The organism is Pantoea sp. JZ2 (assembly GCF_035191405.1).
Classification (GTDB): Bacteria; Pseudomonadota; Gammaproteobacteria; order Enterobacterales; family Enterobacteriaceae; genus Pantoea; species Pantoea stewartii.
The window spans coordinates 573165-687772 of the sequence record NZ_CP045247.1 but is presented as its reverse complement, the minus strand read 5'-3'; the positions used below and the strand labels follow the sequence as shown (position 1 = coordinate 687772).

Sequence of the window (114608 nt, the reverse complement as noted above, 5' to 3'; positions counted from 1 at the left end):
TTGGCAAAATTTTGCTCTCAGTGCGTTGGTAACGCATACAGAGCGTACAGCAGGTATGCTATTTTTTAAACCTGACAAAATATCGGTAGATTTTTTTTGCCAGACAGATAGCGGCAATGCCCAGCAAAATCGATGTTATACCGAGAAAAAGCATTAACGAAAGGAGATGGCTAAACATCCCGCCCAGGCTTGTGAAGTCGCTGAGTCTGACGAGTTGTTCTGGGGTTAGTGTACGAACCACTATTTCCGGGAGAATCAGAAAAAATATAATGAATGCTAAAACATAAATCGTCTTATTTTTTCCCTTTTTCATTATTTTCCTGTCTGAGTTTGAGGGTAAGGTATTTTCTGTTTTTGATTTTTCTTCATCCGTCCAGTGACCTGCTCGGGCCGAGTCAATCAGTAATTGAATGGTCAACGCCTTTTCTGCTTTGCCATTATCTTCATGAAAATAGCGAGTGAAATTGATTTCATCTAAATTAATTGAAAATCTCTCTGTGAATTCCTCTAGTAAATCATAGGCATCTAACGGGTCCATTCGAAAATCTTCATTAAGATCGGTATTATGTTTGAGCGGATACCGCTTAAAGGTAAATATGCTGCGATCATTGTAAGTCTCAACAAGATCGAGTACTGTTTTTTCTGTCTCGTCCATTATCGTAATCTGCTCTTCTTTCTGGCAATCTTATTTTATTTGAATGTTATCTCATAGCTAATCTTGTAAGCGTACAACTTAGATTGCTCATTCATTTATAAGGATCTTACATCCTGATTATTTACTTTGAGCAAGTCAATATGGGTAAGGCCCGATTCACTGAACATCATATTACAGATAAATATTGAAACTTCATGGTGTTTTGAAAATCGCCATGAAAAAGATTATACGGTTGAGGTTAAACCCACTTACTGTATGTTATATAAAGATAAGCAACGATACCGACCCAGGCAACCACAAACCCCATTGGGTAAAATGGAACGAATCGCACAATAAAATAAGCACCAACAACACTGACTATAATCGGTACAAGATAGAAAAAAGATTGCAGTAACCATACAATAAAAAGCTTCATTTACTCAAAACTCCATCAAAGCCTCAGCTATTTTATCAAACTTGTAATGGCCAAATTAAAAACTTCACAATAGCGAAATTTAGCTTTTTTTCATTTACCACACATATAATTAACTCAATATTTCACGCACAAATTACCCCTCCGGCTCAATTCCCCTTGCCTTTAATGCCTCTCTCGCCAGGTTCTTCAGCCAGCTTGCCAGACTAATTCCTTCTTCAGTTGCAACCGCATCGAGCTGTTTTTTCAAGGCCGGATCAATGCGCATTTTAAATTGTGGAGACTTGCCTCCACCTTTTGGTTTTTTTTCACGCATTATTATTGACATGTGGCCACCTACTCCCTCAGTTTAGCCTCATAAAAGACCACATTAACATGAGGCCTTTTGTAAGAGCAACGCCCCGGCAGTGCAGCAACACATACCGGAGCGTCTGACCACAACGTTCACTCTAAGGAACAACGCTATGGCTAACACCGATAGTAACACAACCGCCCATCATCAAATCTTGGACATTCAGCCAGTTATCGAATCTGCGATCTCAAACCTCTTGAAAACGCCGCTTGGCACCACGCACGATCTGTTTCAGGTGCTGGATACGTGCGTGCGCTATGTGGATGCCCTGATTGAATGTCACGATATCGCCGCTCGTATGGCACTGTGCGGCCGTTTGCTGGCTGCACTGGAAGTATTGAAAGTTCTGTTAGACCAGCCACTGCCAGAACACCTGATTAAACGCCTCACGCTGGAGAAAGGTAATGACAAAGCCTGTCGCAGCGGTTGTTCGATAGATTTGGAAGAGATGCGGCAATATTGCAGCGCATTGACGTTAGTGTTGCTGAATCAGCCGGCTTCTACAGACTTGCAGAAACACATCACCGGCTTGTTATTCCAGATGATTAACATCATGACTGATGACTTAACCGCGCCGCGTTTTGTGCAAACAGCGTCGGGGCTGGTGATGATCGATAGCAAATTTACAGATAGCGTTCATTAATTCCGGCCCTTTCCCTTCTTCCCTGTGGAAGAAGGGAATTCGCATACCGAATTCAAATCCCAGCGCGGACTTACTCTTAGTACCAAAATACTTTATCACCCCTGCGTTTTCTTCTGGCGAAAATCGCCACGCTTTTTCTCTCTTCACCGGAAGCCTGTTTTGCCTGACTCATATCAGTAAAATCTTTTTATTCCGTACAGTAATTGCCAGTGTCCCCAAGGGCCCCGGCCCTCACCACCGTACAGTTATTAACAGAACTCCCAGAGGCCGCTGTCGCGCCCTTAAACGTCAACGGCTCGCTGGCCTTCAGCCTGATCTCCCAGCGATCCCATCCGGGCCGCAGCCATAAAAAAACCCGCTTTCGCGGGTTGGGCTTACAGCAACTGCGGTGACGGGTTATTGCTGCCTTTCGCCATCACCGGCACGGTATTAATCTGCGCCGGTTCGACGATAATCCCGGATACGCTCTCCAGGGTTTTAAAGGTACAACTGCAGTTAATGTTCTGGCACTGGTGATAACGTTCTTTCGTCTCTTTCGAAACGTAACGGCTGCTTTTCGTATGGGCGGCGGTCTGACATTTTGGGCAATGCATCATAGTTGTTCTCCTCTCTGGCATAGTGCAACATTAGCCAAAGACTAAACAAAAAGCAACAATAATTAGACTTAATCTAACCCGCTTGATTTTCTACTAAGATGTAGTCCACGTTTTCAGTCATCAGCTCCAGGTTCAACTGGGTGGTAAAGCCACTTTTATCGAGGGTATGCACGATATTGGTAATCAGCCATTTTTGATTATCGATGACCGATTTAAAACCTTGAGCTTTGACCGGCGTTTCAGGAATCAACTCCGCAGCACCCAGCGCCAGTAGGATCTTCAGCGTAGCCCGATTGCGTTGCAGTTCCTGCCACTTTGCCTTAGCCGCCTCCTCTGCTTCCTCCTGGCTACTGAAGTGCGTATTCAGTACATACAGCTTCTTATTGCTGCCAAAAACATAGGTTTTTCCCGGGTCTTGTTGCCCGATTGTGGGGATGTTTTTGGCCGCGGGATGGACAGGGTTCACCGCCGGTGTTGCTGGCGGTATCGTGTTGACGGTTACCCCTTTCTGCTGCGCCTTTTTCTGATCGTACCATTTTGCTTCTACGCCACTGTAATCGTCGCGCTTAAACAATTTGTACTCATACTTATCGCCATCCTGTCGGTTCAGATTCAGGAGTGAAATCGGCTTTCCGCTCACGGTCACGCCCTGCCCGGGGGCAAAGAACTGCAGCATTTCTTTTTTAATTGTCGCCACCGCGCCAACCAGCATAGCCAGACGAGTAATAAATGTGCCGTCCGTTTCCTGTGTTTGATCGAGGTGCTTAATCTTTTTCTTAGCTATCTCCTGCGAAACTTTCCACTTGAGGTTATTACGTTTCGCGATTTTTTCCACGGCCTCGCCAACCGTCATGTCTGGATATGAATCAGTGATTTTAACATCGAGCGAACCGCTAAAATCGGCGCTTCGGGCGACCACCGTTATCGTGTCCGGCGCGCCCTGGTAGGTGACCTCATCAATGAGGTAGATGCCTTTATTTGCAAGCGGCTGTCCTTTCCAGCCAATCTCCAGGGCGACTTTTGCGCCAAAAGGCGGCATGACCAACTGGCCGTCGCTGTCGTCCAGCGTCAGCTCCAGTTGATCGGCCTGTAAGCCACGGTTATCCGTTAACTTCAGAGAAATCAGCCGTGGGCGAATATCTTCCGTTTTATCCTTCGTCTCAATTTTGATATTGAAGTCCGGCGTCGGCGCAACGCGCAGAGGCACCGGAATCGGGGCGATATCGCTCATCTCAGCGCCCTCCGCTCAGCGCAGAGGTAACGCTGTTGATGACAGAACCCACCCGTTGCGCTGCGTCACTGGCCCGGTTTTGCAGTTCTTCCGCCTGCCTTTTTAAGTCGCCGAACATGCTGGTCAATGAATCGTCTACCCGCAACAGGTTGAGGGTAAAGCCTATCTTGCGCGCGCTGCCGTCGCTGTAGAATTCGGTATGCGTGGCCGAGAAATCTGTTACGACAAACATGCCGTAAATAATGCCATTGCCGCCAATCAGCGGCCACGCCAGGCCTTCATCGGCCATCGCCTTCAGTGCCAGCAACGTGACATTGCCGCCGGTGATTTCAGGCCGGAGCTCGCCAGACAGGGTGATTTTATCGTCACCGGCACCCAAAAACTGGGTCGACTCACGTCGCCCTACGCGACTGTTTTTTGCCCAGCGATAGCCCACGTCATGCTTCAGATTGTCGAAGGGAAGGGTTTGCCGTACAAACGGCATCATGCCTAATATCATCATCATGGTGAATTAATCCCGGCTAAACATGGAGTTATAGCTGCTATCAGCCGTGGACCACGGCGATGCCGTGGAATACTGTGCAACGGCCTGTCCAATCGCCTGGGGGTCTCCTGTCGCATAGATGTTGTTGGTTACGGTGTGCTGACGGTTATCCACGTTTGAATTGTTAACCGAAGGCAAAGGCTGATTGAGCGTGCTGTTAAGGCTGGCGCGCGATGCGGCCGGACGGGCATCCGCGTTATCCTCATCCTCGTCATCCTGCTCGCGCATTTTGGGCGGTGGCAGCTTGTCTTTCACCTTGTCAGATTTCTCATCGATGATGCCAAGTTTGCCCAGTACCCAGTCAATGCCGCCCCGCAGTTGGTTAAGGGCTTCACCAGGCAATTTCAGTGCTGTCGCCAGCATGTTGCCAAAGCGCTGTCCCATCTCACCTGCTGAAGCCAGTTCCTGCTGAGAAAACTTCACGGGTTCCAGCAGCTTCGAGAACCAGGCGCCCAGCTCGGACACTTTGTTACTGAACCAGTCAAATACCGGCTTCAGCGGCGCGAACGCGTCGCTGATCGGTCCCATCGCCGCGCTGAAACCTTCAGCAACGCCGCTGATAAAAGCGCTAATCGGTTCCCAGTACTGGTAAACCAACATGGCGCCCGCCGCGATAGCCGCGCCAAGCAAGACCACCGGTAGCGTAATCGCCCACAGCGTGGCCGTAATCGCGCCACCGATGATGGCAAACGCGCTGCCCAGCAGCTCCACACCCGCCATGATGGTGCTCAGCCCGCTAATGACGGGCCAGGCAATGTTCCCCACGCTGGCCAGTGAATCCACCAACGTCAGCCCACCGGCCGCCAGCGTCAGCAGGCTGTCCGAGAGCTGGGGATTGATATTCATGACGCCGGTCAGGACGGACTGTACGGACAAGCCATCCTGAGTGATAGCCTGCAGGCTGGTATCAACCGACGCGTCTGCGGCTGGCGGCTGGGCAGCGGGCGCCTGAGACAGCTGATCCAGTCGGCCACTGGCTGCGCCCTTCATCAGCACTGCGGCAGGGGCGGCACCCTGTTCACCAAAAATGGCCTGCAGATAAGCGGCTTGTTGGGCTGCGTCGAGTTTATTTTTCTCAAACGCCGCCTGTACCTGACCGAGTACCGCGAAAATGGGCTGGTTGTTGCCCTGGTCGTCAGCGGTTTGCACATTCAACGCTTTCAGAGCGCTGTCTGCGCTGGCGTCCGGTGCCTGAACATGCGTCAACATGGCGCTGACGCCAGCACCGGCCTGGCTGCCCGTCATGCCGTTTTCTGCCAGCACGCCCATCATGGCCGCGGTCTGACCGACGCTTACACCGGCGTTCTTCGCGGCTGGCCCTACAGCGACCATCGCCGTCTTAAGCGCGGTAAAATCGGTTGTTTTATTGGCAAAGGTCGATGAGAGCACGTCGCCTAACTGACCAACCTGGTCATCTGCAATGCCGAACGCGTTTTTAATATTGAGCACCAAAGACGCGCTTTCTTGCATGCTACGTTGCGTCGCGTTTGCAAGGTTAGCCACTGCCGGTGCTGCAGCTTTTGCCTCACCCGATGAGCCACCCGATTGCGTAATCGCCGCGCGGGCTTGCACAATCTCATTTGCAGGTGACAGGTAATCAATGACTTTTCGGCCCTTCTCAACAAAGTCTTTGGCCTTCGAACTGGCACTTTGCACGTTATCTGCCAGCGCCATGCCGGCACGGTAGCGATCGCGTATGCGGTTGAGCTTGTCCTGACGTTGATTCAGCCGATCCATGGACTGACCCTGCGCATTGAGGGTGGATGTCGTCTGCTCGGCTTGTTGATTCAGCTTCCGGCGCTCACTGCTCAACCGGCGCGTGGAAATCCCGGCGTCATTCAGCGCCTGGCGTTGCTCCTGTACCGACTGACGCAGCTGAATATTTTTTTGCTGCAGCGCGTTAGCCGACTGACGCAGCTTATCCAGCGCCTGCGTTTGTTCCGCGGTGGGGTTTTGGGTGTTTTTAAGTTGAATGGCGAGTGCTGCCGCTTCTGCCCGGGTATTTTTGAGATTTTGTTGGGTCAGCGTCAGTTCTTTGCGTGTCGCCCGGAACCCTTCAATCTGCGCGGATTTAGCGTTGAGCGCATCCAGGTGGTCCTGCGTTTCCTGGATATCCGCAGACAGTTTTTCTGTTTCTTTACGCACGGCACTGAACGGGCGCGTCGCCCGATCAACCGCTTCCAGCAGCACTTGCAGCTTGAGCGTGTTACTCATCTGAGGTTACTCCACTGCGGATCATCACTCTATGCCGCCAGTCGAGTAACTCTTCCAGCGACATGGGATACATTTCTGAGGGGGGCCAGTGAAAAACGCTGGCAATATCGGCCATCAGATCATTGACCGTCATATCGCGGGGCCAGCTTACGTGGCCGATTTCGCTGACAAAAAACCAATCACCTTGCCGCCCAGGGCAATCAGGTCAACCGGGTCCAGCGCATTGCATTCCGCTTTGGTCAGCGAAGGCATCGTGATGCGGGGCAGCACCATCAACAGCGCATCCACATCGGACGAGGCCAGCTCGGCCAGTCGTACACCGCGCAGCGCGCCGGCGTTCGGTTTGACCAGCTCGACCTGGGCGATCACTACATCACCGCGTGAAATCGGGCTTTCCAGCACCACCAGGTTGTCTTTCTGTTCCGGCTTATCCAGCTGTTCCATTTTTTCTCCATCTCAATCAAGAGGGGCCAGCGCAGAACGCGCTGGCCTTTGTTATTACACCAGGCCGAGATTTTTACGGCGCTGTTCCAGACGATCGACGCCGTTGACCTTCTCCACCATGTTGACGGTGTCGATTTCAATCAGCTCTTTGCCATTCCAGGTCAGTTTGAAATAGGTATTTTTGCTGGTGACTTTGGTTTCGGCGTTTTCACCCTGCTTGGCTTCACCGAAGTCAAACGCCTGGTGCTTACCGCGCACTTCAATTTCAACGGCAATCTCTTCGCCGGTGTCATCGCGCTGATAAGAACCGGTAAAACGTAACGGAACGTTGGCCGTTGCGCCCCACTGGCTGAGTACCAGCTCATCCATACCGCCCAGCGTCCACTCCATATCGAGCGCCGCATCGTCCAGGCCGTTATCGATAAACGCGGCGCCGTTCATGCCGCCTGCGCGATAGGTATCCAACTTGCGTGACAGCTTCGGCAACGTAACGGCGGTTACAATGCCCTGATAGCTGTTTGAATCATTAAAGAGGTTTAACCCTTTGAGTTTACGTGGCAGTGCCATTTATCCGGCTCCTTAGCTGTTTACGGATGCGGCGAAGTTCGCCAGATAGGTATCAGTGATGCGCTGACGCAGCGTCAGATCTTCCAGCGGGGGCACCGGCGTGTAGTCGTAATCGATAAACAGTTTGCCCGCCTTCAGGCTCTCTTTATCGTTCGCGCTTTCGTCGTACCAGCAGTTCGCCCCCAGCAGATAACCAGCGCTGACCAGTTCACGGAACTTCGCGTTGATGCCGGCGATGATTTCGCGTACCAGCACTGGCGTCAGCGGTTTATCGTTGGCCCACATGTGCGCTTCCGCCATGATATCGGCCAGCACCTGCGCTGAACGGGTGTAGTTCTCAAACGCGAAAAGCGGATCGTCGCTACAGGTGCGGTTGCCCCAGAAACGGAAGCCGTCTTTGCGGATTAGCGTGGTGACGCACTTCTCATTCAGCAGATCGGCATCGGTGCCAGTCTGTTGCAGATCCCAGAAAACGTCTGCAGAGATGCCGGTTACGCCATTGACGCCCACGTTGGACAGGGTTTTATGCCAGCCCGTATCGTTGTCAATTTTGGCGCGCAGGCCCAGCGCACGTGCGGTGGCATAAGCCATTTCAGATTTGCTGGTCGCGGTGTTCCAGGCAATAAAGTCTGGCCAGATGACCATCAGCTCACGCTGGCTAAAGTTTTCGCGGTACTTCATGGCATCAGAGATGGTTTTGCTGTTCCAGGCGGACACGTAAGCAAAGCCACGCAGCTGCTGCGCAATGCTGGCCAGCGCGGTCGCCACTTCCAGCGAATCCAGCCCTGGCACGCCCAGAATACGTGGCTTAACACCCAGCTGAGTTTGCGCGCTGAGCAGCGCCTTCATGCCGCTGTATTTACCGTTCGCGTCTGTCGAGCCAATCAGGTTAGAGGTGGTTTCCGCCTGACTCGCGCCTTCTGCTACGCGAACCACGACAGTCACTGGCTTCGCCTGGTCAGCAATCGCCTGCAGCGCGGCCGCCAGGGTGCCCTGGGTACCGGCTTTGCCGATGGCTGCCTGCACGTTGGTCAGCAGAACAGGTGTGTTAAGAGGGAACGCCGTTGCATCAGCATCTTCTGCGGTGCAGATCATGCCAACAATGGCGGTTGAAACAGTCGAGATGGTGCGTGTGCCGTCATTAATTTCGACGACGCGGACACCGTGATGAAAATCAGACATCTGTAGCACTCCGTGTTGAGGGTGTGCTCAGAGTGTCAGGTCAGCAGAAAGGATGCATGCGATTGCAGTTTGCTGGCGCGTGGCTAAACAGCGGCGATAATTTACAGGGTAACGGGGCTGTCAAAAGCCTTACTCCAGAGCCGGATATCCACGTTTTGACGCAGCCCCTCTTGCCAGAACGGGTCCTGCTTCAGGAGGGTTTCAACAGCTTCTTTGGATGCGGCTTCCACAATCCATAACGCACCATCGGGATGAGCCGTGGCATGCTCTCTGAGGGAGCCCGCAATCAGTACGCCTGACCTGACGCTTTCCAGCCACTGCAGATGAGCGTCCATATAGATTTTGCGGATATCAGCCCGGTCGGCACGATCGTAAAAACGTACGGCAAACAACATAGTTTATTCCTGTTAGTTACTGCTGTGATCGGTGGGTTTAGTGGCGTTGACTGGAAGGTAGCGATACAGGGTTTTGACAGAAATATCCAGCACCAGTGCCACCTGGTAACGTGTGGCGCCGTTCGTCAGCATTCTTTTTGCCCGTTCCACGACGTCCGGCGTCATAATGCGCCGCCGCCCACCAATACGTCCTTTTTCTCGCGCAGCGGAGAGGCCCGCTCGCGTGCGTTCAACGATCAATTCACGCTCCATTTCCGCCAGGGCGCCCATCACATGAAAGAAAAAACGCCCCATCGGCGTGCTGGTGTCGATGCTGTCCGTCAGGCTACGGAAATTGACTCCACGTTCACGCAGCTCCTCAGTGAGCATGACCAGATGACGCATGCTGCGGCCAAGCCGATCCAGCTTCCACACCACCAGAGTATCGCCTTCTTTTAACGTCCTGAGCGCCCGCTTTAGGCCTGGTCGTTCGCTGGTCTTACCGCTGATTTTATCCTCAAAAATCTGTTCACAATTTGCACTCTGCAAGGCATTCCGTTGTAAATCGGTGTTTTGGTCATTTGTTGACACCCTGACATAGCCAATCAGCATCATTTTTCCTCTGGTAAAAGGTGGGGAGTTTGCCATTGCGTAGGTTACAGGGGCCAGGGGTTTGTTTCGCGAAAACCTCGGTTTAGGCGAAGGCTCTGCTTTGCCGGTTGGCGTGCCGGTTCCCTGGCCTTCGGAAAATCCGCCAACTGGGTGGCTAAAGTGTAATGGTGCCGCTTTCAGCGCTGCCACCTATCCGCTTCTGGCTAGAGTGTACCCGTCGCTTAAATTGCCAGATCTACGTGGAGAGTTTATTCGTGGATGGGATGATGGAAGAAATGTCGATAATGGAAGAACTATCTTCTCTGCACAAGGAGATGAAATTCGTTCGCATAACCACAAATTTGTTAACGAATACGGAACCCCAACCCGAATTTTATTGCATTCACTGATCAAAATAGCGAGTCAATAGAAATAATGGGACAAGCTGGCAATCGTTGTCATACATATATATTTATGGAAAACACGGGTGGATCAGAGACACGACCACGCAACATTGCATTTAACTATATTTTGAGGGCTGCATAATGTTAAGAGCTCAGTTGGATAAAAATCTCATAGCTATTAACTCTGGGAAGTTAGTGTTTATAATTATGATGGTATTTCACGTGAATATCTTTCAACTATCACTGAAGCTCTTGCTAAAGGAGTAGGCCTTCCTGCTAATTCATGTGTCGACGCTCCCTTAGAAAAAAAAGAGGGCATGAAGGTTTGCAGAACTAAAGACCTTTCTGCATGGGAGTATATTAGCGATCATCGTGGTGAAACTGTCTACAACACTGAAACAGGGGAATCATTTATTATAACTGAACTGGGTGATTACCCAACCAATACAACTTCAAAAGTTCCAGCTTCAGAGTACTGTAAATGGGATGGTGAAAACTGGGTTGAGGATTTTTCGCTTAAACATGAAGCTGATAAAAAATTGCAGAAAAAAACCGAAATGATATTTTAAACAGTATTGATAACACAATATCAGATTGGAAGATTGAACTTTTTCTTGGTGATATTAGTGATAGTGACAAAGCAAAACTATCAGCTTGGATGGCGTATAAAGCTTCGGTCAAAGCCGTCGATATATCGACGGCTCCTGACATCATTTGGCCGACACCTCCGGTGGCAAAGGCCATGTGATATCTGGCACCTGATAAGTTTTAATTTCTTTTAATTTTCTTATATAGGCCAGCCAATCGATTAAGCTGGCCTTATCCTTGTCAGTTATAATACCTAATTGCAGTTCTGTCTGCCAGATACTAATTATATTTTGCGCATTAACCAATAGTTCATTTTGTTTTTTTTCTGCGAAGCCTACTTCAGCCTCGTGCTGCACACGGCTATCGGTTATCCATGTACTCCCATCCCATGAATCATACTTGTTTTTGGTTTGAGAGTTGTAGTATCCTTTGGGTATGGACCTATGGTTTTTATTATTCTTTCATTACCCGTTTCAGTGTCATATACAGTCTCACCGCGGTGATCATCAACTAATTTCCATTCATCGTTTTCATAAACGCAAGTAGTACCTGCTTTTCCTGATAAATTTGGCTTGATGGTTGAAAATGCAGGAATGCCAACACCTTTTAAAATATATTCCTTTGATATATTTTTAAACTCTCCAGTCACGGCATCGTAATTGTATACCTCCAAAAAAACATCTTTTGTAGATAGTTCGTTTTCGTCAAAAGAAAACTCTTGTTTATTATTCATTAGATTGCCCTTAAAATATAATTAAATGCAATGTTTCTTGGTCGACTTATACCATAAACACCCACGGCCCACGTGTTAGATGAATAATCATTCGTGGCTGGTGTCATTGAGATATACATCCCAGCAATGCTTGGTAAAGGTGTATCGTCGTAACCCCAGCGAGATTTTTCAGTTAAATTATTTATCGTGACAAGCGTATTTGCGCTTATTCCATCGTCTCCAACAACTACTGATCCTTGTTGATAAGAGAGGAGACTTCTTCCGCTATCAACCCCCGTCCATCGTCCCAGCCACGTATAAATTCCCCACGCAAATCCGGCAATTTAAGCGACGGGTACACTCTAGCCAGAAGCGGATAGGTGGCAGCGCTGAAAGCGGCACCATTACACTTTAGCCACCCAGTTGGCGGATTTTCCGAAGGCCAGGGAACCGGCACGCCAACCGGCAAAGCAGAGCCTTCGCCTAAACCGAGGTTTTAAAGTTTTTCCGGGCTTTGTGCCAATAATAAAAAGAGGATACAAACCTCGGTTTAGACGAAAAGCTTTTTGGCCGATTATTGAAGGTAAATATTTTCAGTCAAAATACGACTTATGCAAAACCGACCGCGAGACTACTAAAAATAATCGTTACAGGAGGCGGCGGCGGTGGCGGTGGGACTTCTGCAGTTGGAGCAAATCAGGGAGCGGTTGGCTCAGGTGGAGGGGCGGGTGGTACCGCTATCTCCTGGCATTCAGTCGATGAGCTTGAGTTTCCCATATTGCTAACCGTCGGAAAGGGTGGTTCTGGTGGAGTCGGTGGTAACGAGCCGCAATCAGGGCAAAGCAGCAGTTTTGGTAGATACCTCTCTGCATCAAGCGGTGCTCGAGCGGCAAGTGGTACGGCATTTAACTACGGAGAGAATCGCTTACTTTCTAACGGCGGCAGTGGTATTGGCTATGGTGGTAATCACATGAATGTCAGAGGCTCTGCAGGAACCCCAGCAATTACCTTAAGCTCGGGCTATGAGAGTGGAGGTGGTGGCGCATCGTTTTTCTGTGGAGGGGGAAATCCTATTGCTGCAGGCTCATCTTTGTCTGGTGATCCTGGCGCGTTTGGATCAGGCGGCGGCGGTGCATTTTCTGTTAGTAATTCATCTGCTCAAAATGGAGGGGGCGGTGGCGATGGCATTATTATCATTGAGGAATATGCATGAAAAACTATGCGCGAATTGAAAAAAACACAGTAAGAGAACTATTTTCAACGGAAGATGATATAACGGAATTGTTCCACCCTTCTATTCAGTGGGTTGATATCACAGAATGTGAAGTTAAGCCTGAAGAAGGTTGGGAGTATGTAAAAGGTATGTTCGTGCCGCCCAGGAAATGAACACCACGTCGGAAAAAGACCCGCGGCAGCGGGTCTTACTTTAAATCTCATAAATATCAAAAAGATGCTTATAAAATGATTGGTAAATAATTCCAGGTTATGGCTTCAACTGTTATGGATTGCGTTAATAAACTTATGCTGAAGTATATTTTTAAAAATAACCCTCAAAAAAAATATAAATTAAAAATTAACCATGGAAAGATTGAATATTTTTAATTATTTCTGGCCGGATTATTTCTTCAGGGTTATTAAATTTTGGTGAGAAAAAATTTTTTCCCAGTTACCATTCGACTATGACTAAACCTGGCTGCCCCACAGCCCCTTTACCATTTATTCCTGTTGAACCACCTGCACCGCCAGCACCATAACCATCACCAACGTAACCATTTTGGCCTCCAGCACTACCTGCGGAAGATGAGCGAACGGAGCCACCGCCTCCACCGAATGGACATGATGCGCCTGCGCCGCCGCAACCTGTTCCAATCGTCGAGCCCGTTGTTCCTGCTCCATCATTTCCAGTGCTTCCGCGAGGATAACCTCCTCCGCCAGCTCCGCCATACTGCGCTGAACCACCACCACCAGGGTCTCCACCCTGACCGGCGATGAGGGTCAAATAATTGCCAAAAACAGTATTGCCACCAACTCCTCCAGCTTTGCCATCGGAGTTTACTGACGTGGTTCCACCGGCACCACCAGCCCCGATGACTACATCGATCATTTCTCCCGGCTTAACTGTTATGGCGCGCTTAATAACTGACTGTCCAGCGCCACCGCCACCGCCGCCACCGCCAAATTCACTGGTGTTTGTACGGCAACCGCCACCGCCCCCGCCGCCTCCAGCAGCACATCCGGATAAGTAGACAGTGCTTACGCCATCCGGGACCTGGAACTTGCCGTTACTCGTGAATTGTTTAACGCCTCGGGAGCGCGAAATTTCATTTTGAACCGCTTCTACAAAACCGAGGTTTTTGAGAACCTCCGCCACCAGCCCCGCATCTTTAATCTCTGCCAGCGCTTTAGCCGTTTGCAGATACTGGCTATGAGGGTTTGCCGCATCGACATGCTTCTTCATCACGTCGTCGGTATAGGCTTTCACTTCGATGACTTTGTCATCCACATACTGCCGCGTGGCCAGCACCACCGAAGGATCAATCTTTAATGTGACGGCACTGGTGCTGTTCACGATCAGAATCATGCGCACGGTCTGGGTACGGCCGCTGCCTTCCTGAAGTTGTGGCTTATAAGTTTCAGCGCAGTTTGCCACCGCAACCATAACGCCATCGGCGTCATACAGGCCAATTTCGCGGATCCAGAAGCCACCTTCGCCTTCAGGGATAATCTGCTCAGCAATAATCTGACTAGCGTTCGCCGCATCCACCTTCAGTGAATTCAGCGCGGCGCGTCGCTTTTCGCCGACCAGTTTGGTCTGTGCAGGATCGGGCGTGGGCAAAGTGCCGCCGCCATCCCCCACCGCCATTTGGGTGATTTGCAGTTGGGTACCCAGGGCCGCGGCATTGGCCAGCTTTGCCGCGCCCTGATTGGTCAGTAGGGCAAAATATTTCGTTGTCATGCTCTCACTTCCGTCAGGTCAATAAGATGGACCGCTGCGCCGGTGTAACCGGAACCGCCTGCGGTGATAACTTCAGGTGTATAGGGATAAACGGTAAGCTCATCGCCACTGTAACTGGCGGCCGCAACAGGAACGGTGCCGGTGCTGTCCAGATTGATGGATAACCCCGTCAGATGACGGCTGACCGGTTTGGCATCGGCAATTAATCGCTCCAGCTCGTTGTACATAGCCTCAGTGATACCGGTTTCCAGCACGCCCACGTCCAGGCGGAACGTGCCCGGCGCTTCGTTGGTGTTCCACCATTCCTTGATGCGAATTAGATAGCCAAGCGGCTCCACCACACGGCGCAGCGATCCAATCGTTCCCTTGTGCTTATGGATGTATTCCGATGCGGCAACCACGCTGCGCTTGGTGCTTTCGCTCCAGCCTGAATCCCAACGGTCAACCGACCAGGCCCAGGCCAGATAAGGCAGCAGCTCGACCGGGCAGGTCTGAGCATTCCACAACATGCGCATCGGCGCAGGGATGGCCTCCAGCGTTGCGCAGGCTTCCGCCGCCGCCACTTCCAGTGCCGAAGATCCGGTGGGCAGCAGGCGTTTACTCATCAGAACCTCCTACCGTGATCTGATAACCGGTGCAGAACGCCGCCTGGGTTTTATCCAGCACCACATCCGCAGTCGGCTGCGCCAGTTCGACACGCTGTACGCCTTCGACGTGCAGGGCGGCGTAAAGCGCAGACTTACGGATATCGCGGCCCAAACGTGCCTGGGTGTTCACGAACGCCTGCAGTTTTGCTTCTGAGGCAGCGCGAATAGGTTCGGCTTCGGGGCCGGGATAGAGGTACAGCGTGGCCTCGACGCGATAATCCACAATCTGAGCCGACTGAACAGTGACGCGGTCGGCGACCGGTCGTACATCTTCATCGTTCAGGGCGGCATCCACGATTGCCAGCAGATCGTTATCCGCCACGCCGTTGCCCTCGCGTGACAGCACGGTAATGGTGACGCTGGCAGGAGACGGACTGATGGCGGAAGCATCGGCGACGCGTCCGTCGGCACTGCGCGCATGAAACTCATAGGCACCCGATGGCCCTGCCACACTCAGCCCCTCAAAGGCGGCAGCAATGCGGGCGCGAAAATCTTCGTCGCGCTCCATTACGGCTTCAACAGGCGGCGTGGCGGTGGGATCTGCAGGGATCAGTACCAGCCGCGTCACGCCGTTATTTGCGCCCAGTTGATCCAGATCGCTGCCGTTGGCCCAGGCAACCATCACCGCCTTTGCCGCCTCGTTAACGCGCTGGCGCAGGATAACTTCCCGGTACGCGTTCTCCTGCAGGAGCTTCACCAGCGGATCCGACTCCAGCGCCAGTACGCGGGCAACCGACGCCTGCTGGTCAGCAGGATAGAGCGAAATCAATGTCGCCTTGCGTTCCGCAAGCAGCGTTTCATAGTCCAGCGTTTCCACCACATTTGGCGCAGGCAGCTGGCTCAGGTCGATAGTAGGCATGGTTCAACTCACAGGGACGGTTAACGAAAAATCCTGCGCGGTATCCGCACGGTTGCCGGTGATTTCCACCACCATCCCGCCGTCAAACGCAGACTCAAAATTGATGCCGGTCAGGCTGATGCGCGGCTCCCACTGCAGCAGCGCCATATAACAGGCCGACATGATTTGCAGACGCAGCGTGTCGTTTTGTGGCTGGTCAATCAGCGCCGACAGTAGCGAGCCATAATCACGGCGCATCACCCGCGACCCGAGTGGCGTGGTCAAAATGTCGCGCACGGATTGTCGGATGTGATCCAGCTCTTCCAGCGTCGTACCCGTTTCGCGGCTCATACCGCTGTAGCGTGCTGTTGTCATAATGGCGCTCCTGTTGTCCCACCGCTGTCGCCCGGATGTTGGTGCGTATGCAGCACTTTGCCATTGGAGGCGAAACTGCCGCCGCTGTGCGATACGTCGCCCTTCATGGTGCCGCCCTGTGTGACTTCCAGCGTGGCGGTTTTGAGTAACGTTGTGCACTCCACCTCGGGCGTATCCAGCAGGATTTTAACGGCCGCCTTGAGAGTGGCAGTCTGGATCCCCTCCGCTTTTAGCGCGCCGGTCTGGGGCTCATATTCAATAACCGCCCCATCGGGAAAGGAGCAGTGCAGCGCATCCGCAGAGGCCGATGGCGCCGGGCTGGCATCCGAAAACACACCGGGCAAAACAAAGCCGCTGTTCAGCTCGCCGCCCAGGCTCATGATCAACACCTGCTCGCCAACCGAAGGGGCATTCCAGGTACGCGTGCGTCCCGCCCGGGCTGTCAGCCAGTGCAGCCAGTCAGTGGTGTTATCACCGGTCTTTACACGGCAGGTGCCCGCCTCCAGATTGACGTCGGAGACAGTACCGATGCGGACCATGTTGCGCAGCAAGCGCTTGATTTCTAATATTTGCTCGTTCATGGCAGTAGTTTCACGTTGCAGGAGAAAAGCAGCAATCGAATGCCGTTTACTCAGAAATGACTAAACAGCGCCTCAGCAAAAGCGGCAGTGGCTATGCCTTCCATTCGCTGACCAGCTTGCCTTTGATATACAACTGCCAGGGCCGCGCATCGTTTTCTGGCAGCGCAGGTTCCGGCAGATGCGTGATGTGTAATCCACCTTCCTGCTGCTCAACCCAGACACGTTCGGTCAGCTGGAGCGTGACCGTCACGGTGTGCTTCCCCTCGCCCGTGGCATCGAGCGTGAAGGTAAAGCCGGTGCGGCGTTTTTCCTCCGACACCATGATGTCGGGCTGGTTTTCCCGCAGCCAGGCCAGCACGGGCACCATGATCAGATCAATATCGTCGGCATACTGAGTAATGACGACAGCCAGCTGAAAGTGGTATTCAAACGACAGCGAGCTGGCGAGGGTGGAGACCAGACTGCCGGACTGAATATCGATGGTCAGGTTGTCAGGATTTTGCTGTAGCAGCGGAACGCTGTTTATCAGCACCTGACGGAGTTGGGTTGCTTTCAACATCATGCTGCTCCTGGCACGCTTTAATCATCTCTACCTGCAACCCGCACGATGCGAGCGCAGCCTCTAACTGGCGGTTATCTGCCGCCAAATCACCCTGCGTTTGCAGGCGGTTCTCCGGGATGGGGCAACTGGTCACGCGTGGACAGCCAGTCCAGATAATCTCGGGCATTGCTGAAGGCGGGACGGCTGTGCAGCCGGATAACGTCAGCAGGCAAAGCAGTCGCACTCCAGGCACGTAAAGCGGGATTCGCATCGGTTTCTCTTCTGATTGTCGTTTCGCGGTTCAGCGCCTGAGCGCTGGCCTGGTTTTGCTGTAGCCGCAGTTCGGCCTCACGTTTTCGGCTGGCCTGACTGTCCCGGTTGAGTTGATCGATGGCCTTCTCCCGGTTGCTCAGGTCGGCGGCCAGCGCCGCGGCCTTGTGCTGTGCCTTGTCCAGCCGCGCCTCGATGACGCTGAGACGCCAGCCGCCGGCCCCCAGTGCCGCAAGTAACGTCACGATCGCAAACACCATCAGTCGCATCATCCTGCCCCCTTCAGGCACCAGGCCATTTCACGCTGGCGACGGTTATCCAGCCCGGCGTTATACGTCCCTTTGACATAGACCCAGCGTCTGAGCTGCAGGCAGGCATCGCGCCAGCGGCCACGGTTAATGAAGCCCGCCAGCGTGGAGTTACAGGCGGCATGTACGCCGACGTTAAAGCCAAAGGACACCACCGCGTCGTAGACCTCGGAGGGCATGTCACGTGTCATGCACTGATCAATGCCGCGCTCAACGCGCATGACGTCATAAACCAGGTTGACTGCCGCCTGGCGCTCGTTCACCACGCTGGCAGGCGTAACACCCTGCGTATGGCCAATGCCATTAGTCCAGACGCCGGCGCTGCACTGATAAGGTGACGTGCGGCACCCTTCGGCATCAGCAATCAGCCAGAGTCCGGCTTCGGAGGTTTTTAGCATCTTGATTTGCGGTAGCAGTGCGGCCATGGCCAGCACGGCGACGACGGCACATCGCTTAGCGGTCTGGCTCAAAATTCAGCCCCTTAACGTTGCGCTGCTGCAGCTCGTAGGTTTTGCGGCGGTAATACCAGTTGATAAAAAAGGTTGCGACATTGATGCACATCGTTAACACAGCAACGCCAGAGCCCACCATAAAAGCGATATCCTGTGGTGTGTGACGTCCAAACCACATCAGGACAATCCCGATGAGGTAATTAATCAGAGAACTGATTTTTTCCATTGGCACTAATCCCACAGATTGAGCGTCTCACCAGTAGCCGCCTGGGGCAGATCCGGTAAGACCACTTTGCATCCGTGCGGTAGGGTTGGGCCTTTTTCTGCCAGGCCAGGATTGGCGGCATAAACCTGTTCAACCGCCTGCTGCGTGCGTCCGTAATAACGCCAGCAAATCTCATCAACCGTTTCTTCCTGTCGTGCATAAATCAGCATTGATTGGCCCCTTATGAGCATAAAAACCATGGTTGGCTGGGCGAAATGTTGTCAGCGGTAGCCTGCATTACCGGCACCGCATCGCCAGGCCATATCTCCTGTCGCAAAAGCAGGTTTCATAAAGCTCAGGCCATGCGGTAAACAGGGGGCATGTGCTCAGCGCGGCCTGCGTTGCCAGCGCGCGACAGGAGTAGTGTCTGCTTCAGCAGCGCATTGCTCAACGCGGGAGCGCCCGCTCAACAGTGAGCGGGCAAAGGCAGTAAAAATGGGATGACTCCGGCTAAAAAAACGGCAGGAAGGAAGAAAAGCGCGCGTTTTAACGATGAGGTTCAACGACCGGAAGAGGCAATAGAACGGGAAAGGAAGGTGCGTGTTTTAGCCGTGATGATCCGCAGGCGGAAGAGTCAGCGAAACGGGAAAGAAAAGTGCGTGTTTTAACGATGAGCGTCTGCGGCCGGACGAAGCAGTGAAACGGGAAAGGAACGTGACAACTGCCTGGCGTTTTTTGTGGCCTGACACGACAGTAAGGAACGCTAAAGACCGATCGAAGTGAAGGTCTGTTTGCCCGGACCGCTGCCCGCGCCTGAGCCCACATCATCCTTTGGGTGGGCTCAGGCGACAGACAACCCGCTGACGTTACAGTGAGAACGCCGGCATCATGGTTTTTTTAAAGGCGTAGCCGAAAAGACAACGGAAAATCGGTTATCGGAAAGGGTGTAGTTAGCTGCGAGTTCAGCAATCAAATTTAACGCAATTTCCCTGTCTCGTTCGCCGCAGGCCCCTTCACTGGTGAGCCTGGCGATAAGCTCAACGCGCTCAAGCATAACTCGCTCATGTAATTCATTTCCCACAATTCCCTCCCCCAAAATAAACACTGTACATACATACAGTATCATAGCATTGATTAACTGTGGAAGCGTTTTAAGATAGTTGGTAAAAAATTATATCATGTTGATAGGCATAAACTTTTATTAACCTTCCCTTAAGACAAACCTTCAGCACTGACCTGCAGAAGCGTAAGAAAAATCAATAGATTTTCCTCTAAATGATGCCAAAAACGTGGCGTGTGTTTCGTCCGGATTTGAAAGCATTTCATGTATGCTCTTCCACACAGAGCGCTACCAGCCATAAATGCAGACACACTTTTGAGCGGATGCGTCTAAAGGCAAGATTGCCATAAAGCCGTCCTTACAAAAGGAGATGGGTAAGCGATACCCCCTACAGCGCAACCATCCACCAGTGCACTTCTGCGAAGGGTGAAAGCGGGAGGGAAAACCTACTGAAAAGATGTTCAGCGTTCCCTTCGCTATCCTGGCATGCTCGATATCCAATACCTGACATAGCGTTGTTGCCAGTTACTTATTTGAATGAATGAGTTGAAATTATGATAAGTAGTATGGCTCAATTATTTAAAACCTTAATCTGCAGCAACATGATGGCTTTTAATTCCCCCTATAATCATCTATCAATACGTTTCATCCTCGGCAGCTAAAAACGAATAATTCTTTTAACGATACTGCCATGTAATTTAATTCCCCAGTCAAAAATTCCATCCGAACATTCTCCGCCTGCATTCTTTATGCATACTACAAAAATTTTATAATCTTGCATATTTAATCAAAAGACCGGCTCACCTTTCAGGCTTTATTAAGTCATCAGATGGAGGCGGCCTGATGGAAGAGCTACTGAATTTTATTTATTACAAGCGTAGCTTGCCCCGTGTTATTGTAACAACCATCGTCAGAAACCCAGGCAATTATTGTTGAGGTTACATCAACGTAAACGCGAACCGGTGTCGATGTAATGCTTTGCCCCCACCGATTAGTTGAATATCCTAAGCCCCCCTGAAGCAGAACAGTATCAATAGCGCAGCCACCGCCCAGATCATTACTGGAACAGCTCATATTGTTATTCGTGATTGAGACATCATAAGTCCCTTTTTGCATCTGGAACTGTGCCGGTTTACCAGCAGCAGCGGTTCCCGGAGGCGATGTGATGCAGTTTTGTAGTGCATTGATATTAATGCTTGTTGCTGCCTGACTTGACAGCGCTATAAAAGCAGTAAAAGCGACCAACGTTTTCTTTGCGTTCATAATTCTTACTCCTGAAAACAATGTAATTGAGAAAATCCAGTACCGGTTGAATACATTCCATTTGGATAAACATGACTTGAAAAGACGAAAAATTAACCAGCAGTACTCTTGAAGATACGGAAATTCATCCGTGTTCTGGTGTCACGATGCTGTCCCACTAAAAAAAACGTTAAGTCCCCAAATACATTTCGATAATTTAAAGAGATACCTTATTGCCCATCCAGTTTCATGTCACGTGGACTCAACAGCAATCGTATACCGTTTACTCAGCAATACCTAAACAGCACGTCACGCTAAGATAAATGTAAATTTTTATCTCTTGGCTCGGCTGCAAGGATTTAAAAGCAGTCAGTCCTTTTCGATATTCGTGAGAGTTCTACTTTATTTTCATACGGCAACAATGTCGGTCTGGCTTTTTCAAAGCCCGTTAAGTACTCGGACAGGAATAGCCTGTAAAACGAAGAGTATTCATCATTATCTAAACCTTTTTGCTGAAATTTTCGGCATTCGATAGTGTAAATCCCGCTGCCGTGGCAATTATTAAAAGGCATTGCTGGCATATGCGTACAGTTATTAACAGAACTCCAAGACCGCAACGCCGGCTGCGGTTTTTGGCCGCCCTCTTCTTCAGCGCGTTTAGGCACAACTTTCCATGTTTTCAGCCGGGTCAACACGGGCACGCCGGGCCCTGTCGCCGTGGCATAAACACCTTTAATCGACTGCGTTTCCTCGCCAAAGGCATTACAATTTTCATCGGGCTGATACCAGACACGCACGGTAAGTGCGTCACGTTTAACGAAGGGGCCGCCCTGCGCATCGGTGTACGCAGCCCATTGACCGGCATCAGCCGCAGCATGTACGGCAGCAAACGCCTCGCCCGCACCATGAGCGCTTTGCAGATCAGCCAGGCGGCGCAGTTCGCGATAAACCGTGACGGGAGCACCGCCGATAAACTGAAACTGGCGGATGCGCCAGCGGGCCGCCCAGGCCGAGACGGCCATCGCCGTTTCCTTCAGCGGCTTTCCGCTTTCATGATCCCGCTCGCCTTCGAGCGCATAACCATCAATGTTTTTTGCTACGTATTTAGCGATATAGCCTGTCGCGCTGCCTTTTGCTGGGTCAATGGCTTCCGCATGAAAACGCGCTTTGCGTGCGCGGGCGCTGTTCAGCTCATCGCTGTCCTGCTGGCAGGCATAATCACGCAGGATCTCACTTACCCGACTGACGTCCTCAGGGCGCATAAACATCAACATATGCCAGTGCGGTGTACCATCGTGATGAGGCTCAGCAACGCGCAGACCAAAAATACTGATGTTATTTCGATGCAGTTTGGCACGGACTCGCTGCCAGAGCGTGCAAAGATAGCGCTGCGTGTCCGCCGGGCTGGCCCCGTTCCATTTCGCATTGCGGTGGCCCGTTTGCAAGGTGGCGTGATAGCGAGAGGGGGCGGTTAAAGTATAAAACTCCGCCCGGAAGCCCATATTTTGACAAAGGGTTTCAAAGCCACGAATGCGTGTCATGAGTTCCGCACGACGAATGGCTGGATTGGCCACACTGCCGTCATATTTTTCGATCAGGCTGATGCGGTTCCCCTCCTCATCTTCCAGATCCATACTCTGCAGGAAGTCACGAGTGCGTCGACGCTGTTCCCGCCATTCCGCGACCGCCATCGGGCTGGCATAAGGTGACCGCTTTTTGCTGACGTTGGCTAAGGCAATATGCAGATGTTCTCGCCAGAAGGCGCTGAGACGACGCAACTGTCCTTTCCACCATTTCTCTGCCTGCATACGCAGGATGGCGGCGGTAACATCGTCGGGACAGAAGAAGCGAGTACTGACCGTTTCCCAGAGCGGTGGTGTTTGTCCCAGTTCACGGGTGATGATAGCCGCGGTTGTGTAGAGGTGATGGACATAACGGTAATCCGCCCTCTCACTGATGCTGGCATGCAACTGCACCAGTTCTGCATGAATAAAGCTGGCAATATCGCCCGCGAGTAAATCAACATCAGCACGGGACATATCCGGCAGGCGGTTAAACCGCTTCATCAGTTCCCACAATGTGCCGGCCGCTCTGGCTGCACCTTGCGGGCACGACAGCGTTCGGGATAGCTGCGCCACGATGCCGGGACGCATGGCATGCAACTGGTAGCGCTGGTTGACTGACTCAACACGCGGTAATGTACGCTCAACAAAGGTTTTTGCTAAGTACGCATTAGCCCGGGCTGTGCCCTGTTGCTTTTCAAGTAACGCCATGCGACGCCGGACGTCCAGTTGCACCATCCTGGCCTGGGCATTAAGGGTTTTCTGCCCATGCAGCCACGCCGCAATCAGGCGATCGCGGTGTTGCTGCTGGTCATAAGTGGGATACGGGCTGGCAATCGCCAGCCGGGGGGCATTCCAGGGGTAAGCAAAAGTCATCATCGCGCCTGTCCGTGGTGAAGACGTGTGCGTAACTCGCAGACTTCCTGACAGGACAGGCAGCGGGTGACACCCTGAACGGCGCGACGGCGCGCCTCGGGAATCGGTGCATCACACTCTTCACAAAACGAAGCGCTGATTGCCACGGGCCGTTGCGTGACCTGGGCAATATTGTGCGCCAGGATTTCTTCGCTGCGCTGCTGCGCGACATCAATGGTATCGGCCATCAGCGCAGCGCTCCTGATTCGTTTTCATAACGTTCAGCTTCGTTGCGCAGCAGTTCCGCAGCCTCAATGCCGTTTAATGTCTGACGCGTAATATGCGCCGCCATAACATTCAGCCGTCTGGCGACCGCCAGTGCGCAGGCTTTTCTTTCGTTATCAAGCAGTTTGTTAAGGGTAAAGGTAGTGGCGTCATTCAGTGAATGGGTTTCGTTGTTCATCATTTCTCTCCAGATTTTGGGCAAAGTCATGCCCGACGGGTTTACGTCATTGCGTTACGATTAGGTGGTTTATTCAGGCAAAAAGCAGTCCGCCGTTGAGAACTGTCGCGGCAATATCTTTCCCCAGCGCGCCAGCTTGTTCATCGCCATGATGATGCGTTCACGACGTAACTGATCGAAACACTCGAAAGGTTTGCCAATATCTTCCTGCCTGAAACTGCCGGGCCAGTCACGATTGACCAGCGTTAAAACACAGAATTTGAAATCGTCATTTTGGTGATTGAAGTACCGCAGCGCAGGGTTACGGTTGCTGTCGCGCAGCAAACGCCAGCGCTGACGAAATTCATCAAAGGTCATCTTTTCGCTGCTGCCGTTGTCAAAACGCGCTTCAGCATGCGAAGCGGATAGCGGGCTTTTTATCTGGACGGTGCGACTCATTGTTTTCCTCTGATAAAGTTTGCATCGGGTTTGACTGACCAGTCGCCACCGTCACTGACATCATGGTGTCTGTACCTGATGACGGATTCGCGCCTGTCTCATCGCTGGCTTTTGTTAAGCATTAAGCGAAACGGTAATAAAACTGGCCTCAGTGTCAGCACGACAAGGCGTTAAACCACTTTCACTCACATCTTGCGTGCAATCGCGGCGCTTACCGACACAATCGCCCGTGTTGCCTTATCTCACCGGTGCTGACCGTTACACGCAGACAGGTGAGCGACGCGATAAGGTTCCGGCATGACGATTGTAAAAATGGGCCTCATCAGGCAAAATCTTTCGTTATCTGATAAAGCCGCCTGCTGCTGCATCAATCAAAGGCTAACTAAAACCGGAGGATACTTAGACTAAATCTAAGTGTCAATGAAAATGAGCGTTTATACTAATTTCAAATTTCCGAACTCGAGCGCTGAAGCTCTGGATCGCGTTGTCGATGCCTATGGCTTTACCATGAAAATGCAGCTTGCAGATCACCTTGGAATTGCCGCAAGCAGCCTGTCTGCACGCTATAAACGTGATGTTTTTCCGTCAGATATCGTTTTGCAGTGCGTTATGGAAACGGGGGCGGACTTGCAATGGTTGATTACGGGTAAAGGAAGTAAGTTCTCAGAAAGCAAACCTGACACACCGACACTGATTAGAAAAAAACTAATCAGCGGAAAAATCGAGGATGCGGGTTATGTGATGCTGGATAAAGCCTTATATGCGCCCCTGAAGCAGGAACCGCGCAACGCTTTTTTACTGTTGGCCGAAACCACGCAATACATCATCGATACTGACTTCGAAGATATGCATGGCGGCGTCTGGTTGGTCGAAATCGAAGGCACAGCCAGCGTCAGAACGCTGACGCGTATTCCGGTCAGGAAAGTCCACGTCAGCGGGATTGGCGTGGCCTTTGATTGTGGGATTGATGACATCAAACTGATTGGCCGGGTTGTTCTGACCATTCAGTGACAGGCCTGATTGCCTGGCGACGCGGGGATGTCCTGTCGTGAGGCTGGGGAAGCCAGACTCTGTGATATAAAAAAGGGGCGTTACCGCCCCTGCTAAGCGATCAAACCTGAAATGCTTCAACCATGCCGCGTAAGGCGTGCGCCTGCTCTGACAGGGAGTGCGAGGCGGATGAGGATTCTTCAACCAGCGCCGCGTTATTCTGGGTGACCCCATCCATCTGACTGACGGCAACGCTGACCTGCGAGATCCCCTGCATCTGCTCTGACGAAGCCATTGATATTTCATCCATCGCGCCCGCCAGTGCATTGACCATGCCCACGACCTTCAGAATACTTTCTCCGGTCCCGGCGGCGACATGAACGCCGCTATCCACCTGTTCCACCGCATGTTCGATCAGTTCTTTGATCTCTTTTGCGGCAGTGGCGCTACGCTGTGCCAGGATTCTGACCTCGCCAGCGACGACGGCAAAACCGCGCCCACCCTCGCCCGCCCGCGCTGCCTCAACCGCCGCATTTAACGCCAGGATATTGGTCTGAAACGCAATACTTTCAATCACGCCTGTGATGTCGCGTACTTTTGTCGCGCTCAGGGCGATGTCATTCATGGTATGAGACATGCGCTGGACTTCGGACTCGCCGCTGCGCGCCAGGGTTGCAGCCTCGCGGGCAACGGTAGCCGTATGTTGTGCACTGGCCGTATTGCTCTTCACCGTGGCGGTGAGCTGTTCCATACTGGCCGCCGTTTCCTGTAGGGCGGCAGCCTGCTGTTCAGTACGTGATGACAGCTCAGTATTGCCCTGAGCGATTTCATCGGATGCCGAGGCGACGGAGCCGGCGGTCTCTTTGATTTGGCTAACCAGACGCCGCAAACTGGACTGCATATTCGCCAGAGAAGCAAGCAGACTGGTTGAATCGTTGGCACGCAAGGTGACCGGTGCGGTTAAATTGCCGCCGGCAATCGCCGCAGATAATGCCTGCGCCTGAGCAGGTTCACCACCGAGCTGACGCATCAGCACGCGTATAATCATATACCCCGCTGCGACGGAAACGACCACCGACAGAGAGGCAAGAATCAACAGAATCAGCGTGGCCCGGCGCACATTTTGACTGGTGATTTCAACGGACTTTTCACTGTCTTCCATTTGCAGCCTGGTCATCTCTTTCAGCGACTCAAGTAATTGCCCTTGCAATGGCCGAACCGTTTTTATCAGATAAGACGTCGCGTCCTGCTGCTTGTTTTGTAAGCCAAGCTGGCCGGCATGTTCCAGCGCCGCCAGCACCGGGCCCTCGCTACTTACTATCTTATCAAAGGCCTCTCTGGCCTTTGGCGTTGAATCTCTGGCAACCATTGCAGCCAGACGCTCACGGTTCTCTATATAGCTCGCTTTTTGCGTGACAATACGTTGCCACTCTCGCTGCATTTGGTCGGGATCCGTAATCAGGGCAAGGTTACGCACAATGACGGCCATGTCACGTAACCCACCGTACATGTCCATCCCCACACGGTATTTCTTCATTTTGACATTTATGGCTTCATCCATGCCGTTACGGGCATTATTCATACCGGTATAGGCCACTGAGGTACAGATAATAAACAGCGTAATTAAAAGGCCAAAACTCATCGTCAGGCGCGTTGAAATTTTCATTATGGACTCCCTGCTTATGGTGAAAAACAGGTATCGGTTAAAAAAGTAAAATCCACAGTAAAAATTAATAAGCCCGCAATAAAAAAATAACAACCCATTGATAATTATGAATTTTTAATAAAAATAAAAATAATTTGACGAATATTAAATCTTAAACTAAACGAGAAGAATTTCATTTAGAAAAAGAGAATAAAACATTGTATTGGTTACTTTCTGGCGATAAGAAAAAAATATTCAATCTTGGTTAACAGGGAACACTCACCGTTTGCCGCTGCGGCGTCAGAGCGTGCACCACTTCTTCACTGTAAACAGTGCTTAAGCGCAGGAAAACACGCAGGCGATGACGCACGCAGCGACACAAAACGCGTCACAGGGATTGCAACACAACCCTCAGCTTCGAAAGCGTCTTGCGGGAGTAAGCGGAATGTATGTTTAACCGGTCCTGAGCACGTGGCGATACTCATCGTAAGTCATATGACTTTAATTATCTGACCAGAATATTACCCGGTAAAAGCCCCTGGAAGACTTTATTGTTGGCTAAAAAAATAAGGACCGCCATTATCGTCACCCCTCAGGATAACTTTAATTTTTTTTCATTCTTTGGGAGCGAGGCTGCTTTTTTATAACAAGCATCCCATATATACCTATTTATGATTAGATAAAAATTAAAAAAGAAAAATAATTTGGCTTAGCCACACTGAAAAGAAAATTTAGTGAATCTTTTACATGATAAACAGAAGAATGCACTCTATACTGTCTTTCACTGTGAAAAATGGGCCTCGCCCTGCCGTTAAATCAAACAGATCGTTGATAATAAGCGAAAAATTTCCATTCTATTACAGTAAAAACATAACATAATTATATTTTGATGATTTTATCAAAAGACACCACTCCACCTGGACCGCAAGTAATGAAAAACATTCTCGACAAACTCGGCCTGCCGACAAAATTTCTTATCCTCGGTATTTTTGCTCTGGTTTTATTTATATTACCTACCTATCTATTTATTCAGACGGGTAATGAAGCGATTAACGTAAAAACACAAGAGTTACAGGGCGTACCGATCGAAAAAGATATCCTGACATTACTTAACCTGATACAGCGCCATCGTGCGGAAAGTGCCATCGCTATTTCCCAAAATAAGCTGGATAACGCGCCACGCGTAGCGCTGGCTTCTCAGATCGATGCAATGTATGAAAAAATAGCCTCTGAATTGCGTCAATATGATGCCAGCGCACAACCCACTCAGCGTTTTTTAAATGTTCAGACCGCATGGTCACAGCTACAACAGGACGTGTTAACGGGGAAGTTAACGCTGTCGAGCAGCCTGACGCATCATGCCCAACTCATTCAAAACCTGCTGGACACGAATCAAGACATTCTTGATTTGTATAGTCTCTCTTTAGATGCCGACCTGAATACTTATCAACTTATCATGAGTATTTATGGCCGCCTGCCAGAGCTGACCGAAACGCTCGGGCGCATCCGGGCAAGTGGTACGTCCATCATTGCGGCGGGGGATAAAGCTGACGAATCCTATCGTGGCGCCATGGAATATCAACTTGAAGGCGGCCGAAATGCACTGGAGAAATTCAGTAATGTACTGAATAAAGCCTTTACCGTGGAGCCAGGACTGAAAACTGACTTTGCCGCGCAGGCGCAGGACGCCTATCAACGTTCGGCCAGCGTGCTTAAGATGGCGGAGAACGTCTTTATCACGAAAACCGTGCAGATTACGCCTCTGGACTACGTAAAAGCCTTTACCCAGGCGATTAACGCCTATAACGATCTTGGCACCAAACTCAGCCAGCAACTGGCAATCACGCTCAACGATCAAATCGATCAACGTCGTCATTCGCAATATATCCTGCTGGCCGCATTACTGGTGTTAGCACTCATAGCAGTCTTTGTGGCGTTTATGATTAGTCGTTCGGTCACGCGCCCTGTAAAAGAGGCGGTGGCAGTGGCCAGTAAAGTTGCAGCGGGTGATCTAACCACCGTAATAACGGTCTCGGGCAATAATGAGATCGCCGAACTGCTGAATGCCCTGGCGCAGATGCAGCTACGTCTTTCGCTGTTAGTGACCAGTATTAAAAATAACGCGTCAACCATTGCCAACTCGTCGGAAGAAATTGCGATGGGTAATAACGACCTCTCATCGCGTACGGAGGAACAGGCCGCCTCGCTGGCTGAAACCGCCGCCAGTATGGAGCAACTGTCGTCCATTATTAAACAGAATGCCGATAACACACGTTACGCCTCCGATATGGCCGTATCGGCGACTAATGCGGCCTTAATGAGTGGTGATGCGATGAACGCTGTCATGGCGACAATGCAGAAGATTCGTGGCAGCTCAAGCCAGATTGAGGAAATCACCACCGTCATTGACAGCATCGCCTTTCAGACCAATATACTGGCGCTTAACGCCGCCGTTGAAGCGGCTCGCGCCGGCGAACTGGGTAAAGGATTTGCCGTAGTAGCGGCCGAAGTGCGCGCACTGGCGCAGCGCTCAGCCGGTGCCGCGAAAGAGATTAAAGGTCTCATAGAGCAATCTGTCGTTCAGTCGAATGAAGGCTTAACGCTGGCGCAGGATGCGGGCAGCAAAGTTAAGCAGAGCGTAGAGGCCATAGAGCAAACCTCTCAGCTGATTCGCGATATCTCATCATCGTCTGAAGAGCAGAGCAGCGGCGTAAGCCAGATTAATATTGCCGTTAACCAGATGGATCAGGTGACACAGCAAAATGCAGTACTGGTTGAGCAGTCGGCGTCATCCGCAGATGAACTGGCAAAACGGGCCAGTGATTTGCGCGACATGGTTTCTGTGTTTCGTACAGCCTGACCGCCTGCTCAGTTAACCGGCGATGCAGCAGCATGACCGCCAGAGCCCGGCACTGCCCGGGCTCTTTCTTTGGCAAAGATGAAAAATACGTCAATGTGCAATTGAATGATTGCTCAAAGAAACTTATTCTGTTGCCCGCAAAAAAAAGCCAGTAAAGGTTTTCGGTGCCATTGCAGTGCCGCCTGCACATCCGTGCAGTCTCATTTTGATGCTGAGCAAACCCCCACTGGAAAAACCTGTGCTAATCTTTCGGTCTCAGAACCGCCTTCCGGGGAGTATATGAATAACGTTTTTGACGAAAAAATGACGGACATCATCATCGGAGAGATGGTGACGCAGCTACTGAATGAGGATGCGGCAATTTCCTGGCGCCTTCTCCTTGAGCGGCTGCAACAGCTTCTGGATACCGAAAGTGATGAGGTACGCATTCGCGCAGCATTGCGGGCCATTGAAGAAATACGTGCGGAGATGATTTCTCGTCCGGCTGAATCGCAAACGACAGAACTCGGTGATCTCAGTATCCATCACCTTCATTAAGTCGCTGCCAGGCAGCGGCTTACCCCATTTTCTGAAAAACGCTTTGCACGAGTAAGCGCCTTGAAAGGTATTCACATAACCGACGCGCTGATTAATAAAGGCACGTTTTCGCTGACGGAGGTCGAATGAGTGATGACACCGCCATGCAAGACATCTATACCATTATTGGTACGATAGTTGCGCGTTTGCTTAAACCCGATGGCGAGCTCCATCTTCAGGATATTGTCAGTTCACTGCATAATTACAGTGAACAGAGCACAGAGCAGCTTGAAAAGAAAGCGTGTCAGGAAGCGATACGCCTGCTTTCCCGACAGTTTCATTAAGATGATGAAGCACCGGACTAGCGGTGGCACCGATACCGCTTTATCAGTACAGGGCGATGCGCTTTTATTCCATGACAGATTCAGCGAGACCGCGCAGGCTGTATCTTACGCATCGTCCCTGGAGGATGTTCGCCCCACAACAATTTCCAGGCAATGGCGTAACACGGCCAACTCATTGCTATCTTCCGTGCATTCCAGTTCGGCAATCAGACGTATGATGATGGCCTTACTGGTCACCTTTTGTCCCTGAATGACGATGTCACGAATCACCGCATCCAGCACTGCATTTTCAGCCTGAAGTGTGTCACCCGCACGGCGAAAGAGATGCAGTATTTCTGCTTCTGTCGTGTTTTGCTCAATGTCGATAGTATTCGGCATGATGATCTTCTTAATCTGTATCTGTGAAGGTAAGTGACGTCATACTGACTGTTCAGTGCTGCAATCCTGCGTGCATACCAGCAACCGCTGCGTTTTTACCCTGCATGCATCGCCCTGAAGGCCGCCCAGACTTAGTGCTTACGACTGTTGTCCGGAATGCTCTGACCAAATGCCAGTACGGTGGCATCAATCGGGTCACGTGCGGAGGCAAACTCGTTGCGAACTTCCGTGAGCGCCATTTCAATAGCCTCGTGCCGCTCGTCGTGAGTTTCATCCCGGAGCATGATCTTAAGTCTGTTTGCCAGTGTCGCACCACTGATGGTGTCATTGCTGTCAAGCAACGCGGTAATCGCCTCGCCCATGACAATTTCAATAAGTTTCTCTTGTTTATCTTTTTGCATACCCGCATTCCTGATGACATTGTGCCCCTGTAACCGGGCAAACCAGCCTCAAATGCTCAGGCCTCTGGTGACCTGCTTATTTGACCAATCAGATTACTGCTGCGGGACGTGAATGCACGTGTGAGTCGCAGCTTTCAGCGGTCAAAAAGCATACTGATCAGTTTCTGATAATGTTGCTCTTCAAGCGGACTGGCCGACTGACTCAGTCGACGAATCAGCGCGCTACAAATGGCCTTACGGTTAAGGCTTTTGCCTGCATGAAGGATTTCCACGATGACCTGACCCAGCGTCGCTTTTTCGGAAGGGAGCGTGTCGTTGCCAAAGTAACGGGCAATATCGTGAACCGTATTGGACGTATTTTCGTTCTGACGCATCATGAATCTCCCAAATGAGAAATAGTATAAACGTTAGTCAACGCAATGTTCACTAAACTTATACAACATCTGGAAAATTGTACAGGAATTCTCTTAACTGGCTGGCAGGGTTATTGTGCATAAAGTGCTATATCATACTTAACAGTCACTTGCGTAAGTATCAGATCGCTAACCGTCTTACAGCGTTGCGATTACACCACAGGGCAGAGGCGAGGCGGTAAAGCAGAGGCAGAGAGGTCATTGATTACCTTTTCTTGACTAACTTGCCAACGTTTGGCTATGCACGGTCGTCATCCTCTTCCGGATTAAGACGAATAACATTTTCATCTGTTTTTCCTTCCTGACTGGCTGTCATTAACCAGCGCAGGCCGGAATCCCTCCTGACGGGTGAAGGTCTGAACTGCTTTAGCCAGCGTCGCGCCGAAAAAATGTCGGCTAATCTGTTATCACAGGTTTCTGACTCGGCCATCATATTGAGCTCCGCAATGAGTGTATCAATACTAATTTCTTTCTCACCAAGGGCAAGATTGACCACCGCTTCGCCAAGAATGACATGACTTTTCTCATCGTCGTGAAATAACACTTTACGTTCCTCAATCGGGCAATTAATCACTATTGTTTTTCACATTCTAGTAATAATCAAACAGATGACAAAAGCCTTTTTCTGCCGAAAGAATAGTAGCCTGAAGTGATAAAAATGATACTTTTGAAATGCCTGTTTTAACTTAATGAATTGCAATAAATTTATTAAATTCCTGGCCTGAATGCTGTCTGATAAAGACTATTCTGAATATATCTACAGTACGCCTGACAACACCTGCAGGCCTTGCCAGGCCTGGCCCGGCGTTATGCGTGTATTTTCAAAGGCACGTAAAGACAGATATCCGTCAACGTCGAGATATTATCGTTCAGCATTTTGTAAGAGCAGTATTAATATTTTTTGTTGTGGCGCTGATGGTTATACTTCCTGGCGACTGTTTACGCCCCATGAATAAAACCCTGCTAATGATAATGTTATTCTCTTCGGTAATGCTTCGCACTAAAACGTTATTATTAACGTGCGCCATGCCTGTGCCTGTTCATTTAGCGGCGTTTATGCTCTTATCACAGACTGAAATATTCACGCACAATGGGAAGCCAGTCGCCGCTGTCAGCCAGCTCTGAAGCGCCAGTGCCCGCCTTACATATCGCCGCTTTACCCTGCCAGATCTAAGCCAGACGGCTGGCAACCTTTCTTTCGCCAGCAATCGGTAATACTGCTGTACAGCGGCCCCCAGGATCGGTTAACTTGCGCACAAATATTCCTACTCAGCTTCAAGGAACACTATGCGCCAGGACGGTTTGCCGCCCTCAGGAAAAACCAGCAATCTGGCCCATTATTTCAGCCAGATTGATCACCCATATCAACTTGAAACACTTGGCAGGATCGCAGTCGAAATTCTTCGGGAAAATAAGCCTGTGAGTCGACGCATCATCTGTCTGAAGCTGATTGGTTGTCTTGAAACGGCAACGAATGAGGACGATGCGTCACATTATCGTGAACTTCTGACGCTGCTCTTCAGGCAATAAACGTTACACGCGCCTGCTTACCTGCCTCTCGACTCACCATTACCACGCTGACGTTAATGCCCTTCCTTCTCTTACTCTGTCTTCTGTCGTTATGCACAGAAAACGGGCTTCCGTCAGCGCTGGCCTGCAGGCAGATTTACGGCCTTCCCTGACGCGTTGAACGTGTAACAGAGAGGCAAGGCGCTGTTTAAAGTGCAAAAAAATGCCCGAACCTCGTTAAAGGTCCGGGCCGGAGTTCTCAGGGAAATCCTAAATGACTTCCAAACAGCGTTATTACACTAGTTCACGCTTTGGATTGTCGCCACCCGGGATCAAACAAATTTTCTCTATACCTGAAATGCCTCTCTCTTTTTTTGCGGATAAATGCCCTCAGACCGCTTAAAACCTGCGTCGCGTCACGTTTTCACAAACGTGTCATCGGTTCGCTCAATCTTCCTTGCACAGGGCCGTTAATCTTAGTGTGAGTTGATTATCACAATGATTGTCCTGACAAACGTTGCTCATTTCGGCACCCTCGCGGTGCCGTTTTTTCTGCCTCATCGGTCAGGACAGCGTCATCTTCGTTAACGCTCAGGACCCTGAGCGTTAACGCCAGAAGAACAGCAAATCAGGGTTGGGGGCAATTGAGCGGCGTAACATAAAGCTTTTCGAAGCGAGGCGCGCTGACGGGTGCCCCCATCTGTTTGCCCTGTAAAATGTCACATGCCGCAGCACAAATGAATTCATGCTGTGCACGGTTCTCAATGCCTTCAGCCGCGACCGTGATGCCCATATTTTTGCCTAACGAAGCAATCGCGTTAAACAGCAGTCGGGCTTTGTTGCTCTGCTCAAGTTGGCCCGTCAGCGATTTATCTATCTTGAGACCGGCAACACAGCGATGCTGCAACAGGCTGAGCGAGGCCAGGCTGCGACCAAAATGGTCGATGATAAATAACGCCCCCGTATTTTTAACCGCATCCAGAACCTGTAATTTTGTCTCATCGGCGTCGGTAAGCAGCGGTTCATCGATTTCCAGTTCGATAAAGCCTGCATCTTCCCCGGCACAGTGACGGATAACATCGGCCAGGCCCGTTTCCAGCAACTGACGTGGGAACAGATTAATACTGACACGCAAGGCAGCGTGTTGACGCCGCCACTGCTTAATTTGACTGACAGCGGACTGAATGATCCACTCCCCAAGTTTGACTGACAGCGGACTTTTAATCAGCATATCAATAAACTCAGCGGGAAAAAGGATGCCACGCGCGGGATGCATCCAGCGCACCAGTGCTTCGCAGCCGATCAATGTCCCATCGGCCCCATTAAAACGCGGCTGGTAATGCAGAACGAACTGATGCTGACGTACCGCAGCTTCCAGTTCACGCTCAAAACGGCGTCGTCCCTGTTCCGCCTCACGAAATTCAGGCTGAAAGAGAACAGACTGGCCTTTCCCGCGCGCTTTGGCGCGATACAGCGCTAAATCGGCGGCTGACATGACCGATGACGTGTCGGTGCCATGTAAAGGAAAACAGGCCACACCGGTGCTGGCCCCCACCGTCAGCACCGATCCCATGTAATCAAATGGCATCTGGATGGCCGCAGTGAGTATGTGCGCTATCCCCATGGCCTCATCGCAACCATTGGGTAGCAGGACAATAAACTCATCGCCGCCAAGTCGGGCTGCCGCAATCGCATGGGTACAAACCGCGCGAATCTGCTCAGCCACATGGCACAGCAAGGCATCGCCTGCGGCATGGCCTAGTGTATCGTTCACCTCCTTAAAACTGTCTAAATCCGTCATCAGCAAGGTATAAGGTACGCCGGATTCCGTCAGCTTACTGAGTTGGGTCATAAACGCACTGCGGCTGGCAAGACGCGTCAGCATATCCAGTGACGCCAGCTCACACAGTCGCGCCTCGCTTTCATAACGCAGCGTAACATCACGGATAATCATGCCAACATAGCGTTCCTCCCCTTCGCGCCAGCCCGAGAAAGAAACTTCTGCCGGAAACTCTTCACCGTTGCAGCGTTTCCCCCAAATCTGCAGAGTATGAGGGACTGCGATCGCGTCATCGTCATGCTCAAGCCGATCAAGTTCGTTGCGGTAGTCGGTCTGGCAGCGTTCCGGGATCAGTCCGGCGACATATTTTCCCATCATTTCGCTGGCGTCATAGCCAAACATGTTGGTCGCGGCAGGGTTCCAGAATGTAATCCCGCGATTCAGATCGGTACAAATAATGGCATCAGGCGAGGTGACCGATATGGCTTCAAGCCGCTGCTGACTGGCATGGCGCAGCACCTCCATACGATGAACCTCCATGCGGTCCATCACCAGCGCAGCCAGATCGGTCAGGTTCTGACGATCCGTTGGGCTCATTGCAGGGCGGGGATGATTGTCGGTCAGACATAATGTCCCAATTCTGTGCCCGTCGGGCGTAATCAGCGGGACGCCAGCATAGAATCGAATATAGGGATAACCCAGCACCAGCGGGCTGTTACAGAAGCGGGGATCGTTGAGCGCGTCAGGCACACAAAGAATCGAGTCACTCTCAAGCGTATGATGGCAGAACGCCACGCTCCGCGAGGTTTCAGTAATCTGCAGACCATAGCGAGACTTGAAAAACTGGCGTTTTTCATCAATCAGCGACACAAACGCCACCGGCACGCTAAACAGTCGCGCGGCCAGAATCGTCAGGCGATCGAACGCTTCATTCGGCGGCGTGTCCATCAGGTGATACTGGGCCAGCGCACGCAAGCGCGCTTCTTCAGCGCCGTTTTCGGTTGAGTGCTTCAGAGTATGTCCTCCTGAGGTCGTATACTGTGGCCGGGCATCTCACAGTAAAAAGAGGACGCCTGCAATCAGACAGAACCAGGTAAACGTTATCTGCCAACCTGAAACCGCAACAAAGGCCCGCCTGTACAGCAAAAATCCCAATCTCAGTCATCTGCTCTGATCACGGGATCGCCTTTAACTTCGACCCCGTTTTTACTGTTATCGTCCTCACAGAGATGAACTTCATAGTCTGAGGCTGCTTATCTGTGTAAAACGGTAAAAATCGCTATTTTTTGGACTGTGGCACCAGTTCATAATAGGGATGCTTGCCTGCTAACAGCAGCAGCAATTCATACTCGCCCTGACTCAGTAACGCGACTTTCGCCGTGGCTTCTTTTGTCTGCCAGGCGCGTAAGCTGAGATCAAAGCGTTCGGCTGCGCCCTCCTGTGACAGACCTGCCGCAATACGCAGCTCCCGGACGTTATTCTGGACGGGCACGGGCCGTCGGACGATTGAATTTCCCAAACCAGGCTCCCTGTTGTTGACTTAGGGTAACAGTGCCTTAGCGCAGCCCGTATCGGTTCTCTCACACGGTCATCAGCCACCGCCGCAGCACACATTTCATAAGAATACTTAATCTTAACAGGGGAAATGTCAATCGAGGGAAGGCCGTTCTGGCAGGAATTTTATGGGCCCGAATCTATGCTTTGATCAACTTATATCACTTTCCCTTAAGCGAAACGGCATGACTTTTAAAAAAACCAATAATTTGAGTTTATTTCGTAACGTAAGATGTAAGGAAATATAAATTTAAAACAGGGCGTTCAACAATAAATTCCCCCGCCATAAGGCGGGGGCATGAAAACCACAGTGGTTATTTTCAATTGAAAAACAGACCACCGGCTGGCTTATATATCTTTATTTACCAAACGCAATCCAGGCCGCATCATCTTTTGTCGCCACAGAGACCGAAGGACGAAGAGGTTGCGTGGCCTTATGGCTGGCTGAACGGACAACAGACGAGGTTGTCACGGGCAGTGTAAACCGTGTAATGACGCTGGTCAGTGTCTCAGTCTGGCTGCTCATGCTTTCCGCAGAGGCTGAGATAGTCTGCACCAGACTGCTGTTTTGCTGCGTAACCCGGTCAATTTCCGCTACGGCGAGTGTGACCTGAGAAATACCTTTACTCTGTTCTTCGGAAGCCAGAGCAATCTGACCAATCAGGTCGTTCACGCTGCCGACGTTACGTAACACCTCTTCCATCGTGCTGCCCGCCGTGTTGGCCGCATCACGTCCTTGACTGATACCGGCGACCGTATCCGCAATTAATCCTTCAATCTCTTTCGCCGCTTCGGCACTGCGTTGCGCCAGAGAGCGTACTTCGCTGGCCACTACAGCAAAACCGCGCCCCTGCTCTCCGGCGCGCGCCGCCTCGACGGCGGCATTGAGCGCCAGAATATTGGTCTGGAACGCAATACCATTAATGGTAGCCGTAAACTGACGTATTTTTTCTGCGCCCACAGACAGGCCTTCCATCGCGCCAACCACCGTTTTCACCAGTTGTTCGCCCTGCTGAGTGGTTTGCGCAGTGATGCCTGACAGCGCGCGCGCTTCACGGCTGTTTTCTGCGTTATAGCGCACGGTCGCGGTTAACTGCTCCATGCTGGCCGCCGTTTCTTCCAGCGCGGCTGCCTGAGTTGCCGTCCTGTTCGACAGATCGGCATTGCCTTTAGCGATATCGCTGGCCTCATCCCGTAACACGGATGCATTGTCGCGAATCGCCAGAACAGTCTTCAGCAAACTTTGTTGCATTTCTTTAAGTAACGGCACCATTTGCCCGACACAATTCCGACCAAGATCTTCGGGTTCCTGGGTCAGATCGCCGTCAGCAATGATGCGGAAGTGATTACGCAGTTTTGCTACGGGGCGAACAAGATGGACAACCAGATAGCGGTCACAAAAGAAAAGCAGCCCCGTGACCGCAGCCAACGTAATTAAAAAGAGTTCTACCAGTCTCTGATGCTCTACGCTCAGCGGCGCGTTATTGCTGGAAATCTGCTGCGTCAGAGCACGGAGTCTTTCCTGCGCAGCCGCAGGATAATCCTGTGGCGCGCTGGTCAGCGCGGCACGGTAGCGCTGCCACTCATCACCCGCAGGCACGTCTGCCACCAGCGCAGCACGATTCGCTGTCGCATTCTCCTGCATCTGCAAACTGGCACGATTGAGGAAAATAAGCTGCTCTGTCAGGCTGTTACTGCGTGTAACTTCCCGATTAATGTCTTTGAGAATCACCGAACCATAGGCACCCGCAAGCGCAATGACGATCACGGCGATAATGAGTATCCATAAGACGACACGTCTTATCGTAAAATTTTTTAGAATATTCATAGTATTTCCCCGGTGTGGCTGTGTAAAAACGTCAATAAAAATATTCATGCCTAATAGTTGCGGGCAAAACAATAGCGCGCTACTCTTTATAAAAATAATTGTGGCAGTGTTAATGAAAAAATAAAACGTAAAAATTGATTAAATGTGTGCATCGTTCATAACTAAGAAATTTATTAAAGAAAATAAAAAGAGACATAAACCCAGAACACGCCTATTATTTAGTGAAAATAAAATTATTTCCTGTTTTTCCTTTCGCGCCCTTTGGCCAGCGTTGCGGTGCTTCTATCCGACACTTTTTCTTTTTAATTTCGCGCCGTTATCAGTACGGAGCGGAGGACACACATGCTTATGAGTCTCGACGGCGATCCTGAACGCCGCATCCGTGCCCTTGAGGCACTTCGTCATCCTGATGAAAGTCGGGATGACATACTGAGAAAATTTGTCAGACTGGCCAGTCAGGCACTGAACATTCCCGGCAGTTTTATTTCTATCATTGATGATGAGTTTCAGTATGTACGTGCCTCACACAATTTTAAGCTGGAACGTTCATCCCGGGAGGATTCACTTTGTCGCTATGCGGTAGATGGTGATACCGCCGTCGTCGTGCCTGATACCTATCTCGACAGCCGCTTTGCGGCCCATCCCCTGATCGTTGGGGCGCCCTTTATTCGGTTCTATGCGGGCGTCCCACTGAAAAACCGTGATGGCATAAACCTGGGTACGCTGTGCGTCACGGATGTTCAACCGCACCCCTTCAGCGCCTCACAAATTACGACGCTTCAGTTACTGTCATCATTAGTGATGTCGTTTCTGGAGGCCTGGCATTCTGCGGGCTTTGTCGACCCGGTGACCGGGCTGCCCAACCGCCAGCGCCTGATTCGTGACATGCATTATTTATCGGCAGCAGGCGACACAACCTTACGCCGCCTGGTCCTGATTGACTGTATTGATATGCCGCGCGCCTATGAACTGGCCCGGTCGATGGGCATGGGGCCCGTTGAAAGCCTGCTCAAGGATGTCGCTACCCTTTTGCCCCTTCGGCTGCGTCCTGCGGCCAGTGACATTATTTATACTGTTGCCACCGGGCGTTTTGCGGTGCTGACGCGTGCGGACAGCCGCATCAGTGCGCACTGGGTCGCCTGTCAGATGGAAGGCATCAGCGCCGACCTGGGTGAAGGCCTGTCAGTGGGGCTCAGCACCCACACCGGCGAGGTCGATTTCGTCTCCGGTATTTTCCCGCCCCATGAAACCCTGCGCCAGGCGGTCAGCGCCTTGCACGAGGCCATTGGGCGCGGTTTACCCTCTTTACGCTTTAGTGAAGCCACGGATATCAGACGTACGCAGGATTTCACGTTAATCAACGATCTGGCGCGCGCGCTGCGCGAAGATGTGGGCCTTTATCTGGTTTATCAGCCTAAAATTTGCCTGCAAAGCGGTAAACCCATCGGGCTTGAAGCCCTGATTCGATGGCATCATCCTGAACGAGGCGAACTCTCACCGGCCACTTTCATCCCGCTTGCTGAGCAGACCGAAACCCTTACTGCCCTGACATCATGGGTGATTGACAACGTTATCGCCCGCCTGAAGCGCCTGCGCAACAGCTGTATCCAGTTGCCTGTTACGATTAATGTGAGTGAGCGCGATTTCTCGCTTGACGGTTTTGCGGATAGTCTGGAAGAGAAAATGCTTAAGGCAAAACTCCCCACCTCCCTGCTGGGAATCGAGTGTCTGGAAACGGAGCGCATTGTTGAGAGCCCCTCGTCCATGCGGGGGCTTGAGATGCTGAAACTGCGCGGCTTTGGCATTTCTCTTGATGATTTTGGTACCGGCTACAGCAATATCAGTTATCTGCGCCGGATGCCGCTGGATGTGATCAAGCTGGACCGTTCGCTAATTAGTGAGCTTTCATCCGATATGGCCTCACGCATTATTGCTCGTAATATTATTACCATGCTGAAAGAGCTGGATTATGTGGTACTGGCCGAAGGCGTGGAATGTGTCGATACCGTGGAAGCGTTAACGGAATATGGCTGCGATCAGGCCCAGGGTTTTTTCTATTCCCGTCCCCTGGCAGACAGCGAACTGGACCACTGGCTGCACTGGAAACTCCGCGAAATGTGTTAAGACGCCGTTGGGTTCACGCCCACGGCGTTACCTGGCAGAATAGCGAGAAATGTTCCCCTCATGGTTCACCATGACGCAGTTACGGCCTTCGTCTTTTGCCGCGTACAACGCTTCATCTGCCCGCCTGAGCAGTGAGGCGTCGTCGCCCAAACCGTTTAAGGTAGCGACGCCGAGGGAAACCGTCATGCTGTTGATAAACGGGAACACCGTATGACTGACGGCCTCACGGATGCGTTCTGCCATTGCGGCCGCGTCGCCCATAGAGGTGCCCGGCAGCAGCAGCACAAACTCTTCGCCGCCGAACCGGCTGATTACATCCAGCGTACGGCAGCGCTTTCTTAACAAACCCGCCAGGCTCACCAGGACTTTGTCGCCAGCATCGTGTCCATAGCGATCGTTGATGATTTTAAAGTGATCGATATCGATGGCAATCGCACTCTGCACAGGCTCCTCGCGGTGCTGAGCCGCCTGTGCATAGAAACCGCGACGGTTATTTAATCCGGTCAGCGGATCGGTCATGGCTTTATCGTTCAGGTCCGCAACATGCCCTGCGACCGCACGCCGGTGATGCTGAACCGCTTCTCTTAATCTGTCAGCTTCGTTGTACCAGGTGTTAACGGATGACAGCGGATCCGGGCTGGCCTCACTTCCCCCGTCACGCACCATGCCTGCCAGTTTTTCCAGCGGATAAGAGATGCGGGACGCCAGAAAGGCCATGCAGGTTGCAGTCAGGACGATGATGATCAGAATAAACCAGAAGGCATTTCTGGCCGTATGCATCATCAGGCCATTTACCGTTTCTGAGGTACCGGACATAAAGATATTCCAGTCCGTTTTTTGCAGGCTGGCGTAACCGATAAGGTACTTTTTGCCCGCGTCCTGAATCATAAACTGGCCGCTCATCGTGGCCGCCAGGCGTTTCTGTAACGGCTGACTTAACGCCATGCGCGTCCCGACACGCGTCGGATCCTGACTGAAAATAATCGTGCCATCATCACTGACAATACTGACCGATGTGCCATCACCGTAATAATGCTGGCTCAGGATGTCACTCAACATACTCTGTTTTTTCAGGTAAATCGTTCCCCCAATAAAGCCGAGATAATGACCGTCATGCGCAAACAGGGGATGCGAGATAAAGACCACATAGTTGCCCGAGGGTGAGATAAAAGGCGAAGAAATAAACGGTTTTTGTAGCTTACTCGCCTGTTCCGTTTCAGCGGTGTCCACCTTAACACCCAGCAGAGACAGGCTTTCAGGCGAGATGGAGGCGATAATGGAATGGTTATCCAGCACGACTACCGAGTTGAAAAAACCTGACTGTTGTAACAGGCGCGTAGTTTCGCGATGTAACAGCTGAACGTTATTCAGGTCAGCGATCTGACCGGCGCTCCAGGCCAGTTCACGTTGGGCAATGGCAAGATAATGATCGGTGGTGTCGGCCAGCTTACGGGCATAGGCAATATTGCTGTCCAGCAGCGACTCTTCAATATTACTTTTTTGAAAAAGAAACAGCGCGCCCAGCAGCAAGCCGGAAGTCACAATGACACTTCCTATCGATAACGCGGTGAGTAACGTTCGAAGATGGATTTTTCTGCGATACATAACGGGATGTGCTGAGAATAAATTATGCAGATAGTAAACGCTAATCAGCCAGACAAAGGGCAGAATAAACGTCACTTTTGTTCTCTACAGTACTGAATGAGTGGCAGTATTCATCCGCAGGCAGCAAGCGACACTTTTTTACCTGTGTGCAGATTCTCACCGTGTTGAGGCGTCATCTGAGCTGGCATCAATCATAGTGGCCCCGCACGCAATACCGCTATAAGAGTAGTTAATTATTTTGCCTTAAACAAAATCAGCCAGTTATTCGATGGCAGATTCTTTCTTGAATATGCGTCAGTTCGTTAACCCCGTGTTGAGGAGTACGCTGAAGGAAATTCAGGCGCTACTCCTTGCGAGGTAATGAAGCGTCGCAAGCGTTCTGAAGCGCGTGTCTCCTCTTTTCTCTCAGACCTCGCCCGGCGTGCTGATCACGAAGCACAACAGAAGGCGCTCTCGTTCATCCGGCTGTTTTTTATGACAATGCGCATGCTATGGTAGTGATTTGCGTTTATGTGGATACCTTTGATGAAAAAACAGCGGGTTGGCATCGTCTTTGGCGGGAAATCTTCAGAACATGAAGTGTCGTTGCAGTCAGCAAAAAATATCGTTGATGCCATTGATAAGACACGGTTTGAGGTCGTGCTATTGGGTATCGACAAACAAGGGCAATGGCACCTCAATGACGCCTCCAGCTTCCTGCTCAATGCAGAAAATCCGTCACTGATTGCCCTCAATTGCACGGCAAAACAGATTGCCCTGATTCCCGGCGAACCTGAGCAGCCACTCATTGCCCGTAACGATGCGCATTCCCTGTTACAGCTGGATGTCATTTTTCCGGTGGTTCACGGTACGCAAGGCGAAGATGGCGCGCTGCAGGGGTTACTGCGCATGGCGTCGCTGCCCTTTGTCGGGTCGGATGTGCTGGGGTCGGCGGTCAGCATGGACAAGGATTTCACCAAGCGCCTGTTACGCGATGCCGGCTTGCAGGTTGCCCCCTGGCTGAGCGTCACGTCTTCACAGCTGAACCAACTGGACACCGAAGCCGTCATCGCCCGCTTCGGCCTGCCGTTGTTTGTTAAGCCTGCCAATCAGGGCTCCTCGGTGGGCGTAAGTAAAGTGACCCATGCCGCAGCGCTCCTGCCCGCGCTGGAAATGGCGTTCACGTTCGATCGTAAGGCCCTGATTGAAAAAGCCATTAAAGGCCGGGAGATCGAATGTGCGGTGCTGGGTAACGAAGAGCCACAGGCCAGCCCATGTGGCGAAGTGGTGGTGAAAGAAGGCTTCTATTCCTACGACACAAAGTACATCAGCGAAACCGGCGCACAAACGGTGATTCCTGCCGCCATCCCACCGGACGTCGATGCGGCGATTCGCCAGGTTGCGATTAAGGCATTTACCACACTGGAATGCTTTGGCATGGCGCGTGTCGACGTGTTTTATACCGAGGAAGGCGAAATCGTGATCAACGAAGTGAATACACTACCCGGTTTCACCAATATCAGCATGTATCCCAAACTGTGGCAGGCGGCGGGCCTGAGCTATCAGGACCTGATTACCCGACTGATTGAACTGGCTATCGCACGCCATCGACAGAGCGCCCTGCTGAAAACCAGTATTCATTAATGTGCGTCCAGCGACCTGCTCAGGCAACGTCGCTGGTCATTTCATTATGGGCTTTGCCCGGCGATGTCTGATTGCGGCCATTTCGCTTGGAAATATAGAGATTTTTGTCGGCTGCGGAGATCAGGTTGTTAATCGTCTCAGCCCAGGCCGTACCCGGTTGGGCTTCGCCGTTTGCCAGGCCCAGGCTCACCGTGACCGTGACGGCATTGCCCTGCAGCACAAATTTCTCGCGGACAATGCTCTGCCGAATCCCCTCCGCCAGCGAATAGATTTTCTCTGGAGACAGATCGAACTGCACCACCACAAATTCTTCTCCGCCAAAACGGCAAATGTGCCCTTTGCTGCCAACCAGCGGCGAAATGCGGCGGGCAATCTCTTCCAGCACGCTGTCGCCCGCATCATGGCCGAAATTGTCGTTGACTGATTTAAAGTAATCCACATCCAGCAGGATCACGCCGACCTGACGTTGCGCATAGCTGGGCTCGTTACGCAGTCTTTCATACAGGCCGGAGCGTGATAATAACTGGGTAAGAAAATCGTAATCGGCGCGCAGAGCCAGCCGCTCATTGAGCTGACGGATAGCATCCACGCTGACCGCCACAATCAGAGGACTGATGGCAAGCGTAGCCACGCCCAGTCGCGCTGACGTCAGATGACTGATGGGCAGCAGGCTTGAATCGCCCTGGATATGCATGACGCCATGGGAAACCAAAATGATCTGGCTGATGCCGGTTATCAGTGTCACCAGGCTGGTGAGCGGGATGGGCAAGACAATGGCGCACCAGATTAACGCCGGCACCGGCAGCGTCAGGCTGCCTGCGCCGCCCATTAAGGCCCCCGTCGTTAAGGACAGCCCCACGGCGATAAGCGGCAGAATCGTCCCCACCTTTACCCGTAGCCCTGAGAACATCACACGCCAGTTTGGGGTCAACAGAAACGGCAACAGCATTAAGCCGGTCGAAAACTGTTCGCTGAACCAGTTCATCCAGGCATCGGCGAACGCGGCATTGACACTGCCTACCTGTGCCAGTGCGCCCCAGGTGGCGCAACCGAACGCCGCCAGCAGGCAGGCGGGGAAGATCCGTAAGGCATTCGAGATGCGTTCACTGCTGGAATCATGCTGATACTGTTTTCCCATCACTATTACGCATATCAGGATAAACAGAATATTGGCGACATTGAGCGTAAATGCCGGTAACGTCCAGCCCGAAAAGACCGTATCGTTAAATACCATCGCACTAAAGCAAATAAGATAAAAACGGGTTCGGTGAAGGAAGGGATAACGCAGCATCATACCGGCAATAAACACGTTTACCGGCCAGAACAGGGATAAGTCGTGGGGAATGCGCAGATGACCGCCAACGAAACAAAACATCAGCGTAATCATAAACAGCCAGAAGGCACTCTTTTTAGCATTATGCTCTTCAAACAGCTTAGCGCGCATACGTCCGGACCTTGTCACAAAGAGGCTCACTATCTCGCCGCCCACAAAGTATGTGGCGTTATCATCATCATTAAAGCCTGATTCGTGTCTGCGCCATTCAGAGAAAAACAACAGTAAACAGGCGAACGTCAGGGTATTGAAACAGGTTACCGGTAACGAATGGGCTGGCAGACATCCCTGCCTATTATGTCTTACAAATAAAAAAATCGGATATCCGAGATATCCGATTTTTCTGCTGTAAATTCCAGAATACCGATGTCTGGTTATTTCACCGCCACCGGCCACTGACTCAGGCGTATGTTTCGTTTATCAGCATTTTCACCAAAATCTTTCAACACGGCTTTTACATCCGGATCGATGTATTCTGCATTATCGTTATCAACAATTACCACGCTATTTTCGGGAATTTTTTCCAGCAGGCCCTGAAGTTTAGGGTTGTGCAAAAACGTCAAATTTTGCTGAAAACGCAGCACATAGTGGTCGTCATAGCGCGTAAGCTGCAAGGCGTTGCGATGACTCTTGTAGATGCTGTAGATAATTTGAGTGGCAATACCTATGCCGATTCCCACCAGCATTCCCAACGTGATAATTCCAATAATCGTCGCCAGGAACGGGACGTACTGCTGTGCGCCCATACGAAACTGTTCGATGAACAGTCGCGGTGCAGCCAGCTTATAACCGGTATAGAGCAGGACCGCAGCCAGACTGGCAAGCGGAATGGCATTCAGCATCTCACTAAACCACATACCGCAAATCAGCAACATCACACCATGAAGCAAAATGGACAGTTTGGTTTGTGCGCCTGCGTTGACGTTTGCTGAGCTGCGAACAATAACCGCCGTGATAGGCATTGCACCCAAGAAGCCCGCCGTTATGTTACCAATGCCCTGAGCAAACATTTCTCTGTTGGGCGATGGCGCAGGATTTTGCGGACGTAGCTTTTTCAGGGCTTCCTGGCTCAGGAGCGTTTCCAGACTGGCCACCAGCGCCAGCGTCACCGCGACAACCCACACCTGCGGATTTTGCCAGGCCATCCAGTCCGGCGTTTCAAGTTCGGCTATCATCGCCGAAACGCTGTCAAAAGCGGGCAGTGAAATACGCGGTAAGGCGTCGGTGAGTGACGGGAACAGTCGCGCCCCCAATACTGTCACCCCACAGCCAAACAGAACCGCAAAGAGCGGACCCGGGATCCAGGCTATCGCCTTGATGCGCTTGATGGGGCCGGTTGTCCACGCAAACAAAATGAACAAGCCCACCAACGACACCAACAGCGCCGAGAGCGAAAAGGTCATTTCACCGTTTACCAGCGACACCAGTTTTACGCTGCCGCCGGCTCCTAGCGCCACCGGTATTTGCTGCATGATCAGTAGCAGGCCAATCGCCGCCAGCATACCTTTAATCACGCTACCGGGCACGAGTGCAATAAAACGGCCAGCGCGCAGCAGACCAAACAGGCACTGTAAAAGCCCGGCGATGATCAGCGCAGTGAGAAACGCGGAAAAACTTCCCAGCGTGGCCATCGAGGCGACCACGATAGTGACCAGTCCTGCCGCAGGACCGCTGACGGCGAAGCGTGACGGACTGAGTGATGTCACGATTATCCCGCCAATCACACCGGTCAGTAAGCCGGCAAAAGGCGGTAAACCGCTGGCCTGAGCAATACCGAGGCAGAGCGGGAGTGCGACCAGAAACACAACCAGCCCTGCCGGCACATCACGGCGTAACGTATCCAGATTCATGGTGAAGACTCCTCTGCAGATTGCTGAATCAACTCTTTAAGATGACCCGATTGCAGGTCGTAAACACAGCCAAACACATCCAGTTCCTGACCAGATTGCCAGGCCTGACGGACAGGGTCGGAAGCCACCAGCCTGGCAAACTGCACCCGCACGTTTGCCTCCACCAGACGGTTCAGTTTCTCACCCTCGGTTTCCTGCGCCGTCGGGTCGCCAAGATGGCTTGCCAGGCCGTCGCGCAAACAGGTAATACGACGCGCCAGTGCAGAATCCTCCGTCGCTAACGGACTGCCGGGCAGATTCAGAGCCGCCTGAACGCCGCCGCAACCATAGTGACCGCTTAATACAATGCGCTTCACGCCAAGAAAGAAGACGGCATATTGCAGAACACTCAGCAGATTGTCGTCTTCCGCCACGACCATATTGGCGATATTACGATGAACAAACAGCTCGCCAGGATGGGAACCCGTTAACACCTCCGCCGGTACCCGACTATCTGAGCAGCCAATCCATAATGAATGCGGTTTTTGCTGATAGAGCGATTTTTCAAAATAGGCGGGGTTACGTTGGCGGCGCTGTAAGGCCCAACTGCGATTTTTCGCTAATAAGGGTTTAAGTGTCGTCACAATCATCTTCTCTTAACTACCGGGAATATCATTTCCAGGCGAACCACGGAGTGAACCCGCTCACCTTATTTGGCCGAGGGGCTAATGAAACCTGAACTCCATCACATTAAAAGGTTATAGCCGCTTATCATTTTCAATGCACCTGGAATATTACACGCGCCAAAATACTGCCTGCCTGTGTAAGACTTTATTCAACTAACGTCATCAAAACGTAAATAAGATTAAGAGGTCATACCACCAAATTTTGCAGATATTTTACTTTTATTCATTTAAAATCAAACACATAAAATTCACGCCATGATTTATAAATTGACAAACAAATACAAAAATTTCATAGCGAACTAAGTAATTAAAATAACAGCGACGCCGCAGACCAGGATTAGTCTTAAATGCAGAATTTATGAATAGCACGATTAACCGCCTTTATTTAATGCAGGCAGTGAATCCGTCTTAATGAAGGGGTAAATTAAAGCGAGAGATAGTTAATTTAATTTGCGTGAAAATAGTGACGGATGTAAGTAAATATTTGAGCCAACGTGAAGGCGCCCGCCCAGTGCAGGCGCTTCATATTGACATTTTATTTACCGTTCCAGGCGTTGAGGCGCGCCTCACGAACGGAAAGCTGTTGTTGTGGTGTCAGCTTATTGTAATTTTCCGCCATGCCGCTTTCCCAGTCGCCATACAATGGATTGGGTAAAACAATAAATTGCGTACCGAAAAGCGCGTGATTATTGTCGACAAATGCCCGACGCTGCGCGTTACCCTGATGCCAGGTTGCGCCGCCAAAATCATTCAGGTTGTCACCGATATATAAAACGACATTGTAGCCCGCATTTTTAATGGCATCGAAACGCGCCTGCTTGTTTGAGGAGTCGGTTTTCAGGCTGACCGTTTTCTCACTGACTCCGCTGAAGCCAAGCTGCTGCAGGTTGGCCACCGTGGCGGCATAGTCTTTTTGATCGCGATTGGAAACGTAAAAAACGGTGCCGCCATGGCTGTTGACGTAGCGGGCGAATTCCACCGCGCCGGGAACCGCTTTTGCCTGCCGCGCCTGTGTCCAGGCTGACCAGGTTTTGTCGCTGAAAGGCTGGCCATTCTTCACCTGCCACGCGCTATAGGCACTGTTGTCCAGCATAGTTTCATCTAAATCGACAATGACCGCTTTAGGCTTGCCCGCCAGCGAAGCCGATTGATCAAAGGCCAGACGGGCGCTGTTGAATGCCTGCCAGCAGAGCGCCTGATATTCGCCGGACTGCTGGAACCAGTTCAGGGCCAGGACCGTTTGTTGCCCCAGTTGCTGCTGTGCCTGCTGTCGGGCAGGTTGCGCGCAACCTGCCAGTGCCAGCGCAACCACCGCCGACAGCGCGAAATTCACTGAATGTTTCATCGTTTTATCCTAAGGTGTGAAAGATTTAAGTGGGTAACGCTTCAAAAATGTAGCAGTTAACGTAAGCTGAGGGCAGCAACATTACACGCTGTTTCAACAGGAGATGAGGATGTCCGCTACACCGCGTTCGCCGTTGCTTGATGCACTTGACTGGGTCGATTATGCGTTTCAGCCCGCAGGCGAACCGCCTCCTGATGATGCCGCCTATGCCCATCAGCGTCACAGCGCCGTCGTGTTAACCGACACTCACACTATTCCACCCAAAAGCGGTGATGCAGATGGCGTGATCGCCACCGGCCACCGCCCCGTCGCGGTTTACACGGCCGACTGTTTACCGGTGCTGTTTGCCGACAGCCAGCAGAAACAGGTTGCCGCTGTTCATGCGGGTCTGCAGGGGACCCTGGCTGGCGTGCTGTATCGGGCGGTAGCGCATCTTTGCGAACGCGGTGCCACGCCAGCGAGCCTGACGGTGGCGATTGGCCCGGCGCTGGCTCCCTGCTGTTTTGAGCTGGATCTTCAACGTCTGGCAGAGATTGAACAGATGCCCGACATGCCATTGCCCCTGCGCTATTATGCGGTTCAGCCCCACAATCCCGGCGCTCAGCGCCCCCAGGCCGTTGCTACCCGTGGCGGTGTCTGGTTTGATCTACCGTATCTGGCGACGCAAATGCTGATAAAAGCAGGCATTCCGGCAGAAAACATTGACCCTGTCCACCAGTGCACCTATTGCACTACCGAGGCGGGCTCCAGCTACCGTTTCAACACGCATCACGGCAGTGGCTATCGTTCTCGCTATTCCTGGATTCGCCGCCGCTGAGGTTGCGCGCACATCCGCTGGCCTTCCCCTGCATTTCCCCGGCCTGGCCGTTTTATGTGGCGGGTAAGGCCGCTTTTATGATGTTTCTCACAGCCTGATGCCATTTCACTTTTTTTTAACAGAAAAATGGTTAAAGCTAACTCATCCGACCACTTTATCTGTGAGTGATTATGACTGTGCTGCCCTCATCCTACCCGGCGTTGTTTACGCCCCTTGACCTGGGGTTTACTCAGCTCAGAAACCGCTTTTTGATGGGATCTATGCACACCGGTCTGGAAGAGCGTGAAGATGGCGCGGCCAGGCTGGCGGCATTCTATGGCGAACGGGCACGGGAAGGCGTGGCGCTGATCGTGACGGGCGGCGTGTCGCCCAATCCTCAGGGCGTGACCGCCGCACACGGTGCGGTGCTGAACCAGGATTCACAGTGTGACTGGCACCGGCAAATCACCGCCGCCGTGCATCAGCACGGGGGAAAAATCGCGCTGCAGATTTTGCATACCGGCCGTTACAGTTTTCAGCGCGATCTGGTTGCGCCCTCTGCAATACAGGCCCCCATTAACCGTTTTACGCCGCGGGAACTGAGCGACGCCGAGGTTGAGCAGACCATTGCCGACTTCGCGCACTGTGCCCGTCTGGCGCAAAAAGCGGGCTACGACGGCGTAGAAATCATGGGCTCCGAAGGGTACCTGATTAATCAGTTTCTGGTACCGCACACCAACCAGCGTCAGGACCGCTGGGGCGGCGATTTTACCGGGCGCATGCAGTTTGCTTTAGCGGTCACCCGCGCGGTCCGTCAGGCCACCGGCGACCGTTTTATCATTATCTTCCGCTTGTCGATGCTGGACCTAATTGAGCAAGGCAGTACGCTGGACGAAACGCTACGACTGGCAACAGCGCTGGAACGCTGTGGCGTGACGCTGTTTAACACCGGCATTGGCTGGCACGAAGCTCGCATTCCGACCATTGCGACCTGCGTGCCCCGCGCCGCCTTCGCGTGGGTCACGCGCCGCTTGCGCCAACACGTTGCCGTGCCCGTGGTGGCAACGAATCGAATCAACCATCCACAGGTGGCAGAACAGCTTTTGCAGGATGGCTGCGCGGACATGGTTTCCATGGCCCGACCGTTCCTGGCCGATGCCGCGTTTGTCAGCAAGGCGCAACGGGGGGATGACGACAGTATCAACACCTGTATCGCCTGTAATCAGGCCTGTCTGGATCAGATCTTTGCCGGTCACGTCACCGCCTGTCTGGTCAACCCGCGCGCCTGCCACGAATCCCTCATGCCGGTGACACCGGCGCACATGCCCAAACGGCTGGCGGTTGTAGGGGCCGGTCCGGCAGGTATGGCGTTTGCCTTACAGGCGGCTGAACGCGGCCACCAGGTCACCCTTTATGAGGCGGCCGATGAGATAGGCGGACAGTTCAATATCGCCCGACAGATCCCAGGGAAAGAGGAATTCCGCGAAACCCTGCGCTATTTTCGCCATCGTTTGCCGGCGGCGGGCGTGGTAATCAAAACAGGCTGTCGGGTCACCGCTCCCCTGCTGGCAGACGCCGATGAAGTCATCCTGGCGACCGGCATTAAACCGCGTACGCCAGATATCCCCGGCATTGATCACCCCAAAGTCCTGAGCTATCTGGCCGTGCTGGCGGATAAGCGTCCGGTTGGTGCACGCGTGGCGATTATTGGCGCGGGCGGGATCGGGTTTGATACGGCTGAATATCTGTCTGAACCGCCCGCAAACGAAACCACCGGGGATTTTTATCGCGAATGGGGCATCGATCAGAGCCTGACGCAGCGCGGCGGCGTGATTGCGCCCGCGCCACAGCCTTCACCGCGTCAAATCTGGCTGCTTCAGCGCAGGCCCGGCAAGCCCGGTGCCACGCTGGCGAAAACGACCGGCTGGATCCATCGCAGCAGTCTCCAGTCACGGGGAGTTGAAATGTGGGGCGGGATTGAGTATCTGGCGATTGATGATGAAGGGCTGCATATCCGGCGCGAGGGCGAGCGCCTGCTCCTGCCGGTCGACAACGTGATTATTTGTGCCGGTCAGGAGCCGCAACGCGAGCTGGAAGCGGCGCTGCGGGCAAACGGTAAACCCGTGCAGGTGATTGGCGGGGCCGACGTCGCGCAGGAGCTGGATGCCCGTCGGGCGATAGCCCAGGCCACCGCGCTGGCGTTAACGCTGTAGTTAACGCATTTTCACTGCACGCAGCACCACAAATTTTTTGTTGGAGGCAACCAGGGTGCAGTTGCCAAAGAGCTTCTTCAGCTTGTGGTGATAATCCAGGTGACGGTTGCCGACAATGCGCAGCTCCCCGCCGTATTGCAGGCAGCGATTTGCGTCACGGAACATCTGCCAGGCCAGGTGATCGGTCACCGCGTGCTGCTGGTGGAACGGCGGATTACACAAGACCGCATGCAGCGTATCGGAAGGATAACCGCTCAGGACATTATTGACCCGGAACTGACAGCGTGACAGATCGTCCGGGCGGTTGATCTCTACGTTTAACCGGCTGGACGCCACCGCCATGTATGACTCATCAAGAAAATGCACCTCCGCCTCGGGATTTTGTGCCAGCGCCATCAAGCCAATCACGCCGTTGCCACAGCCCAGATCGACAATCTCGCCTTCAATATTTTCCGGCAGGTGCTGCATGAACAAGCGCGCACCAATATCCAGTGAAGAACGGGAAAAGACGTTGGCGTGGTTATGGATCTGATAAGGCGTACCGTCCAGCGACCAGACCTGGGTAGGCGATTTTTCGCGCAGCGCAGGCTGGGTGAACTGGCTGTAAATCACGCGCGCTTTTTTGACGGCCAGTGAGGTTTTGGTCTCACCAATGATTTGCTCAAACAATTGCAGAGTGGAGGTATGAATCTCTTTCGCGCGCCCCGCCGCCATTATCACGGTCTCTGGCGTGATAACCTGACGCACTGCGCGCAGTTGCTGCTCCAGCAACGCCAGGGTTTTAGGAATTTTGATCAGGACCAGTGCCGGTGCGGCCGGCAACGGTGCCAGGCTGTCAAGGAACTGGACATCGCTGTCGTCCAGCGCATTCAGGCGCAGGTTCTGACGCGTGGCCTGCTGACTCAGCCAGGAGTCACTGATATGCCACAGCGGACGAGTATTCAGTGCGCAGGTTAACGCCCCAAAGCTGTCGTTAAAGATTAACGCTGGACCAGACGGCAGGCTTTGCTGCAGGAGATATTCATCAGCGGCATCCCAGGCTTGTAACGGACTTTCGTCACGCATCTGCGGGAAACGGTGCAGGATCAGTGTGCGATCGTTCAGTTCAAGTTGGCTCATGAATTCTCCGGCGTGGTACACTTTGGTTGATTTTCGCCCCAAAAAGGGGGCGCAGTATACTGTCTTTCGCCGGGAATCTCTAATGTCCTCACTGATCTATCTTCAGGGTTATCCTGAGTCCATCCTTGAACAGGTGCAAACGCTCATCGATCGCCAGCGTCTGGGCCCGGTGCTGCAACAGCGCTATCCCGACAGACACGATGTGATGAGTGATAAGGCGCTGTATGACTTTACGCTGGCACTGAAAAACCGCTTCATGCGCAACGCGCCGCCCATCAATAAGGTGATTTGGGATAACAAAATCAAGGTGATGAAGCACGCGCTGGGCCTGCACACGGCCATTTCCCGTGTGCAGGGCGGCAACCTGAAGGCCAAAGCGGAGATTCGTATTTCCACGTTTTTCCGCCAGGCGCCTGAGCCTTTTTTACGCATGATCGTGGTACATGAGCTGGCGCACCTGAAAGAGAAAAATCACGACAAGGCCTTTTATCAGCTGTGCTGCCATATGGAGCCGGACTATCACCAGCTCGAATTCGACGCCCGCCTGTGGATGACGGAACAGGCTTTGCAGGGCAATGCGGCTTAGAGAAACTCCTGCGCTTTCTGAATCAGGCTGGTTTTGGTCAGCGCGCCTAAAAAACGGCGCTCCTGGGGATTATTCAGGACAGGCAGACGTTCCAGCGTGACGGCTGCAAAAGCTTCCCATCCTTCCCGCAGACTTTGGTTTTGATAGGCCACCGGGAAATCCTCATCCATCACGCACTGCACCGGCGAGTCCAGATTAATCTCCTGCGCCAGCACCCGGCGGGATATTTCGTGAATGGAAACCACGCCCAGAAACGCGCCCTGCGCATTGATGACGTACACATAGCGCTCACGCTTAAGCGAACTCACCGCCAGTGCTTCCCCAACCGAGGCCTCAGGTTGCAGGGCCGCCCCCGGAATGATCAGTTCGCTGATGCGCATATTATCGAAGTCATATTTGGCTTCAGAACGGTTGAAATGGTGCGTCACGACGGGATAGGTACTGGCCATTTGCAGGCGGTAGACCACCATTGTCGCCAGAACGGACGCTATCATCACCGGAAACAGCAGGCTGCTGTTGAGCGTCATTTCCAGCACCATTAACATGGCCATTAACGGCGCCTGACTGACGGCCGCCAAGACGGCCGCCATGCCAACAGCGGCGAACAGCAGGACATTATTCAGGGGAAGATGCAGGGCAACCCCACATAACGCGATGACCATACCCAGCAGCGCCCCGATCAGCAAGGACGGTGTAAACAACCCGCCCACCGCATTGGAGCCTACCGAGAGGCTGGTCGCGAGCGTTTTTAAGACCAGCAGCAGCAGTAAACCTGATAACACATAATGCCCTGCCATCACCTTTACAATGACTTCATAGCCGTTCCCGAGGATATCGGTCGAGACCAGCGCCAGCAGGCCCACGGCAAAGCCACCCGCCCCAAGACGTAGCGGTAAGGACCGAACCCGACTGAACAGCGTTTTAGCACGGGCGATCAGGCGAATCAGGAGCAAACCGGCCAGCCCGGACAGTAAGCCAATCAGGACGGTAATCAGCAGGCTGCTGACATCCATCGTGAAACTCACCTCGGCCAGCGGATAAAGCGCATTACGAAAGCCCAGCGCCCACATGGTCATGACCGCAACAGCGGAGGAGACCACCAGCGGAATCAGGCGTTGCAGGGCGGAGATACCAAACGCGATCTCTGCCACGAAAATGGCCGATGCCAGCGGTGCATGGTAGACCGAGGAAAGCCCGGCTGCGGCGGCCATGGCGACGACGTCGCTGTTTTTTAACTGCACGCCAGGCGGCAACAGGCGGCCGATCATGCTGCCACAGAGCGCGGCCAGTTGAACCATCGGGCCTTCTTTACCGATTGACGCGCCGCTGCCAATACTGGCAACCGAAGACAGCGCCCGGAAAAGGGAGGTTTTCGTCGGCACGGCATCAAGGCGGGCATTAATGACTTCGAGATAGTCGGTCTTGACGGTTTGCTGCCGCTCTATCGCGACCGCGTAGCGCAGGAAGAAACCGGCCAGCAGACCGCCCACGCCGACCAGAACGGGCCAGAACAGCATGGGCCAGAGATGAATGGATTCGGTGATGTCGTCGCTGCGGCCAAACAGCAGATAATTGATGAACTCAATCGTTTCGCGGAACAGCAAAGTAACTAACGAGGCGGCACAGCCCACCGGCACGGCAATCACTAATGTGGTCCAGTTTAATGCGTGTTTGCTTCCTTTCACCTGCGCTCCCCGTCTTGTGCTTAACGTGCGGTATTCAGACATAGTATTGGAATGGCGATCTCAGGATCAACGTCTGATGTTGCCTGCCGGATGCCAGATGCTACTCTGCACTTTTACCTGCGCAGGAGATCACTGTGATTCGCTTTGCCATTGTGGGAACGAACTGGATAACGCGTCAGTTCATCGAGGCGGCACACGAAACCGGCAAGATGAGGCTGTGTGCCGTCTATTCACGTACCCGGGAGCAGGCGGCGGCATTCTGCCATGACTATCCTTGCGACCAGCGCTTTACGTCGCTGGCGGCCATGGCCGCCTGTCCTGATATCGACGCCGTCTATATCGCCAGTCCCAATGCCCTGCATTGTCAGCAGGCCATGCTGTTTATGTCGCAGGGCAAGCACGTCATTTGTGAGAAACCGCTGGCCTCGAATCTGCACGAGGTCGAAGCCATGATCGCCTGCGCCCGCCAGTATCAGGTGGTGCTGTTCGAAGCCTTCAAGACCGCCAGCTTACCCAACTTTATTCAACTCCAACAAGGGCTGCCTGCGCTTGGCACAGTGCGCAAAGCGCTGCTGAACTATTGTCAGTATTCGTCCCGTTATCCGCGTTACCTGAACGGCGAACATCCCAACACCTTCGATCCTCGCTGGTCCAACGGGTCCATCATGGATATTGGCTACTATTGCCTGGCGGTCGCCGTCACGCTGTGGGGCGAGCCCCGGCAGTTGCTTGCCTCGGCCACCCTGCTGGAAAGTGGCGTGGACGGCCACGGCACAGTGAATCTGAATTATGGTGAGTTTGATGTCACGATAGTGCACTCAAAAGTCAGCGACTCGGTACTGGCCAGTGAAATCCAGGGGGAAGCGGGATCGCTGGTGGTGACACGTATTTCTGAGTGTCCATCTGTGACCTTTATTCCGCGTGTCGGGGAGAAACAGGATTGGAGCCAGCCTCAACACATCAATACCCTGCTGTATGAAGCAGAAACCTTTGTGCGACTGGTGGAACAGCGCCATGTCAGCCATCCGGCGCTGGACATTTCCCGTAGCGTTGCAAAATTACTGACCGAGATCCGACGTCAGACCGGCGTGGTCTTTCCGGCCGACAGTGCCTGAGTGTAAATATTTCAAAATATGACGGGCAGACGATTGATTCCTGACGGCCAGCCACGTAATTTATCGGCTTGCAAAGGGGAGTAACTTGTAAGCTGATTGATCGTCACTACGTTGCGTACGCATCCGGTCATCAGGCAACCCAGAATCCATTCCTGAGTTGTAAGTGAGACCTTGCCGGAAGGCGAGGTTTGCTTACACAGAATAAGCGGCTGACGTCTTCTGACCTCAGCCGTTTTTTTATTTCAGACAGGATACGATTATGCAAACTGTAGGTACGCCACTCCTCTGGGGCAGTTTTGCGGTTGTAGTACTTATCATGCTGGCGATTGACCTGTTCCTGCAGGGCCGTCGCGGTTCGCAAACCATGTCCTTCAAACAGGCTGCCGTCTGGTCGCTGATTTGGGTCTCCGTCTCGCTCCTGTTCAGTGCGGCGTTCTGGTGGTATCTGGACGGTACCGCCGGGCGTGACGTGGCGACCAGTCAGACGCTGGCTTTCCTGACCGGTTACGTGCTGGAAAAATCGCTGGCGGTAGACAACGTCTTTGTCTGGCTGATGCTGTTCAGCTACTTCTCTGTTCCGGCCAACCTGCAACGCCGCGTCCTGATCTACGGTGTACTGGGCGCTATCGTTTTGCGCACCATCATGATTTTTGCGGGTAGCTGGCTGGTAACGCAGTTTAGCTGGATCCTCTATGTATTCGGTGCCTTCCTGCTGTTTACCGGTATCAAAATGGCGATGGCGAAAGAGGACGATGCAGCCGTAGGTGACAAACCGGTTGTGCGCTGGCTGCGTAAACATCTGCGCATGACCGATACGCTGGACGGGGAAAAATTCTTTACGCGGAAAAACGGCGTGCTGTTTGCGACGCCGCTGCTTTTGGTACTGATCATGGTCGAACTGAGCGATGTCATTTTTGCCGTCGACAGCATTCCGGCCATCTTTGCCGTCACCACCGATCCCTTTATCGTTCTGACCTCAAACCTGTTTGCGATTCTGGGTCTGCGCGCCATGTACTTCCTGCTGTCTAACGTGGCGGAACGTTTCTCAATGCTGAAATATGGTCTGGCTGTCGTGCTGGTCTTTATCGGTATAAAAATGTTGATTGTCGATATCTACCACATTCCGGTAGCGATATCGCTGGGCATCGTCGGAACGATTCTGGCGTCGACGCTGCTGATCAACGCCTGGGTTAACCGTCAGAATGACAAAAAGAAGCTGAATAAGCCGTAACGGCACGGCAAGGAAAAACACGGAACAAGGGCGGCATGGGTGCCGCCCTTGTGATTTACAGCGTCACACCGCTCTTGAAAATCGCGAGCTCACGAAAATCATTTTGTTCGTTACGGGTGCGTTGCCCGTTGGCAATGGCCACAATCGTTTCCACGAAATCGGCCAGCAGCGCTTCCATGCTCATGCCCTCAACCAGCCTTCCGGCATTAAAATCAATCCAGTGCGGTTTCTTTTCAGCCAGCGGCGTATTGGTGGCCAGCTTAACGGTCGGTACGAATCCGCCGTAAGGGGTTCCGCGTCCGGTGCTGAACAGCACCATATGACAGCCTGCGCCCGCCAGGGCACTGGTCGCCACTGCATCATTGCCCGGTGCGCTTAACAGATTAAGGCCGGGTACCGTCAGGCGTTCACCGTACTTCAGTACGTCCACCACCTGACTTTGCCCCGCTTTTTGTGTGCAACCGAGCGATTTCTCTTCCAGCGTAGTGATGCCGCCGGCTTTATTGCCCGGAGACGGATTTTCATAAATAGGTTGATGGTGATCGATAAAGTACTGTTTGAAATCGTTGATCATTGCCACGGTTTTATCGAAGGTCGCGCGGTCGCGACAGCGCCCCATCAGAATGCGCTCGGCACCAAACATTTCGGGGACTTCGGTCAGCACCGTGGTGCCGCCGTTGGCGATCATCTGATCAGAAAAACGCCCCAGCAGCGGATTGGCGGTAATGCCTGAGAAGCCATCAGAGCCGCCACATTCCAGACCAAATTTCAGCTCGCTGAGTTTGCCCGGTGTACGGCGATCGTGACGCATTTTTTCGTACAGTGCGTGCAGGCGTTCCAGCCCGGCTTCTATTTCATCGTCATGCTGCTGGCAGACCATGAACGCAACGCGGTCGCTTTCAAACGCCCCTAATGTCTCACGAAAGGCATCGACCTGATTATTTTCACAGCCCAGGCCAATCACCAGCACCGCGCCCGCGTTTGGATGACGCACCATGTTTTGCAACATGGTGCGGGTGTTCTCATGGTCCTGGCCCAACTGTGAACAGCCAAATGTGTGGCTGAAAAGAAACGCCCCGTCGGTTCCGGCCGCGTCCTGGGTTTCTTTCAGGAAACGCTGCAGAATTTGCCGGGCAATTCCGTTAACACAGCCGACGGTCGGTAAGATCCACAGCTCGTTGCGAATGCCTGCCTCACCGTTGGCGCGGCGGTAGAGCTGCACGTCGCGATCGCCAGGTTGAGGCGTTAAGGCTGGCGGCTCTGGCTGGTAGTCGTACTGGTCGAGATCGCTAAGATTGGTACGTGCATTGTGCGAATGCACCCGTTCTCCGGCCGCGATAGCCTGCGTGGCGTGCGCGATGGGCAACCCGTATTTCACGACCGTTTCGCCTTTCTCCAGCGAGCGTAAGGCAAACTTATGCCCCCGCTCCACGGCCTGTCGTAACGTCACGGGGTGATCCGCCAGCGCAATTGACGTCCCGATGTCGATATCCTGCAACGCCACGGCGACATTGTCCTGCGGATGAATTTTTATGGCGTCTTGCATCATGATCTCCGGTGGCTCAGCGCGTCGCGTATTCCATGCGCGAGAATGCGTTGCAGATGGTGGCTGACCGTTTCGGTCAGGCCGGGTAGCTGAGTTAAATCCTGTCCCCAGTGCGATGCCTCACCTAAAACCTGCTGAACCAACGCCGCGGGAGAAAGACGTTGTGCGCTGACGGCAGCCCAGCTCTCTGCATAACGCTGCAACCAGTACGGCTCGTCCTGCAAGGTCCAGCGCTTGTCTGCCTGTTCGCCCCGGTAAAACGCGATCAGGGCGGCAAGCGCAAACGTCAGGTTTGTTGGCCACTGGCCGGTTTGCTGATGGGCAGTCAGTAATGGCTGCAGCAAACGTGTGCGAAATTTGGTCATGCCATTAAGAGCGATAGACAGCAGCGCATGGTGGATAAAGGGGTTACGAAAGCGGCGCAGTACCGCGTCGGCGAAGGCGTTAAGCTCATCAGCGGGCAGATCGAGCGTTGGGATGATCTCTTTGCGCAGGAGATCGTCAATATACCCAGCGATCTGTATATCCTCCATCGCCTCGCCCACGCTCTCCAGGCCCGCCAGAAACGCCACCGGCACCATTGCGGTGTGCGCGCCATTCAGAATGGCCACTTTTTGGGCTTTATACGGGGCGATATCCTCCACCCGGCGCACGTTGGGTGCCAGCGCCGTCAGCCTGAGTTCGTCAAACAGCGCGGCGGGGCCTTGCAGAACGAACTGATAATAGACCTCACCCGCTACCAGGAAGTGATCCTGATAACCCAGTTGTGCCTCAAGCGCGGCGCTGTCGGCTGGAAACCCGGTGACGATGCGATCCACCAGCGTGTTATAGAACGCACAGCTTGTCGTTACCCAGCGTGTAAAGGCGTCCGGTAACTGCCATTGTTCGGCATAGCGCAGTACCAGCGCGCGCAGCATATCGCCATTATGATCGACCAACTCGCACGGCACGATAAGCCAGCCTTTGCTTTCGTCACCGGCAACGTGCTGATAACGCGCCCAAAGCAGCTGCGTCAGTTTGCCGGGAAAGCTGGCGGCGGGCGAATCGGTCAGCCGATCCGTTTCGCTAAACGCGATGCCCGCTTCGGTGGTATTCGAGAAAACAAAGCGCATGTCGGGCTGGCGCGCCAGCGCCATAAACGCATCGAACTGCGTGTAAGGCTGGATTTCACGGTTCACACTGCGGATCAGGCGGCTTTCGCTCACCGACTCACCCTGCGCGTTCAGGCCACGAACCAGGGTCGTATAAAGGCCGTCCTGCTGATTCAACGTGTCGCTGACTTCGCGATTGCGCGGCCTGACCACCACCACACCGGCATCCGTTCCCTGATGCTCATTGAGCCAGTCCAGTTGCCAGTCGATAAAAGCACGCAGAAAATTGCCTTCACCAAACTGAATCACGCGATCGTGGTAGACCGCGCCGGGAAAGTCGTGGCGGTTCAGCCGCGTCATCATCAGGCTCCCAGCTCAATGCCAAAATAGTCGCGCGCATTGTTAAAGCAGATGTTTTGCACCATCTGTCCTAACAAGGCTTCATCGGCCGGGGCTTCGCCGTGATCCACCCAACGACCAATCATCTGACACAGCAGACGACGGAAATACTCGTGGCGGGTATACGAGAGGAAGCTTCGGCTGTCGGTTAACATGCCCACGAAACGGCTCAGCAGACCGATTTGGGCCAGCTGCGTCATCTGACGTTGCATGCCATCCAGTTGATCGTTAAACCACCAGGCGGAGCCAAACTGCATTTTCCCGGCCTGGCCTTCTCCCTGGAAGTTGCCGGCCATAGTTGCCAGCACTTCGTTGTCACGCGGATTCAGGCAATAAAGGACCGTTTTAGGCAGCGCATTATTGAGGTTTTGCGCACCCAGCAAACGAGCCAGCGGTTCTGCCACAGGCTGATCGTTAATGGAGTCAAAACCGACGTCCGCGCCTAACAGCTGGAACTGGCGCTGATTGGTATTGCGTAACGCACCAATGTGGTATTGCTGCACCCATCCGCGACGGGCGTACTCGCCGCCCAGCCAGACCAGCACCGCCGTTTTGAACTGGGCAATCGCCTGCGCATCGGGTTTGGCACCACTGCGACGGTGCGCCAGAATCCTGTCCAGCGTCGTTTCATCGGCCTCGGCATAACACACGACATCCAGCGCATGATCGGAAATCTTACAGCCGTGTGCGGCAAAGTGGTCCAGCCGTTTACTGAGCGCCTGACGCAAATCATCGAAGCGTTGCACGCTGACATCGGTAAGGCTTTCCAGCTTTTCAATCCACGGCAGGAAGGTGTCCGCTTCGATGTTGAACGCTTTATCCGGACGCCAGCTTGGCAGCACCTTAACGTTGAAACTGCCGTCTTCGGCGATCGCACGATGGTGCACCAGATCGTCCAGCGGATCGTCGGTGGTGCCGACCATTTTCACATTCATCTGCTGCATGATACCGCGCGCGGTGAAAGCGTCCTGAGCCAGCAGATCGTTACAGCGCTGCCAGATCTCATCCGCCGTTTTTTCTGACAACAGGACGCCGGTAATCCCGAACGGGCGACGCAGCTCCAGGTGCGTCCAATGGTAAAGCGGGTTGCCGATGGTGTGCGGTACGGTCCGTGCCCAGGCATTAAATTTCTCGCGATCGCTGGCATCACCGGTGCACAGCGCCTCAGCCACGCCGTTTGCCCGCATCGCGCGCCATTTATAGTGATCCCCTTTCAGCCAGATATCGTAGAGATTGGCAAAACGGTAGTTTTCAGCGATCTGTTGCGGCGGTAAATGGCAGTGATAGTCGTAGACAGGCTGGTCTTTGGCGTAGTCGTGGTAAAGACGACGGGCGAACTCTGTGTCCAGCAAAAAATCCTCGGTCATGAAACGCGACATAAAAAGCTTCCTTATGGGATACACCCTGAATGGCTCAAAGTTATCATACCAATTTTCACTGACTGCCGTTTTTTTTACGACTCAGGTCACATTTAAGCGAGATTTTTCCCCCGAAAAGCGACCTTTTTGCCGCCGGCAGCGCGCTAACTGGCTGTGTTCTCATCTGTTTGCAGTATCCCACATGCGATTACGGGTTTTTGTGATGGCTTTCAACTTTTAAAGTTGTATAACAAGTTAGTCTCTCGCTTTACCGCAAGGTAACAAACTTCTGACATAAGGCAAGGCAGATAACGGTCGCTCAGGCAGGGCCGGCGGGCGTGAGCAGAGCTGTATCACGAGATGTCCCGCTCCAGATAACAACAGCGGTTTGACCGCATACACAACTGGAAGAGGTACAGAATGCGTAAGATCAAAGGATTACGCTGGTATATGATTGGCCTGGTGACGCTGGGGACGGTACTGGGTTATCTGACGCGTAACACTATTGCCGTAGCAGCGCCAACCTTACAGACCGAGCTGCACATCACCACCCAGCAATACTCGTACATTGTGGCGGCGTACTCCGCCTGCTATACCGTGATGCAGCCCGTTGCGGGTTATGTGCTCGACCTGCTAGGCACCAAAGTCGGTTATGCGGTCTTTGCCGTACTGTGGGCCACATTCTGCGCCGCGACCGCGCTGGCAGGCAGCTGGGGCGGACTGGCCCTGGCGCGTGGCGCTGTCGGTGCCGCCGAGGCAGCCATGATCCCCGCCGGGCTCAAAGCCAGTAGCGAATGGTTCCCGGCAAAAGAGCGCTCCGTCGCAGTGGGCTACTTCAATGTGGGCTCATCCATTGGTGCCATGGTCGCGCCTCCGCTGGTCGTGTGGGCTATTGTGGCGCACAGCTGGCAAATGGCGTTTATCATCGCAGGCGTACTGAGCATGATTTGGGCGCTGTGCTGGCTGGTGTTCTACAAGCATCCTAAGCAGCAAAACAAGCTGAGCGACGAAGAACGTAACTACATCATTTCAGGTCAGGAATTGCAGCATCAGACAGGTAACACGACCAAAATGTCGGCACTGCAGATCCTGCGTAACCGCCAGTTCTGGGGCATTGCGCTGCCGCGTTTCCTGGCCGAACCTGCGTGGGGCACCTTTAACGCCTGGATCCCGCTGTTTATGTTTAAGGTTTACGGTTTCAACCTGAAAGAGATCGCGCTATTTGCCTGGATGCCCATGCTGTTTGCTGACTTTGGCTGTATTCTGGGTGGCTACCTGCCCCCGCTGTTTCAACGCTGGTTTGGCGTAAACCTGATCGTGTCGCGCAAAATGGTGGTCACAATGGGCGCGATATTGATGATAGGCCCGGGCACCATTGGTTTGTTCACCAGCCCGTACGTTGCCATCGCGTTGTTATGTGTTGGCGGCTTTGCCCATCAGGCACTCTCTGGCGCGTTGATTACGCTCTCTTCTGACGTTTTTGGCCGTAATGAAGTGGCCACCGCCAATGGTTTAACCGGTATGGCGGCCTGGACAGCCAGCACGCTGTTTGCGCTGGTGGTTGGCGCGCTGGCAGATACGTTAGGTTTCAGTCCCCTGTTCGCTGCGCTGGCCGTGTTTGATTTGCTGGGCGCCATCGTCATCTGGACCGTCCTGAAAAATCAACCGGTGTCGGAACTGCAGACGCCACATTCGCCTTCTCAGGCTGCGCCCGTTCGCAGCTAATCTCCCGGGCTGGCCTGCGCCAGCCCTTTTCTTCAGTTACAGCAAAGTGGTATAACAACTTATCTGCTTGTTACTTTGGATCGTGCTATGGACCTCACCGAATCGCGTCGACTTTATCAACAACTGGCCAGCGAATTAAAACGGCGCATTGAAAATGGCGTTTATCAGGTGGGAGACAAGCTGCCCGCAGAGCGTCTGATTGCCGAAGAAATGCAGGTCAGTCGCACAGTGGTCCGCGAAGCCATCATCATGCTGGAAGTAGAAGGCTATGTTGAGGTACGCAAAGGCTCGGGTATTCATGTGATAGCCAGCCAGCAGCAAACCCGTGTGGCTGAGTCCAGCAGTCAGTTGGAGTTCGCCACCTTTGGTCCCTTTGAACTCCTTCAGGCGCGTCAGCTGATTGAAAGTAATGTCGCCGAATTCGCCGCCACGCAGGTAACGCGTCAGGATATTGTCGACCTGATGGCGATTCAGGAGAAAGCCCGTCAGGAGGACCATTTCAGGGACTCAGAATGGGATATGCACTTCCATGTTCGTATTGCGCAGTCCACGCAGAACAGTGCCCTCGCGGCCATTGTCGAAAAAATGTGGCTGCACCGGTTACACAATCCCTACTGGCTCAAACTGCACGAGCATATCGATCAGCGCAGTATTCTCAGCTGGTGTGACGATCACGATCAGATTCTTAAAGCACTCATCCGCAAAGATCCTGCCGCCAGTAAGCTGGCAATGTGGCAACATCTCGAAAATACTAAGCAGATGTTATTTAACGCCACCGCCGACGATTTTGAATTTAATGTCGACCGCTACATGTTCAGCGAAAATCCGGTTGTCTTACCTGATGCCGATACGATTCAGCGCTAATCTGACCTAAAAACAGTCAGTTAATCTGCAATAGTGTCAGAACATGTAAAACTCCTTTTTACATCGTAATGGAGAGGGTAAAACTCCTGTTCGTTTAGGAGTAGTTCTGTCTCCGAAGCTGGATTTTTGTTACAGTTATCACCCTTTTCTTACCTTTTGCGTTAAGGGCTTATCAAATCGCTGATTTAACAATCAGTTCTGGAAGGATCCAGACATGCATGCTCAGACGGTCACCCCAGAATTTATAACTAACTGTCAGTCTGCGCTTTAGTCCCTGTGGGACATGTTCAACGATGATGTTCGGGAATGATTGATGGAAATTTTGCAAGCGCTGCTGCATGCCTTATGGCAACAGGATTATGAAACGCTTTCTGATCCAACACTGGTGTGGGCGATTTACGGCGTTTTATTCATGATTCTTTTTCTGGAAAACGGTTTACTGCCTGCCGCTTTCCTTCCCGGGGACAGTCTGCTGATTCTGGTTGGCGTGCTGATTGCCAAGGGGACAATGAGCTTCCCGCTGACGATCCTGGTCTTAACAACAGGTGCCAGCCTTGGCTGCTGGGTCAGCTATATTCAGGGCCGATGGCTCGGCAATACGCCCACCGTACAAAACTGGTTATCGCACCTTCCCGCCCGCTATCATCAGCGGGCCCATAATCTGTTTCATCGCCACGGATTATCCGCCTTACTGGTTGGCCGTTTTATCGCCTTTGTCCGCACCTTACTGCCCACGATTGCCGGTCTGTCCGGTTTAAGTAATGCCCGTTTCCAGTTTTTTAACTGGATGAGTGGCTTCCTGTGGGTGGTGATTCTGACCGTTCTGGGCTTCGCGCTGGGTAAAACCCCTATTTTTCGGCGTTATGAAGATGAGCTGATGTTCTTTCTGATGATGCTGCCGCTGGTGTTACTGGTGGTGGGATTAATCGGTTCGCTGGTTGTTCTCTGGCGCAAGCGCCGTGCAAATCAGCGGGGGACCGGCTTATGAAAACATTACAGGCCATACCTAAACACTGGCGGCCTTGGTTGATTGGCGGTGCATTCGCGCTGATTGCGATAAGCCTGGTGCCAGGTCTGATGCGCCACGAAAATGTGGTACAGATTCGTGTTTCGCACGCGGGAGCCCCGATGCCGGACGGCTTTTATTTATACCAACAGTTGAGCGCGCAAGGTATTCGCATCAAAAGCATCACACCCGCAGGTGATGCGCTGGTTATTCATTTCGACAATGAAGAGCAGAGCCTGGCCGCGCAAAAAGTGTTGCGTCGCTTGCTGCCTGAGGGCTTTATCGTCGCGCAACACGATCAATCGCCTCACCTCTCTCTCGCCTGATGCGCGTTTCTTTATACGTTCAGCGTTTATCGACTGCGCGCTGAACGTTTCCCCGTATATCGGTGATCTTTGGACTTTTTCCACCTGATGTCTATGCTTAAACTAAGGCGGGTTTCAACGCACACCGTGAAGCGGTTGCGCCGCGTTGATGTAAATCAGGCAACAATGGAAGGTACTACGCCTAATGAAAAATAAATTACTGCTGGGCATCGTGTTGTTTTCGCTTTCAGGTTCATTGATGGCGGCGGAATCGCTGTGCCAGCAAAAAGAACAGGACATACAGCACGAAATTGAGATGGCGAAGAAGCATAACAATCAGCGCCGGGTAAACGGCCTTGAGCGCGCCCTTACTGAGGTGCGCGCGGGCTGCACGGACAAAAAGCTGAAAGCTTCACATCTGGAAAAAATCAACGCGCAGAAACAGAAAGTGGCTGAGCGTGAACGCGAACTCAAGGAAGAGCGCGATGAAGGTCATGATAAGGACAAGATAGCAAAACGCGAACATAAGCTGGAAGAAGCACGCCAGGAGCTTAAGAAGTTACAGGCGGAGCCCTATTAATCGGATTCACTCTACTGATGTTAAAGGAGTATTTTATGTCTAAAGACACATCATCGGAACATTTGCGTGCTGAGCTGAAAAACCTGGCGGATACGCTGGAAGAAGTGCTGAGCAGCGGCACAGAAAAATCGAAAAGTGAACTGGATAAACTGCGTCATAAAGCGCGCGTGGCGCTGGACAGCTCCCGCGAGCGTTTAGGTGAATCCGGCGAGCGCCTGGCAGCCACTACGCGCGAAGCGGCACAAAAAGCAGACGGTTATGTACGTGATAACCCGTGGCATGGTGTCGGTATTGGCGCGGCGATCGGTGTCGCTATCGGTATGCTGATCTCGCGTCGTTAACCATGACCGATTCACAGCAGAACCACGGACCAGCTAAAGGGGTGATCACGATTGGTCAGCGTATCGTTACGACGCTGGTCAGTATGGTCGAAACACGCGTTCGTCTGGCAGTGGCAGAGCTGGAAGAAGAAAAGGCCAATCTGATACAGATGTTGTTGATGCTTGGCCTGACGATGCTTTTTACTGCTTTTGGCCTGATGAGCCTGATGGTGCTGATTATCTGGGCAGTCGATGCGCAGTACCGTCTTATGGCGATAGCCATCACCACCGGCGTACTGTTCCTGCTGGCGTTGATTTTTGGGCTCTGGACACTGCGTAAATCACGCCAGTCGACGCTGCTGCGTCATACGCGTAAAGAGCTGGCCAACGATCGTGATTTGCTTGAGGATAACCGCTAATGAGCCGCCGCGAACGTGAAGCGCGTATAGAAGAGTTGCTTAAACAGGTTCAGCAACAGCGCCTTGATCTCAGCGCGGCGCGGCGTGGCTGGCTCGAAATCACGGCACCTTACGACCGTGGCTGGTTTACCTTTTTGAGCCTTAAACGCTATCTGGCCATTGGCAGCAGCGCGTTAGCGATTTACTCCATCCGCAGTCCCAACCGCCTGTTACGCTGGGCCAAGCGCGGCTTTGGCCTGTGGAGCACCTGGCGCATGGTTAAGTCAACCTTCCCCCCGCGCTGACATCACCAGGCCAGTCCATTGTGACTGGCTTTTTCTTTTGTCAGATTTACTGAATAACATCGACAGTTTATATCGCTTACAACTGTCACGCCTCGCGACTATCATCTCCAGCTATCAGCCCAGCGGTTTGCTATCAGGCGGCCAACGGGAATATTCACTGCGGGCATTCCTGCCTTGCAAACTTATAGCGTTGGAGTAGATGATGAAAAAATTCGAAGACAGTGGTTTGTTGGCCGCCCGTATCCTGATGACCATTCTGTTTATCACCGCAGGCTGGGGCAAAATTACCGGTTATGCAGGTACACAGCACTACATGGAAGCGATGGGCGTCCCCGGCTTCATGTTGCCACTGGTTATCCTGCTGGAGTTTGGCGGCGGTCTGGCGATCATGTTTGGCTTCCTGACCCGTTTCACCGCGCTGTTCACCGCGGGCTTCACGATTCTGACCGCCTTCCTGTTTCACAGTAACTTTGCCGAAGGCGTGAACCAGCTGATGTTTATGAAAAACCTGTCTATCGCTGGCGGTTTCCTGGTGTTGGGTCTGGTTGGACCGGGCGCGTACAGCATCGATCGCCTGATCAGTAAAAAGCCACAGGGTGTTCTGGCGCGCTAATTCACCGCCAGCAATCCCGCTTTAGCTGAACGCACCGGCTGCTTTTTCCGGTGCGTTTTGCTTTTTTGCTGCCTGCCGTCTCGCCGCTTCTCCGGTACCGCGGAGAAACGCTTAAGGTAAGCCTAATCTACGCATGAAAATATAGTGTCCTGTTCTTTTCATTTCAGGATTACTATGAACATGTCTTACAGGCAGTGGCTCCCTCATCACGATGCGCCTTTTTTTCGACGGCTCCATCTCTTCGTTGCCGTCCTCATCCTTTCCCAGATCATCAATTCCGGTTTCACCGAACGTGAAGCGCTGGGCGGGCACAGTCTGGAAACGGTGATCACCTGGTTTCATATCCTGTCTGGCCTGTTACTGATTGTCGCCGGATTCGCTATGCTGATCTGGATGCGCATGCAGCGCGGCTTACACTGGTACTTTTCGTGGCTGACGCTGGATTTCCGCGGTATTCGGGACGATCTCGCCTGTCTGGCGCGCATGAAATTACCCGACGCGCACAGTGGCGGCATCGCTGCCACCGTACAGGGGCTGGGCGTTAGCGCGTTGCTTGTGGTGGCCTGCTCAGGCGCGCTATGGTTTTTACTTAACAGCACATCGTTCGCGTCGCCGGGTCTGACGCATGCAGTGCTGCACTGGCACAGGTTCCTGACCACGTTTGTCGAAATCTATTTCTACAGCCACGGTGCAATGGGCGTGCTGCATATTCTGCTTTCGCACGATGAAAATAAGCGTACCCGTCGGGTCGCTGATCACAGGGATAACGAATGCAACACAGTGAAACGCATAAAATAGAACACGCAGGCTGGCTGCGCGCGGCCGTTCTGGGGGCTAATGACGGGATTGTCTCAACCGCGAGCCTGCTGGCAGGCGTGGTGTCAGCCAGTAGTGCCCCCCACACGGTGTTGCTCGCCGGGCTGGCGGGAATCGTCGGCGGCGCGATGTCGATGGCCACGGGAGAATATGTCTCCGTGTCTTCACAGTCAGATAGCGAACAGGCCTCTCTGCAGCAAGAAAAAGCCGAGCTGGAGGCTGACTTTGCGGCGGAAACCGTTGAACTGACGGCGATTTACCAGGCGCGCGGGCTGTCTGCTGACCTGGCTCATCAGGTAGCAGAGCAACTGATGGCCCATGATGCCCTGGCCGCACATGCCCGGGACGAGCTGGGCATTACCGACTTCAGCAGCGCGAAACCTCTTCAGGCCGCGCTGTTTTCCGCTATCAGCTTTGCCTCCGGCAGCGTGCTGCCTTTTGCTGTCGCCCTGCTCATTACCGGGCCCTTCGCCCTGCCCGCGATTGCATTGTCGGCCCTGCTGGCGCTGGCACTACTGGGTGCCCTGGCAGCTAAAGCGGGCGATGCGCCCGTACGCAAAAGTATCATGCGCATCTGCTTCTGGAGCCTGCTGGCAATGAGCTTTTCGGCGACCGTCGGCTACCTTACGGGTCAGGTACTGGGCTAGCCGCATAAGGCCGTCCACGAGCCCCATCAGGCCTTCACGGGCTGGCCCACCACCAGCCCAAGCTGACTGGCCAGAACCCGGCCTGAAACAGATTCACCGTCCGGGCCCTGCCCTTGCAGGATTTCGAGTTGCCCTTGTCCACAGCGAATGATCAGGGGCGATAGTGATACAACCTCACCCACACGCCCGCTGTTATCGCCGTTCATCACCCGGGTTTGCCAGACGGTAAACCTTTGCGTGCGGGTAAAGCTGAACGCCCCCGGCCAGGGAAAGTCCAGCGCCCGAACCAGATTGTGGATATTGACGGCACTGTCCTGCCAGTGTATCTCGCCGTCCTCGGGTTTGCGGCTGCCCCAGCAGCTGGCGGCCCGTTCATCCTGCGGTGTTTCTGTCAGCTCGCCCGCCACCAGCGCCTTAAGCCAGCCCGGCAACATCTTGCCCGTCGTTGCCACTAAGCGCGTATGCAAGGCCAGAGCATTATCTTCCGGCAGAATATCCACCGCCTGCTGCGCCAGTATGGGACCGGCATCTGGCCGTTTAATCATGCGGTGCAGCGTAACACCTGTACGGGTTTCGCCCTTGATAATGACCCAGTTGAGATGGGCGCGGCCACGGTAGGCTGGCAGCAGCGCGGCATGAACGTTATAGGCGCCTTTTGTTACCGAAGACAGGATGGCCTCGCTCAGGACCTGACGGTAGGAGAAGCAGAACAGGTAGTCCGCGTCGAAACTGGCAATACGGGCCTGCCACTCGGCGGTATTCACCTCCTCGGTGATGAATACCGGAATAGCGTGACGACGCGCCAGCTCAGCAACGGAACCATAAAATGGTGTGGCGTTGCCGGGATCGGCATGGGTAAACAACGCACTGATACTGAATCCGGCATCCAGCAGCGCCTGTAATCCGGTACAGGCCATTTCATGGTATCCAAAGACGACGGCTTTCATTGCACTTTCCTTTTTCTCCGCCTCTCCGCACGGACAGGCTGGTGGAATGAGATGCCTGGGGCAGGCAGAATGTCCGACATCATAAAGGAATCGTTACCGGTTTACGTCATCAACCCTTCTCTCAGTGAGAGGCCGTTAAGACGATGGCACAAAATGTCTGACGCCATGCGCGCACAACGCTGTCGCAGTCGCGCATCACCACCTATGGTTAATCAGACGAGAACATTTCATTGCACGACAGAGAGTGGAGACAAGATGGGCCAGTTAATTGATGGTGTCTGGCATGACACCTGGTATGACACAAAATCAACCGGCGGGCGTTTTAAGCGCTCGGAATCCGCATGGCGCAGTTGGGTCACGCCGGATGGCAGCGCCGGCCCGAGTGGCAACGCCGGGTTTGCGGCAGAGCGCGATCGCTATCATCTTTATGTATCGCTTGCCTGTCCCTGGGCACACCGTACCTTGCTGATGCGTCAGTTAAAAGGGCTGGAGAACATGATCGATGTGTCAGTCGTGCATCCGCTGATGCTGGAAAATGGCTGGACCTTCGATGACAGCTTCCCGGCGGCAACCGGTGACAAGCTGCATCAAAATGAATTTCTTTATCAGCTCTATCTGCACGCGGATAAGGACTACACCGGTCGGGTGACCGTGCCCGTGTTATGGGATAAGCAGCAGAATACCATCGTCAGTAATGAATCTGCCGATATCATTCGCATGTTTAACAGCGCCTTCGACGGCGTGGGCGCACGTGCGGGCGACTATTATCCGCCGGCACTGCGCGACAAGATTGATGACCTCAACGGCTGGATTTACGACACGGTCAATAATGGCGTGTATAAGGCGGGGTTTGCCACGTCACAGGCGGCTTATGATGAAGCGGTTACGGCACTCTTTCAGTCGCTGTCCCGTCTGGAACAGATCCTGGGCCAGCACCGTTATCTGACCGGCGACACGTTGACCGAGGCGGATTTACGTTTATGGACTACGCTGGTGCGCTTCGATCCGGTCTACGTCACCCACTTTAAATGTGACCGTCACCGTATCAGTGACTACCTGAATCTGAGCGGTTTCCTGCGGGATATTTACCAGATGCCTGGCATTGCTGAGACCGTGAATCTGGCCCATATTCGCCATCACTACTACTGCAGCCATAAAACCATCAACCCGCACGGCGTAATCTCTGTCGGCCCGGCGTTCAACTGGGATGAACCTCACGGTCGCGGTTAACAGGATGACGCAGACCTGACATGGGGGACATGTCAGGTCAAAACGGCTGCGCGGCCCGTCAGAAAAACTTGTACGCAATATTCAAAATCGTCAGCACGCCAATCGCGCTCACGAAAACGTTGTCAGCACGGCCTTTATATTTCGCCAGCGCCGGAACCCTGCGGATAGCAAACATCGGTAACAGGCACAGCAGCGAGGCGATAATGGGCGCACCCATCGCCTCGATCAGGTCAAGAATATTGGGATTGAGATACGCCACCAGCCAGGTGGACCCCATAATAAAGACCATACTTACGGTGTTCAGCTTACGATGGGACACGGCGTCTTTATCACCGTGGTAGCGGAACTTGATGATTAACCCATTCAGCCCTTCCAGCGTGCCCAGATAGTGTCCAAAGAAGGATTTAAAAATCGCGACCAGGGCGATGACCGACGCGCTGTATTCCAGCACCGTGGAAAAGGTAGACTTTTCACCCGCCATACTGGAGAAGTGATTCGCCAGATAAGACAGCACAGGAATATTTTGTGCCCTGGCATCCGCCATGTCCTGCGGCGACAAGGTAAACAGACAGCTAAAGGCAAAGAACATGACCACTGCCACCATCAGGATGCTGGCGCGGGAGATAATCTGACTGCACTTGTTTTCTGTGTAGGTCCGGCCCATTTCCGGCTCGTACTCCTCCCGTTTCGACACCACGAAAGAAGACACAATGGGCGAGAAGTTAAACGAGAACACCATGATAGAAATGCCAAGCCATACCGTGACGAGAATGCCATCATGCCCGGTAAAGGCCAGATCGTTCAGGTGAACCTGATCGATAACGGCGCGATTCCAGTACGGGATGAGCGACAGTGAAATCAGCACCAGACTGGCAATAAACGGAAACACCAGCCAGCTCATCACTTTGACCATCAAATCTTTACCAAACCCAATCACAAACGCCATCAGCAGCAGCAGACACAGCGCGACGACGCCACGATTAAGTGCGGGCAACAGTAGCTGATATTGCCAGAACGCCATAAACGTGTTGGTGATGGTGACGCCATAAATCCATAACAGCGGGCAAATGGCAAAAAAGTAGAGGAAGGTGATGACCACGCCGCCGGTTTTACCGAAATGTTCTTCTACGGTATCGGTAATATTACCCGATACGTTACTGCCGGACAGGCACAGGCGCGCCAGTGCCCTGTGGCAGAAAAAGGCAATCGGATACGCCAGCACTAACATAATCAGAATGGGGATCAGGCCGCCATAGCCCGCTCTGATAGGAAAGAAAAGGACCCCGGCTCCAATGGCGGTACCAAAAAGTCCCAGTGTCCATGTGGTATCGGACTGACGCCAGATCGACGCTTTTTCCCGGTTGAGAATATTTTCAGAATTACTCATAACTTATCCTTTATGCGTCAGCGAGACCCGAAACCCGGGACAAATCAATATTGCCGCCAGAGAGCGTGTAAACGGTTTTCCGCCCCTGAATGTCATGGTCCACGTTGCCGCTGAGCGACGCAGCGCAGGCTAACGCACTGACGCTTTCCGTAACCATCTGGTTTCGCTGAGTCTTTTCAATCAAACACTTACGAATGTCGCCTTCACTTAGTCACCCCTTCTGATCGACCTGTTCGTTCATAACCGCGAAGGTGAGTTCACCCGAACAGGCGACATCGCGGCCATCCGCAAGGGTACCCGAGTACAACAATGGGGCGTCATGGTACCAGCAAAAATGGAGGCTGCCATACCGTCAGGATCAACAGATTGCGCACCGTTGACGGTAAACGCTGGATTCCTTGATCTCAGGGCAGCCACCCTACCGGCCCTCCGTCCATGGCGAAACCGACACCGAAAAGTTCGTCAGGCATCGCCAGACCGATGGCACCCTGCCCGGCAATACTGGGCATTTTCTTGCCAGCAGGGATAAAAACAGGGAATGAGTGCGCGAAAAAAACGCCCACTGGGTGAGTGGGCGTGATGAGGATATTACTTCTTGTCGCAGGCGACCGGCCAGGGCTTCGCGGGGGAGTTAAACGGATGGTACTGATAACACCAGGTTTCAGATACCACGTTTTCCTGCGCTTTCAGATAAAGCTTCAGCTCCACCGGGTCACCGTCCCCCGCCACCAAATCAAACTGCGCCAGCCAGTTGCCGGAGCCATCAGGCAGCTTAGAGACCAGCACGTTCTCAAACGTCCCGCGCGAGGCCGACAGCACGGCTTCCGGCGCAACGCCTGACGGCAGGTGATTCAGGTTGCCACCGTGGAATTCAACGGTGAATTTACGACTGTCATGCGGACGGTCAGATCCCGGCACGCCGCCGCGTCCCAGTCGGGTCGCACCACAGCGCGCCAACGTTGAGGGATAAGGTTCATCGGACAGCCAGTGCAGCCGGTAATGGAAATAATGTTCATCACCCGCTTTGGCTGGCGCATCCGGCACCCACATGGCGACGATATTGTCGTAGATTTCGTCATTGGTCGGTATTTCCACCAGTTGTACCGATCCTTTGCCCCATTTCCCTAGCGGTTCGACCCACAGGTCCGGGCGACGCTCGTAGTGCGCAGCATCCAGGTAGCTGTCGAAATTCCTGTCTTTCTGCAGTAATCCAAAGCCTCGCGGATTCTCGTCGTGGAAGCTTGAGGTGACCACACGCAACGGATTGTTCAGCGGTCGCCAGAGATGTTCACCGCTGCCGGTCCACATTGCCAGACCATCGGAGTCATGCACTTCGGGACGCCAGTCTGTCGCAGCCCCCTTGACCGTTTTTGAGAACCAGTACATGGACGTCAGAGGCGCGATGCCGAAACGCTGAATATCCTTACGCAGGAAAAGCGTGCATTCCACGTCCTGCACCACGCCTTTGCCACGATGCAGGATAAACTTGTAGGCACCCGTTATGCTCGGCCCGTTGAGCAGGGCATAGACCGTGAGGTTTTTGCTGTCATCTTTCGGCGCTTCGAACCAGAAATCCGTGAAATCAGGAAACTCTTCATCCACACCGGGCTGGACGGTATTCAGGGCAATACCGCGAGCGGACAAACCAAACTGCCCTAATTCACCAATAGCGCGGAAATAGGACGCCCCCATAAAGGAAATCCAGTCATTTTGGGGATTGGTTTTTAACGCGTCCTGGCTTGCCAGCACTCTGAAACCCGAAAATACGTTTCCTTCCAGCGCCGGCAACCTGACGCTTTTATCCGTCGTGGTGAAGTAATCAATATTTTGAATGATTTCGCGCGCAGCGTTATTTTCCACTACGTGCATTTTCACCGGCATGCGGTGCAGGCCGTTAACCATGAAAAAGGTGACAGGAAACCGCCCGGCATTTTTGAACAGGGCATATTCCGGTTTGTACACGGTCTTCATGTAGGCGTCATAGGTGATGTTGGACAACAATGACGGATCGAATTCGGTGGGGTTTTCGTAAGGTTTGGCTGCCAGCGCTTTAGCCCGGGCAATCAATGTCTGAAAATTAAATGTTTCGCTGTTACCCAGTTTGAGCACACCTGCTGCCATCGCGCCGGGAGAAATGCCTAAAGCAGATAAGGCAGCAAACGCCCCGGAATACGTTAATAAATCCCTTCTTGTAACCATGATCCACCTGTTTTTTTAATCTTCATTCAATGAATGCGTGCCCAATGGGGCAAAACGTAAAATCAGTGACGTCTGGCGAGCTGCCTTCAACTATAGACGAGAGAAACCGTTGCCTCCCAAACAGATGGCAAGCCATCATGTAACACATCGGATGAGCGTATAGGGCATTGGCGAGAAATTGCATGGGATTTGCCTGAGAAACACGCCCTCTTGCAACCGACCGCTTATTTCCCCGATCAAAGGGTATAGCCCGGACGCCCGCACAGAACCGCCCTGCCGCATTTTTTTACCACGGCATCGTGAAACCATCCTGTATGACTCGCGCCTGGTAACAGTGGCTCCCGTGGCAACGTCGTGCGCGTCTTTCCCCTGTGCCTGATGGAGACAGCAAAGCCTGCATAGCTGCGCCATAAAGCAAAAACCCCGCTTGCGCGGGGTTTGCATGAATAAGTCGAAACTGACCGATAAGCCGGGTTCTGTCGTGGACAGTCATTCATCTAGGCCAGTAATCGCTTACTGGCTCAAGCAGCCTACCCGGGTTCAGTACGGGCCGTACCATGTGAACCCCTATTTGGCCTTGCTCCGGGTGGAGTTTACCGTGCCACGGACTGTTACCAGCCGCGCGGTGCGCTCTTACCGCACCCTTTCACCCTTACCTGATCCCATTGCTGGGCCATCGGCGGTTTGCTCTCTGTTGCACTGGTCGTGGGTTGCCCCCCCAGGCGTTACCTGGCACCCTGCCCTATGGAGCCCGGACTTTCCTCCCCTTTGCCCGTCTCCCTCAGAGAGGGACGACGACAAAGCGGCGACTGTCTGGTCAGCTTCGGCGCGCATTATAGAGCGTTTAGCCGGCGCTGTCACGCAGGCAAAACAGGATGCTTACGCCTGCTGATCCAGCGCATATTTATAGAGGGCGTTCTTTTTCACCCCATGGATCTCCGCTGTCAGGGCGGCCGCTTTCTTTAGAGGCAATTCCTGCTGTAACAGGGCCAGTGTGCGCAAGGCCTCCGCTGGCAAAGCCTCTTCATCAGGCTGGTGGCCTTCCACAATCAGCACCATCTCACCTTTGCGGCGATTTTCATCCTCTTTGACCCAGGCCAGCAGTTCCGCCACGGGCGCACCATTGAGATTTTCCCAGGTTTTAGTCAGCTCGCGCGCCAGCACGACATAACGATCGGCACCCAGCTCGGTCACCATGTCCTGCAGGCTGTCTAACAGACGGTGGGTCGACTCATAAAAAATTAAGGTGCGTGGCTCGTCGGCAAGGGCCCGCAGCGCATCACAGCGTGCCTTGGTTTTGGCTGGCAGAAACCCTTCGTAACAGAAACGATCAGACGGCAATCCCGCTGCGCTTAATGCTGTAATCGCTGCACAGGCACCCGGTAAAGGAACGATGCGAATACCGGCCTCCCGGCAGCGGCGAACCAGGTGGTAACCGGGATCGTTGATCAACGGCGTGCCAGCATCAGAAACCAGAGCTATGCTTTCTCCCTGTTGCAGCCTGGCGAGCAGGATGTCTGCTTTCTGCTGTTCGTTGTGGTCATGAAGTGCGAAGAGTCGCGCATTGATGGCGAAATGTTGTAGCAACAGTCCGGTATGACGTGTATCTTCCGCTGCGACCAGATCGACGCTGGAAAGTACCGCTAGCGCCCGCTGGGTAATGTCAGCCAAATTACCTATTGGGGTTGGCACGATGTAAAGCGTGCTGGCGGAAATGTCTGCCCGATCGAGTTGTTTCATTGTTTCATCCGAATTGCCGATTTAATATTGAGCATCTTGAAAAAAACATCACTGGATACAGTATGCTTCCTTCAAAAATCGTTCGTCATAAAGCAGGACGCTTTGTGCCTGTCCTTCTTGCTGGTCTGATTTTAGCCGCGTGTAGTGGCCAGGGTCCCAAAAGCCAGTCCGTAGACATTCAGGGGCCAGCCACCAATAATTCTGCTTACTATCTGCAACAGGTGCAGCAAAGCAGCGATGATAGCAAGACCGACTGGCAATTACTCGCAATCCGCGCCTTGTTAAAAGAGGGAAAATATCCTCAGGCCGACCAGGCGATTGGCGAACTGCCTAATCAACTGTCCTCAACACAGCAGCAGGAATTACGCTTGCTGAAAGCCCAGTCGCTGATTGGACAGCAAAAAGTGGCTGACGCGCAGCAACTGTTGAGCCAGGTGAAAACCAGTGAACTGTCTCAGGATCAACTGGCGCGCTACTACGATTTGCAGATCGCCAGCGCACAGGGGAAAACCTCTCTGGCCCTGCTCCGTGCCTACATTGCCCAGGAACCGTTGCTGAAGGGTGACGCACGTCAGAAGAACATTGATGCAACCTGGCAGGCACTGACGCAACTGTCACAGCAAGACATGAACGCGCTGGTCATCAATGCCGATGAAAACATTCTGCAGGGCTGGCTGGATCTGCTGACCGCCTGGCACGCCAATGCGCAGGATGCCAACATGCTTAAGTCGGCCATTAAAGACTGGCAGACGCGCTATCCCGACAATCCCGCGTCCAAAACCTTGCCGACGCAGCTGAGCCAGGTGCAGAACTTCACCAAAGCGTCCACCAGCACCATCGCGCTGCTGCTGCCACTCAACGGTCAGGCTCAGATGTTTGCCAGCGCCATCCAGAAAGGCTTCAACGACGCGAAGAACGGTGTTATCCCGGCGGCACCTCAGGCAACGCCGGGCAGCGCACAGGATCCCATCGCGATGAATCAGCAGCAGCCTGCTGATGCCAACGCGGTTGTCAGCCCCTCAGCCACCCCTGCGGCAACAACGCAGACGGGCACGGCGCAGCAACCTGCCACGACCGCTCAGCAGCCTCAACAGCAGCAACAGCCGTCGGCGCAACCGGCCAGTAATGCGCAGGTTAAAGTCTATGACACCAGCAGCCAGCCCATCGCCCAGGTGATGCAGCAGGCGCAACAGGATGGCGCGACACTGGTCGTCGGCCCGCTGTTGAAAAACAACGTCGAAACCGTCGCCAACAGCCAGACACCGTTGAACGTTCTGGCCCTGAATGAGCCGGAACACATCCAGAACCATCCCAATATGTGCTACTTTGCGCTGTCGCCAGAAGATGAAGCGCGCGATGCGGCTCACCATATCTGGGATCAGGGTAAGCGCCAGCCACTGCTGTTGCTCCCGCGTAATGGCCTGGGCGATCGCGTCGCAACGGCCTTTGCGAAAGAGTGGCAGTCACTGGGCGGTGGCACCGTGCTCCAGCAGCGTTTCGGTTCGGTTTCAGAGCTTAAGCAGGGCATCAACAGCGGTGCAGGAATTAGCATGAGCGGGACGCCGGTGGTTATCCCTTCTGCGTCCCAACCGCAGAACGTGTCCGTTGCAGGGCTGACTATACCGGCCCCCCAAACCAGCGCACCGGCAGCCAGCGAATCGGGTGCGGTAGATGCGGCCTATATCGTGTCGACGCAGGATGAACTGCAGCTGATTAAACCGATGATCAGCATGCGCACCGGCAGCCGCAGTAATGTCGCGCTCTACGCCAGTTCCCGTAGTGCTCAGGCTGGCGCAGGCCCGGATTTCCGTCTGGAAATGGAAGGCCTGCAGTACAGCGATATCCCTCTGCTGTCCGGCGCCAATCCAGGCCTGATGCAGCAGGCCGCCCGGTCGTTTAACAACGATTATTCACTGGTGCGCCTGTATGCCATGGGGATGGATGCCTGGACGCTGGCTAACCACTTCAATCAGATGCGTCAGGTGCCTGGCTTCTCTCTTGATGGCAATACCGGCAAGCTCAGCGCGACGCCTGATTGCGTGATCAACAGGAAGTTGACATGGAACCAGTATCGTCAGGGCAATATCGTACCGGCCAGCTAAACCGCCGCCGTACAGGTGCCGAATATGAACAACGCGCCCGCCGCTATCTTGAGCGGGCGGGGTTAACATGGGTCGCCAGCAATGTGTACTATCGCGCAGGTGAACTTGACCTGATAATGCGAGACAACCAATGCTGGGTGTTTGTCGAAGTGCGTTACCGCCGTAACGCACGATTTGGCGGCAGTCTGGCCAGCATTACCCGACAGAAACAACACAAGCTGCTGCGTGTTGCCTCTCTCTGGCTGGCGCAACGCGGCGGCAGTTTTGAAACAGTGAATTGCCGTTTCGACATCATCGCCATTACAGGCCCGGCGCTCGAATGGTTGCCCAATGCCTTTAATGCAGACGTTTAGAACCAGGTGGTCGTGTGCAGGAAAGAATTAAAGCGTGTTTTACTGAAAGTATCCAAACTCAAATCGCTGCGGCTGAGGCATTACCTGATGCCATCTCACGTGCAGCAATGACCATGGTGCAGTCCCTTCTCAACGGTAACAAGATACTGAGTTGCGGTAACGGCGCATCATCCGCCAACGCACAGCATTTTGCCGCCAGCATGATCAATCGTTTTGAAACCGAACGCCCCAGCCTGCCTGCGCTGGCTTTAAGTGCGGATAACGTCATGCTGACTGCGATCAGTAATGACCGCCTGCATGATGAGATTTATGCCAAGCAGGTGCGCGCCCTCGGGCAAAACGGTGATGTGCTGCTCGCCATCTCGACCCGCGGCAATACGCGTGACATCGTCAAGGCTGTCGAGGCCGCCGTCACGCGCGATATGACGATCGTTGCGCTTACCGGTTATGATGGGGGAGAATTAGCCGGATTGCTGGGACCGCAGGATGTGGAAATTCGTATTCCTTCACATCGCAGTGCTCGCATTCAGGAGATGCATATGTTAACACTCAACTGTTTGTGCGATCTGATTGATAACACCTTGTTTCCCCACCAGGAATGACGGAAGGAGCACCCATGAAAGCATTGAACGCTGTAGCCATTGTTTTAACCGCCATGCTGCTGCAAGGCTGCGTCGCGGTGGTGGCCGGTAGTGCCGCTGTCGCGACCAAAACCGCCACCGATCCCCGCTCTGTGGGCACGCAGGTTGATGATGGCACGCTGGAGTTACGCGTCAGCAATGCGCTGGCTAAAGATCAGCAAATCAAAACCGATGCCCGCGTCATTGCCACCGCCTACCAGGGCAAGGTTCTGTTGACCGGCCAGGCACCGAATCAGGAAGTCGCTAACCGCGCGAAACAGATCGCCATGGGCGTTGACGGTGCCACCGAAGTTTATAACGAGATTCGGATTGGGCCGAAAGTCAGCCTGGGTACGTCCTCCGCTGACACCTGGATCACCACGAAGATCCGCTCGCAGCTGCTGGGCAGCGATCAGGTGAAATCATCAAGCGTGAAGGTGACCACTGAAAACGGTGAGGTGTTCCTGTTGGGTCTGGTCACGCCGGAAGAAGCGAAAGCCGCTGCGGATATTGCCAGCCGGGTAAGCGGGGTGAAACACGTCACCACGGCCTTTACCATGGTGAAATAACGCGGAGGTCGGGGTGGTCTTGCCTGCCTGAATCGCGCGAATAAAAAAGCCGTCCCCTTTCAGGGACGGCTTTTCTCGTTTCTGGCGTCTGATCCCATGACCAGGCTGACGCAAACCACTTCGCCCTTCGCTGTCGGCTATCCGTCTCTGCGCGGATATCCACTGTTGTGATACCGCCACAACGCCACGCCAGCAGAAGCGCGTCAGACAGGGATATCGATTACCAGCGCCCGCGTCGGTGTGAGGGCAGCCAGCCACAGTTGCTGCTCTTCCTGCAAAAACGCGCCATCACCACAGCCGAGCGTTTCCTGATGTGATGCCCCTGCAGAGGCTTCAAGCGAACCATGGATCGACTGCAGATAGGCGCGCGCGCCATGCAGCGGCACCAGATGCTGCTCGCCAGCCGCCAGCTCAAGCTGGTGGATCCAGACCTGCTGACGCAGTTGCAAGCTGTTGTCGCGGCCATCCGGCGAAGCCACCAGTTGCGAGCACGTTCCTGCGGTCAGGCTGATTTTCTGCATACGCGGGTTTTCCCGTTCCGGGCAGGCCGCCAGCCAGAGCTGCATGCGGGTCAGTGAGCGCTCTTTACTGGGATTCAGTTCACTGTAGCTCACGCCCGGCTGGGCAGAGAGCAGCAGTGCCTCACCTTCACCGACGGTAATGTGATTGCCTTCGCTGTCGCGGTACTCCGCTTCACCCTGCAGGACAATATTCAACACGTCCACCTGAGGATAGGTGCGCGGCTGAAACGCCGCGCCGGGTGCCAGCACTTCCTGGTTCAAAACACGTAAAGCGGCATAACCCATTAATTTGGGATCGAAATAGTGGCCAAAAGAGAAACTATAGCGTGCCTGTAGCCAGCCATAATCAGCCTGACCACAATCGGATGCACTGCGTGTGGTTATCATTGTTTACCTCCTGCATCCGTCGGCAAGAATCGACGACGGGTATGATTCCCTTATGGTAAAAGTCTGGACGCCGGATTGTTAGCCAGTTAATCTGCCGGGCATATTCAAATTTCCTGACAGAGAACCAGGATGGCAAAAGACCGTGCGTTAACCCTTGAAGCTTTACGTGTGATGGATGCTATCGATCGCCGGGGCAGTTTTGCCGCCGCCGCCGATGAGTTAGGGCGCGTGCCCTCGGCACTCAGTTACACCATGCAGAAACTGGAAGAGGAGCTGGATGTGGTGCTGTTTGACCGCTCTGGCCATCGCACAAAGTTTACGAATGTCGGACGCATGCTGCTTGAGCGCGGTCGGGTGTTGCTGGAAGCCGCTGACAAACTCACGACCGATGCCGAAGCGCTGGCGCGCGGTTGGGAAACGCAGTTGACCATCGTGACCGAAGCCCTTGTCCCTACCGATGCGCTGTTCCCGCTGGTTACAAAGCTGGCTGACAAGGCTAACACCCAGATATCCATTATGACAGAAGTGCTGGCAGGTGCCTGGGAAAGGCTGGAACAGGGGCGTGCAGATATCGTTATCGCACCGGATATGCACTTTCGCGCCTCAACTGAGATCAATACCCGCAAACTCTACAGCATCGTCAGCGTTTATGTCGCCAGCCCTGACCATCCTATTCATAACGAACCCGAGCCGCTTTCAGAGGTCACCCGGGTAAAATATCGGGGGATTGCCGTGGCCGATACCGCACGCGAAAGGCCGGTGTTGACCGTACAGCTGCTGGATAAACAGCAACGTCTGACCGTCAGTACGATGGACGATAAGCGGCGTGCGCTTCTGGCCGGTTTAGGCGTGGCGACCATGCCCTATAACATGGTAGAGCAGGATATCGCGGAGGGGCGGTTACGGGTCGTCAGCCCGGAATATTCTCGCGAGGTGGACATCATAATGGCCTGGCGTCGTGACAGTATGGGCGAAGCGAAAGCATGGTGCCTGCGCGAAATCCCCCGCCTGTTAGCAAAGAAACACTGATAACGGGCTGGACGCTATCCAGCCCACCTTGCCCCCACTTACAGCCGACTCAGGCAGTCCAGCGCCACGGTTTTAAAACTGCTGAAGTCAGTGCTGTCGCGCAGGCGCGTCATCGCCCGCTCACGCATAAACGTGACGAAAAGGTCATAAATTGCCATGGCTTCTTCATACTCGCTTTTACTGATTGCCAGCAGAAAAATCACGTAAGCCGTATCGTCGCCCCACGGAATACCCTGTGGAGCCAGCACGGTGTAGACGACCGTTTCCCGGGCCATGAGCCCCAGCGAGTGCGGTAGCGCAATGCCCTCGCCCAGCATGGTACTGACAATGGCTTCGCGTTCCTCCACGGATGCAAAGAAAGCCTCATCCACCACACCTTCATCCTCAAGCTGATCGCACAATAACCGGAACAGATCCGACTGGCTCATGGGCGCATCAACAATCCGAAAATGCCGGGCATCAAAAAATTTCTCCAACATATAGGGACGGGTACGATCCACCAGCACCAGCTTACCAATCTGCTCCATCTGGAATTCGGTCGGGAACGGCGCCACCACCACCACCGGTTTTTCTTTTTCGCTGACCCGCGCGGTAGAGATGACAAAGTCTTCTTCGATGCGCTGACGTGCTTCGTATTCGCGCTGAGACAGACACTGGGTTACCTGCAACTGGGGATAGTTTCGCAGCAGCATCGCTTCAATCATGCGCAGCGTGGAATTCCCGCTGTCGCACACCAGCAGCACCTGAGGGCGACGTTGATAGCCCACATTGTAATGGCGCTCCAGCCCGACGCCAATATGCAGCACCAGGAAGCCAATTTCATTCTCACTGATGACGTAAGGCGAATATTTGCCCCAACTGGAAACCGCCGCCAGCGTTACGTCATAGGCCATCGGATAGTGCTGCTTGATATTACTTAACAGGGGATTGGGAATATGGATCTGATAACGCACCCGCGTGATCATGGTTTTAATATGGGTGAGCAGATCGGCACGCAACTGAGGATCGTTCTGCAGATCGTAATAGTAGTGTGTGTTAATAAAGCTGAGCAGATAGTCGACCAGCGCATCCGCGTCATCCGCATTGATCGTGCTGGGTGCGCTGTCCTGAATGCGCCGGGCAGCGATATTAACCTGTAGCCAGCTCTCCTCCGCCGGCGAAACGGGCTTGCCGATAAGCGGCAGCAGCGAATGAATCAGGGTTTGTGCCGCGTCGCGTATCGCATCGTCCATCTGTTCCGTGTCCGCGGGATCGTTAACCGGATAACCTTCGCTGATGCGCCGGACCGCCACCGCACAGTAAAACTGTAAATAGCGTTCACCTTCGTCACTGAGACGGATATGGTGCTGGGCAAAACAGCGTTGCAGGCACGGTTCCAGACTTTCCAGCAGGCCACCTTCCAGGGATTCCGGCGTGATCAGCGGGCTGTCTGGCTGCGACTGATCGATCTCGATCAACAGATCGGTTAAGCAGGTGCGGATCGCCACCTCGCTGCCAAACAGTTTCATGCCGTGGTGCGGTTTGCTTTCAATGCTGAGTTGGTAGCGTCCGAGCCATTCACGTACGTCGGCCATGTCATTCTGCAAGGTCGCGCGGCTGACAAACCATTCTTCTGCCAGCGCTTCCAGTTTCAGCGAATAGGCGGCGGTCAGGAAGCGCACCAGCAGATAACGGATCCGCTCCTGAGAGGTACGCGGCACCCGGAGAGGGGCACGCGTTTGCTGCTGGAGAATAGTAAAACGCTGCGCGTCGGCAATTTTAAGCTGATAACCGGCCCCGCGATTCAACACAAACTGCGCGCCGTGCTTTTCCAGTAAGGCATTCAGGGCGGTGATATCCGTGCGTACGGTACGCGTTGACACGGCAAAGCGCCGGGCCAGCTCGTCCTGAGGCAAGGTTTCGTTTTTCAAAGCGTCAAACAGTTGCGCAAGGCGCTGATTAGGAAATCTCACGTCGGTTTACCTGACTGAATGGAGAAAAGAGCAACACTAACAGAGTGCAGGAAACGCGGCTGTACGTCCAGGAAAGGGCACGCCGGCCACAGTTTTCTGCGCCAGCGCACAACCTACGTCAGGCCAGCAAGGACTTGCTCATTGCCAGAAGCTGTTTGACGTCATCCACGCGGGTTTCACCGCTGGCCTGATCAATGATCGAACTGTAAATATGCGGGATCACCTTGCTGACGCCCGCATCCAGCGCAATTTTTACGATCTCGCTAAAATTTGCCAGATCGATCCCGCCTGTCGGCTCCAGCCAAAAATCCTGCTGTGCACAGGCCTCCGCCACGGCGCGGTATTCTTCCACCCTGTCCAGACCGCCCATGGGGAAATATTTTACCGAGCTGCCGCCCATATCGATCAGCATGGCGATCGCGGTGTCGATGGGCACGATGCCGTCGTTGCGCTGTGAGCTGAGCGGACCGGTCGAAATTTTTACTTTTCCTGGCGTCCCTGTCGGCGAGATCAAGCCGTTCACCACCGTTTGTGACTGGCCAAGCAGCGCCCGGCTGGTGCCAACGCCGGTAAAGACCTGGTTAACATGCTGAGGCTGTAGCTCAGCGGCCAGTTCGCTGACCATGCGTGACTGCCGGGGATCGCCCGCGCCCAGGCCAATCGAGAGCGCATTATTGATCAGCGCAGCATAGTCGCGCATATCCGCGATTGCGGCGTCATGACTGGCGTAATTCTTCGATAGCACACCGACCAGAACGTGCCCTTCTGCCGCCTGCCAGATAGCGCGCGCATTTTCTTTTGAGCCGGCCAGCACGTTGAGGCACAGCCGGTCTTGATAAAAATCAGGGGTAAGCGTCATTAGTGTTCTCCGGTTATCAGCGCCTGAATACGGGTAAAAATGATATGCAGCTGCTCAGCGCTGACGCTACGCACGTCGGCTTCGATAATGCCTTCATTCGCTTTGTAGCCACGGAAGTAAATGGCGATATCGCCGTTTTTCAATGCCTGAACCAGATCGCCGGTTTGACGCGCAATTTTGGCTTCATCAAAGTGTATTTCGGCGCGTGCAATATCGCGTCCGGCCGCATCCCAGACGACGCGCGCAGTTACGCCGTCCAGCCCATTGAGGTTGTTAATAAAGGGCGTCATTTTTTCTACCATCTGTGCGCCAGTCACTTTCGGCAGAGTCAGATAGGACTCAATGGCCTGCGTCAGCCCCAGAATCCCCTCTTTGCCCACTTTCATGGTGCGGCCAATGCCGTTGCTCTGGCGCTTCACCCACTCAACAAGCTGATGCTTACCGATAACCAGGCCGCTGGTTGGGCCTTCAATCGCTTTGGCGCCGCTGTAGATCACCAGATCGGCACCGGCCTGGTAGTAACACTGCAAGTCTTCTTCGGCGGCGGCATCCACAATCAGTGGCACACCATGCTTACGTGCGACTTCTGCGGCCTGTGCAACGCTCAGGTGGCTCTTTTGTACGCAGTGATGTGACTTCACGTAGAGAATGGCGGCCGTCTGATCGGTCACCGCGGCGGAAAGCTGCTGAGCCGAGCATTCATTACTGTAACCCGCTTCAACCGTCCGGCCCCCACCCAGCGCGATCATGCTGCCCACCGGCGCACCGTAGTTCACGTTATGCCCTTTTGGCACCACGATGTCGCGCGGCACGGTCAGCGGTGCACTGTGTAAATTATCCAGCAACCAGTCATCATCTTTCACAATGACGGCGGCCACGCTCTGGGCTATCCCTGCCGAGGCGCAGGAGACCACCAGCGCATTTTCCACTTTCAGCAGATTAGCAATATACGCGCCGGTTTTATCGACCAGATCCTTTACTTCAAAGTAGTGCGCCAGACCGTACTTAACCGTATCGATCACCTCATCCGATGGCGTTGAAACGCCCAGTATGGTCATGCGACCGGAGGCGTTGATGACCTGCTTCAGGCCATATTTTTCATACAGAGAAGACATGGTGTTTTTTTCCTTGTTCAGTAATCCAGCACTCGCCGGCGACAATGGCGGCAAGGGGAATCAGGTGACGATCGCCCTGTTCCGCCAGCCCTTCCGCATCCACAAAGGACACCGGCTCTTGCGCGACGGTGAACAGCGTAAAGTCGGCATCGTAGCCGGGCTCAATACGGCCTTTGTGGCGTAAACGCAGGCCGCTGGCTGCCTGGTGAGTCACACAGGCGATAATCTGTGGCAGGGTCATGCCGACATTGAAAAACTTCGACATCACATGGGCCAGGGTATAAACCGGTCCATTGAGGCGGTTACGGCAGTAAATATCCGAACTGATGGTATCAGGCAAAATGCCCTGTGCGATGGCCGCACGCGCGACCTCGAAACTAAAGCTGGCGCTGCCGTGGCCGACATCAAGCCGTACGTCGCGTGCCAGCGCATGTTTGACGGCGGCACGCAGTTCGCCGTCGGGTGTCAGGATGCGATTGGGTTTGCCGTTATAGCAGTGAGTGATGATGTCACCCGAGGTCAGCAGTTCCGCGATCTCATCAAGGTTGGGTGGGTTGTTACCGATATGCACCATCAGCGGCAGATGGCCGTTTTCCTGCTGAATAGCTTTCGCGAGGACCAGCGGCTTAATGCCGTTTTCGCCCACTACGCTGCTGCTCATACGGGCTTTAAGCCCCACAATAAAGTCGGGGTGACGTTTTACCGCGTCGGCAATGGCCTGGCGATCAATCTGCGTCATGTCCGCCAGTTCATTTTGGGTAATGATGCCAGTGCGTGCGATATTCAGCAGCGCGTAAACCTGCGTGCTCACCGCTCGGGTGCGCTGCCAGAAATCGTCAATGTCATTCGCGCCAGTACTGCCTGCATCCACCACGCAGGTGACGCCGCTTTCCACGCCAACCCGATCGGGATGATCGTGGTAGACGGGGGATTTTTCATAGCAGTGCACATGCGAATCAATCCAGCCCGCACTGAGATAACAGCCTTCTGCCAGCGTTTTCTCGACAGTTGCGTGGCCGCTGATTTCACCTGTGGCGGCAATCTTGCCGTCACGTATCGCAATATCGATCAGGGTTTCATCCGGCAAACGCGCACGCCGCAGAATCAGATCGTACACAGGAACCTCCTTAACTGCCCCGATCGGCCTGAACCGATCGGGGGATAACAGGGTCAGATCGCCACAGGAAAGATCGCGCCCAGGATCATGGCACCCAGGATCGCACCGCCCGTGATCGGTTTATTCCACAGATAGAACACCAGCGCGCCCAGCAAGGATCCGAGGCCGATAGGAATTGAGGCACCCATCGCGGCCAGAATGATCAAGGGTCCCAGGAAACGGCCTGATGCATTGCCCGCCCCCATCATGACGTCCGCACCGTACGTGCTGTTGCTCTGATTGATGGTGAACTTACGCGCCAGGATAATGACGTAACCGATTGCCACACCGAGAATCAGGCCGGTGACCAGCGAAGCCGCAAAGTTAGCGACGGGGAAAACAAAACCCGCTCCGAGCAGCAACGCCGGCACGCCCAGACCGACACCGGTCTGGATCGCACCACCGATGTCCAGAATCCCGACCAGCGATCCTTCAATGATGCGGGCGAACAGGAAGCTGGCTCCGAAGGCAGCCACCGCCCCATAGACGCCGGTATCGATTCCGGCCCGGAGCATGGACACGAAAGCGACTTCGTTAAACGCCCCAATGCCGTACAGGTAGTACATATGGGTCCCGGCAAACACGCCGGAGGAGAGCAAACCGACAAAAATCGGGAATGACCAGTCGGCATACCAGAAACCTTTGTTTGATTCTTCCATTGCAGACGCTCCGTTATTTGCCGCTCAGGCTGTTATGAATACTGTCGAGCCAGCCAGGAATGCCGAGCTGGAAGGATTGCAGCATCTTCATATCGAAACCGCGGAAGAAGGCGCTGAGGACAAACAGGGCAACGATGGCGGTCATCATGACTTTGGTCACTTTGTGCCAGCCGCTCTCTTCAACCCCTTTGCCAATCAAAATACCCAGCACCAGGCCCGGTACTGCATTGCCCATAATCAGCTGCGCCAGACCGCCAAAAATGGTGGCCCAGAAGCCCGATTTCTTACCGGCATCGATTGCGGCCAGCCAGAAGATCACGGGCATGACCGTGTTCACCAGCAGATTCGCCGCAGGGACCAGTACTTTGACCGCCGTAACCTGCAGGGCCGCCGGAACGGCAGAGGCCGTCGAATTCAAAAACGCGACCACCACCATGCCGATGATGCCGCAGGCGATAGCCATCTTTTTTGGATCGTGCAGCGTTTGCGCGACGTTGCGGTTTTTGACCATGATGGCCGCCGCGCCCCAGTTGGGGATGATGCGGTGATCCACATCCTGGGTGAATGCACCCGCCGCAACGGAGGAAGCCCAGGCATTGAAAAAGAAACCCAACCCAAAAGAGAAGTGAGAAGCGGGATCGCCTTCACAGGAGTTGAGTTCACCCAGTGTGCGAAACGCGCCCATACCTTGTGTCGTCGGCGCGTGGAACATGCGGGCAGCGCCAGCACCCACACCGACGCCCACAAGGCCGCCGATGATTAACGACTTGAGCAAAATGATGAGAAACATCCTCTTTCCTTATTTATGTTGTTTGAGGCTGACTTACACGCGGGTGAACGCAACTTTATCGCCGTCCAGACAGGTCACGTTGATGGTGACCTCCAGATCGACACTGAAGTGCCTGCGCTCGCGTGCCAGGAAAAAGAAAAGAAATTTTTCGGTTCTGACGCGCTCCTGCGCGCGCACCACCTTTACGTCCTGGGGTTCGATGCGCAGCAAAATCTTGTTGGCGTTGCGCAGGACTTCGTGCTGCACCCGGCTGAGCGCATCAGAGAACGCTTTCGCTTTGGTATCGCCTTTGCCGCTTACGGCTACCGAGGTTGTAAAGGTCTCTTTCATTCCTTATCCACCGTGTTTTTTGTGCCAGGCCTGAACCAGACGTTCACCCAGCTCTTCTTTATCCATAAACCCGAAGCCCAGCACGGTGGCGCCTTCGTTGATGGCTGTCACACCTTCATCCACTGAGCGCATGCCGTGTTTGGCTTTGTAGCCATACTTGTTTTGTGCCGTAATCGCCCCCGCACCGCCGCTGCCACAAAAAGAAATGCCAAAATCGGCATTCTCAGCCTTCATCACATCGCCCAACTTCATGTCAGCCGCCACGCCGGGCACGACAACGGCACGCCCGCCCGCTTTCTCAACGCCGGCCGCCACTTTCTGTCCTTTACCTAATCGATCGCCTATTACTACGGTTACCATATGTCTGTACCTCTCATGGTGGTGAAAATCAGTCGTTCTTAGCCACTTCAAAGTGGACGGAGAGCAGCCAGGCTTCTTCCGGCGGTAAATTGCCAAACAGATCCACGACCTGCTGCGCCAGTGCCATTGACGCTGGCGAGATCTCATCGAACAGATCCGCCTCCACCTCCGGCAGCCCTTCACCGGTTACCGATCGCAATGCCATTGCGCGGACATGCGAAGCCAGCATTTGCAGCTGTACCGCATTCGGCTTAATGGACCGCTCGGCAAACAGCGCGCCGATCTGGGTCATTACGCGATCCGCCAGGGCCTGAATCGTTTGCTGCTCGTCTTGTGACACGTTCATCGCTACCGCTCCATTACACGTGCTCATCGTCTGCATCCCGTTACGCATTCAGCGTGATCACAAACTAAACAGAGTCCGCGCGGCTGTGGAGAACGACTTTTTCCGTTTCGAAGTGGAAATCCTGCACCTGAGCGTGATCGGTGCCGCAAAGTGGGGAGTGAACAGGGGAGGAATGGAGATTCAGGCTATATAAAACAACAGGTTAGGATGTCTTACCTGTGCGCAGTGATGCGCCTGTGAACACATAATGCGCGATGGCCGGTACTGTACCGCTGTCACAAAACCGACAAACAGTTATCTGCCATCACGTCTTAACAGAGAAACTTATGGCTTTTCCGCCCCCGTCACCTGAACGCAGGCCTCGTTGCGCGTTGGGATAGCAGCAGGGGCAAGAGCGTGCCGTTTACGCTGGTTAATGGCCGCGACAATGCGCGCGAAACGCGCTTCATTGAGCCTGTAACCCCATCCCATAATCAGTGCCGCCGCGATGGCCAGCGTACAGGGCCAGATAAAGATCAACTGCCGCAGCCCCGCCAGCGTGGCATCCGATTGAAGGGCATTCGGCACATAGCCGATTTGTGTCAGCATCAGGCCCGGCAAAAACCCCGCCATGGCGGCAGAGATTTTACGGAAGAAGGTGTAGCCGGTATAGCAGGCGCCCTCTGCGCGGATACCGGTTTTCCATTCACCGTACTCGACGGTATCCGGCACCAGCGCCCAGTTAAGGCTGTTCACAAACGCTGTGCCGAAGAACGCCATACAGGAGAACAGGACGAACATTAGCGATGTGCTGCCCCAGAGAAAATTGCACAGATCGCCGACAGCCCAGAATACTAAACCACCGAGATACACCTGCTTTTTACCCCAACGTTTCACCGCAGCGGGCACCAGCAGCACACCGGCCAGAATACAGCCCATGCTGAAGAAACCCATCCAGGAGAGCAGACTGACATCGTTCAGCACGTACTGGGTGTAATAAACCTGAATCGCCAGCTTGATGTTGAATGCCGCCAGGGTACACAGGTTCGCCAGGCACAGCGTCCGCAAGGGCGGATTGTGAAAGATGGCGCGAAAGGCGGTTGCAACGCCAGGTTTGTGATGGGCGGGCGTGACCTCGACATAGCGTTCTTTCACGCCGCTGTAGCAAAGCCCCATGCACAGCAATCCGCCAGTGACAAAGACGGCAGCCGCCACCTGATAACCCAGCGCACTTTTGCCCACAAACAGCGACTGGATGGGCATAAAGCCTACGGTACAAACCAGCAATCCTAACGTGGCCCCGCCCTGCCGCCAGGCGGCAAGATGAGCGCGCTCGGTGGGATTCCTGGTGATGGCAGGCACCATTGCCCCGTAGGAACAGTTCATCAGACTGTAAAACAGGCCAAACAGCATAAACAGCGCGGTGGCGACAGCCGTTTTACATGTCAGGCTGAGGTCATGCGCCACAAACTGCGCCGCCGCCACCAGCGCGACCGGCAGCGAAAAATACAGGATAAACGGCCTGAATTTTCCTTTTGTGCCAATTGTCCGCCGTGAATCCAGCACGATGCCCGTAAACATATCGGTAAGGGCCGTAAAGAATTTGGCGACGAGGAAAATCATGCCGCCATACCAGGCCGGCATCCCCAGTTCATCGGTGTAAAACTTAAGTAAGTAAAGCGTCCCGATAGCCAGCATCAGGTTGGAGCCGAAATCACCGATGCCGTAAGCAAACTTCTCACGCAGAGGCAGTTTCAGCGTTAAGGAATCAGAACCTGTGTTCATAACGGATCCTTATCACAGAGCCAAATCAGTGCTGACGCTTACGGGCGTCAATCTCGTCAATGATGCGGACATACATCTTTTCATTGAGGTTGTAGAAACACCCCATGGCCACAATCGTGACCACGGCTAACGCACCGGGATAAATAAACATCAGTTGCTTCAGGCCCTCGACCGTACTGGCGCGCTGGACAACGTTAGGCACGTAGCCAATCTGGGTCAGCATCCAGCCGGGGAAAAAGCCCGCCAGTGCCTGTGAGACCTTACGGAAAAAGGTGAAACCGGTATAAACCGTGCCTTCAGAACGCACGCCCGTCCGCCATTCCCCGTATTCGACCGTATCAGAGACTAAAGCCCAGTTAAGACTGTTCACAAAGGCAGATCCAAAAAAAGCCAGACAGGAAAACACGATGAAACTGACGGAACCGCCCCCATAGCAATAGTTGAGCAGATCGCCCACGACCCAAATCAGCAAACCGCCGATATACACTTTTTTCTTACCAAAGCGCCTGACGGCGCCGGGCATCATAAAGACACCGATAAAAATGCAGCCCATGCTAAAGAAGCCCATCCATGACAGCAGGATGGGATCGTTCAGAACGTACTGGGTGTAATAGACCTGAATCGCCAGCTTGACGTTGAACGCCCCCAGTGTGCACAGGTTGGCAATACAGAGAATAAACAGCGGACGGTTACCCGCGATAGCGCGGAAGGAGGCTAACAGGCCCGGGTTTTGCGTGGGGTGGGCAGACGGCTGTTCGACATAGCGCTCCTTTACACCGGCATAGCACCACCACATAAAGAACAAACCAAATGCCGAGAAAAGTGTGGCTGCAGCGATATAGCGGAACTGCGCGCTGCCTTCTGCCAGGTTCATCACCGGCACAAAACCCACAGTACAAATCAGTAACCCCAGCGTTGCACCGCCCTGCCGCCAGGCGGCCAGGGAGGCGCGCTCATCAGGATTTTTGGTGATGGCGGGCACCATCGCCCCATACGAACAGTTCATCATGCTGAAGAACAGGCCATACAACATAAACAACACCGTGGCGACGACCGCTTTACCGGTGATTTCAAACGGCGTACCGATAAAGTTGGCGACAGCCAAAAGCGTGACCGGAAACGCGGCGTACAAGACAAACGGCCGGAACTTCCCTTTCGGGCCAATCCTGCGCCGCGAATCCAGCATGATGCCCGTGCCCATATCGGTAAACGCCGTGAAGAATTTGGCGACCAGAAAGATAATTCCGCCGTACGTTCCCGGCAGCTCCAGCACATCGGTATAGAACTTCAGTAAGTAAAGCGTCCCGATATCTAACAGGATGTTAGAACCCAGATCGCCCATGCCATAGGCCACTTTTTCCCGGAACGGCAACCGCAGCGTCGCAGGCTCGCCGGCAGAAGATACAGTTTGCTGATTCATGATAGTTCTCCGGTTTACCCGCCCGCCTGGCGGGTAACCTTGCTCAGGATGAAGGGGAAGCGTTTTGCTGCTGTGTTTCCGCTTGCTGCTGTGTTTCCGCGCGTATCGCCGCAACTTTTTTGCCCAATACCCACTGCATAATCGCCAGCAGGCCAAACACCGGCACCAGTACCGACCATGCCGGAATCGCCAACGCCCCCTTGATCAGCATGGCGCCGGATGCGATCAGCAGCAGGAGCACCATCAGCCGGAAAGTGCTGACAGAGATGCGTTGGTGAACATACTGGCCCACCAGCGAGCCCAGGATCATGGTGGGCTCGCAGAACAGCACCAGCTTGACGGTTGACAGCGTTAAGATGCCGCTGGTCGTCAGGCCGCCAATAATGGCGATGTTACTGGCGGTAAAAAACGCATTGAGCGTGCCACGAAACGCCGCCGGAGCCAGATTTCTCAACATGCCATAAATCACTACCGGCGGGCCGTTGGTCGCAAAAGCCGACCCCAGAGCGCCGGCGATGATGCCCGTCGGCACCACTAGCCAGTTTTTGTCACAGACGGGCAGACGAGGAACAAACAGGCTGTAAAACGCGTACAGGATCAGGAAAGTGCCCAGCCCGGTTTTCATGATGTTGTCCGGGAAACTGGCGAGCGCATAAATCCCCAGGGGAATGCCGGCAAAGGAGAACAGGATAAGCACCAGCGCAGATCGCCAGTGGGTTTCGTTACGTGACAACCAGGTCGCATATAACGCGGTGGCTGTCCCGACAATGACCGACATAGGTGCCGCCATTTTGACCGGCAGCAACAAGGTGATCAGCGGCATCGTCACCAGCGCGCCACCAAAGCCTGCGCAGATACCGATGAAGGTATACAGGAACATGATGGCGATGATGATGCAGACAACCTCAATACTCAGCTCAAGCCCGTCGGGAGTAAAAAGCGTGAAGAAATCCATACCCTTTCTCCTTTATCGCGTCGAACCGGCACTGTCGATCAGCCGTAATGAGGCAAATAACGCCTGCCATTCACTTTCAGCCCGGTAAAAGACGGGCGGCTGGCCAAGCGGTGCGGCCACCGTGATCTCGCCACCGTTGGCCGCTTCACCGGTCCAGAGGTTTATCCAGCGATCCTCCGGCAGATAGAGCGTCCAGTCGTGGCGGCCCTCTTCATACACCGGCGCGACCAGCAAATCACGACCAAACAGGTACTGGTATTTCAGCGAATAAGTGCGGGCATCCGCTTCATAGTGCAGGAAAAGCGGCCGCATAACAGGCAGACCACTGCGGGCATTCTGCGCCACCGCCTGCCTGATGTAAGGCTTTAAGGAAGTAAAGATCGTCGACATACGGGCAAAATGCGCCATGGTTTCGTCATCGCTGTCAAACTGCCAGTTATCGCCGGGACGGTTACCTTCATGGGTGCGCATCATGGGCGTAAAGGTGTTGAAATCACACCAACGCAGCAGCAGTTCTTTGCTCCGTTTCATGCCGTAGAGCGTGGTATAGCCACCAATGTCACTGTGATGCAAACCGTGCCCACTCATTGCCAGCGACAAGGCGGCAGGCACTACCGACGCGAGGCCATCGTCCAGACTCCAGTCAACGTTTTGATCCCCGGCCCACATCATCACGGCGTATTTCTGACTGCCGGTATAACCCGCGCGCATAAAATAGAGCGTTTCGCCGAGCTTGCCGGTTTCTGCCAGCGCGTCGTAGTTACATTTTGCCCACAGCGCAGGCCAGGCATTATGCATAATCTCGGCGTGGACACCGTTATGCAGAACCGTATCGGTTGGGAGATATTCGCCAAAATCCGCCATCCAGCCGCCACAGCCCAGGCCGATCAGATTTTGTTTGATAACCTCTTTGAACCAGTTATAAGCATCAGGATGAGTCAGATCGACAACGCCCGCATAGAACTCACCAAATTCAACGTGGTAGTCCTGACCGGAAGCCGTTTTGGTGAGATAGCCGTGCCGGGCGGCCTCGTCACACAGAGGGCGATCGCTGGCGACATAAGGATTGATATAAGAGAGAAACTGGACGCCTTCGGCTTTCCATTGCTGAATGCGTGTATCCAGTTGCGGATAGAGTTCGCTGTCCCACTGCCAGTTCCACATGACACGTTTGCCAAACGACGTCATGCGAATACCGGACCAGTCCTGAGCCCAGATACCATTAACCTTCACGCCCGCCTGACGCATCTTGTCTAACTTCTGCTGACACACGTCGGTGCCGCCCTGAATGCCCAGAATCACGCCATCGTAAACCCAGTCAGGCAATTCAGGCTGGCGGCCCAGCAAGGCGCTCAGTTTTTCCAGCAGCGCAATATAGCTGTCGGCGCATTCAAAGCGTAACGTCGCGCGGTTTTCCCAGAACGCCAGTTCGTGATAATCGGGTGCGCTGAAGTCAAAATTCATGTAGCCGCTGTTGTCCACATGGCAGTAATACTTCTGGCTGCTGACGAAGGTGGGCTGAGGGAAAAACGTCCAGTAATAATCGCCGCCGGCATTCTCCGCGCAGTCCGCCTGCCAGGTAACATAACTGTTTTTATTCCGTCCGACGCCCTGCTCACTGGTCCAGAGCGGGAACGGTTTCCCGCGCAGGTCAAAACAGGAAAACTGTTCGCCGCAGCCGTAGATGTGATCCGCCTGCTGCGCTGCCAGCCGTAGCCAGATGCGGTTATGACTGTCGGCGTCATTATTTAGCGTGAGCAGTAAACGCCCGCCGGCATCCAGCCCAACCGTCAGCGTGGCGCTGATGACGTTGCCGCGCGAGAAACGAATGTGCCAACAGTCGGCCTGCGACGTCATGGTGGCCTCAGTCAGGGCCAGCTTTTCATTCAGCCGATCTTTGATACTGAAATTGCCACGAAACATTTTAATGTCGGCCCGACCGTGCCCCATCCACAGACAGGGCGCTTCCGGGCTGTGGCTCAGAATAACGCGGCCGTGATAAACCAGTGAAAAGCCGTTATCAGTGGCAGTGAGTTTTACCCCTGCCGTTTCAAGATGTTGTAAGTGCATACTGGCCTCTTAGTTGTAGGGTAAGGCGGTAAGGTGATCTTTATCCGGGGCGATCGCAGCCAAGGGTGAAGGCCAGCCGATGCGTCGCCTGCGGTGCGAGCCAGACCAGATCAACGCCGGAGTTAAACGCATCAGGCGGGCAACTCATGGGCTCGGTTGCCAGCCCGGTGCGGCCCAGTTTTTCGCCGGTGTAAATTTGCAGCCAGGGCTGATCGCTACGTAAGTAAACAGAAAGGGACGGCTTCCGGCTGGTCAGGCGCACTTCCCACTGCTGGCCGTCCGTGCCTGTGCGAAGGCTGTCATCAATTTGCGTTGCGCCGAGCAGACTTGGGGAAAGGAAATCGCCTTGCGCTATCGCGGCAGGCAACGTGAGCAGGCACTCGTCCAGCGGCATTCTGTTGCAGGTCAGATACGGGTGCGCACCTGCGCCATAAGGAGCAGGTTCACGTCCTGTATTTTGACTGTCGAGCGTCACCAGCAGGCCCTGCATGGCATCCAGCCGGTACGTCACCGTTGAAACCAGGGCAAACGGATACCCGTAGCTGGGCGGTAAAAAGATTGTCAGCCTCGCTGTGCTGTCGGTATGTTCCGTAATCTGCCAGTCACGCCACGCCAGCAAACCGTGAATGGCGGTTCCCCCTTCGTGATCATTGATCGGTAAATGAAGCCATTTACCGTTATGGTATCAGGTGCCCTTCGCGACGCGATTGGGCCAGGGAATCAGGACTTTCCCCATGTGCGCCAGCGGCAGGGTTTCAGGGGGATGGGGGAGCACCAGATGCTGACCTGCGTATGTCAGTTCAGCCAGACCCGCGCCCACGGTGACAAGGGTGGCCTGATAGTCTCCGGCCCGCAGTACAAGGGTTTTTCCGCTGCTGTGCATAGCTGGTACTCCCGTCTGTTTTGGAATTATTTTGCGTTACAGTCCAGTAATCCGGCGGCGACAGCGGGAGCCAGGCCCGGTGCCAGCGGAAGGCGTGGGATGACCAGGCAATGCAGCAGGTGATAGATATCCTGTTTGCCGTCCCAGACTTTGGTCGTCACCTTGTTTTCGCAATCCAGTTCCTGCCACCAGGAACCGTTTTCGAAGTCCATCAGATAGGTCATGCAGTAGTCCCACCACTTCTGATACCAGGCTTCGTATTGCGCCTCACCGGTGACGGTATACAGCGCATAGGCGGTTCCCATCGCTTCGACGATAGGCCAGCGTACCCGCTCGCGCACCACGGGCTTGCCGTCCCAGTCCACGGTATAAACGAAACCGTCTGCACCATCGGGCGCCCAGGCATCACGCAGGGTGGCGTGAAATAACCCTTTGGCATCTTCCACTAACCAGGCCGGTGGGGTTTCAAAGCGCGCTTCAAACGCGGCGTGCAGATGCAGCATCAGTCGCCCCCACTCAATCCAGTGGCCGGGCGTGCCACCATAAGCACGGAAGCGGTGGGCAGGGTTATCTTTGTTGTAATCGCGCAGTGGCGTCCAGTGCGTGTCAAAGTGTTCATTCACGCGATAATTATTTTGACGCGCGACATCATGGATGATTACGGACGTGACGCGCAGCGCGCGATCCAGCCATTTCTTATCGTGCGTGACGTCATACACGATCAGGAACGCTTCAACGGCGTGCATATTGGCGTTCCCTCCCCGGTAGTCTTCGGTCTTGCTGAATGCCTCGTCCCAGGATTCCAGGCACATCTGCTCGTCTTCACTCCAGAAGTAACGTTCAATGACCTTGATCGCCTCATCCAGCAATGGACGTGCCGCCGGATGGCCGGTGGTAACGGCGCTGGCGGCGCCCAGCAATACAAAAAAATGCTGGTAGCCCTGCTTGGAGGCATCGAGAACGCCTTCATCGTTGACGCAGGCGTACCAGCCGCCATATTTTTTATCGCGAAGCGCACCGTTTAACGCATTGATACCATGTTCAACCAGTTGATAAGCCCCGGGCCGCCCCATTGAGGCCGCCACCGCATAGACGTGCAACATGCGGGCGGTGATCCACAGGTGCGTTCCCTTATCGGGTTTGACCTGACCGTTATTACCCAGCCAGCCAAATCCGGTTGGCACCGCCGCATGCTTGCCAAAACTGAAAATTCGATCGGTTTCCTGTTCGAGCCAGCGATTGTGGCTTAAGGTGTTAAACCATTTCATCTGCTTCTCCCTATTAACGTTTCGCCATCATTTCATCTACGATCTCGCCCAGCCGTTGCAGTCTGGGAACAGAGATATCCCGCAGCATCAGGTCGGTATCGGGCAAACCAATAACCGAAGACCAGACTGCGCGGCCCGCCAGGAATCCGGAGGCACCCGCCTGCATGGCGACTCTGACGGCTCGTGGGAATAATTTTTCGTCAATGCCAGAGGAGAGGATGACCCACGGCATCATGATCAAATCGTTAAGTTTCTGCGCGGCCGTCAGCAGGTCGGCTTGTGAACCTTTGCCGTACAGCGGCATTTCCACCTTATAAAGATCCGCTCCGCTGTTACCCAGTTCCTTCGCTGCAGCGAGGATCGCCTGCTCGCGATCGAAGCGATCGCCCCGGCGCGGCGGTCTGACAACGGGTTCGATAATGCTGAGCAGACCATGGCGGTGACAGCGCGCAGTGAAGGTATTCACCATATCGAGCCGCTGCTGTGCGTCTTCATCGCTGCGCCACAGCACCAGCAGCTTGAGCGCCTTTGCCCCGTCACGCTTGACGGCCTGAGGATCGACGCGGTGATCAATCTCCACACTGTCAACCGGCATGCCGTTGCCCGGTATAAACGCATCCGCCGCGACAATGATGCCGCAACCGGGCGACACAGCCCGCTGCTCCACAATCTGCTGAAAGCAAAATTGCTGATCCACCAGGATGGCGGAGGCATAAGGCGATAACACGCTGGCGGCATTCACTTTGAATTCGGTCAGAACCCGATCGCTGACCGGCTCTGGCGCACCCGCGGCGGCAAACATCAGCCGCATCGCTTCACGCTGATCCACAGCCAGCATGGCGAAACCACCTGATGGCCGGGCGATGTCTTTAAGGGTGTAATGAGTCATGTGCTTTCCTCTGATTAAGCGTCACAAGGGGTTGTCGAAGGTGAGAGGCCTGCGCTGGCGCGCACGTGTTCGAGAAGGGCGGTCCAGTCCTGACGTCCGCGTCCGGCGGCGCGCGCCTGGCTGTAAACCTCACGTGAGGCGGCCCCGAGCGGCATGGGCACATGCAGCTGGTTAGCCACATCCAGCGCGATGCCCAGGTCTTTATGAGCCAGATCGATCATAAAGGCCGGTGACAGGTCGCCTTTCAGCACCTTATTTGGCCAGGTCGTGGTGAAGTGCCCCTTCCCTGCTGGCGTGCCGTTCATGACCTGTAGCGCAACTTCCAGCGGCAGCCCCAGCCCTTCACACAGCACCGCCGCCTCTGCAGAGAGCGCATTCAGGGCGATACTCATGTAGTTATTAATCAGCTTGACGCGAATCCCCATGCCCGGTCCGCCAGCCACCACCACCTCATTTCCCATGGCCAACAGCAGCGGTTTTGCCCGCTCAATCTGTTGCAGTGTTCCGCCTGCCAGCAGCAACAGCGTGCCGGCGATAGCATGATCGGATGTGCGCCCAACCGGCACGTCCATCATGCTGAAGCCGCTCGCCCGCATCTCGTTAATCATCTGGTCGGTCTGTAGCGGATGGATCGTCGACATATCGATCACCAGTGCCGAAGGCGACAGCGTGGTACAGACGCCCTGATCACCTGACAGGACAGCGCGCACCAAATCGCCATTGGGCAGCATGGTGATAACGAATTCAGCCCCTTCGGCGGCCTCGGCTGGAGAACGGGCAGCCTGTGCGCCTTTTTCCACTAACCTGGCAACCGCCTCGGGATTGACGTCAAACACCCTGAGCTGATGGCCCTGCTTAAGCAGATTGCTCGCCATCGGCGCCCCCATTTGCCCCAGTCCAATAAACGCTACTTCCGCCATACCGCTCTCCCAAACCCAATGAATGTCACATTTTGTCCTATATATGATTTTTGCTGTCTTTTTCGGATCATATTTGTAATTTATGGTCAAAAAATTGACAGGTGTCACTTTTAAAACATTTGATGAAATTAAAATGACAGCACGAGAAAATGTCTGAGGAAGAGTGACGACGCGCATAGCTTGTGTAGGGATCACCGTACTGGATCGCATCTGGTACCTGGAAACGTTACCGCATCAGGGCGGAAAATATGTCGCCAGCAACTATCGGGAAGTCGGCGGTGGCCCGGCGGCCACGGCAGCCGTCGCGGCTGCAAAGTTGGGTGCGCAGGTAGATTTTATTGGCCGGGTCGGGGACGATGACACCGGGAAAAGGCTGCTGTCCGAGTTAAACAGTTACGGCGTAAATACACGTTATACAAAGATTTTTAACGCTGCCCGCTCCTCGCAATCTGCCATTCTTGTGGATGCTGAAGGCGAACGTATCATCGCCAACTATCCCAGCCCGGATTTACCCGACGAGGCCGACTGGCTAGCGGAAATCGATTTTTCTCAGTGGGATGCCGTGCTGGCGGATGTCCGCTGGCATCAGGGCGCAAAATGCGCCTTTACGCTGGCACGCAGGTCCGGCGTTCCCACTATTCTGGATGGCGATGTGACGCCACAAAACATTGCTGAACTGGTAACGCTGAGCGACCACGCGGCGTTTTCCGCACCCGGTTTGCAGCGTCTGACCGGTATGGAGAGTGACGCCAGTGCGCTGAAAAAAGCACAAATGCTCACAAAGGGTCACGTCTATGTGACACAAGGCGTTCAGGGTTGCCTCTGGCTTGATGCGGGCAGATTACAGCATCAGCCAGCTTTTCATGTCAGGGTGGTCGACACGACCGGTGCCGGCGATGTGTTTCATGGCGCACTGGCATTCAGGCTGGCCCAAAAGCCCGCCGTGGCGGAAGCGGTGCGCTTTGCCAGCGCTGTCGCGGCCTTAAAATGTACGCGCCCGGGTGGCCGGGCCGGTATTCCCAATTATGAGCAAACCTGTTCTTTTATGTCAGTTAATGGTTAAACTGACAGCCAAAGTGGTCTTCAGAGAGCAGCTCATGATCCTCACGGACGTAACCGGTAATCCTCGCCACGATCGTTTACTCAGCCTGATCGCCGAACGTGGCTACATGAATATTGATGAACTTGCGGTGCTACTGGATGTGTCGACGCAAACGGTACGCCGCGACATTCGCAAACTCAGCGAACAGGGATTGATTACCCGTCATCATGGCGGCGCAGGCCGCGCATCCAGCGTGGTCAATACCGCCTTTGAACAGCGCGAAGTCTCACAAACCGATGAAAAACGATCTATCGCTGACGCCATCGCTGACTACATTCCTGATGGTTCCACGGTGTTTATTACGATTGGCACTACCGTGGAGCATGTGGCCCGCGCCCTGATGAACCATAAGCATCTGCGGGTTATCACCAACAGCCTGCGGGTGGCACATATTCTGTATAAATGCCCCCAGTTTGAAGTCATGGTGCCCGGCGGCACGTTGCGCCCACACAATGGTGGCATTATTGGTCCGGTGACCACGGCCTTTGTGGCCAGTTTCCGGGCGGATTATCTCGTCACCAGCATGGGCGCCATTGAGAGTGACGGTGCGCTGCTGGAATTTGACGTCAATGAGGCCAACGTTGCACAAACGATGATGGCGCATTCGCGTCATATATTGCTCGCCGCCGATCATACTAAATTCCAGGCCTCGGCCGCGGTGGAGATGGGCAGCGTGGCGCAGGCGACAGCCCTGTTCACTGATAAACTGCCGGGTACGACGCTGCAAAACCTGCTGAAAACCCATCAGGTTGAAGTGATCCTGGCTAAGCCGGGTGGCGATGAGGGGGCGGAATAATTAACCCCGGCAGTGCCGGGGTTAGCGTGTGTTTAGCGGAACTTCTTGTGGTTTTCGTTACGGATAGCAGCCAGTTTTTGCGCTTCTGCTTTGGCTTCATCCAGCTTGCCCTGTTTAGCCAGTGCATCGGCTTTATCAATCTGGGCAATCAAATCATCCATGCCTTTGTGAAAGTCTTTCATTTCCGGGCTGTCCGGTGCTTTGCCTTCCAGTTTGTCCGGGGTGCCTTTTTTGGCATCTTCGGCTTTGGCGCGCAAATCACCTAACATTTTGTGCAGCTGATCGGCGCTTTTCGCCCCATCCAGCGACTTGTAAATACCCGCCATCTCTTTCATATCGTGCTCAAGAGAAGCCGCACCGGCGGTGACATTAACAGATAACAAGGCAACAGCTAACAACGACATAAACGCTTTACGCATGCTCAGCTTCCTTTTTATTGTGAAAACGCTGCTTATAAAAAAGCGGAGGGTCGATGCCCTCCGCTTGCTATCGCCTACACAACTTAAAAGAGATTTTACTGTCCGGCAATATACATTTCGGGTAACAGAACAGAACCACACTGAATATTGCTGCGGGTTTCAATGTCATCGCCTACGGTAACAATGTTCCGCCACATATCGCCTAAGTTACCTGCAATCGTAATTTCACTTACCGGATACTGAATCTCGCCATTCTCCACCCAGAAACCGGCTGCGCCACGCGAATAATCGCCCGTGATGGCGCTGACGCCCTGTCCCATCAGTTCGGTCACGACCAGCCCGGTGCCCATCTGCTTCAGCATGTCGTTGAAGCTGTGCCCCTGACCGGCGATGCGCCAGTTATGAATGCCGCCCGCGTGACCGGTGCTGGTCAGGCCCAGCTTGCGCGCAGAATAGCTGGTCATCAACCAGGTTTGCAGCACGCCATCTTTAATGATGTCGCGGGCCTGTGTACGTACGCCTTCGCTGTCAAACGGCGTGGAGGCCAGGCCTTTTAACAGATGCGGCTGCTCCTGAATGGTCAGCCATTCAGGCAGAATCTGTTTGCCCATCGCATCCAGTAAGAATGTGGATTTACGATAGACGCTGCTGCCGCTGATGGCGCCGACCAGATGGCCGAACAGGCCGGTCGCGACTTCCGGCGCAAAAATGACCGGCGCTTTCATGGTGTCGAGCTTACGCGGTGCCAGGCGCGACAGCGTCCGGCGAGCGCACTCGGCCCCAACCCAGTCCGCGCTCTTTAAGTCCTCAATGGCGCGGCCAATGGTGTACGCATAATCACGCTCCATATTGCCGTCCTGCTCAGCAATGACGCAGCTGGACAGCGAATGACGGCTGGAACAGTAGCTTTGCAGCATGCCGTGGCTGTTACCAAAGACTTTGATACCGACATGGCTGTTAAAACTACCGCCTTCAGTATTGGTGATGCGTTTGTCTGCCTGCAATGCCGCCTGCTCTGCCTGTGCCGCCAGCTGGATAGCATAATCGGCATCGATCTCCCACGGATGGTAGAGATCCAGATCCGGTGCGTCATAAGCCAGCAGTTCGGCATCCGCCGGGCCGGCAAAGGGATCCGGCGAGGTATAGCGTGCGATATCAATCGCCGCCTGCACGGTTCGTTTAATGGCATCCGGGCTGAGATCGGTCGATGACGCACTGCCTTTACGATTTTGGTGGTAAACGGTGATGCCCAGTGCGCCATCACTGTTGAATTCGACGTTTTCCACTTCGCCGTAACGGGTACTGACACCAATACCGGTGGTCTTGCTCACCGCGACTTCCGCGCCATCCGTACTTGCTTTTGCCAGTTCAAGCGCCTGTGCAATTGCCTGTTCCAGTGCTTTTCGCTGTTCTGCAACTTGAGTTGATACGTTCATCGACCTGCCGTCTAATCTTATGGTTGAATAATTTGAGTCTATCAGAGTCAGAGAACAATTTCGCAGTCACCCGATAAACTGGTAGGATTAGCCTCTTTTTTTTGGAGCCAGATATGACTAAGCAGCCTGAAGAGTGGCTCGATGATGTGCCCGATAATCACGAAGAAGAAGATGAAAAGATTATTTGGGTTAGTAAGAGCGAAATCAAACGCGATGCTGAAGAGCTGAAACGCCTGGGGGCCGAACTGGTCGACCTGGGGAAAAACTCGCTGGATAAAATTCCGCTGGATGAGCGTTTGCGTACCGAGATTGAACTGGCGCAGCGTATTAAGAAAGAAGGCCGCCGCCGTCAGTTACAGTTAATTGGTAAGCTGCTGCGCAGCATCGACGTTGAACCGATTCGTACCGCACTGGATAAGCTTAAAAACCGCCATAACCAGCAGGTTGCGCTGTTTCACAAGCTGGAAATGCTGCGCGATCGCCTGATTGAAGAAGGCGATGAGGCGATGACCGACGTGCTTGCCCTTTATCCTCAGGCCGATCGTCAGCAACTGCGTAGCATGATTCGTAATGCACAGAAGGAAAAAGCGGGTAACAAACCGCCAAAATCTGCCCGTCAGATTTTTCAGTACCTGCGCGAATTAGCAGAAGCCGTCTGACCCTGGCGGTGATGTGCGGCTGAGCAGTGCCCAGCCGCAGGGTTTTCTCTCCCCTCGTTCGGGGAGAAAAGGATCGGCTACCGGTTAACGAGCCAGACGATCCAGCAGCTTCTGATGAATCCCACCAAAGCCCCCGTTGCTCATTACCAGGATGGAATCGCCCGGCTGCGCCGTTTTGGCGATCGTTTCTACCAGCGCATCAATATCCGCGCTGCAGTGCGCAGGCTGCATGCAGGCTTCTGCGACATCCGCGACCTGCCAGGGAATATGGCTCGGCTGGAACAGAAACACTTCGTCGGCACGCGCCAGTGACGGGGCAAGTTCATTTTTATTCACGCCCATTTTCATGGTGTTTGAACGCGGTTCGAGCACGGCCAGGATACGCGCCGTCCCGCCCACTTTGCTGCGCAGCGCGCTCAGCGTGGCAAGAATCGCGGTCGGATGATGGGCAAAATCATCATAGATCTTGATGCCGTTGACCTCGCCGCGCAGTTCCAGACGACGACGGGCATTGATAAAGCTGTCCAGTGCCTGGCTGGCATCCTCGGGTTTCACGCCAACATGACGGGCTGCCGCAATGGCCATTAAACCATTGTGCATGTTGTGTTCGCCGACCAGTGCCCAGTTCACTTCACCCACTTTGTTGCCGTCCAGCCAGACTTCCCAGTGTGAGGCGTCAGGCGTCAGTTTTTTCGCCTGCCAGTGACCGCCGTCGCCGACATGTTCCTGCTCGCTCCAGCAGCCCATCGCCATTACCTGCTTCAGGTTATGATCGTGCTCCGGCAGCAGGATCTTGCCCTGGCCCGGCACGATGCGCACCAGGTGATGGAACTGTTTCTGGATCGCCCGCAGATCGTCAAAAATATCCGCATGATCGAATTCCAGGTTATTCAGAATCAGCGTACGTGGGCAGTAATGAACGAATTTAGAGCGCTTATCGAAAAACGCGCAGTCATATTCGTCAGCCTCAATCACAAAGAATGGGCTTTTTCCTAATTTTGCTGAAACATCGAAGTTGCCGGGTACACCGCCGATAATAAAGCCCGGTTCCAGACCACACGCCTCCAGAATCCACGCTGCCATGCCTGCCGTCGTGGTTTTACCGTGCGTGCCGGCCACGGCCAGCACCCAACGGTCACGTAGCACGAAATCATGCAGCCACTGGGGACCTGAAAGGTAGGGAATGTTGCGTTCCAGAACCGCTTCCACACAGGGATTACCGCGCGTCATGGCATTGCCGATGATGACCAGGTCTGGTTGAGGATCAAGCTGACTGGCGTCATAACCCTCTGTTAATTCAATACCTTGCTGCTCAAGCAGGGTGCTCATCGGCGGATAAACATTGGCATCTGAGCCTGTCACCTGATGGCCAAGGGAGCGTGCCAGCATCGCCAGCCCGCCCATAAACGTGCCACATATCCCGAGGATGTGAATGCGCATAAAAACGTCCATAACTCAAAAGTTCGGCGCACAGTGTAACCTCGGTTGCGAGCGGAAGAAACGGATTAGGACTATGGTTTTTGAAGTTCAATCGGCTAAACTGCGTACGCATCCGTCGGCAGTGAAGTATGCCGCTGCCACTCCATCGATGATTCAGGGAATGTGTTATGAAAACGTTGGGCGAATTTATCGTCGAGAAGCAACACGACTTTCCGCACGCTACAGGTGAACTGACGGCGCTTATCTCAGCGATTAAGCTGGGTGCCAAAATTATCCACCGCGATATTAACAAAGCCGGTTTAGTGGATATCCTGGGGGCCAGCGGCGTCGAGAATGTTCAGGGTGAACAGCAGATGAAACTGGATCTGTTCGCCAACGAAAAACTCAAAGCCGCACTGAAAGCACGCGGTATCGTTGCCGGTATCGCTTCTGAAGAAGAGGACGAATTTGTCATCTTTGAGGGCGAGGAAAACGGCAAGTACGTGGTCTTGATGGATCCGCTGGATGGATCATCAAACATCGACGTTAACGTCTCTGTCGGCACCATTTTCTCAATCTATCGTCGCGTCAGTGAACCCGGCACACCGGTCGTCGAAGCGGACTTCATGCAGCCGGGCAACAAACAGGTCGCGGCCGGTTATGTGGTTTACGGTTCGTCTACCATGATGGTTTACACCACCGGTTGTGGTGTGCACGCGTTTACCTACGATCCGTCACTGGGCGTGTTCTGCCTCAGTCACGAACGGATGACGTATCCGGAAGTGGGCTACACCTATTCCATTAACGAAGGTAACTACATTCGTTTCCCGCAGGGCGTGAAAAAATACCTGAAATTCTGTCAGGAAGAGGATGTGGCAACGCACCGTCCTTACACCTCACGCTACATCGGTTCACTGGTGGCGGATTTCCATCGTAACCTGCTGAAAGGCGGCATCTACCTTTACCCCAGCACGGCCAGCCATCCGAAGGGTAAACTGCGCCTGCTGTATGAGTGCAACCCCATGGCCTTCCTGGCCGAGCAGGCGGGCGGTAAAGCCAGCGACGGGCAAAACCGTATTCTGGATATTCCCCCCGTAACGCTGCATCAGCGCTGCCCGTTCTACTGTGGCAACACCGCCATGGTGGATGACGTAGAGCGCTTCCTGGCAGAGTTCCCGGAGTGTCGTCAGGGCTAAACATAAAGGGCGCGGGTGTCGCGCCCTTATTTTGTCTTATGCCTGCTGAAGCCGGAACAGCGCCATAGCAGCCTGCAACTGCTCTGACTGCGCCTCCAGTGAATGCGTGGCGGCGGTGGCCTGCTCCACCAGCGCTGCGTTCTGCTGCGCCGCTTCATCCATCTGCGTCACCGCATGGTTGACCTGATCGATGCCACGACTTTGCTCTTCTGAAGCCATTGAAATCTCTTTCATCAGTGCCGTCACGCGCATGACTTCACCAGCGATATCATCCATGGTTTCGCCTGCACGCGTGGCCATTTCACTGCCCTCTTTCACCCGCGTTTGTGAATCGCTGATCAGCGTGCGAATCTCTTTCGCCGCGCTGGCACTGCGCTGCGCCAGGGTGCGCACCTCATTCGCGACGACGGCGAAACCGCGCCCCTGTTCACCGGCACGTGCCGCTTCCACGGCGGCGTTTAACGCCAGAATGTTGGTCTGGAAGGCAATGCCGTCGATCACGCTCAGAATATCGCCGATGCGATTGGCGCTCTCGGTGATCTCACGCATTTTTTCCATCACGTAGTTCACCACTTCCGCCCCGCGATCGGCACTGTCAGAAACGGCATTTGCCAACTGGTGAGCCTGCTGCGCGTTACTGGCGTTCAGACGAACCGTTGCGGTCAACTGTTCCATACTGGCCGCCGTTTGCTCCAGCGACGCGGCGGATTCTTCGGTACGTTGAGAAAGGTGAACGTTGCCCGCCGCCAGCTCGCGGCTGCCGCTGTCAATTTTCAGCCCGGCCTCACGCACCTTATTCACCGAGTCACGCAGAGCCTGCTGCATGCCCGCCAGCGCATTGTTAAGACGACCCAGTTCGTTGTTGCCCGCCAGCGGCAACGGTTGAGACAGATCGCCCGCCGCCACCTGCTCAAGGTGAATAATCGCATTGTTCAACGGCGTCAGTAACATGCGGCGCAGCAGCACCCAGGCCAGTACCAGCAGCAGCACGGAGAGCCCCACCGCCACGGCGATCAGCACTTTCATCATGATTTCATTGCGCTGAGCTTCAACTAACTGTGCCTGGGTAATTTCGTCGGCTTTTGCGCCAAAGGTCTCTACCGCTTTGGTGTACTTCGCCGATAAAGGCTCCAGTTTACCTTCCAGCAGTTGGTAATATTCATCGTTATACTGCTTGTCGAGCGCCTTCATCATCGGCAGGATGCCCTGATCAAGGTAATCCTTATAGCTTGATGCAATGGCATCGGCCATGATTTTGCCTTCCGCCGTCACGGTTCCGGCATCCACAAAACGTTTTAAATTGCGCTGAGAGGACTCGACATCGGCCTGCGCCGTTTTGGTGACCTGCGCGCCCTCATCCAGTAAACCAATCTCAATCTTGCGTACTGCAAGCGCAGCACTGGCACGCGCGCGCATTAAATCGGCGTTACTGCGATACAGACTGTTTAACTCAATCCCCTGAATGCGGTTAATCACATCCAGCGAGCGGTTGCCCTTGTTGATTGCCACAATGCCCATCACACTCACCGCCAACAACAGCAGTGTCATGAATGCCAGCAACGCCAGCAACCCCGTGCGTAGTGATAACTGTTTCATCTTGATCGTTTCCGTATGAGTAGTAAAAGGCGAAATAATTTCGACAACCCTTAAACGGAGAAAGTATCGGCATTGCGATTCGCAAACTTTAACGCCTGTGAATGATTAATCCCGTGCTTGCCGCTAATCTGTTAATGAAATTGAAGGTATTTTGTTAAGGAAACAAAGGGGAAATCGATGAAAAAAAGGGTAATGTTGATAGCGCTCTTGAGTTGTAAGCTTGCAGTGGCTGAGCAGTCCACGATTGATGTCACGTTAAATCAATGCCTTAATCAAGCCGATACCACGCTGGCCTTGATGCAATGTCAGGATACGGCAACCCAGCAATGGGACGCGGAAATGAACGCGCAGTACAGTGCATTGATGAAAAAATTAAGCGGAGAACCCAGAGAGAAACTGCGTATCGCCCAGCGCGCCTGGCTGCGTTACCGGGAAGCCTGGTTAGCGGTGAGCCGCAGCCAACTCAACACGCAGGGCACTCTCGGCCCCGTTGCGCTGGCCACCCAGAGCACCGCGCTGGTCCGCAATCAAACCCTACAACTGCAATCTTTAGCCACTGGCAGTTGCGCGAACCCCGACGATTGTTGATTAATGTAAACCTTTAAAGTCAGTCATAACTGTCTTCATTCATTTTCAGGGAAAAACTATGGTTGCTTACGCCTCCACGCTGATCTTGATCTGCCTTGCTGTACTGAGTTACTTCGTCCACAACACCGCCGTGACTCTGTCCATTCTGATCCTGCTGATCATCAAAATGACACCGCTGTCGCAATTCTTTCCTTATGTGGAAAAACAGGGCATTACAGTGGGCATTATTATCCTTACCGTAGCCGTAATGGCCCCGCTGGCCAGTGGTTCGCTGCCTGCGTCATCCCTGCTGAAATCCTTTGCCAACTGGCAGTCGATTGTCGCGATTTTGGTAGGCATTTTCGTGGCCTGGCTGGGCGGGCGCGGCGTGAGTTTTATGAGTGTACAGCCTTCAGTCATTGGCGGATTGCTGATAGGAACAGTAATCGGCGTGGCGTTTTTCCGTGGCGTTCCGGTAGGGCCACTGATTGCTGCGGGCATTGTATCCCTGTTTGTCACAGCCAAATAGCGTTGAGGAGCATTCTGAAACGCCAAAAAGGGGGCGTACTTTCACAGTCAGTTGGCTATAATAGCCGACACTCAACATACGACGACTGAAGGAATACCCGATGAGTTTGAACCAGGTGCCAGCAGGTAAAGACCTGCCAGAAGATATCTACGTAATTATTGAGATCCCGGCGAATGCCGATCCGATCAAATATGAAGTTGATAAAGATTCTGGAGCCCTGTTTGTGGATCGCTTTATGTCTACGGCAATGTTCTATCCATGCAACTATGGTTACATCAACAATACGCTGTCGCTGGATGGTGACCCGGTAGACGTACTGGTTCCAACACCGTACCCACTGGAGCCCGGCTCAGTGATCCGCTGCCGTCCGGTTGGCGTGTTAAAAATGACCGACGAGTCTGGCGAAGATGCCAAACTGGTTGCTGTCCCGCACACCAAACTCACCAAAGAGTACGATCACATCAAAGATGTGAACGACCTGCCAGAACTGCTGCGTGCGCAGATCACCCACTTCTTTGAGCACTACAAAGATCTGGAAAAAGGCAAATGGGTTAAGGTTGACGGCTGGGATAACGCCGAAGCAGCCAAAGCCGAGATCGTCTCGTCTTTTGAGCGTGCGGCGAAGAAGTAATTCTGCCCGGCTAACGCAGGTTTACCTGAGGTAAACCGTTAAAAAACACCGTCCAACTGGACGGTGTTTTTATTCAGACTTCCGACGCCTCATCACGCTTCAGCCAGTCTCCACTCTGGATACGCTGGCGACCCGCGACCGAACGCTGATAGACATAAAGCCAAGCACTACCAAACGGCGTCTGAATCAGATGGCGTTTGTACTCACCACCTTTGGTCCGAAGCGCATCTAACTCGGCGAGAATGGAGGCATCAATTCGGTAGACTTCGCAATATACCGTTCCTTCGCCCGTGATCACGCCAGGATAGTGACCCAGACTGTAGAGTTCATAACCCTCAATCTGGTGATCACCCAACCATTGCGCATGTGTCATCCAGTGACTGTTTCCCTGTTTGCGCCGTAAACTGCCATAGACAATTATTCGCATTACTAAAACTCAAACTGATAGAGCAAATCAAGAGCCTGATCCACACCGGACAAGGCTTCCAAATAGAGTTTGGGCATCAGTCGGTAACGTAAGGTTAACGTTGCCAGTGAATCAAAGATGCCAACCCCGTATTTTACTTGTAGACCCGGCAATACATAGCCACTGACCTGTACCTGCTGACTGTCGCCAACGCCGGTCGTATCAAGGGCAAGATTACTGACACCGAATGTCTCGCCGATTTTACCCACAACCTGCCCACTTTGTGCAACCCCTAAGCCGACTAACGCTGACGTTAACGCGTTACTGTCGCCGTCGCTATTCAGCCCCTGACCGCGTAACAGGTAAGAAAGGGCCTCCTGCTGTGACATCGCCGGATCGGAGAACACTTCCACTTTCGGCTCATCCGCCAGCCCCGTAACGCGCAATCCTGCCGTTACGCCATCCTCGGTCGCGTCCGGATTACGAATCGCTTCCAGGTTGAGATAAGGCTGGTCTGGCGGGCCCGCAAACTGCAGCTCGCCTTTACGCACGATCAAGTCCTGACCGTAAGCATGGAAACGGCCGGATGGAATATTGATCTGTCCGTTGAGTCCCAGTCCTGATTTATCCTGGACCATTTTCAGATCGCCATTCAGACGGGCTTTCAGTCCAAAGGCCGACAGACGCACATCGTTTCCAACATGAATGGTCAGGTTACTGTTAATCGGTATTGAGGCCGTTTTAGGCGCAATCGGTTTAAGGTTTTTATCCAGCATAACTTCATCAGACGATACGCCGACTGCGCTCTCAGGAACCTCCTGTACCGTGATACGTGCCCAGGGAATATCGACGCGCCCGTCAAGATTAAAGGCGGCTGGCGTGGCTTCAAATACCACATCCGGCGACACATCCATGCGCACCATTGGCGGCACCGTGACACGGACCCGGCTGCCTTTGGCGGCTACGCGCGCACGCCAGTTATCCAGCTGGCTCCAGTCCGCATCGCCGCTCAGGTTGATATTGCCCTGTGCGGTCTGTAGCAGGCCATTCAGCGTCGAACTCATGCCGTTAAACACCATGTTCAGACTGGCACTGGTCAGATCCACCGGCATGAAGTTGCCTTTCACATTCACATCTTTCAGACCCAGTTGCCCAAAAAGCTGCGGCTGCTGCACTGTGCCGCCCAGGCGCAGATCGCTGTTCAGCAGGCCTTTGATGCTCTCGCCCTGCATTAAGGCGGGATTGATCATCGCCAGCGAGATATTGCGGATATTCACATTGCCACCCAGCTCACGGCGCTGTTGCGGATCGGTAATCTGCACATTGCCATCCAGTTGGCCGTTATTGACGAGGCGAATCAGCCAGTCGAGCTGTGCACGTCCGTCCCGCAGTGCCGCATTGACATTAATTGTGTTAAACGCGATGGGCAGCGTATTGCCCTGCACATCCTGCGCGACTTTCACGTTATTACTCTTCAGCGCCAGCGTGCCGACGGGCAGCTTGCCATCCTCCATCCAGTTAACGCGGGCATCACCGCTGAACACGCCGCTCAGTTGGGTCTGGTCAGTCAGGAAGGGTTTTAGCATCGCCAGATCGAAGCGGTTTAATACCACATGAGCGTGACCGCTGGGGCCGGCTTCAATCGGTTCTGGCACACAAAGCTGCGCGTTGGGGTTTTGCCAGCAGTGCGGGCCGATTGACGCAGTCTGCTTCTGATTAACATAGTCGATCGCCATAGCGCGCGTCAGACGCCATTCTCCGACGGGCGTATTAAAACGCGTATTGTTCAGGCTGCCTTTCCATGTCTCCGTCTGGCGGTCAAAGCTACCGTTCAGCGCGAGCTGACCCGATACCGGCTCGCCCTGCACGTTAAGTTTAAGCTGATGCTGCTTTTCGTCGCCATCAGCATTGAGCGTCAACAGATTAATGTTAAGCGCATCCTGCTTCAGTTGTTCAACGCGCAACTGCAGCTTACCGGCGATCTGGTCGCTGGAGCGTACATCGCTTTTCAGCGTTACGCGCCGGACCAGCAGTTGCTGCCAACGTAAGCCAGTGGCCGTCAGATCCGCCAGCAGCTGAGGGGCTTTCAGCGAGCCGCGGGCTTTGATATCCCCTTTGACCACACCGCCCAGCCCCGGCAATGCGTTATCAAGATGGGGGGCATCCACGTTGGCATCCAGGTTCAGCGTTTCGCCCAGACTGCCTTTGATATCCAGATGATTGCGGCCCAGCGCAATCTTAATACCCGGAATATCCCACTGGTTGTAGCTGTTGCCCCGTAATGTTCCGTCCGCACTGACCGCGTTCTGTTTGACGTTACCCTTCAACATCAGTTGCGGCACACTCAGCTGCCAGCTGCCGCCATACAGGCTGCCGCGCGTAGTGATTTTACCCTCCAGTCTGGCTGGCCAGTCCGGATACTGGCGGGCGGTATTGATGCCCGCCAGCGTCAGTTCACTGCGCCAGCTGATGGCTTTGCTCCAGTCCACCAGCGCCGTCAGATCGATAGTGCCCTGTAACGCTGCCACACGCAGCTTGTCCAGGCTGAACTGTTCACTATTCCCTTTACCGTCCAGCGTAATCGTGGCAGGCGGCACCGCTTCGCCTTTCACCGCCGTGCGCAGCGACATCACGTAGTCGGTCGCCTTGCCTTTGAACTGATAGTCGAGATTGTCCGCCTGGTACTGAACCGCTCCGGTGAGCGGCCAGCGCAGTTGTGGACTGGTCAGGGTTAATGCCAGCGGAAGACCGGCAACAGCAGGCTGAGCGCGGGCATCCAGCTGCGCCCTGACCGGGCCAGAGAGGTTGAGCGCCAGCTTCAGCTCGTCACGCATCGCGCCCTGTAAGGTCAGACTCAGCTTTTCCTCTTTAACCGGATCAACATTCACATCGCCATTCAGGGCAAAATCAACGGGCCAGTTGTCTGCGAGCGTGGCCTGGCCGCTGCCGTTGAGCCTGCCGAGGTTTGAGTCCACGTCCAGCGTTTGCAGTTGTATATGGCGGTCAAGCGTTTTGGCCTTCACACGCAGCTGATTCACAACGATATCCGTATCGCCGGTAATGCGCAGTTGTTCGCCCACGATGTCCTGAACATCGATATCCAGCGGTAACTGGAAGTCCGGCAGTGTCGGTAGCAGGGGTTTGGCAAACATCGCCTGCAGCGTTTCGCCCAGCGGCTTCTCGTTTGGCTGCGGCTGCTGTACTTTCGGATCGACCACCTGCTCCTTCGCGACCGCTGCCGCTTTAGGC

The 114608-nt window shown here is 53.8% G+C and carries 115 protein-coding genes, 1 other RNA gene and 5 pseudogenes (1 of these 121 only partly in view); 41 read left to right on the top strand and 80 right to left on the bottom strand.

Translation table 11 applies throughout. From position 1 onward, the window contains the following. Positions 1-364: 364 nt before the first annotated feature. Together GC087_RS25795 and GC087_RS03415 are read right to left on the bottom strand one after the other, a co-directional pair. Positions 365-655: pseudogene (locus tag GC087_RS25795) on the bottom strand (DUF1493 family protein); the annotation flags it as partial. A 548-nt stretch (positions 656-1203) separates the two neighbouring features. After that, entirely contained in the window at positions 1204-1395 is a 192-nt protein-coding gene (locus GC087_RS03415) for a toxin-antitoxin system HicB family antitoxin (RefSeq protein ID WP_054633078.1), read from the bottom strand. 136 nt (positions 1396-1531) lie between these two features. Here GC087_RS03415 and GC087_RS03410 point away from each other — a divergent pair, with 136 nt between their 5' ends. Further along, positions 1532-2062 (top strand): hypothetical protein, encoded by a 531-nt coding sequence (locus GC087_RS03410; protein ID WP_324029608.1) that lies wholly within the window; start codon positions 1532-1534, stop codon positions 2060-2062. A gap of 374 nt (positions 2063-2436) precedes the next feature. Here the strand turns inward: GC087_RS03410 and GC087_RS03405 are convergent, their stop codons facing one another. The 10 genes from GC087_RS03405 to GC087_RS03360 all read right to left on the bottom strand — a co-directional run bounded on the left by GC087_RS03405 (position 2437) and on the right by GC087_RS03360 (position 9826). Further along, complete coding sequence (locus GC087_RS03405) at positions 2437-2658, bottom strand: ogr/Delta-like zinc finger family protein (RefSeq protein WP_033739904.1); 222 nt, start codon at positions 2656-2658, stop codon at positions 2437-2439. A 73-nt stretch (positions 2659-2731) separates the two neighbouring features. Then, a complete protein-coding gene (locus tag GC087_RS03400) occupies positions 2732-3889 on the bottom strand; it encodes a contractile injection system protein, VgrG/Pvc8 family (RefSeq protein ID WP_283785823.1) in 1158 nt (385 codons plus the stop codon). A 1-nt stretch (position 3890) separates the two neighbouring features. Then, positions 3891-4394, bottom strand: coding sequence for a phage tail protein (locus GC087_RS03395; RefSeq protein ID WP_033739905.1), 504 nt, complete (start codon positions 4392-4394; stop codon positions 3891-3893). Between the two features lie 6 nt (positions 4395-4400). After that, positions 4401-6647, bottom strand: coding sequence for a phage tail tape measure protein (locus GC087_RS03390; protein ID WP_324029606.1), 2247 nt, complete (start codon positions 6645-6647; stop codon positions 4401-4403). After that, complete coding sequence (locus GC087_RS03385; RefSeq protein WP_013027268.1) at positions 6640-6762, bottom strand: GpE family phage tail protein; 123 nt, start codon at positions 6760-6762, stop codon at positions 6640-6642. The genes GC087_RS03390 and GC087_RS03385 overlap by 8 nt, the downstream gene beginning before the upstream one ends. Positions 6763-6794: 32 nt before the next feature. Beyond that, complete coding sequence (locus GC087_RS03380; RefSeq protein ID WP_033739909.1) at positions 6795-7091, bottom strand: phage tail assembly protein; 297 nt, start codon at positions 7089-7091, stop codon at positions 6795-6797. Positions 7092-7145: 54 nt separating this feature from the next. Next, positions 7146-7658 (bottom strand): phage major tail tube protein, encoded by a 513-nt coding sequence (locus GC087_RS03375; RefSeq protein ID WP_033739911.1) that lies wholly within the window; start codon positions 7656-7658, stop codon positions 7146-7148. Positions 7659-7670: 12 nt separating this feature from the next. Continuing rightward, positions 7671-8840: a phage tail sheath protein gene (locus GC087_RS03370; protein ID WP_324029604.1), complete on the bottom strand. Its 1170-nt coding sequence runs from the start codon at positions 8838-8840 to the stop codon at positions 7671-7673. A 101-nt stretch (positions 8841-8941) separates the two neighbouring features. Continuing rightward, on the bottom strand, positions 8942-9235 hold the full coding sequence (locus GC087_RS03365) for a YciI family protein (RefSeq protein ID WP_072193727.1): 294 nt from the start codon (positions 9233-9235) through the stop codon (positions 8942-8944). 12 nt (positions 9236-9247) lie between these two features. Next, positions 9248-9826 carry a recombinase family protein gene (locus GC087_RS03360; RefSeq protein WP_058702291.1) on the bottom strand — a complete coding sequence of 193 codons (579 nt, stop codon included), beginning with the start codon at positions 9824-9826 and terminating at the stop codon, positions 9248-9250. 112 nt (positions 9827-9938) lie between these two features. Between GC087_RS03360 and GC087_RS03355 the strand changes: the two are divergent. After that, positions 9939-10351, top strand: a pseudogene (locus GC087_RS03355) (phage tail protein). Positions 10352-10526: 175 nt separating this feature from the next. Beyond that, positions 10527-10957: pseudogene (locus GC087_RS25790) on the top strand (tail fiber assembly protein). Here GC087_RS25790 and GC087_RS03340 read toward each other — a convergent pair. The 3 genes and pseudogenes from GC087_RS03340 to GC087_RS03330 all read right to left on the bottom strand — a co-directional run bounded on the left by GC087_RS03340 (position 10920) and on the right by GC087_RS03330 (position 11978). Beyond that, entirely contained in the window at positions 10920-11153 is a 234-nt protein-coding gene (locus GC087_RS03340) for a tail fiber assembly protein (RefSeq protein WP_416383425.1), read from the bottom strand. The pseudogene GC087_RS25790 and the gene GC087_RS03340 sit on opposite strands and share 38 nt — an antisense overlap. A gap of 11 nt (positions 11154-11164) precedes the next feature. After that, positions 11165-11530, bottom strand: a complete 366-nt coding sequence (locus GC087_RS03335; protein WP_324029602.1) for a hypothetical protein — start codon at positions 11528-11530, stop codon at positions 11165-11167. Beyond that, positions 11530-11978, bottom strand: a pseudogene (locus tag GC087_RS03330) (phage tail protein). The gene GC087_RS03335 and the pseudogene GC087_RS03330 overlap by 1 nt, the downstream one beginning before the upstream one ends. A gap of 108 nt (positions 11979-12086) precedes the next feature. Between GC087_RS03330 and GC087_RS03325 the strand changes: the two are divergent. Further along, positions 12087-12722 (top strand): glycine-rich domain-containing protein, encoded by a 636-nt coding sequence (locus GC087_RS03325; protein WP_146212563.1) that lies wholly within the window; start codon positions 12087-12089, stop codon positions 12720-12722. Beyond that, positions 12719-12895, top strand: a complete 177-nt coding sequence (locus GC087_RS03320) for a hypothetical protein (protein WP_166649059.1) — start codon at positions 12719-12721, stop codon at positions 12893-12895. Before GC087_RS03325 ends, GC087_RS03320 begins: the two co-directional genes overlap by 4 nt. Positions 12896-13175: 280 nt before the next feature. On the opposite strand, the gene GC087_RS03315 is transcribed toward GC087_RS03320, so the two are convergent. The 17 genes from GC087_RS03315 to GC087_RS03235 all read right to left on the bottom strand — a co-directional run bounded on the left by GC087_RS03315 (position 13176) and on the right by GC087_RS03235 (position 24302). After that, a complete protein-coding gene (locus tag GC087_RS03315) occupies positions 13176-14465 on the bottom strand; it encodes a phage tail protein (RefSeq protein ID WP_324029600.1) in 1290 nt (429 codons plus the stop codon). After that, positions 14462-15070, bottom strand: coding sequence for a phage tail protein I (locus GC087_RS03310; RefSeq protein ID WP_033739917.1), 609 nt, complete (start codon positions 15068-15070; stop codon positions 14462-14464). Before GC087_RS03310 ends, GC087_RS03315 begins: the two co-directional genes overlap by 4 nt. Beyond that, positions 15063-15971, bottom strand: a complete 909-nt coding sequence (locus GC087_RS03305; RefSeq protein ID WP_205958853.1) for a baseplate assembly protein — start codon at positions 15969-15971, stop codon at positions 15063-15065. Before GC087_RS03305 ends, GC087_RS03310 begins: the two co-directional genes overlap by 8 nt. A gap of 3 nt (positions 15972-15974) precedes the next feature. Beyond that, positions 15975-16325 carry a GPW/gp25 family protein gene (locus tag GC087_RS03300; RefSeq protein WP_172913629.1) on the bottom strand — a complete coding sequence of 117 codons (351 nt, stop codon included), beginning with the start codon at positions 16323-16325 and terminating at the stop codon, positions 15975-15977. Then, positions 16322-16906 (bottom strand): phage baseplate assembly protein V, encoded by a 585-nt coding sequence (locus tag GC087_RS03295; RefSeq protein ID WP_033739923.1) that lies wholly within the window; start codon positions 16904-16906, stop codon positions 16322-16324. Before GC087_RS03295 ends, GC087_RS03300 begins: the two co-directional genes overlap by 4 nt. Positions 16907-16997: 91 nt before the next feature. Next, positions 16998-17468, bottom strand: coding sequence for a phage tail protein (locus GC087_RS03290; RefSeq protein WP_080752832.1), 471 nt, complete (start codon positions 17466-17468; stop codon positions 16998-17000). After that, positions 17398-17673 (bottom strand): Rz1-like lysis system protein LysC, encoded by a 276-nt coding sequence (lysC, locus tag GC087_RS03285; RefSeq protein ID WP_226374589.1) that lies wholly within the window; start codon positions 17671-17673, stop codon positions 17398-17400. The genes GC087_RS03290 and lysC overlap by 71 nt, the downstream gene beginning before the upstream one ends. Further along, a complete protein-coding gene (lysB, locus tag GC087_RS03280) occupies positions 17555-17989 on the bottom strand; it encodes an Rz-like lysis system protein LysB (RefSeq protein WP_033739927.1) in 435 nt (144 codons plus the stop codon). The genes lysC and lysB overlap by 119 nt, the downstream gene beginning before the upstream one ends. Then, positions 17986-18495 (bottom strand): lysozyme, encoded by a 510-nt coding sequence (locus GC087_RS03275; RefSeq protein WP_324029598.1) that lies wholly within the window; start codon positions 18493-18495, stop codon positions 17986-17988. The genes lysB and GC087_RS03275 overlap by 4 nt, the downstream gene beginning before the upstream one ends. Further along, positions 18479-18703: an HP1 family phage holin gene (locus GC087_RS03270; RefSeq protein ID WP_033739930.1), complete on the bottom strand. Its 225-nt coding sequence runs from the start codon at positions 18701-18703 to the stop codon at positions 18479-18481. Before GC087_RS03270 ends, GC087_RS03275 begins: the two co-directional genes overlap by 17 nt. A 5-nt stretch (positions 18704-18708) precedes the next feature. Beyond that, positions 18709-18912, bottom strand: coding sequence for a tail protein X (locus tag GC087_RS03265; RefSeq protein WP_033739932.1), 204 nt, complete (start codon positions 18910-18912; stop codon positions 18709-18711). Positions 18913-19568: 656 nt separating this feature from the next. Further along, positions 19569-19736, bottom strand: coding sequence for a hypothetical protein (locus GC087_RS03260; protein ID WP_226374750.1), 168 nt, complete (start codon positions 19734-19736; stop codon positions 19569-19571). Positions 19737-20594: 858 nt separating this feature from the next. Continuing rightward, entirely contained in the window at positions 20595-21005 is a 411-nt protein-coding gene (locus GC087_RS03255; protein ID WP_033739934.1) for a hypothetical protein, read from the bottom strand. 338 nt (positions 21006-21343) lie between these two features. Continuing rightward, a complete protein-coding gene (locus tag GC087_RS03250) occupies positions 21344-23425 on the bottom strand; it encodes a replication endonuclease (RefSeq protein WP_324029596.1) in 2082 nt (693 codons plus the stop codon). After that, complete coding sequence (locus GC087_RS03245) at positions 23422-23649, bottom strand: TraR/DksA C4-type zinc finger protein (protein ID WP_006118222.1); 228 nt, start codon at positions 23647-23649, stop codon at positions 23422-23424. Before GC087_RS03245 ends, GC087_RS03250 begins: the two co-directional genes overlap by 4 nt. Then, the gene (locus tag GC087_RS03240; protein ID WP_282498225.1) at positions 23649-23867 is read right to left on the bottom strand and encodes a DUF2732 family protein; all 219 of its coding nucleotides are present in this window, start codon (positions 23865-23867) and stop codon (positions 23649-23651) included. Before GC087_RS03240 ends, GC087_RS03245 begins: the two co-directional genes overlap by 1 nt. 66 nt (positions 23868-23933) lie before the next feature. After that, complete coding sequence (locus tag GC087_RS03235; RefSeq protein WP_033739936.1) at positions 23934-24302, bottom strand: hypothetical protein; 369 nt, start codon at positions 24300-24302, stop codon at positions 23934-23936. Positions 24303-24728: 426 nt separating this feature from the next. Between GC087_RS03235 and GC087_RS03230 the strand changes: the two genes are divergently transcribed. Continuing rightward, entirely contained in the window at positions 24729-25313 is a 585-nt protein-coding gene (locus GC087_RS03230) for a phage repressor protein CI (RefSeq protein WP_324029595.1), read from the top strand. A 100-nt stretch (positions 25314-25413) separates the two neighbouring features. Here the strand turns inward: GC087_RS03230 and GC087_RS03225 are convergent, their stop codons facing one another. After that, a complete protein-coding gene (locus GC087_RS03225; protein ID WP_324029593.1) occupies positions 25414-26958 on the bottom strand; it encodes a methyl-accepting chemotaxis protein in 1545 nt (514 codons plus the stop codon). 910 nt (positions 26959-27868) lie between these two features. Here GC087_RS03225 and GC087_RS03220 point away from each other — a divergent pair. The 3 genes from GC087_RS03220 to GC087_RS03210 all read left to right on the top strand — a co-directional run bounded on the left by GC087_RS03220 (position 27869) and on the right by GC087_RS03210 (position 30657). Then, entirely contained in the window at positions 27869-29797 is a 1929-nt protein-coding gene (locus GC087_RS03220; protein ID WP_058702159.1) for a methyl-accepting chemotaxis protein, read from the top strand. 279 nt (positions 29798-30076) lie between these two features. Beyond that, positions 30077-30334 carry a hypothetical protein gene (locus GC087_RS03215; protein WP_033739939.1) on the top strand — a complete coding sequence of 86 codons (258 nt, stop codon included), beginning with the start codon at positions 30077-30079 and terminating at the stop codon, positions 30332-30334. Between the two features lie 125 nt (positions 30335-30459). After that, on the top strand, positions 30460-30657 hold the full coding sequence (locus GC087_RS03210) for a hypothetical protein (RefSeq protein WP_033739941.1): 198 nt from the start codon (positions 30460-30462) through the stop codon (positions 30655-30657). Between the two features lie 105 nt (positions 30658-30762). On the opposite strand, the gene GC087_RS03205 is transcribed toward GC087_RS03210, so the two are convergent. The 4 genes from GC087_RS03205 to GC087_RS03190 all read right to left on the bottom strand — a co-directional run bounded on the left by GC087_RS03205 (position 30763) and on the right by GC087_RS03190 (position 32393). After that, positions 30763-31035 (bottom strand): biofilm development regulator YmgB/AriR family protein, encoded by a 273-nt coding sequence (locus tag GC087_RS03205; RefSeq protein ID WP_058702158.1) that lies wholly within the window; start codon positions 31033-31035, stop codon positions 30763-30765. Between the two features lie 131 nt (positions 31036-31166). Beyond that, positions 31167-31436 (bottom strand): hypothetical protein, encoded by a 270-nt coding sequence (locus tag GC087_RS03200; protein ID WP_033739952.1) that lies wholly within the window; start codon positions 31434-31436, stop codon positions 31167-31169. Positions 31437-31570: 134 nt separating this feature from the next. Then, positions 31571-31810, bottom strand: a complete 240-nt coding sequence (ycgZ, locus tag GC087_RS03195) for a regulatory protein YcgZ (RefSeq protein WP_033739954.1) — start codon at positions 31808-31810, stop codon at positions 31571-31573. Between the two features lie 277 nt (positions 31811-32087). Further along, positions 32088-32393 (bottom strand): hypothetical protein, encoded by a 306-nt coding sequence (locus tag GC087_RS03190; protein WP_033739956.1) that lies wholly within the window; start codon positions 32391-32393, stop codon positions 32088-32090. Between the two features lie 743 nt (positions 32394-33136). Between GC087_RS03190 and GC087_RS03185 the strand changes: the two genes are divergently transcribed. Beyond that, positions 33137-33379 (top strand): biofilm development regulator YmgB/AriR family protein, encoded by a 243-nt coding sequence (locus GC087_RS03185; protein ID WP_058702157.1) that lies wholly within the window; start codon positions 33137-33139, stop codon positions 33377-33379. Positions 33380-33986: 607 nt separating this feature from the next. Here GC087_RS03185 and GC087_RS03180 read toward each other — a convergent pair. From GC087_RS03180 to GC087_RS03170, 3 genes are all read right to left on the bottom strand, one after another. Next, on the bottom strand, positions 33987-36086 hold the full coding sequence (locus GC087_RS03180) for a sensor domain-containing phosphodiesterase (protein WP_324030567.1): 2100 nt from the start codon (positions 36084-36086) through the stop codon (positions 33987-33989). Positions 36087-36417: 331 nt separating this feature from the next. Next, a complete protein-coding gene (locus tag GC087_RS03175; protein ID WP_033739962.1) occupies positions 36418-36657 on the bottom strand; it encodes a hypothetical protein in 240 nt (79 codons plus the stop codon). A 393-nt stretch (positions 36658-37050) separates the two neighbouring features. Beyond that, positions 37051-38520: a methyl-accepting chemotaxis protein gene (locus tag GC087_RS03170; protein WP_058702155.1), complete on the bottom strand. Its 1470-nt coding sequence runs from the start codon at positions 38518-38520 to the stop codon at positions 37051-37053. Between the two features lie 342 nt (positions 38521-38862). Here GC087_RS03170 and GC087_RS03165 point away from each other — a divergent pair, with 342 nt between their 5' ends. Beyond that, positions 38863-40644, top strand: coding sequence for a GGDEF and EAL domain-containing protein (locus tag GC087_RS03165; RefSeq protein ID WP_006118233.1), 1782 nt, complete (start codon positions 38863-38865; stop codon positions 40642-40644). Between the two features lie 27 nt (positions 40645-40671). Here GC087_RS03165 and GC087_RS03160 read toward each other — a convergent pair whose 3' ends face one another. Next, complete coding sequence (locus tag GC087_RS03160; RefSeq protein ID WP_324030566.1) at positions 40672-42249, bottom strand: sensor domain-containing diguanylate cyclase; 1578 nt, start codon at positions 42247-42249, stop codon at positions 40672-40674. A 525-nt stretch (positions 42250-42774) separates the two neighbouring features. Between GC087_RS03160 and ddlA the strand changes: the two genes are divergently transcribed. Continuing rightward, positions 42775-43872, top strand: a complete 1098-nt coding sequence (gene ddlA, locus GC087_RS03155) for a D-alanine--D-alanine ligase (RefSeq protein ID WP_058702154.1) — start codon at positions 42775-42777, stop codon at positions 43870-43872. Positions 43873-43891: 19 nt separating this feature from the next. Here ddlA and GC087_RS03150 read toward each other — a convergent pair whose 3' ends face one another. The 4 genes from GC087_RS03150 to GC087_RS03135 form a co-directional block, all read right to left on the bottom strand. Then, positions 43892-45316, bottom strand: a complete 1425-nt coding sequence (locus tag GC087_RS03150) for a GGDEF domain-containing protein (protein ID WP_039341922.1) — start codon at positions 45314-45316, stop codon at positions 43892-43894. 263 nt (positions 45317-45579) lie between these two features. Beyond that, positions 45580-47055 (bottom strand): SulP family inorganic anion transporter, encoded by a 1476-nt coding sequence (locus GC087_RS03145; RefSeq protein ID WP_006118229.1) that lies wholly within the window; start codon positions 47053-47055, stop codon positions 45580-45582. Continuing rightward, on the bottom strand, positions 47052-47684 hold the full coding sequence (locus tag GC087_RS03140) for a carbonic anhydrase (protein WP_033739968.1): 633 nt from the start codon (positions 47682-47684) through the stop codon (positions 47052-47054). The genes GC087_RS03145 and GC087_RS03140 overlap by 4 nt, the downstream gene beginning before the upstream one ends. Before the next feature lie 571 nt (positions 47685-48255). Then, positions 48256-49065, bottom strand: coding sequence for a 5'-nucleotidase, lipoprotein e(P4) family (locus GC087_RS03135; protein ID WP_006118227.1), 810 nt, complete (start codon positions 49063-49065; stop codon positions 48256-48258). 109 nt (positions 49066-49174) lie between these two features. On the opposite strand from GC087_RS03135, the gene GC087_RS03130 reads away from it, so the two are divergent. Then, positions 49175-49882, top strand: a complete 708-nt coding sequence (locus tag GC087_RS03130; protein WP_324029588.1) for a purine nucleoside phosphorylase YfiH/LACC1 family protein — start codon at positions 49175-49177, stop codon at positions 49880-49882. Positions 49883-50052: 170 nt separating this feature from the next. Then, positions 50053-52074 carry an NADPH-dependent 2,4-dienoyl-CoA reductase gene (locus GC087_RS03125; protein WP_058702665.1) on the top strand — a complete coding sequence of 674 codons (2022 nt, stop codon included), beginning with the start codon at positions 50053-50055 and terminating at the stop codon, positions 52072-52074. On the opposite strand, the gene rlmG is transcribed toward GC087_RS03125, so the two are convergent. Beyond that, on the bottom strand, positions 52075-53193 hold the full coding sequence (rlmG, locus tag GC087_RS03120) for a 23S rRNA (guanine(1835)-N(2))-methyltransferase RlmG (RefSeq protein WP_058702666.1): 1119 nt from the start codon (positions 53191-53193) through the stop codon (positions 52075-52077). Between the two features lie 82 nt (positions 53194-53275). On the opposite strand from rlmG, the gene GC087_RS03115 reads away from it, so the two are divergent. Beyond that, a complete protein-coding gene (locus GC087_RS03115) occupies positions 53276-53779 on the top strand; it encodes a M48 metallopeptidase family protein (RefSeq protein ID WP_006118297.1) in 504 nt (167 codons plus the stop codon). Here the strand turns inward: GC087_RS03115 and GC087_RS03110 are convergent. Further along, positions 53776-55464, bottom strand: a complete 1689-nt coding sequence (locus GC087_RS03110) for a chloride channel protein (protein ID WP_324029586.1) — start codon at positions 55462-55464, stop codon at positions 53776-53778. The genes GC087_RS03115 and GC087_RS03110 overlap by 4 nt on opposite strands. A gap of 134 nt (positions 55465-55598) precedes the next feature. Between GC087_RS03110 and GC087_RS03105 the strand changes: the two genes are divergently transcribed. After that, positions 55599-56579: a Gfo/Idh/MocA family protein gene (locus tag GC087_RS03105; protein WP_033739985.1), complete on the top strand. Its 981-nt coding sequence runs from the start codon at positions 55599-55601 to the stop codon at positions 56577-56579. A gap of 259 nt (positions 56580-56838) precedes the next feature. Further along, positions 56839-57810, top strand: a complete 972-nt coding sequence (locus GC087_RS03100; RefSeq protein WP_033739986.1) for a TerC family protein — start codon at positions 56839-56841, stop codon at positions 57808-57810. A 55-nt stretch (positions 57811-57865) separates the two neighbouring features. On the opposite strand, the gene GC087_RS03095 is transcribed toward GC087_RS03100, so the two are convergent. From GC087_RS03095 to uxaC, 3 genes are read right to left on the bottom strand one after another with little or no spacing between them, the layout of a single operon-like run. Next, a complete protein-coding gene (locus GC087_RS03095) occupies positions 57866-59356 on the bottom strand; it encodes a UxaA family hydrolase (protein ID WP_058702668.1) in 1491 nt (496 codons plus the stop codon). After that, positions 59356-60807, bottom strand: a complete 1452-nt coding sequence (locus GC087_RS03090; protein ID WP_282498255.1) for a tagaturonate reductase — start codon at positions 60805-60807, stop codon at positions 59356-59358. The genes GC087_RS03095 and GC087_RS03090 overlap by 1 nt, the downstream gene beginning before the upstream one ends. A gap of 2 nt (positions 60808-60809) precedes the next feature. After that, the gene (gene uxaC / locus GC087_RS03085) at positions 60810-62225 is read right to left on the bottom strand and encodes a glucuronate isomerase (RefSeq protein ID WP_033739988.1); all 1416 of its coding nucleotides are present in this window, start codon (positions 62223-62225) and stop codon (positions 60810-60812) included. Positions 62226-62624: 399 nt separating this feature from the next. On the opposite strand from uxaC, the gene GC087_RS03080 reads away from it, so the two are divergent. From GC087_RS03080 to GC087_RS03030, 11 genes are all read left to right on the top strand, one after another. Continuing rightward, positions 62625-63929 carry an MFS transporter gene (locus GC087_RS03080; protein ID WP_039341892.1) on the top strand — a complete coding sequence of 435 codons (1305 nt, stop codon included), beginning with the start codon at positions 62625-62627 and terminating at the stop codon, positions 63927-63929. Between the two features lie 87 nt (positions 63930-64016). After that, positions 64017-64793, top strand: coding sequence for a transcriptional regulator ExuR (gene exuR / locus GC087_RS03075; protein WP_006118304.1), 777 nt, complete (start codon positions 64017-64019; stop codon positions 64791-64793). A 313-nt stretch (positions 64794-65106) separates the two neighbouring features. Next, entirely contained in the window at positions 65107-65781 is a 675-nt protein-coding gene (locus GC087_RS03070; RefSeq protein ID WP_006118305.1) for a DedA family protein, read from the top strand. Beyond that, positions 65778-66125, top strand: a complete 348-nt coding sequence (mzrA, locus tag GC087_RS03065; protein ID WP_006118306.1) for an EnvZ/OmpR regulon moderator MzrA — start codon at positions 65778-65780, stop codon at positions 66123-66125. The genes GC087_RS03070 and mzrA overlap by 4 nt, the downstream gene beginning before the upstream one ends. A gap of 184 nt (positions 66126-66309) precedes the next feature. Beyond that, a complete protein-coding gene (locus GC087_RS03060) occupies positions 66310-66684 on the top strand; it encodes a DUF1090 domain-containing protein (protein WP_033739991.1) in 375 nt (124 codons plus the stop codon). Positions 66685-66719: 35 nt separating this feature from the next. Next, on the top strand, positions 66720-67025 hold the full coding sequence (locus GC087_RS03055) for an ElaB/YgaM/YqjD family protein (RefSeq protein ID WP_006118308.1): 306 nt from the start codon (positions 66720-66722) through the stop codon (positions 67023-67025). A gap of 2 nt (positions 67026-67027) precedes the next feature. Next, positions 67028-67423 (top strand): phage holin family protein, encoded by a 396-nt coding sequence (locus GC087_RS03050; RefSeq protein WP_006118309.1) that lies wholly within the window; start codon positions 67028-67030, stop codon positions 67421-67423. Then, on the top strand, positions 67423-67707 hold the full coding sequence (locus GC087_RS03045) for a YqjK-like family protein (protein WP_006118310.1): 285 nt from the start codon (positions 67423-67425) through the stop codon (positions 67705-67707). Before GC087_RS03050 ends, GC087_RS03045 begins: the two co-directional genes overlap by 1 nt. Positions 67708-67909: 202 nt before the next feature. Beyond that, positions 67910-68320, top strand: a complete 411-nt coding sequence (locus tag GC087_RS03040) for a DoxX family protein (RefSeq protein WP_033739992.1) — start codon at positions 67910-67912, stop codon at positions 68318-68320. 174 nt (positions 68321-68494) lie between these two features. After that, complete coding sequence (locus tag GC087_RS03035) at positions 68495-69118, top strand: cytochrome b/b6 domain-containing protein (protein WP_054633050.1); 624 nt, start codon at positions 68495-68497, stop codon at positions 69116-69118. Beyond that, a complete protein-coding gene (locus GC087_RS03030) occupies positions 69091-69783 on the top strand; it encodes a VIT1/CCC1 transporter family protein (protein WP_006118313.1) in 693 nt (230 codons plus the stop codon). Before GC087_RS03035 ends, GC087_RS03030 begins: the two co-directional genes overlap by 28 nt. 26 nt (positions 69784-69809) lie before the next feature. Here the strand turns inward: GC087_RS03030 and GC087_RS03025 are convergent, their stop codons facing one another. Continuing rightward, positions 69810-70730 (bottom strand): formyltransferase family protein, encoded by a 921-nt coding sequence (locus tag GC087_RS03025; protein ID WP_058702669.1) that lies wholly within the window; start codon positions 70728-70730, stop codon positions 69810-69812. Positions 70731-70985: 255 nt separating this feature from the next. Here GC087_RS03025 and GC087_RS03020 point away from each other — a divergent pair, with 255 nt between their 5' ends. Beyond that, positions 70986-71960, top strand: a complete 975-nt coding sequence (locus GC087_RS03020) for a glutathione S-transferase family protein (protein WP_006118315.1) — start codon at positions 70986-70988, stop codon at positions 71958-71960. Between the two features lie 58 nt (positions 71961-72018). Here GC087_RS03020 and tdcC read toward each other — a convergent pair whose 3' ends face one another. The 5 genes from tdcC to rsmI form a co-directional block, all read right to left on the bottom strand. After that, complete coding sequence (tdcC, locus tag GC087_RS03015; RefSeq protein ID WP_039341878.1) at positions 72019-73347, bottom strand: threonine/serine transporter TdcC; 1329 nt, start codon at positions 73345-73347, stop codon at positions 72019-72021. Positions 73348-73357: 10 nt separating this feature from the next. Next, the gene (locus tag GC087_RS03010) at positions 73358-73504 is read right to left on the bottom strand and encodes a hypothetical protein (RefSeq protein WP_155550063.1); all 147 of its coding nucleotides are present in this window, start codon (positions 73502-73504) and stop codon (positions 73358-73360) included. A gap of 431 nt (positions 73505-73935) precedes the next feature. Then, positions 73936-75546: an OpgD/OpgG family glucan biosynthesis protein gene (locus tag GC087_RS03005; RefSeq protein ID WP_324029583.1), complete on the bottom strand. Its 1611-nt coding sequence runs from the start codon at positions 75544-75546 to the stop codon at positions 73936-73938. A gap of 449 nt (positions 75547-75995) precedes the next feature. Beyond that, an RNA gene (rnpB, locus tag GC087_RS03000) (RNase P RNA component class A) lies at positions 75996-76371 on the bottom strand. Between the two features lie 54 nt (positions 76372-76425). Continuing rightward, positions 76426-77286: a 16S rRNA (cytidine(1402)-2'-O)-methyltransferase gene (gene rsmI / locus GC087_RS02995; protein WP_006118319.1), complete on the bottom strand. Its 861-nt coding sequence runs from the start codon at positions 77284-77286 to the stop codon at positions 76426-76428. Positions 77287-77348: 62 nt separating this feature from the next. Between rsmI and GC087_RS02990 the strand changes: the two genes are divergently transcribed. The 4 genes from GC087_RS02990 to dolP are packed head-to-tail and all read left to right on the top strand — an operon-like array spanning position 77349 to position 80930. After that, positions 77349-79388 carry a penicillin-binding protein activator gene (locus GC087_RS02990; RefSeq protein WP_324029581.1) on the top strand — a complete coding sequence of 680 codons (2040 nt, stop codon included), beginning with the start codon at positions 77349-77351 and terminating at the stop codon, positions 79386-79388. Continuing rightward, entirely contained in the window at positions 79346-79741 is a 396-nt protein-coding gene (locus GC087_RS02985; protein WP_324029579.1) for a YraN family protein, read from the top strand. The genes GC087_RS02990 and GC087_RS02985 overlap by 43 nt, the downstream gene beginning before the upstream one ends. 14 nt (positions 79742-79755) lie before the next feature. Continuing rightward, positions 79756-80343, top strand: a complete 588-nt coding sequence (diaA, locus tag GC087_RS02980) for a DnaA initiator-associating protein DiaA (protein ID WP_006118322.1) — start codon at positions 79756-79758, stop codon at positions 80341-80343. Positions 80344-80357: 14 nt separating this feature from the next. Beyond that, positions 80358-80930: a division/outer membrane stress-associated lipid-binding lipoprotein gene (gene dolP, locus GC087_RS02975; RefSeq protein WP_006118323.1), complete on the top strand. Its 573-nt coding sequence runs from the start codon at positions 80358-80360 to the stop codon at positions 80928-80930. Positions 80931-81133: 203 nt separating this feature from the next. On the opposite strand, the gene GC087_RS02970 is transcribed toward dolP, so the two are convergent. Next, on the bottom strand, positions 81134-81838 hold the full coding sequence (locus GC087_RS02970; protein ID WP_164482607.1) for a pirin family protein: 705 nt from the start codon (positions 81836-81838) through the stop codon (positions 81134-81136). A 129-nt stretch (positions 81839-81967) separates the two neighbouring features. On the opposite strand from GC087_RS02970, the gene GC087_RS02965 reads away from it, so the two are divergent. Then, complete coding sequence (locus tag GC087_RS02965; RefSeq protein ID WP_033739998.1) at positions 81968-82867, top strand: LysR family transcriptional regulator; 900 nt, start codon at positions 81968-81970, stop codon at positions 82865-82867. 38 nt (positions 82868-82905) lie between these two features. Here the strand turns inward: GC087_RS02965 and GC087_RS02960 are convergent, their stop codons facing one another. The 17 genes and pseudogenes from GC087_RS02960 to yihU all read right to left on the bottom strand — a co-directional run bounded on the left by GC087_RS02960 (position 82906) and on the right by yihU (position 100603). Further along, positions 82906-84819, bottom strand: a complete 1914-nt coding sequence (locus GC087_RS02960) for a BglG family transcription antiterminator (RefSeq protein WP_324029577.1) — start codon at positions 84817-84819, stop codon at positions 82906-82908. A gap of 118 nt (positions 84820-84937) precedes the next feature. After that, positions 84938-85678: a 2-dehydro-3-deoxy-phosphogluconate aldolase gene (dagF, locus tag GC087_RS02955; RefSeq protein ID WP_033740000.1), complete on the bottom strand. Its 741-nt coding sequence runs from the start codon at positions 85676-85678 to the stop codon at positions 84938-84940. Beyond that, complete coding sequence (locus tag GC087_RS02950; RefSeq protein ID WP_110268770.1) at positions 85678-86793, bottom strand: DgaE family pyridoxal phosphate-dependent ammonia lyase; 1116 nt, start codon at positions 86791-86793, stop codon at positions 85678-85680. The genes dagF and GC087_RS02950 overlap by 1 nt, the downstream gene beginning before the upstream one ends. Further along, positions 86777-87910: an EF_0837/AHA_3915 family putative deacetylase gene (locus tag GC087_RS02945; protein WP_185200450.1), complete on the bottom strand. Its 1134-nt coding sequence runs from the start codon at positions 87908-87910 to the stop codon at positions 86777-86779. The genes GC087_RS02950 and GC087_RS02945 overlap by 17 nt, the downstream gene beginning before the upstream one ends. Positions 87911-87963: 53 nt before the next feature. Then, complete coding sequence (locus GC087_RS02940) at positions 87964-88608, bottom strand: EF_0833/AHA_3914 family membrane protein (RefSeq protein WP_054633034.1); 645 nt, start codon at positions 88606-88608, stop codon at positions 87964-87966. Positions 88609-88621: 13 nt separating this feature from the next. Continuing rightward, on the bottom strand, positions 88622-89398 hold the full coding sequence (locus GC087_RS02935; protein ID WP_006118328.1) for a DUF4311 domain-containing protein: 777 nt from the start codon (positions 89396-89398) through the stop codon (positions 88622-88624). Positions 89399-89431: 33 nt separating this feature from the next. Beyond that, a complete protein-coding gene (locus tag GC087_RS02930) occupies positions 89432-89728 on the bottom strand; it encodes a DUF4312 family protein (protein WP_033740005.1) in 297 nt (98 codons plus the stop codon). A 3-nt stretch (positions 89729-89731) separates the two neighbouring features. Beyond that, on the bottom strand, positions 89732-90088 hold the full coding sequence (locus GC087_RS02925; protein WP_006118330.1) for an SFCGS family glycine-rich protein: 357 nt from the start codon (positions 90086-90088) through the stop codon (positions 89732-89734). 28 nt (positions 90089-90116) lie between these two features. Continuing rightward, a complete protein-coding gene (locus GC087_RS02920) occupies positions 90117-90461 on the bottom strand; it encodes a glycine dehydrogenase (RefSeq protein ID WP_039341844.1) in 345 nt (114 codons plus the stop codon). A gap of 297 nt (positions 90462-90758) precedes the next feature. After that, a complete protein-coding gene (locus GC087_RS02915; protein WP_324029575.1) occupies positions 90759-92198 on the bottom strand; it encodes an MFS transporter in 1440 nt (479 codons plus the stop codon). A 25-nt stretch (positions 92199-92223) separates the two neighbouring features. Continuing rightward, the gene (locus GC087_RS02910) at positions 92224-93618 is read right to left on the bottom strand and encodes an MFS transporter (RefSeq protein WP_039341838.1); all 1395 of its coding nucleotides are present in this window, start codon (positions 93616-93618) and stop codon (positions 92224-92226) included. A gap of 43 nt (positions 93619-93661) precedes the next feature. Further along, complete coding sequence (locus GC087_RS02905) at positions 93662-94573, bottom strand: sulfite exporter TauE/SafE family protein (RefSeq protein ID WP_324029573.1); 912 nt, start codon at positions 94571-94573, stop codon at positions 93662-93664. A gap of 12 nt (positions 94574-94585) precedes the next feature. Beyond that, positions 94586-96643, bottom strand: a complete 2058-nt coding sequence (locus GC087_RS02900) for an alpha-glucosidase (RefSeq protein WP_324029572.1) — start codon at positions 96641-96643, stop codon at positions 94586-94588. Between the two features lie 40 nt (positions 96644-96683). Beyond that, a pseudogene (locus tag GC087_RS02895) lies at positions 96684-97526 on the bottom strand (aldose-1-epimerase). Positions 97527-97552: 26 nt separating this feature from the next. Continuing rightward, a complete protein-coding gene (gene yihS, locus GC087_RS02890; protein WP_054633031.1) occupies positions 97553-98794 on the bottom strand; it encodes a sulfoquinovose isomerase in 1242 nt (413 codons plus the stop codon). Positions 98795-98807: 13 nt separating this feature from the next. Then, positions 98808-99683 carry a sulfofructosephosphate aldolase gene (yihT, locus tag GC087_RS02885; RefSeq protein WP_164482613.1) on the bottom strand — a complete coding sequence of 292 codons (876 nt, stop codon included), beginning with the start codon at positions 99681-99683 and terminating at the stop codon, positions 98808-98810. A 14-nt stretch (positions 99684-99697) separates the two neighbouring features. Beyond that, on the bottom strand, positions 99698-100603 hold the full coding sequence (gene yihU, locus GC087_RS02880) for a sulfolactaldehyde 3-reductase (RefSeq protein ID WP_039342326.1): 906 nt from the start codon (positions 100601-100603) through the stop codon (positions 99698-99700). Between the two features lie 163 nt (positions 100604-100766). On the opposite strand from yihU, the gene GC087_RS02875 reads away from it, so the two are divergent. Then, positions 100767-101666, top strand: a complete 900-nt coding sequence (locus tag GC087_RS02875) for a sugar kinase (RefSeq protein WP_324029570.1) — start codon at positions 100767-100769, stop codon at positions 101664-101666. Between the two features lie 34 nt (positions 101667-101700). Further along, positions 101701-102501, top strand: coding sequence for a DeoR/GlpR family DNA-binding transcription regulator (locus GC087_RS02870; protein ID WP_324030564.1), 801 nt, complete (start codon positions 101701-101703; stop codon positions 102499-102501). Between the two features lie 32 nt (positions 102502-102533). On the opposite strand, the gene cybC is transcribed toward GC087_RS02870, so the two are convergent. Both cybC and pmbA read right to left on the bottom strand, forming a co-directional pair. Next, positions 102534-102920 carry a cytochrome b562 gene (cybC, locus tag GC087_RS02865; RefSeq protein ID WP_006118342.1) on the bottom strand — a complete coding sequence of 129 codons (387 nt, stop codon included), beginning with the start codon at positions 102918-102920 and terminating at the stop codon, positions 102534-102536. 95 nt (positions 102921-103015) lie between these two features. Further along, a complete protein-coding gene (pmbA, locus tag GC087_RS02860; protein WP_006118343.1) occupies positions 103016-104356 on the bottom strand; it encodes a metalloprotease PmbA in 1341 nt (446 codons plus the stop codon). A gap of 113 nt (positions 104357-104469) precedes the next feature. Here pmbA and yjgA point away from each other — a divergent pair, with 113 nt between their 5' ends. Next, on the top strand, positions 104470-105015 hold the full coding sequence (gene yjgA / locus GC087_RS02855; protein ID WP_324029568.1) for a ribosome biogenesis factor YjgA: 546 nt from the start codon (positions 104470-104472) through the stop codon (positions 105013-105015). A gap of 84 nt (positions 105016-105099) precedes the next feature. On the opposite strand, the gene mpl is transcribed toward yjgA, so the two are convergent. Further along, positions 105100-106455, bottom strand: coding sequence for a UDP-N-acetylmuramate:L-alanyl-gamma-D-glutamyl-meso-diaminopimelate ligase (gene mpl, locus GC087_RS02850; RefSeq protein ID WP_033740016.1), 1356 nt, complete (start codon positions 106453-106455; stop codon positions 105100-105102). 167 nt (positions 106456-106622) lie between these two features. Here mpl and fbp point away from each other — a divergent pair, with 167 nt between their 5' ends. Beyond that, positions 106623-107630, top strand: a complete 1008-nt coding sequence (gene fbp / locus GC087_RS02845; RefSeq protein WP_006118345.1) for a class 1 fructose-bisphosphatase — start codon at positions 106623-106625, stop codon at positions 107628-107630. 36 nt (positions 107631-107666) lie between these two features. Here the strand turns inward: fbp and GC087_RS02840 are convergent, their stop codons facing one another. Next, positions 107667-109226 carry a methyl-accepting chemotaxis protein gene (locus GC087_RS02840; protein ID WP_039341822.1) on the bottom strand — a complete coding sequence of 520 codons (1560 nt, stop codon included), beginning with the start codon at positions 109224-109226 and terminating at the stop codon, positions 107667-107669. Positions 109227-109403: 177 nt separating this feature from the next. On the opposite strand from GC087_RS02840, the gene GC087_RS02835 reads away from it, so the two are divergent. The 3 genes from GC087_RS02835 to ppa all read left to right on the top strand — a co-directional run bounded on the left by GC087_RS02835 (position 109404) and on the right by ppa (position 110953). Beyond that, positions 109404-109814 carry a lysozyme inhibitor LprI family protein gene (locus GC087_RS02835; protein ID WP_058708628.1) on the top strand — a complete coding sequence of 137 codons (411 nt, stop codon included), beginning with the start codon at positions 109404-109406 and terminating at the stop codon, positions 109812-109814. Between the two features lie 58 nt (positions 109815-109872). Then, positions 109873-110322 carry a DUF441 domain-containing protein gene (locus tag GC087_RS02830; protein WP_039341815.1) on the top strand — a complete coding sequence of 150 codons (450 nt, stop codon included), beginning with the start codon at positions 109873-109875 and terminating at the stop codon, positions 110320-110322. A 100-nt stretch (positions 110323-110422) separates the two neighbouring features. Beyond that, on the top strand, positions 110423-110953 hold the full coding sequence (gene ppa, locus GC087_RS02825; RefSeq protein ID WP_006118350.1) for an inorganic diphosphatase: 531 nt from the start codon (positions 110423-110425) through the stop codon (positions 110951-110953). Between the two features lie 73 nt (positions 110954-111026). Here the strand turns inward: ppa and GC087_RS02820 are convergent, their stop codons facing one another. Together GC087_RS02820 and tamB are read right to left on the bottom strand one after the other, a co-directional pair. Continuing rightward, positions 111027-111380, bottom strand: a complete 354-nt coding sequence (locus GC087_RS02820; protein ID WP_006118351.1) for a gamma-glutamylcyclotransferase family protein — start codon at positions 111378-111380, stop codon at positions 111027-111029. Positions 111381-111382: 2 nt separating this feature from the next. Further along, positions 111383-114608, bottom strand: the 3' portion of a protein-coding gene (gene tamB / locus GC087_RS02815; RefSeq protein WP_324029567.1) for an autotransporter assembly complex protein TamB. It continues 542 nt past the right edge of the window; only the last 3226 of its 3768 coding nucleotides appear in the window; its start codon lies beyond the right edge, outside the window; its stop codon occupies positions 111383-111385.

Coding starts and splice junctions, on each gene's coding strand:
- GC087_RS03200 (WP_033739952.1), bottom strand. CDS start 31,436: ATGCAAAAAGATAAACAAGAGAAACTTATTGAAATTGTCATGGGCGAG.
- GC087_RS03185 (WP_058702157.1), top strand. CDS start 33,137: ATGCGCCAGGACGGTTTGCCGCCCTCAGGAAAAACCAGCAATCTGGCC.
- GC087_RS02870 (WP_324030564.1), top strand. CDS start 101,701: ATGATCCTCACGGACGTAACCGGTAATCCTCGCCACGATCGTTTACTC.
- GC087_RS03410 (WP_324029608.1), top strand. CDS start 1,532: ATGGCTAACACCGATAGTAACACAACCGCCCATCATCAAATCTTGGAC.
- GC087_RS03380 (WP_033739909.1), bottom strand. CDS start 7,091: ATGGAACAGCTGGATAAGCCGGAACAGAAAGACAACCTGGTGGTGCTG.
- GC087_RS03370 (WP_324029604.1), bottom strand. CDS start 8,840: ATGTCTGATTTTCATCACGGTGTCCGCGTCGTCGAAATTAATGACGGC.
- GC087_RS03235 (WP_033739936.1), bottom strand. CDS start 24,302: ATGAGTCGCACCGTCCAGATAAAAAGCCCGCTATCCGCTTCGCATGCT.
- GC087_RS03390 (WP_324029606.1), bottom strand. CDS start 6,647: ATGAGTAACACGCTCAAGCTGCAAGTGCTGCTGGAAGCGGTTGATCGG.
- GC087_RS02985 (WP_324029579.1), top strand. CDS start 79,346: ATGGAACCAGTATCGTCAGGGCAATATCGTACCGGCCAGCTAAACCGC.
- GC087_RS03210 (WP_033739941.1), top strand. CDS start 30,460: ATGAGTGATGACACCGCCATGCAAGACATCTATACCATTATTGGTACG.
- GC087_RS03225 (WP_324029593.1), bottom strand. CDS start 26,958: ATGAAAATTTCAACGCGCCTGACGATGAGTTTTGGCCTTTTAATTACG.
- GC087_RS03100 (WP_033739986.1), top strand. CDS start 56,839: ATGCAAACTGTAGGTACGCCACTCCTCTGGGGCAGTTTTGCGGTTGTA.
- GC087_RS03295 (WP_033739923.1), bottom strand. CDS start 16,906: ATGAACGAGCAAATATTAGAAATCAAGCGCTTGCTGCGCAACATGGTC.
- GC087_RS03050 (WP_006118309.1), top strand. CDS start 67,028: ATGACCGATTCACAGCAGAACCACGGACCAGCTAAAGGGGTGATCACG.
- GC087_RS03055 (WP_006118308.1), top strand. CDS start 66,720: ATGTCTAAAGACACATCATCGGAACATTTGCGTGCTGAGCTGAAAAAC.
- GC087_RS02900 (WP_324029572.1), bottom strand. CDS start 96,643: ATGCACTTACAACATCTTGAAACGGCAGGGGTAAAACTCACTGCCACT.
- GC087_RS03020 (WP_006118315.1), top strand. CDS start 70,986: ATGGGCCAGTTAATTGATGGTGTCTGGCATGACACCTGGTATGACACA.
- GC087_RS03335 (WP_324029602.1), bottom strand. CDS start 11,530: ATGAATAATAAACAAGAGTTTTCTTTTGACGAAAACGAACTATCTACA.
- pmbA (WP_006118343.1), bottom strand. CDS start 104,356: ATGAACGTATCAACTCAAGTTGCAGAACAGCGAAAAGCACTGGAACAG.
- GC087_RS02910 (WP_039341838.1), bottom strand. CDS start 93,618: ATGAATCAGCAAACTGTATCTTCTGCCGGCGAGCCTGCGACGCTGCGG.
- GC087_RS03165 (WP_006118233.1), top strand. CDS start 38,863: ATGCTTATGAGTCTCGACGGCGATCCTGAACGCCGCATCCGTGCCCTT.
- GC087_RS03125 (WP_058702665.1), top strand. CDS start 50,053: ATGACTGTGCTGCCCTCATCCTACCCGGCGTTGTTTACGCCCCTTGAC.
- GC087_RS02820 (WP_006118351.1), bottom strand. CDS start 111,380: ATGCGAATAATTGTCTATGGCAGTTTACGGCGCAAACAGGGAAACAGT.
- GC087_RS02920 (WP_039341844.1), bottom strand. CDS start 90,461: ATGAGCACGTGTAATGGAGCGGTAGCGATGAACGTGTCACAAGACGAG.
- lysB (WP_033739927.1), bottom strand. CDS start 17,989: ATGATGCGACTGATGGTGTTTGCGATCGTGACGTTACTTGCGGCACTG.
- GC087_RS03080 (WP_039341892.1), top strand. CDS start 62,625: ATGCGTAAGATCAAAGGATTACGCTGGTATATGATTGGCCTGGTGACG.
- GC087_RS03150 (WP_039341922.1), bottom strand. CDS start 45,316: ATGCGCGCTAAGCTGTTTGAAGAGCATAATGCTAAAAAGAGTGCCTTC.
- GC087_RS03030 (WP_006118313.1), top strand. CDS start 69,091: ATGCAACACAGTGAAACGCATAAAATAGAACACGCAGGCTGGCTGCGC.
- GC087_RS02830 (WP_039341815.1), top strand. CDS start 109,873: ATGGTTGCTTACGCCTCCACGCTGATCTTGATCTGCCTTGCTGTACTG.
- yihS (WP_054633031.1), bottom strand. CDS start 98,794: ATGAAATGGTTTAACACCTTAAGCCACAATCGCTGGCTCGAACAGGAA.
- GC087_RS02940 (WP_054633034.1), bottom strand. CDS start 88,608: ATGGAAGAATCAAACAAAGGTTTCTGGTATGCCGACTGGTCATTCCCG.
- GC087_RS03265 (WP_033739932.1), bottom strand. CDS start 18,912: ATGCTGATTTATGCACGACAGGAAGAAACGGTTGATGAGATTTGCTGG.
- GC087_RS03230 (WP_324029595.1), top strand. CDS start 24,729: ATGAGCGTTTATACTAATTTCAAATTTCCGAACTCGAGCGCTGAAGCT.
- GC087_RS03270 (WP_033739930.1), bottom strand. CDS start 18,703: ATGGAAAAAATCAGTTCTCTGATTAATTACCTCATCGGGATTGTCCTG.
- GC087_RS02840 (WP_039341822.1), bottom strand. CDS start 109,226: ATGAAACAGTTATCACTACGCACGGGGTTGCTGGCGTTGCTGGCATTC.
- ycgZ (WP_033739954.1), bottom strand. CDS start 31,810: ATGCGTCAGAACGAAAATACGTCCAATACGGTTCACGATATTGCCCGT.
- GC087_RS03385 (WP_013027268.1), bottom strand. CDS start 6,762: ATGGCCGATATTGCCAGCGTTTTTCACTGGCCCCCCTCAGAAATGTAT.
- GC087_RS03395 (WP_033739905.1), bottom strand. CDS start 4,394: ATGATGATGATATTAGGCATGATGCCGTTTGTACGGCAAACCCTTCCC.
- GC087_RS02965 (WP_033739998.1), top strand. CDS start 81,968: ATGGCAAAAGACCGTGCGTTAACCCTTGAAGCTTTACGTGTGATGGAT.
- GC087_RS03375 (WP_033739911.1), bottom strand. CDS start 7,658: ATGGCACTGCCACGTAAACTCAAAGGGTTAAACCTCTTTAATGATTCA.
- uxaC (WP_033739988.1), bottom strand. CDS start 62,225: ATGTCGCGTTTCATGACCGAGGATTTTTTGCTGGACACAGAGTTCGCC.
- GC087_RS02905 (WP_324029573.1), bottom strand. CDS start 94,573: ATGGATTTCTTCACGCTTTTTACTCCCGACGGGCTTGAGCTGAGTATT.
- GC087_RS03310 (WP_033739917.1), bottom strand. CDS start 15,070: ATGAGTAAACGCCTGCTGCCCACCGGATCTTCGGCACTGGAAGTGGCG.
- mzrA (WP_006118306.1), top strand. CDS start 65,778: ATGAAAACATTACAGGCCATACCTAAACACTGGCGGCCTTGGTTGATT.
- GC087_RS03320 (WP_166649059.1), top strand. CDS start 12,719: ATGAAAAACTATGCGCGAATTGAAAAAAACACAGTAAGAGAACTATTT.
- GC087_RS03005 (WP_324029583.1), bottom strand. CDS start 75,546: ATGGTTACAAGAAGGGATTTATTAACGTATTCCGGGGCGTTTGCTGCC.
- yihT (WP_164482613.1), bottom strand. CDS start 99,683: ATGACTCATTACACCCTTAAAGACATCGCCCGGCCATCAGGTGGTTTC.
- cybC (WP_006118342.1), bottom strand. CDS start 102,920: ATGCGTAAAGCGTTTATGTCGTTGTTAGCTGTTGCCTTGTTATCTGTT.
- GC087_RS03245 (WP_006118222.1), bottom strand. CDS start 23,649: ATGGCCGATACCATTGATGTCGCGCAGCAGCGCAGCGAAGAAATCCTG.
- GC087_RS03250 (WP_324029596.1), bottom strand. CDS start 23,425: ATGATGACTTTTGCTTACCCCTGGAATGCCCCCCGGCTGGCGATTGCC.
- GC087_RS03180 (WP_324030567.1), bottom strand. CDS start 36,086: ATGGACACGCCGCCGAATGAAGCGTTCGATCGCCTGACGATTCTGGCC.
- GC087_RS03400 (WP_283785823.1), bottom strand. CDS start 3,889: ATGAGCGATATCGCCCCGATTCCGGTGCCTCTGCGCGTTGCGCCGACG.
- dagF (WP_033740000.1), bottom strand. CDS start 85,678: ATGACGCTTACCCCTGATTTTTATCAAGACCGGCTGTGCCTCAACGTG.
- GC087_RS03315 (WP_324029600.1), bottom strand. CDS start 14,465: ATGACAACGAAATATTTTGCCCTACTGACCAATCAGGGCGCGGCAAAG.
- GC087_RS03415 (WP_054633078.1), bottom strand. CDS start 1,395: ATGTCAATAATAATGCGTGAAAAAAAACCAAAAGGTGGAGGCAAGTCT.
- GC087_RS03130 (WP_324029588.1), top strand. CDS start 49,175: ATGTCCGCTACACCGCGTTCGCCGTTGCTTGATGCACTTGACTGGGTC.
- GC087_RS03010 (WP_155550063.1), bottom strand. CDS start 73,504: ATGGTTACGGAAAGCGTCAGTGCGTTAGCCTGCGCTGCGTCGCTCAGC.
- GC087_RS03140 (WP_033739968.1), bottom strand. CDS start 47,684: ATGATTGTGACGACACTTAAACCCTTATTAGCGAAAAATCGCAGTTGG.
- ppa (WP_006118350.1), top strand. CDS start 110,423: ATGAGTTTGAACCAGGTGCCAGCAGGTAAAGACCTGCCAGAAGATATC.
- GC087_RS03090 (WP_282498255.1), bottom strand. CDS start 60,807: ATGACGCGGCTGAACCGCCACGACTTTCCCGGCGCGGTCTACCACGAT.
- GC087_RS02925 (WP_006118330.1), bottom strand. CDS start 90,088: ATGGTAACCGTAGTAATAGGCGATCGATTAGGTAAAGGACAGAAAGTG.
- GC087_RS03360 (WP_058702291.1), bottom strand. CDS start 9,826: ATGCTGATTGGCTATGTCAGGGTGTCAACAAATGACCAAAACACCGAT.
- GC087_RS03095 (WP_058702668.1), bottom strand. CDS start 59,356: ATGCAAGACGCCATAAAAATTCATCCGCAGGACAATGTCGCCGTGGCG.
- GC087_RS03060 (WP_033739991.1), top strand. CDS start 66,310: ATGAAAAATAAATTACTGCTGGGCATCGTGTTGTTTTCGCTTTCAGGT.
- mpl (WP_033740016.1), bottom strand. CDS start 106,455: ATGCGCATTCACATCCTCGGGATATGTGGCACGTTTATGGGCGGGCTG.
- GC087_RS03040 (WP_033739992.1), top strand. CDS start 67,910: ATGAAAAAATTCGAAGACAGTGGTTTGTTGGCCGCCCGTATCCTGATG.
- GC087_RS02990 (WP_324029581.1), top strand. CDS start 77,349: ATGCTTCCTTCAAAAATCGTTCGTCATAAAGCAGGACGCTTTGTGCCT.
- GC087_RS03045 (WP_006118310.1), top strand. CDS start 67,423: ATGAGCCGCCGCGAACGTGAAGCGCGTATAGAAGAGTTGCTTAAACAG.
- yihU (WP_039342326.1), bottom strand. CDS start 100,603: ATGGCGGAAGTAGCGTTTATTGGACTGGGGCAAATGGGGGCGCCGATG.
- GC087_RS03255 (WP_033739934.1), bottom strand. CDS start 21,005: ATGAACGCAAAGAAAACGTTGGTCGCTTTTACTGCTTTTATAGCGCTG.
- GC087_RS03160 (WP_324030566.1), bottom strand. CDS start 42,249: ATGTATCGCAGAAAAATCCATCTTCGAACGTTACTCACCGCGTTATCG.
- GC087_RS03300 (WP_172913629.1), bottom strand. CDS start 16,325: ATGACAACAGCACGCTACAGCGGTATGAGCCGCGAAACGGGTACGACG.
- rlmG (WP_058702666.1), bottom strand. CDS start 53,193: ATGAGCCAACTTGAACTGAACGATCGCACACTGATCCTGCACCGTTTC.
- GC087_RS02915 (WP_324029575.1), bottom strand. CDS start 92,198: ATGAACACAGGTTCTGATTCCTTAACGCTGAAACTGCCTCTGCGTGAG.
- GC087_RS02970 (WP_164482607.1), bottom strand. CDS start 81,838: ATGATAACCACACGCAGTGCATCCGATTGTGGTCAGGCTGATTATGGC.
- ddlA (WP_058702154.1), top strand. CDS start 42,775: ATGAAAAAACAGCGGGTTGGCATCGTCTTTGGCGGGAAATCTTCAGAA.
- GC087_RS03365 (WP_072193727.1), bottom strand. CDS start 9,235: ATGTTGTTTGCCGTACGTTTTTACGATCGTGCCGACCGGGCTGATATC.
- GC087_RS03260 (WP_226374750.1), bottom strand. CDS start 19,736: ATGCTTGAGCGCGTTGAGCTTATCGCCAGGCTCACCAGTGAAGGGGCC.
- GC087_RS02930 (WP_033740005.1), bottom strand. CDS start 89,728: ATGAAAGAGACCTTTACAACCTCGGTAGCCGTAAGCGGCAAAGGCGAT.
- dolP (WP_006118323.1), top strand. CDS start 80,358: ATGAAAGCATTGAACGCTGTAGCCATTGTTTTAACCGCCATGCTGCTG.
- GC087_RS03035 (WP_054633050.1), top strand. CDS start 68,495: ATGAACATGTCTTACAGGCAGTGGCTCCCTCATCACGATGCGCCTTTT.
- GC087_RS03305 (WP_205958853.1), bottom strand. CDS start 15,971: ATGCCTACTATCGACCTGAGCCAGCTGCCTGCGCCAAATGTGGTGGAA.
- GC087_RS03215 (WP_033739939.1), top strand. CDS start 30,077: ATGAATAACGTTTTTGACGAAAAAATGACGGACATCATCATCGGAGAG.
- rsmI (WP_006118319.1), bottom strand. CDS start 77,286: ATGAAACAACTCGATCGGGCAGACATTTCCGCCAGCACGCTTTACATC.
- GC087_RS03240 (WP_282498225.1), bottom strand. CDS start 23,867: ATGATGAACAACGAAACCCATTCACTGAATGACGCCACTACCTTTACC.
- GC087_RS03135 (WP_006118227.1), bottom strand. CDS start 49,065: ATGAAACATTCAGTGAATTTCGCGCTGTCGGCGGTGGTTGCGCTGGCA.
- GC087_RS03145 (WP_006118229.1), bottom strand. CDS start 47,055: ATGAATCTGGATACGTTACGCCGTGATGTGCCGGCAGGGCTGGTTGTG.
- GC087_RS02835 (WP_058708628.1), top strand. CDS start 109,404: ATGAAAAAAAGGGTAATGTTGATAGCGCTCTTGAGTTGTAAGCTTGCA.
- GC087_RS03205 (WP_058702158.1), bottom strand. CDS start 31,035: ATGCCGAATACTATCGACATTGAGCAAAACACGACAGAAGCAGAAATA.
- GC087_RS03220 (WP_058702159.1), top strand. CDS start 27,869: ATGAAAAACATTCTCGACAAACTCGGCCTGCCGACAAAATTTCTTATC.
- GC087_RS03115 (WP_006118297.1), top strand. CDS start 53,276: ATGTCCTCACTGATCTATCTTCAGGGTTATCCTGAGTCCATCCTTGAA.
- GC087_RS03405 (WP_033739904.1), bottom strand. CDS start 2,658: ATGATGCATTGCCCAAAATGTCAGACCGCCGCCCATACGAAAAGCAGC.
- fbp (WP_006118345.1), top strand. CDS start 106,623: ATGAAAACGTTGGGCGAATTTATCGTCGAGAAGCAACACGACTTTCCG.
- GC087_RS03170 (WP_058702155.1), bottom strand. CDS start 38,520: ATGAATATTCTAAAAAATTTTACGATAAGACGTGTCGTCTTATGGATA.
- yjgA (WP_324029568.1), top strand. CDS start 104,470: ATGACTAAGCAGCCTGAAGAGTGGCTCGATGATGTGCCCGATAATCAC.
- GC087_RS03290 (WP_080752832.1), bottom strand. CDS start 17,468: ATGATGTTGAAAGCAACCCAACTCCGTCAGGTGCTGATAAACAGCGTT.
- exuR (WP_006118304.1), top strand. CDS start 64,017: ATGGACCTCACCGAATCGCGTCGACTTTATCAACAACTGGCCAGCGAA.
- GC087_RS02935 (WP_006118328.1), bottom strand. CDS start 89,398: ATGTTTCTCATCATTTTGCTCAAGTCGTTAATCATCGGCGGCCTTGTG.
- GC087_RS02950 (WP_110268770.1), bottom strand. CDS start 86,793: ATGTCTTCTCTGTATGAAAAATATGGCCTGAAGCAGGTCATCAACGCC.
- tdcC (WP_039341878.1), bottom strand. CDS start 73,347: ATGAGTAATTCTGAAAATATTCTCAACCGGGAAAAAGCGTCGATCTGG.
- GC087_RS03025 (WP_058702669.1), bottom strand. CDS start 70,730: ATGAAAGCCGTCGTCTTTGGATACCATGAAATGGCCTGTACCGGATTA.
- GC087_RS03070 (WP_006118305.1), top strand. CDS start 65,107: ATGGAAATTTTGCAAGCGCTGCTGCATGCCTTATGGCAACAGGATTAT.